Below are 114,288 nucleotides of genomic sequence, written 5' to 3' on the forward strand. Positions count from 1 at the left end.
AGAGCTTCAAATTGGGGTGCCTGTGGCACCCCCGGCGGCAGGTCTCCTGACTTGCGGGTCTTTGCTTGTCCGGGCCTTCCCACCCGTTGGGGCAGTGGCATCGTCCGGGCAAGCTCTCCGCTCACAGTTGCGGGGGCAGTCGCGGTTTTGGCGCCTGATGGCTACACCTCACCGTGTTCCCTTTTCATCCTCTTGGCTTTGCCGTTGAGGAACCGTCGTTTTAAAGGCTTGTCACGAGTGTCGGATTCTTGTCAACCATCTGGTTGCGCTAGCGGTCCATAAAGAATGAGCGCGGGTGAGGGGCTTGGATGACCGGCCAAATCACGGGCCAATTCTTCGACCGTATGAAAGCTGATTTTCTGTTCAGGGGTCGACACCGCTTCGGCCAACATGGCGCGGGTGTCACCGGGCAATCCAGCAGCCATCAACATATCGGCCATTTTCGCAAATGTGCGACGCCCCATATATACCACAGTGGTCACCGTATCGTCGGCCAAAGCCGCCATGTTGAGATCTTCTGGCAGGGCACCGGTGACATCATGGCCGGTGACAAACTGCACCCGGCGGGCGGTCAAGCGACGCGTCAATGGAATACCTGCAGCGGCAGCGGCAGCGGAGGCCGAGGTCACGCCAGGGATGATTTCGTACTCAATTCCCGCCTCACGAAGCGCAATAAGCTCTTCTTCGAGGCGTCCAAAAACACCGGCGTCGCCGGATTTCAAACGCACCACACGGCCACCGGCCTTGGCGTATTCAACCAAAAGCTTGCTGACGTGTTCCTGTTTTGGCGACGGGCGACCGGCGCGTTTGCCGACGCCAACCATATCCGCCCCCTCACGCGCATGGGCCAAAATGGGACCCGAGCTTAGGTCATCAAACAGGATCGCATCGGCGTTTTGAAGCCGGTTCACCGCCTTGACGGTCAAAAGCTCTGGATCACCGGGACCAGAGGAAACAAAACTGACGAAACCGCTCATGAGGTGGCCTCCGTAATCAGGTGAAAGAAGGTGCCGCTGGCGAAACCGCGCACCGATCCTGTTTCGGGGACTTCTGCGCCGTTTGCATCACGCACGCAAGCCAAAGGCGTGTCGGGCTGGTCCAAAATCGTGGAATAGTGGAACTCGTGCCCACGCAATTGGCTTCGGGTGGCAAAACCGGGCAGGGGGTGGGTTAACTCGGCCTGACGATAGCCAAGGTGCATTTTGCGTTTGGCATAAGACGTGACCAGCCCCAAAAGGCCGGCCATTTGGTGGCGCGTGCCATCTTTGTCGATCAAAGCCTCGCCCATGGCCATATAGCCCCCACATTCCCCATGAACCGGGCGGGTCATGGCAAAGGCTTGAAGCCCGGCTCGAAAGTTTTGGGCGGAGGCGATTTTCCCGGCGTGCAATTCCGGATAACCTCCGGGAAGCCAACAAATATCCGCGCTGTCGTCGGGGGCTTGGTCGGCCAGCGGGGAAAACGGTAGGATTTCGGCCCCAGCCGCGCGCCAAGCCGCAACAAGATGCGGATAGACAAAGGAAAAAGCGTCATCCTGCGCCAAGGCAATGCGCTGGCCCGGCGGGGTTAGGCGCGGGGCAGGGCCGGTGATTGGCTTGCATGGTTGCGCGGCGGCAAGAACCCGCTCCATATCCACATGTTCGGACACGAACTTGGCAGCATCATCAAGGATCGCGTCCAAACCGGCCTGTTCCTGAGCTTGGACAAGTCCCAAATGGCGTTCGGGCATTTCGATCGATTTGACCCGAGGCAAAGACCCCAAAACCTCGATGCCCATCGCTTCCATTCCGACGCGGGTAAGCGCATCGTGGCGCGGCGAGGCCACGCGGTTCAACACAACACCGGCCAGTTTGACATTGGGGTTGTAGCTGGCAAAACCTTTGGCGACGGCGGCGGCGGATTGCGCCTGACCGGACACGTCGATGACCAAAACCACCGGCCAACCGGTCAGTTCGGAAATATCGGCGCTGGCCCCATTTCCGGTTTCACCGGTTACCGCGACGCCATCAAACAGGCCCATGGACCCTTCGGCCAAAACCAAATCGGCATTTGCGGCGGCCGAGATTTGCGAGGCAATCATGCCGCGCGACATGGCCCAGCTATCAAGGTTCACCGAAGCCCGACCAGAGGCGGCCCGGTGGAACGCTGGGTCAATATAATCCGGGCCACTTTTGAACGGTTGAACGGTTTTGCCCTGCTGGGCAAAGGCGCGCAAAAGCCCCAACATCAGAGTGGTTTTTCCGGTGCCAGAGGCCGGTGCGGATATGACGAGGCCGGGCGTGTTCATTCTTGCCCCTCCGGGAAACGTGGGTTGGTGCCAACCGGGCGATAACGACGATCGTAATCCCCGGCATAAAGGCAACTTTCGTCAAACTCTTCGGCCCCAATGGCCCGACCCACCATGATCAAGGCAGTGCGTCCGCGCTCGCCCCCGGTGGCCTCTTCCAAAGTGTCGAGAGTGGCGCGCACAATGCGTTGATCAGGCCAAGTCGCGCGCCAGACAACCGCGACCGGACAATCGCCGCCATAATATGGGGTCAATCGCGCAATCACGTCTTCCAGAACATGAACCGAGAGGTGGATCGCCAGGGTCGCGCCGGTTTTGGCAAAGTTTTCAAGTGTTTCGTGTTCTGGCATCGAAGAGGCGCGCCCCGATGTGCGGGTCAAAACCAAGGATTGGGCAACGCCGGGCAGGGTGAATTCCGCCCCCAAAGCCGCCGAAGCCGCCGCAAAGGCCGGAACACCCGGTGTCACATCATAGGGGATGCCTAAATCACGCAAGCGGCGGGTTTGCTCCCCAAGGGCCGACCAGACCGACAAGTCGCCAGAATGCAGGCGCGCCACGTCTTGACCGGCGTCATGGGCGGCTTTGATTTCGGCGATGATGTCGTCTAACGCCAGCGGCGCAGTGTTCACGATCCGCGCGTCGTCCGGGCAATGCTGAAGCAAGGCTTCGGGCACCAAAGAGCCTGCGTAAAGACAAACCGGGCAAGACGCGATGAGGTCACGTCCGCGCAGGGTGATCAAATCGGCGGCCCCGGGGCCGGCTCCGATAAAATGGACGGTCATGGGGTGTGTCCTTCTGCAAATGCGGCCGTTGCCATGCCGCAAGATGATATGACCCGAGGCCCAAGCAGGCGCGCGTTTGGCCCAGCCGCAGCAAGGGCAACCGCCTCGGCCAAAGACCCAACGCCGAAACGCTCTTGTTGGCGGGGTGATTGGGTCAGGGTGGTTTGTTTTTCCAGATCAACCTGAGAGACGGTGATCAAGGGGATTTTGAGTGTGGTGGCGAGGTCGGTAACTGCTGCCAAATCGGTTTTATGATCCGAAACGGCAATAGCCTCTGCGCCAGTTCCAGCCGTGTCTACGGCATCCTTCAGAGCAGACATGCCCGCTCCGGACCGGTATCCGACGCCAACGACCTTCATAGGGTGACGCTCCATTGAACAACGGGGCGGGCGCGATCCCAACCGCGCATCCGGCCCAACGGAGCCGCTTCTGACAATTCTAGTTTGAGCAAATGACCACCCTTGGCACCATGCCATTGGGTCAATAGGCTTTCGGTTTCCAAGGTGACCGAGTTTATCACCAACCGGGTTCCCGGTGCGCAAAGTTCAAAAATCGCGATAAGAACCGCGTCATTGGCCCCGCCGCCAATGAAAATGACGTCCGGTGCTTGGGTGGCGCTAAAACGCAGGGTGTCGATGTGATCCATGAGGTCCGCATGAACGGGGGTCATACGGTGATCCAACCCAAAACGTCGTGCGTTTTCAACGATGTTTTTGACGCGATCTTCGCGGGTCTCAACACAGACAGCGCGCGTTTTTGGCGCGGCCAGCAGGTATTCGACCGACACAGATCCGGACCCAGCACCAAGATCCCAGAGAAGATCAAAAGGGCGCGGTTGCAACGCCGCGATGGTCATGGCCCTAACGGGAGCTTTGGTGATTTGCCCATCATTTACAAAACAGGTTTCCAGCCGACCGGGCGCATGAGAAAGGCCCGCGTTGGTCCTTGATTTGGCTTCAAAAGCAACAGCGACAGGGGCAGCCATTGTATCCAAATCAAATTTATCGGCGCGACAGGTTAGATGCCTTTCATTTGGGCCACCAAGGCATTCGAAAATATCTAACGCGCTGACCCCGAACCCCTGATCCGTTAACCAATGCGCCAGATTTTCGGGGGATGTTCCGTCCCGCAAGGTGCAGATAAAGCTTTGTCCATTTGCCAATTCAGGAACGAGGCGTTCAAAAGGGGCGGCATGCAAGCCGATGCAATTCGTCTCTTCAATACGCCAGCCAAGCCGGGCCGCAATCATCGAAAAAGTCGAGGGCGACGGATGCGTAACCCATTCGGTTGGTGTCAAAAAGTCGCCAATTGTCGCCCCAGCCCCGTACCAAAACGGGTCGCCGGATACGAGCATCACGGTTTTGTGGTCTTTGCAGTCGAGCACCGGGGTGATGGAAAACGGAACGTTCCACGCCCGACCTTTGTCTTCACACTCCGCCAATTTCAAATGGCGCGCCCCGCCAAATACAAATTCCGCCTCACCTATGGCGGTTCGGCTTGCGGGCGATAGGCCGTTTAGTCCATCTTCGCCGATACCGATGATGGTTAACCATGGCAAAGGACCAGGCTTAGACATGACACGCATCCTTGTGCTCGGCGGCACCACCGAAGCCAGCGCGTTGGCCAAAGCTTTGGCCGATCGTGGGGCCGATGCGGTGTTTTCCTATGCGGGGCGCACCCGGTCTCCGGTTGCGCAGCCCTTGCCAACACGTATCGGTGGGTTTGGCGGTGTAGATGGCTTGGTCGCGTTTTTGAAACGCGAGAGCATCACAAAAGTTGTTGACGCCACACATCCTTTTGCGGCTCAAATGAGCTCCAACACTGTTGCCGCTTGTCACAAGGTTGGGGTCGAATTGCGCGGGTTTGAACGTGCCCCTTGGAAGGCCGGAATAGGGGATCGTTGGACCGATGTTTCTGACATTTCCGGTGCTGTAGCGGCCTTGCCCAAAGCAGTGAGCCGGGTGTTTTTGGCGATTGGAAAACAGAACTTGTCGGCCTTTTCCGTAGCGCCGCAACATCGATATTTGTTGCGGTTGGTGGATGCTCCGACTACCGATTTGCCTTTGCCAAACTGTGAAGTCGTTGTTGACCGCGGGCCGTTCACAATGTCGTCCGATAAGGCGCTGCTTTCGCGGCATAAAACCCAAATCATCGTTTCCAAAAATGCCGGTGGTTCCGGCGCGCGCGCAAAACTTGATGTGGCGCGAGAACTGGGAATTGAGGTGATCATGATTGCCCGACCAAAAGTCCCGTCGCGCATGATTTTGGGCGATTTGGATCAGGTTTTGCACTGGTTGGGTCATTCCGCAGACCTTGGCGTATAGACAAACCGTCCAACTTTCCGGGTGTCTTTGTTGCCAACAATGACTACGGTCCGCATATCCGCCATTTCGGGCAGAGCGTCGCCCAGTGGAACAGTTGTCAAAGATTGCGAGGGCTTAGTGACGTCTTTTGCAAATGAAATCAAGGTTCTTGATCCGTATTCCTCACGTAAAATCTCAAGTGCACGACCAAACTGATGGGGGCGTGATTTCGATCTTGGGTTGTAAAACGCCATCGCAAAACCAGCCTGCGCCGCCAAGCGTAGTCGTTTTTCAATCAGGTCCCAAGGTTTGAGATTATCCGACAGGTTAATAGCGCAAAAATCATGCCCCAAAGGGGCACCAAGACGGGCCGCCGCCGCAAGCATCGCCGTGATACCGGGCAGGATTCGAATATCTAAATCGAGCCATTCTGGCGACCCGGCTTCAAGCGCCTCAAACAAGGCGGAGGCCATGGCAAACACACCGGGATCACCGGAAGACACGACAACCACGCGCTTACCGTCTGATGCCATTTCAAGCGCATGTTTGGCACGATCCAGCTCAACCCGATTGTCGGTTTCATGCAAAGTAAGGCCATCGCGAGGCGCAATTCGGCGGACATATGGGATATACCCAACGATATCAGTGGCTTCTGTGATGGCGTCCCGAACTTCTTGGGTGATCATACCGTCGTCGCCGGGGCCAAGGCCGGCCACCTGAACCCAGCCCGTCATGGGCGGCGTCCCTGACCGTGTACGACGGCAATGGTGAAATAGGGCCAATCGCCTTCTGCTTCAGCCAGCCGTTGAATGCGCTGCCCGGGCATGGTTCCGCGTTCGATCAACCATGCATCCTCAAGCCGTCCTGCGGCCTCAAGAGCGCGTTTTAGTTTTGGCAGGTTGCGCCCGATTTTCATAACAGCCAAGGCGTCCGTATCGGCGGCACGTCTGCTCAACTCTTCTTCTGACAGTGTTGCCATTAAAACGGTTAAGACGTCGTCGCCCCAAGTGATCGGCGTGCCGGTGGCTGTCCAACACCCGGACATGCCGGTAATACCCGGTACGACTTCAATTTCGGCGCGGTCCTGAAGGCGGGAATGTAGGTGCATGAAGGACCCGTAAAAGAAGGGGTCACCTTCACATAAGACGATAACATCCTGATCTTTAGACAAACCTTCCAATCGATTTGCCCAGTCATCATAGAACTCAGACAGCAATCGGTTGTATTCGGGATCACTGAAATGAATCTCGGTCGTGACCGGGTATTCCATCGGGTATTCAATGGCTGCGTCATTGATTATGCCGTTAACAATTTTGCGCGCCTGACCCGTTCGCCCAATCTTGCGAAAGAAAGCGACATGGTCAGCATTGCGGATCAAACGATCGGCGCGGACACTCATAAGGTCGGGATCACCGGGGCCAAGCCCGACGCAGATCACTTTGCCCATGTTCATTCCTTCCAACTTGCCAAGGCGTTGACAGCGGCCACCGTGATGGCCGATCCGCCCAATCGCCCCTGACAGATCATTGACGGAACAGGAAGGTCTGCCATCAACGCGTCTTTGCTTTCTGCTGCACCGACAAAACCGACAGGACAGCCAATAATGGCGGCAGGACGCGGACAGCTCGGATCTTCGAGCATGTTCAAAAGATGAAACAAAGCCGTAGGTGCATTTCCGATTGCGACAAGAGCACCGTCAAGATGAGGTCGCCACAATTCCAACGCCGCAGCAGAACGGGTGTTGCCCAATTCCTTGGCCATATCAACGACACGTGGGTCTTGAAGCGTGCAAATAACCTCGTTCTTTGCGGGCAGCCGTGGCCGGGTGATGCCTTCGGACACCATGCGCACGTCGCACAAAACCGGAGCCCCGTCTTGCAACGCTTTGCGCGCGATAGTCGCCATGCCAGTCGAAAACTGAACATGCTGTTCCAAACCAACCATGCCAAGCGCATGGATCATGCGTACAACAACAGGTTCTTCGTCGGTGTTGAAACGGTTCAGATCGGCTTCGCGTCTAATGGTTGCAAAGCTTTCCTTGTAAATGGCTGCACCATTTTTCTCATAGGTATGGGGCATTTAGATGCCTCTATTTTTGATGTGATCGGGCAGGTCTGACAGTGTCAGGCCAGTGATGTCGGGCTGGTCCGAGGCAAGGCCATTTCGGATCAGATTGAACGTATTTGTGCCGGTTGCGACTAGGGTTATGTCGGCGCTTTGGGGATGCGCACAGCCTTTGCTGCATCCCGAGATGTGGACTGATTGATCGGTTGCGACGCTTGGGGCAATTTTCCGAGCAGTTTCGCGAATAGGCGACAAAGCCTGAGGGCAACCTGGTGCGCCGGTACAGGCCGATACGCGCAAACAAGGAGTGTCAGCGGAAGTATGAACTCCGTCGATGTTGATCGGAACCGTGCAATTTTCGACCAAAATCATTCGCCAAGGTGTCATACGCAATGGGCCTAGATCAGCGAGGCGAGCCAATTGACTTGCTGAGATTTGTCCAAATTCCAAGGCAACCATTGTACCGAAATTGATTTGTCCGGGATCAGCTTTGAAAGCGTCTGGTAAGGTCACTGGATGTGCAAAAAGAGATGGCAAAAGGGCACCGGTGGCGATATGGCGGGCCATCCGTCCTCGGTTTCCTGATGCGCCGCCAGTATTTAGGAACCATCGCGCCAGATCCAATGCCACTGGAACGGCTGTTTCGGCCGTGACAACTGCCCCGAACATGGCCCCGTCGGGACGGACAATGAGCTTACCGCTGGCGTCACGTTCGATGCGAATGTCAGCAGCAGTTTGCGTCAGAACAGGGGTGGGACCACAGTCAATGGCATAGCCAAATTTTCCAGGAGTTTGCGGTGCGTCGTCGTCAGCCAATGCCGTCTGCAACGATTGTGCCAGTCCAAGGATAGGGTCACCATCTTGCCAAAAGGGAGTGACAGTTACATTTCTGCGGGCTTCGATCTGAGGATCACCGTCGACAACGCCCAAGCCTTGTAAAGTCGTGACCAAAGCGGCGTGATCTGTTTCGGATACGCCGCGGATTTGCAGGTTAGCTCTGCTCGATAAGTCTATTAAACCATTGCCAAATGTTTCAGCTGCAGTGGCGATACCTACGGCTTGTTTTTGTGACAAGCGTCCCAAAGGCGGGCGGATACGCACCACCAAGCCATCACCCGACATCATCGGGCGCAAGGCCCCCGGGCACCAGCCTTTGACTATGGGCGCGCTCATTGATTTTCCTCCAGCGTCGCAATGATCGAATTGCGACGAGTTACCCAAAGTCCGGCCTCTTGTAGAGCCAAGAACCGATCACGCATCGCCTGCAAGGCGCCAGGATTTTCTTGTTCAAGAAAATCGACTAGATCCTCGCGACCCAAGGTTTCTTCGAAATACATGTCAAAGAGATGCGCAGGCACGACCTGCGCCAAATGGGCAAAAGCAGCCATGTGGTCCAAGGTCGCGCTGATCTCAGCACCACCACGAAACCCGTGCCGCATCATCGAGGTGACCCAGTCCGGGTTGGCCGCACGGGCACGCGTAACGCGGGCGATTTCTTCGGTCAATTCCCGGGCAACTGGCTTGTCGGGGGAAGTGGCGTCCAAATGATAGAGTGCTGGCTTTTGCCCACCAAGGCTGGCCACGGCGGCGGCAAATCCGGCCTCATGCGCGGCATAGTCCGACGCCATCAACACATCTGTTTCTGGCAAATCCTGAAGATGGACAAAGGCGTCGGCTGCTTTTACTCGGTCTTCAAGTTCGTCCCGCGCGGGTGTGATATTTCCTTTAGCATCAATTGCATGGCTAGATGCGTTCAACCATGCTTCTCCGGCAGCTACGCGTGCTTCTTCTGTGTAAACATCTAGGTTCTGGCCCATAGACAGCCCATAGAGGCCGGGTCGAGGCCCGAACACGCGGGGTTGTTTAGACAAATATGGGTTGTCCGTTTCAGTTTCGTCGCGTTCAGCAAGTGCCGCAGCAGCCGTTTCGAATATTTGCGCCAAACCGGGAAAAACGTCGCGAAACAAGCCGGAAACGCGCAAGGTAATGTCGATCCGTGGGCGGTTAAGTAGAGCCAAAGGCACCACTTCAAATCCGCCGACACGTTCTGATCCGTCGTCCCATTTCGGGGCCAAACCGGCCAAATGCAATGCCATCGCGAACTCTTCGCCAGCCGTGCGCATGGTGGCGGACCCCCAAAGGTCAATAACAAGCCCTTTGGGCCAATCACCGTGATCTTGGAGATGGCGGCGCAACAATTCTTCGGCAAGCTTGACGCCCTGCGCATGCGCCGATCGAGAAGGCACGGCGCGCGGATCTGTGGTGAACAAATTGCGTCCAGTAGGAAGAACATCCGAGCGACCGCGATAAGGCGAGCCAGAGGGACCCGGGTTGACAAGGCGGCCTTCCAACGCTCTGAGGAGGCCCGCTTTTTCTTGGTCGCCACACTCACCGGTTCCAAAGATGTGCAAGCCCTCGCCATATTGGCTTTCTTTGATGTCACACACAAAGGCATCAATTCGGGTAATGGCTTCGGCTGGGCTGGTGTTGTCCGTTAGACCAAGGTCGGCCTCAACGCCTGTACCCTGTGCCTCGCTCCGAATGTCGGCGACAAGACGGTCGCGCCGCGCTGGATCAAGGCCATCGGCGGTCGAGTATTCGTCTAAAAGACTTTCCAAACGGCCCATGCCTTCGGGCAGTTTTGTCTGCGCCATTGGTGGTGGCAGATGCCCGATTGTGACTGCCGAAATCCGGCGTTTGGCCTGTGCGGCTTCTCCGGGATCATTGACAATAAAGGGGTAGATTACCGGGAGGTCCCGAATAAGCGCTTCGGGCCAACACTCATCCGACAGAGCAACAGCTTTGCCCGGAAGCCATTCTATGGTGCCATGCGCACCAACGTGAATTAGGGCGTCCACCTGTTGGCGCATCCAAAGGTAAAACGCGACATAGGAATGCCGGGGGGTGCGTTCCAAATCATGGTAATCGTCAACACGGCTCGCGATATCGCCACGTTCCGGTTGGAGCGCAATTAGGGTATTTCCTGCACGAATTGCCGAAAACCGTAGGTCGCCCGCGTCAAAAAGAGGGTCATTTTCGACAGGTCCCCATGCGTCATGCAAATCCCGTTGCAGCGTTTCGGGCAAGGCGGCCAGGGCCTCGTGATAGGCCGCAACAGGCCAGGCGAGGGTTTCGGTCCCCAAGCGTTTGCCAAGGTTTTCCTGACGGACAGTGTTGACGCCCTTATCGCGAAATGTCGTCAGGATTTCGTTGGCGGATGCCAAGGCATCAAGCCCAACAGCGTGGGCCAGTTGATGGGTTTTCCCCGGATAGGTCGACAAGACCACAGCTAGATTTTTGTCTGAGGCGGTTTTGTTTTGCAAAGCATGCCATCGGACCACCCTATCGGCGATTGCGTCGATGCGTGGTTGATTGCCACGATGGGCAAAGCGTGAGTACTCAAGATCAGGGTCTTGCTTGCCGGGTTGTTTGAAACTGGCGACACCAGCAAAGATACGTCCGTCCACCTCGGGCAGAACCACATGCATGGCCAAATCGGCGGGAGACAACCCGCGATCCGCCAGCGCCCAATCCTTTTTGCGAGCGGTCGACAAGGCAACCTGAAACACAGGACACCCTGTTTCATTGAGTGGCGAGGCGGCCCCGTCGGCACCTTGGGCGGAAAAGGCCGTTGCGTTGACGATGGCAACGGGAAGTAACTCAGTCGCCTGAGTGCGTAGCCAAGCGGCCGCTCCGGGAGATTTCAGGCTTGGAGCAAACACGCCGATGGCGTCAAAGCCACGGGCTTCGAATGCAGCAATCAAACCGTCAATGGGCGACGTGTCGGCGGCCGTGAGGTATGATCGATAAAAGCTAATCAGAACCAAAGGTTTGCAGAAAGAAGTTGGAGCGGCGATTGTGCCAGATTCTGGATGATAAAATCCCATATCCGGAACTGTTTTTTCACCGGCCACCGGGCCAGCATATAGGCCGGCAGCAAGCGCCATTTGAGCCAAAGCTGCCTGAGCAGCAACTGCACCACCCGCGTCGCATAGGTTTTGCAGACTTCGCAAAGTTGACACGGGGAGCGTGGAGACCTCATCCAAACGCGCATCGTGACGCCCATCCGCAGGGAGTACTGCCAAGGCAATACCTTTGCGGCGCGCCATGTCCTGAAGCGTCGCGATGCCATACGGCCAGTAGCTTTCGCCGCCAATTAAACGCACCAAAACCCCTTTGACGCCTTCAAGCGTTTGTTCGACGTAAGTATCCACGGACAAAGGGTGTTTCAGGGCCACCAAGTTGGCCAATCTCAAGCTAGGTAAACCGCCTTTCGCGCGGTGCCATCCCGCCGCAAAAGCCCCAAGGTCACTGTCGGAAAACGATAGCACCACAAGATCTGCAGGCGTCTGCCCGAGATCTTGTGGCGTATCGGTTTCCTCTAACCCGTGGCTTTCGCGAAAGACGACGTGCATGCCGGTTTAGGCCTCCAACACTTGCCGAATGGCCGCTTCGTTGATGTCATCGTGTTCGGCAATAACAACAAGTTGAGTGCGTCGTTCCTGAGCGCCCCAGGGTTGGTCAAATTGTGCACGAACCCGGGCACCTACGGCCTGAACCAGCATCCGCATGGGCTTTCCTTGCACAGCGACATAACCTTTGACCCGAAGGATGTTTTGTTCTTTGGCAAGGCGTTCAATGTTGGCCTGAAGGGCCTCGGGGTTGGCGATTTCGCCGAGATCGACAACGATGCTGTCAAAATCATCATGTTCGTGGTCATGATGCCCATCATGATGGCTAGGACGGCTATCAAGGTCATCTTCGGCTGCGGCGTTAAGGCCAAGCACAACACGCGGATCAACCACACCTTCGCTCATCGGAATGATTGGAAGTTTGCGAGGGGCCTCAGCTTCGATCACACCGCGCGCCTTGGCGATGCCTTTTTCACCGGCCAAGTCGGCTTTGGACAACAAAACAATATCTGCGCAAGAAATCTGGTCTTCAAAGACCTCTGACAGAGGCGTTTCATGATCAAGCGAGTCATCCGCATCCCGTTGCGCTTGAACCGCATCGAGATCGGGAGCGAATTGACCGGCGGCTACTGCTTCGGCATCGGCCAATGCAATTACGCCATCCACGGTGATCCGAGATTTGATAGCTGGCCATTCAAAAGCCTTGAGCAAGGGTTTTGGAAGCGCAAGACCTGAGGTTTCGATCAAAATGTGCTCGGGCTTCTCGGGGAGAGCCATCAGCGCTTCGATCGTGGGGATGAAATCATCGGCCACAGTGCAGCAAATGCAGCCGTTGGCCAGTTCCACAATGTTGTTTTCAGGGCAGTTTTCGTCAGCGCAGCTTTTGAGGATATCACCGTCAACACCAGCGGTGCCAAATTCATTGACCAGAACCGCGAGGCGTTTGCCTTGGGGATTCATCATTAGGTGGCGAATGAGCGTGGTTTTGCCCGCGCCTAGAAAACCGGTGATTACGGTAACGGGGATTTTGGCCAGATCAGTCATGTGAAGTCTCCTGCGGCGGAATGCGGGCTACGGATTGTTTGCGAAAAATAACCGGGCGTTCACGCCACGGCACGATCCCGTCTTGGGTTGCGGCATAGGCGGCCGCGCCTTTGACGATGTCTTCTACATGCTCGGTCGCATTGAGGTCGCCATAGACATAGGTCCATCGTTCTGGGCCGCCTGACAACACCATCGAACAGCCCCGTGAACAGGCCGACAGGCATTCGACCGGGCGCAATTGGACGTTTTCAGGCAGATTTTCGGCGTTTAGTGCATCAAAAAGCAAGGCACCAGCGCGTGGGCCGGTGTCATCGGTTGGGGCACCTGCGCGACAAGTGGTGCAAACAGTCAATGTGACCTCGGCCATATGGCGTCCTTTTGATATGACAAAAAGGGGAAGGCCAGCATGAAGGCAACGCCCTCAAAGCCGGACGCGAAACACCCCGTTCGCCCGTTGCAATTCACATCGTTGGCAGGTCTCCCGGCTTGCGGATATCGGGGCATTTGCCCCGGCGGCTCGCCCACCTTCCCGGTCAAAACCAGTGGCGCGGCGACCTCTCCGGTCACGGTCGCGGGGGCGGCTGCGCTTGGATCACTTTGATCTATCGCATTCCCTCTTCGCCTGTCTTGCGACAGGAACCAACGTTAGGCCACATGAGGCAGAGGGCAGTCGATTGTCAAGCGACAAGGGGGGCAGTTTGGACGCAGAAAACGACACGTCAAACCGTATTTGGCCCGCAACAGGTATTTGGGGGGCATCTTATCGGATCATGTTCCCGCTAACGGCGATTTGGGCAATTTTTTCGGTGACAATTTGGGTCGTTCCGTTTGCTCTTATGAGCGTGCCCAATCCGATGAATTGGCACATACACGAAATGGTCATTGGGTTAGGGAGCGCAGCTCTCCTTGGGTATTTACCCTCAGCGATCAGCAGTTGGACAGGGCGGGCACCGGTCACGGGTTGGCCTGTCAAAGCGATGGCCGGTTTATGGATTTCGGCAAGGCTTGCCATGTATTTTGCAAGCTATCTACCAGATTGGTGTGTCGCGGTCGTGAATGCGGCTGTGTTTTGGTCTTGTGCAGCTGTGTTGATCAGCGAGGCCCTAATGGGGGCCGTTGCCAAAATCTGGGCCTATATTGCCTTTTTATTGATCGCGGGCTGTGTTGCCGGGGTGTCGAGTGCTCCTGATTTCGGAGAACCTCTCTTGGTGATTTGGCTTTTTGTTTCGTTGCTAACCGTCGTCGGCACCAGAATGGGTTATGGGTTTTTGCAATCACAGGCACAGCGAAACGGCGAAACAGTTAAGCCAGATCAACGCTGGCTGACGTGGATAGCGGTTTTTGCTCCGTTGCTTTTGATCGTCGCATTTTTTGAACTTGCGGATGGGGTTGTGATGGCGCGTCTGGTCTTTTTGATCGGCGCGATGTGTTTAACAATCCAATGTGCGAATTGGCCTCTGAAATGGGCCAAAGGGCAGGGGTTGATCATAATGACCTGCGTTGGCGTGTTTTGGGTTCCAATCGGACTTTGGGCCGTTGTTTTAGAACTTTTCGACCTCTCTCCTCCAAGTTTTTCTTCTACAACCCACGCCCCTATAATGGGGGCACTGTCGAGTTTGATAATGGCGGTGATGGCACGTCCCCATGCGCGTCGCACTGAAGCTGGTCTAACAACTGGACCAGGGGTGTTTGCGGCATTTTTGTTCCTGCAAATCGCGATTTTTTGCCGGCTCGCTGACGCGGTTATGATCTCCTTTTGGGTCTGGGTTTTGGCGTGGGGGATGTTCTTGGTGACAGTTTGGCCACGGATAGACGCCCCCATTCCGCGCCCGATTTTTAGTGGTACCCGGCAAAAACGAGCGACGATCCAGAGCGACCATTGACAGCACGTTCTGGCTGCGTTTCAACTCCGACCCTGAGCCGCAAGCAGGAGAACCCGGATGAGCGATGATACCGACCGCCACGCAATGAAAATGGCCAAGAAGAAAGCCGCACGTGACAAGATCATGGCCAGCAAAGAGGGCGAAAAGGGTCTGATCATCGTACACACCGGGCCGGGCAAGGGGAAATCTTCCTCTGGTTTTGGGATGATCCTACGCTGCATAGCTCATGACATGCCCTGTGCAGTGGTTCAGTTCATCAAAGGCGCATGGCAAACTGGTGAACGCACATTGATCGAGGCGAACTTTAGTGAGCTTTGTCAGTTTTATGCGATGGGCGAAGGGTTTACATGGGAAACCCAAGACAAAACCCGCGATATTGCAGCGGCGAAAAAGGGCTGGGAAAAGGCCAAAGAGCTTATCCGCAATCCCGAAATTAAAATGGTCCTGCTCGATGAAATCAACATCGCGCTGCGCTATGATTACCTTGATATCGACGAGGTCGTTGCCTTTTTGCGGGATGAAAAGCCAGAGATGACCCATGTGGTTCTAACCGGTCGCAATGCAAAAGATGAATTGATCGAAATCGCCGATTTGGTGACCGAGATGACTTTGGTCAAACACCCGTTCCGCTCTGGCATCAAAGGCCAGAAAGGCGTTGAGTTTTAAGTGCATGTTGATTGGTCATGTGCCTGCTGGGTATTTATTTGGTAAAGGGTTACAGGGGCTTGGTTGTTCAAAGCCGCTTTTCCTCGGAGTTTTGGTTGGGAGCTTTGCACCTGATTTGGACATGTTGTGGTTCCATTTTGTTGATCATGGCAGTGTACATCACCACACGTACATCACCCACCGGCCGATCGTTTGGCTGACGGTGTTGCTGGCTGGTCTTGTGTTGCGCCGTCATTTTGTCATCGGCGTTGGGTTGGGGGGCGTCTTGCATATGATGCTGGACACAATCGCAGGAGCGATCGCATGGGGCTGGCCGTTTTTTCAACACTCCCTGTCGCTTGTGACGGTGCCAGCAACCCATGATCATTGGGTATTGTCCTTTATGGCGCATTGGACGTTTCAAGTCGAAATCACGATTTGTGCCATCGCCGCATTTGTATTCTGGCGCAGCTCCTTAAAAGGGAAAAAGACATGAAGAAAAAAATGCTGACGGAGTTTGGTTTGGGCACATCTTTGCGCCGCCAAGATTACACCGAGGCGTCGGTCCGGGCCGTCAAGAACGCGCTGTGGCACAACTCGATCAATTTGGCCGAGCTTTTTGGCCGCCCCAAAGGGGACATGTTGATTGACGTCGAAGTTGGGGTCGCCAATCCAAGTGCTGTTGATGTGAGCCAAATAGAGGCCGTGTTTCCCTATGGCCAGCCCACGGTTCATGTTGTTCAGGGTGGTTTGGATATTCCACGCAACGATGGTGGCAACCCAACCGTCATGGCCAACGTTGCGATTTCTGTTAGCTTTGAGATGGAGGGTTAAATGCAACGTTTCATCATCGAAATGGGCACCGGAAATGACCAATACGGGCAAGATTATACCAAGGCCGCGGCCCGCGCGATCGAAGATGCTATCCGGCATTCTTCTATCCCCATGTTTGACACCTTGGGTGTTGATCACGCGAAGATGATCGTGCAAGTCACTGTTGGCGTTCAAAAACCTGACTCGGTGGATTGTAAGAGTCTGGCCGATAACCTGCCGCGTGGCAGTGCCACAGTCAAAGCTGTTCTAGGTGGGTTGGACGTGACAAACCCGGATAGTGGCAACACAGTTGTTGTTGCTTCGGCGGCGGTTGAGGCGTTTTTAGATCCGAAAGATGTTGCCGTATGAGCAAGGCCCTGATGATCCAGGGGGCCGGTTCCAATGTGGGGAAATCCATGTTGGTCGCGGGGCTGTGTCGGGCCGCCCGACGACGTGGTCTATCAGTTGCGCCGTTCAAACCCCAAAACATGTCCAATAATGCGGCTGTGACGATGGATGGTGGAGAAATTGGCCGAGCGCAAGCCTTGCAAGCTCTGGCCTGTGGGCTTGAACCACACACAGACATGAACCCGGTTTTGCTAAAGCCCGAAACGGATGTCGGTGCTCAGGTGGTGGTTCAAGGAAAGCGCCTAACCACCTGTAAAGCTAGAGAATACTCAAAGCTTAAGCCAACTTTATTGGCCGCGGTTTTGGAAAGCTTCAATAGGCTAAAGTCCAAGTATGACCTTGTGCTCGTTGAAGGGGCTGGTAGCCCGGCCGAGGTCAATTTACGCGCCGGCGACATTGCCAATATGGGCTTTGCTCAGGCCGCAAATGTGCCGGTCATCCTTGCCGGCGACATTGATCGGGGTGGTGTGATTGCGCAGATTGTTGGCACAAAAACCGTTTTGGATGCCGAAGACGCCGATCAAATAAAAGGCTTTTTGATCAATAAGTTTCGTGGTGATCCTAGCCTATTTGACGATGGGTACTCCATGATCGAGACCACCAGCGAATGGCCGGGTTTCGGTGTGCTTCCGTTTTTCAATGATGCCTATAAACTACCCGCCGAAGACGCCTTGGACCTTCCGAAACGCGCGAAGGGCGAAGGCCTCCGGGTTGTGTGTCTGCGTCTGTCGCGGATCGCTAATTTTGATGATCTCGATCCACTGGCGCAAGAACCCGGAGTCGATCTGACAATGCTCTCTCCGGGTGAAGCCATTCCGGGGGATACCGATTTGGTTATCATTCCAGGAAGCAAATCCACACGCGGTGACCTTTCGTTTATTCGCAAACAAGGTTGGGACATTGACCTTGCGGCCCATGTTAGGCGCGGTGGCAAGGTTTTGGGGATTTGTGGCGGTTATCAAATGCTTGGGGCCCGAATTTCCGACCCGCAGGGGATTGAAGGGCTTCCGGGAAGCGACAAAGGCCTTGGCCTTTTGGATACTGAAACCGAAATGACACCTCGCAAACAACTCACTCAGGTGACGGCCGAACATGTTGCGTCGGGTGCCATGGTTGAAGGGTACGAAATTCATATCGGACGAAGCCATGGTCCTGATTGTGGTTCGCCTTTTGCGACAATCCGCGGTGCACCCGAGGGAGCAATGTCACCCAACGGCAAAGTCATTGGCACCTATCTACATGGGTTGTTTCGCTCCGACAGCTTTCGGACGGCATTTTTGCAAACACTTGGCGTTCAAGCTGGCGCGACAAGCTATAGCCAAACCGTGGAGCAAACGTTGGATGCGTTAGCTGACCATATGGAACAACATCTGGATGTTGACGGGCTTTTGGCGGCGGCGCGCTAGACTTCGGCCCAAACGGTATCAGTGTTTTTTTGCCAACCGACCTTATGCAACAACGGTGTGTCATCTAAAAAACTTGGGTGCCCAATGCATAAATAGGCGCTGAAGCGCCAGTTGTCTGGCGCGTCAAAAATCGCCTCAATTTTCTTGGGATCAAGAATTGAAACCATCCCGACCCCCAAATTGTGACTGCGTGCCATAAGCCAAAGGCTGAAAATCGCCATGGCCGTCGATTGCTCCAATGTCTGCGGCATAGAACGGCGACCCAATCCGCGGCCTTCGTTGGGCGCGGTATCTGTAAACACGGCCAGTTGCACCGGTGCGATGTCCAAACCCGCCAATTTTAGTTTGCGGTATTCAGCTTTGGCCTCATCGTCATACTGAGTTTCAGCTACGGCATTGCAGCGTTGAAACTCTGATCGTACCTGACTGCGTTTTTCGGGTGAGGTGACCGACAAGACCCGCCAAGGACGGGCATTTCCAACCGATGGGGCCAGTTCCATCGCGGATTGCAGTTCTTGCAATGCATCTTGGGAAACTGCGTCTGGACGGAAGTGCCGAGTGTCTCGCCGCCATGTCAGTAAGTCGCGCAGGGTTTGGCTATGTGCCGTTTCAAATTTCATGACATGGCCTCGCGCAAGCGGGTCCATTCCTGCACGGTTCCGGGCAATCCAAGTCGGATAAGGCCATGGGACCATGGGAAAATGCGACTCCATATGTGGTTTTGAGCCAGTTTTGACTGAGCGTCTTGCGCATTTGGGGTGTCATAAAGCCGGAATAGTTCCGTCCCACCGATAACGGTCCAACCCGCGGCGGTTGCCATTCTATCGATTTGCGAAACTTCTTGGCGCAATCGCGCAACGGTATCTTGCGCCCATGTGTCATCGAGCAACGCCTTTCGGCCAATTTCGATCGCAACACCGGAGACGGGCCAGGGGCCGGACATGGCAGATAAGGTGGCAATGCTGTCGGCAGATCCAAGAACAAAGCCAAGCCGTAGGCCGGCCAGGCCATAGAACTTGCCGAAACTGCGCAGCACGAACAGATTGTCGACCCCAGTCATAAACGGCACAACACTAAGGTCAGGGCGCGCATCGGCAAAGCTTTCGTCGACAACCAAATGGCCCACCTTTTGCGCCAGATCGACTAGTCTTTGCGGGGACGTTTCACGCCCATCTGGGTTGTTTGGGTTGACCAAAATGGCCAGATCAGCCCCAACCAAACCATCAACTGTGTCAACCTCTTCAACGGTCCAGCCAGCACCAAGCAAACACGCCGCGTGTTCATTATAAGTTGGGCTCAACACACGTGCATGTCCGATCTGAAACAGGCGCGGTATCAATTGTATAGCGGCCTGCGCCCCAGCGACGGGTAGGATGTTTGTCTCACAGCGATAGGTTCGTTTGGCTGCGTCAACGAGGCTGGCAAGGGCGGCTTGGGTTGGAAGCGCTTGCCACGCATCAGGAGACAATGCCGGTATAGGGTAGGGAACGCGGTTGATCCCAGTAGACAAATCGATCCAGTCTTCTGGCGCGCCTCCAAACAAGGATCGCGCCCCATCAATATTGCCGCCATGATCGCGCATTGGCTATCCTCCCTAAACCAAGGCCCATAGAGCAAGCCCCAAGGCCAATGCAAGCAACGCAATGGTAAAAAGCCGCAATCCATGCCCCAAATCCTGCGAACTTGGGTCGGGGCAGGTGCCATTGACGAACGGTTCCTCGCTTTTTGTCGTGCCATACACTCGGGGCCCCGAAAGCCGAACGCCCAAAGCTCCGGCAAGGGCCGCTTCGGGCCAACCTGCATTGGGCGACCTGTGATGACGGGCATCACGCCTGATACAGCGTAACGCCGCACGCGTTTTGGTCGAGGTCAGGGCAAACAAAAGCCCGGTTAAGCGCGATGGCAAGAAATTCACGACGTCATCAAGGCGCGCTGCAAATTTCCCAAAAAATTCATACCGATCGTTGTGGTGGCCAATCATCGAATCCAAGGTGTTGATGGCTTTGTAGGCGGCAATGCCGGGCAATCCGAACAAGGCACCCCAGAACACCGGCGCGACAATGCCGTCAGAACAGTTTTCAGCGAGGCTCTCCAAGGCGGCGCGGGCGATTCCGGGTTCGTCCAAATGCGATGGGTCACGCCCAACGATCATGGACACGGCAAACCGTGCCTTTGGCAAATCGCCCAAGGTGAGCGGCCGGGCGACGTCTTGGACATGGGTAAACATGGAGCGGGCGGCAATCAACGGCCAAGCTAAGACGCCTGTTAGGACTGTTCCAACCCAGGTTTCGGGCAGCCAAACGGTTAGAAGAAACGTTGCAAGAAGTGTTGCGGCTAGAGTGACGATGCTTGTCAGACTGCCAAGTGCAAAGCGCTTGAATTTCGATCCGTCATTCCATTGGCTTTCCAAAACGGTAATCAATGCCCCGATCCAAGTGACAGGATGACCAATGCGTTTGAACAACCATGTTGGCCAGCCAATCAAAGCGTCCAACCCAAGGGCGATAACCATGGCAAAAGCAAAGCTCATCAAAGGCCTCCGGCCTTAAAGTGTACGAGCGAAGAGAACCCTGCCTGAATCAATCTTGCCCTTGCTTTGGGGGGAACTGATCGGGGCGCAAAAACAAACCCGCGCGCGGCTCCTGTATGGGCGACAACAACGCCTAGGGCATTGATGTCATTGGCAATCTGAAGCGTTGGATCGTGTGGCTCTCCGCGTAGTGCCAAGTTCCGTTTGGCGGACAATGTCGACAGTTTTGCGATTGCTTCTAAGTTTTTGGCCTTGGCCGCAACTGGCCACTCTTCGACAAGATCGGATATATCCGCGAAGTTCTGATCCTTTGGGTTAGTTCGGCAACGCTGGCCGTAAAACCCGCCCAATACTTCGAACTGAGGAAGGGCAGGGAGGTGGTGTAGGATCTCTGCCTGTCGAGAAGACCAAAGCAATTGTTCCGGGCGGGGCAACATTAACGGGTCTGTGGCCCCTTCGATGGCCAAACATGCTTGGGCAAGGTCGATATCTGATAAATCCGAGCCTGACAGTCGAGACAATGCAACCAGACTGGCGGTAGACGCACCGGCCCCGCCACCCGGTGGCATTTGGCTTTGGAGTACAAAGCGCTGGATCAATGGTGCACCTATCCGGTTTAAAAAACGCCGAGCAGTCGTAAGCGGCAGAACCCGTTGGGGGCTGTAAACTGAAAGCGTAGGTGAATGAAAAGCCCAAGCATTCAGCGTGAGTTTAGGGCAGGGCAGTGAGACAAGCGCCACAGGCCCATCCGGCCCGAGTCGCCCCTGCAGCAGCTCACCAAAATGTCCGGCGACAGAGGTCTTTATGTGCATCGATTGACCTCATTGATGCTGTAAACGCCTTCAGACAGGCGCGTTAGTCGGGTCACAGACAGGTTGGCGATGTCAAACCGCAAGGCGGTGGGCACGCCGCCCAAGGCAACGGACAAGGCCGCTCGGATGGTTCCTGCATGGGCCATGACTAATGTGCGCCCCGGTTTGGCAAAATTCAAAACCGGCCGAACCCGCGCGCAAAGATCGTCAAAGCTTTCGCCATTTTCAGGAGCAAAAGCCGCCAACTCAGCGCCGTCCAACTTTCCCAGATCAGGCAATTCCGCATATGGCAAACCTTCCCAGGCACCAAAATCCTGTTCCCAAAGAGCATCGACGAGTCTTGGATTTACACCCGGAAACAATGCACTCAAAGTTTGAACACAGCGCAACGCTGGGCTGCAATACACGTGGTCGAAACGTGGCAATCTGGCGTGGCAAGCGGCAAAAGCCGCGGCGTTTGAACAATCTGCCTCAACGTCGCGGCGCCCATACATGCGCCCATCACCAATGACGGGGGCATGGCGGATGAAAAAGAGTTCTGTCGCTGCGTCCATCTGCACGGTCGTTATTCCTCTTTCGCTTGCGGCCTGTTTCTGCTTTCTCATGTCGCCATGAGCAAGTCGATACTGGTAACGGGCGGGGCCCGATCAGGAAAAAGCGTCATTGCCGAGCGTGTAACCGAACGTTTGGCGGTGAAATTGCAAGCCGGGCCGATCTATATCGCCACGGCGCAGGCGTTTGATTCTGAAATGGAAGCAAGAATTAAAACCCATCAGGACCGCCGGGGCCCCGAGTGGCGGACCGTTGGCGAGCCGTTGGATTTGGTGCGGGCGCTGGGTGACACAGACGGTCAAGGGCCGCGTTTGGTCGACTGTTTGACCCTTTGGGTGTCGAATCTGATGCACCATGACCAAAACTGTGCACAAAAGGCCGACGCTTTGGCAGAGATCATACGATCGCAAAAGGCCCCGGTTGTTTTGGTCACAAACGAAGTTGGGGCGGGAATCGTTCCGGAAAATGCATTGGCGCGTAAGTTTCGAGATGAAGCTGGCCGCGTCAATCAGATCATTGCAGAGGCCTGCGACGAGCTGTATCTCGCCGTGGCTGGCTATCCCATGAAGGTGAAACCGAATGACATCGAAATTTGAACTGAGCTCGTTGGACGCCCTGAAAACCCAACTGGCGGATTTGCCACAGGTTGATAATGCGGCTTCTGAGGCGGCGCGCACCCGTCAGGACAGTTTGACCAAACCGCCCGGAGCTTTGGGTCGCCTAGAAGAGCTGGCGATTTTCATGGCCGGTTGGCAGCGAGCCGAGAAACCAGTGATTGACCGGGCACAAGCCTTGGTTTTCGCAGGAAATCACGGGGTTTGCGCCCAAGGGGTCAACCCGTTTCCGCAAGAAGTCACCGTTCAAATGGTGGCGAATTTCAAAGCGGGCGGCGCAGCCATCAATCAGCTTTGTCGCGCGAATGGGGCCGATTTGTCGGTCATCGCGCTTGAGTTGGATCGCCCGACCGAAGATTTCACAACAACCGCCGCCATGGTTGAATCCGACACGCTAAAAGCGTTTAATACCGGCGCGGAAGCAGTTGATAAAACCTCGAAAATCTTGATTTTGGGCGAGATGGGTATCGGGAACTCAACAGTCGCGGCGGCTTTGGCAAATGCGGTTTTCGGCGGGGAGGCGATTGACTGGGTTGGTCGCGGTACTGGTTCAGATGATGAGGGTGTCGCCCGCAAGGTTTCGGCGGTTGAACGTGGAGTCGAGCTTCATAAAACCGCGCAAGGGCTGCAAATTCTCTCGTCTTTGGGGGGGCGCGAACAAGCTGCCATTTGCGGTGCGATTGTCGCCGCCCGCGCTGCGCGTATTCCTGTAATACTTGATGGGTATATCTGCACCGCTGCGGCTGCACCTTTGTATGCTGTCTCCCCAAATTTGCTGGATCATTGCCTCGTAGGGCACCGCAGCGTCGAACCGGGGCATCAGAAGTTGTTGGCCGCAATGGATAAAGAACCCGTTCTGGATTTTGATATGCGTTTGGGCGAAGGGTCTGGTGCCGCCTTGGCCTTGGGAATCTTGCGCAGCGCGCTTGAATGTCACAACGGCATGGCGACCTTTGCAGAGGCCGGAGTTTCGGGCGGATGAGTTTTTTATCCCGCCGGATCAAAGAATTACGTCTGGCGGGAATGCTGTTGAGCCGCTTGCCAATGGGCGCGCTGAAGGATCCAGTTCCAACGCTTCCTGACGCCAGATGGGCCTATCCTATGGTCGGGTTGGCCCTTGGCGTTTTAATGAGTCTCGTCGCTTATCTCGGGATGCTTTTGGGATTTTCCAATGGCATCATGGTCCTTTTGGTTGTGGCTTTTGGGGTGTTGCTAACCGGGGGTCTACACGAAGACGGCATGGCAGATTTGGCAGACGGGTTTGGCGGCGGGCAAACCAAGGCACGGCGTCTAGAAATCATGCGTGACAGTCGGATCGGCTCTTACGGTGTTTTGGCTTTGGGTCTGACATTGGCCCTCAAGGCGCAGGCGATGTTTGCGGTTTTCGCATCGGGGGCCGTGGTGTGGCCCCTGTTGGCCATCGCGGTCAGCAGCCGGTTTTTCATGCTTGCCGTTCAGGAGTATCTACCACCGGCGCGTGCGGACGGCATGGGTTTCAACGCCTCGGAAACCGGTGGTTGGCGGATTTGGGTTGGTTTGTTGGTGATGATTTTGTCGGTCATCCCATTGGGATCGGCTGCAATTGCGGTGCTATTTGCGATGGCACTGGCGTCGCTTGCCTTGGGATTTCAAGCCAAACGTCTCATCGGCGGCCAAACCGGTGATGTGTTGGGGGCCGTACAATTGGCCGCAGAATGCGCTGGATGGTTGGCTCTATCGCTTTATGTCTGAGCTTTGAAATAGGAATAAGCCCTAACCACCGGAGTTGCGGAGCGACGTCCACAAGAAAAGAGCCGCATGGGACAACCATGCGGCTTTTTCATTTTCTGCCCTCAATCGCCTTGAGCAATCGAGATCTACCGGACCTAACAGTCAGGTCCGATAGATTTGCGATTTGACTTAGAAATGCGCCGAACGCGTGCCAGCAGGCTTTTGAACCGGCGGAGCAAACTTGGTCAGGTCGATACCTTCAACGGCGGTTTTGTATTCCTCAATTGTTGGCGTGCGGCCAAGGATTGCCGAGAGCACAACAACCGGAGTCGATCCAAGCAGGGATTCACCTTTCTTCTCAGGTGCATCCGCAACGACGCGGCCTTGGAAGAGGCGGGTCGATGTGGCCAGAACGGTGTCGCCTTTGGCGGCTTTTTCCTGGTTACCCATGCAGAGGTTACAGCCGGGACGTTCGAGATAGAGAATGTTCTCATACTCGGTCCGCGCCGCGGTTTTAGGGGCCGCGTCATCAAATTCAAAGCCCGAATACTTCTGCAGAACTTCCCAATCGCCTTCGGCCTTCAACTCATCAATGATGTTGTAGGTCGGCGCGGTCACAACAAGCGGTGCCTTGAACTCAACACTGCCATTGGCGTTCTCAAGGTTGCGCAGCATCTGTGCCACGATCTTGATGTCGCCCTTGTGGACCATGCAGGAGCCAACAAAACCCAGATCCACTTTTTTCTCGGCTTTGTAGTACGAGATTGGGCGGATCGTGTCGTGGGTATAGCGCTTGGACACGTCGATGTTGTTGACGTCCGGGTCGGCGATCATTGGTTCGTTGATCAGGTCCAGATCAACAACAACCTCAGCGAAATACTTGGCGTTGTCATCTGGGCGCAGCGCAGGCTTTTCACCGGATTTGATTTCGGCGATCCGCGCATCGGCCTTGGCGATCAGCGAAGCCAACATGCCGTTGTCATGCTCCATGCCTTTGTCGATCATGATTTGGATGCGCGATTTGGCCAGCTCAAGCGAGCCGATCAGCGTATCATCATCCGAGATACAGACCGATGCTTTGGCCTTCATTTCGGCTGTCCAGTCGGTGAAGGTAAAGGCTTGGTCCGCCAAAAGCGTGCCGATATGTACCTCGATCACGCGACCTTGGAAGACGTTGTCACCATGTTGCTGCAACATCTGGGCCTGAGTGGCGTGAACCACGTCACGGAAATCCATGTGATCGGCCATCTTACCCTTGAAGGTCACTTTGACCGATTCAGGGATTGGCATCGAGGATTCGCCGGTTGCCAGAGCCAAAGCCACGGTGCCCGAGTCGGCCCCAAAGGCCACGCCTTTGGACATACGAGTGTGGCTGTCGCCGCCGATGATCACATCCCAATCGCTGACGGTGATGTCATTCAGAACCTTGTGAATAACGTCAGTCATTGCGTGGTAAGACCCTTTGGGGTCACGACCGGTGACCAGACCAAAGTCATTCATGAACTTCATCAGGCGAGGGGTGTTGGCCTGGGCCTTGAGGTCCCAAACCGATGCCGTGTGACAGCCTGACTGATAGGCGCCATCAACGCTTGGCGAAACGACGGTTGCGGCCATCGCTTCGAGTTCTTGCATGGTCATAAGACCGGTGGTGTCCTGCGAACCAACGATGTTGACCGCAACACGGACGTCCGACCCGGCATGCAGGGTTTTGCCCGGCGTTGCGCCACGCGCGTTGGCGTTAAAGATCTTTTCAACCGCGGTTAGGCCTTGGCCCTCATGGCTGATCTCTTTGGACTGAGCGAATACCAGAGGCGCTTCGACACCAAGGGTCTCAGCGGCAAATGTTTGAAGCTTTTTCCCAAAGACGATGGCGTAGGAGCCGCCGGCCTTCATGAATTCCATCTTCTGCGGCGAGAAGGAGCCTGCCATATCAACAAGCTCATCGCTACCATCAGCAGAGTAGAGCTTTTTGTCTTTGGTGTTGATGGTCAGAACAGTACCGGTTTCAACCGAATATTTCTGCTCAAGGATCGGGTTGCCATCGTTGTTCAGGATCGGCTTGCCGTCTTCATCAACCTTTTTCACCCAGTTTTTCAGATCGACACCGATCCCGCCGGTCACGCCAACGGTGGTGAGGAAGATTGGCGAAATGCCATTGGTGCCCGCGATGATCGGCGCATAGTTCACGAAGGGAACATAAGGGGAGGCTTGTTTGCCGGTCCAGAGGGCGACGTTGTTCACGCCAGACATCCGCGACGAGCCAACGCCCATGGTGCCTTTTTCAGCGATCAGCATGACGCGCGCTTCGGGGTGCTTGACCTTAAGCGCTTCAATTTCTTTCTGCGCCTCCTCAGAGATCATGCATTTGCCGTGCAATTCACGGTCGGCACGCGAGTGTGCTTGGTTGCCCGGTGAAAGAAGGTCCGTCGAAATATCGCCTTCGGCGGCGATATAGGTGACAACTTTGATTTCTTCGTCGATGTCAGGGAGCTTGGTAAAGAACTCAGCCTGAACGTAGCTTTCCAGCAGCTCTTTGGCGATGGCATTGCCCGCCTCATAGGCTGTCTTCAAACGCTCGGTATCGGCTTCGTAGAGGTAAACTTGCGTTTTCAAAACCTCGGCAGCTTGCTTTGCAATGTCTGCGTTGTCGCCAAGCGCCAGATCGAGCAATACGTCGATCGATGGGCCGCCCTTCATGTGCGACAGCAATTCAAAGGCAAAGGTTGGGGTAATTTCCGCAACAACCGCGTCGCCTAGAATGATCTCTTTCAAGAACGCCGCTTTGACGCCAGCGGCGCTGGTTGTGCCGGGCAGGGTGTTATAAATGAAGAAGTTCAGGGACTCGTCGCGATGCTCATTGCCAGAGTCTTTGATTTGCGAGATGAGTTCGCCAACAAGCGCGCCATCATCGATGGGCTTGGGGTGCAACCCTTGCTCTTTACGTGTGGCAATCTCAGTCAGGTAGTCGGTGTACAAGCTCATGATGAATCCAACAGTTTGGTGTTTGGTTTAGGTCAAGCATCCGCTCTTCGGCACCTCTGCCTCGTTGATGCTCAAATTCATTGTATGCCGAAGTATACCAAGTTGCCCCGAGTTACAAGATGCCAGCCCGCGACATAGGCCCGCGCCCAAGAAATAAGCTATTTCTAGCCGAGATACTGGACTGCTTCGATCAATCTGAGACAGTCGATACTTGACGAGTCGTGTTAAAGAAAGGGGCGAAATACCGCATTTTGTAACAGGACGGCGATGGCCATCAAAGACAGCACCGTTTGCCGGAGCTATCGTCTTGTTGTTATATGGCTATGAAAATCTGGTAGGCCCGGAGGGACTTGAACCCCCAACCAAGGCGTTATGAGCACCCTGCTCTAACCAATTGAGCTACAGGCCCACCGTGTGACCTAATTATCAAAGCGACCTGTGGGGTCAAGCGCTATAGCTCAGAAATATCCTATAGATTGCAAAGAGCACCGCAATAAGGACTGGTATCCATATCAACCCGGCACGAAATACGCCCCAAAACTGACCCATAATAAGGTTGTGCGCGATGTCATTGCGCAGCGCGTCGTCGATCGCAATGGGCGTTTGATCTGGCGTCGGGGCGGGCAGGTTGCGCATCATCGCCACCGCTTGCCGCGTGCCGTTGGATTTTTGAACGGCCCAAAGGGTCAGCGCCCAAACAACATGCACCAGAGTTGGGATCAAGGTGGTGAAACACATGGCCCGAAGGGCAAAGCCTTCGCTGGGGGTGCTCTTGGCCGCCGCCCAATAGGCGCGCCAATCTAGCGGCACCGTATCGGGGGATAGCCCTTGCCAAATGTCAAGGAAACCCGCCAACCCAAGGAGTAAACGCCCAAGGCAGGCCAAGCCACACAGCAGGTCAAGACCCATATGGATATTCACCCCCCAATGTCCGGGGCGGTTTTGCAGCATATGCCGTAAAAACCGCCGCGTGATCGCGAGTGACAGAAAATCGGCAAAGGCGTTGATGATCGGGAGTGCGACGAAGAAAAAAATGAAGAGGGTCGCCTCAAAATCTCCGGCACTGGCAACGAGACCGGCAACGGCACTGACAACGACAAAGATACCGGCACTGGCACGGCCAACGGGACCGACAACGACAACGGCAACGGCACCGGCACCGGAAACGGCAAAGGCAACGGCACCGAAAACGGCAACGACAACGGCAACGAGAATTAGAGTGTCTCCCCCCCCAGAGCCACGGCTTCGCCAGAAAGCCGTGGCTCTGGGGGGGAGCATCCTTATTTTTGATGAATAGTCCGGCTATGCCCCAATGTATTTTCGCAGTATTTTTATACATCATCCCGAAAACGACGATGGCGGCAAATAAAACAGCGCCGCGCCACAGCCGTTGATGCCAAACGGGGATATCGCGAAACAGCTCTAACCCACCCGGAGATCCGCTGTTGAACAACAGCCAAGCGAAAAAAGCCGCGACGAGCGGATAGACAAAAGCCAGCGAAATACAGCGGTTCAAGGCATGCCATGACAAGCTCGGCCCGTAAAACCGATCCGCCCAATCGAACAACAGCCGTAGCGACAGGTAATAGCCGTCCGCCTTGTCACAACCATAGCGCTGGATTAGCTTTGCCCGATAGGGCGCGCTGATGATGTCACTGCGCAGATTGTCCTCGCGGCGATGCCACCACGCCTGTACAAGGGCTAGCAACCCCACAGTTCCGACAATGCCACCGATAATGCCCCAAAGCTCAGAGCTCCAAAAATCCGTCATGCAATCATACCAAATCGTGAAAACCCATCTTCACAGCCCTACGGCGAGCGTGAAGGCGCAATGGGCCTTTCCTTTGAAGCCGCTATGGGATAACCGAACCCCGCTGCCGAAGGAGAACACCATGAGCGATGTAAACAAAGGTCTGACCTATGCCCAGGCTGGGGTCGATATTGACGCGGGCAACGCCCTTGTTGAGCGGATCAAACCCGCCGCCAAGCGGACCAATCGCTCGGGTGTGATGAGCGGACTTGGCGGTTTTGGCGCGCTGTTTGACCTCAAGGATGCCGGTTATAGTGACCCGATCCTCGTTGGGGCCACCGATGGGGTTGGCACCAAGTTGCGCATCGCCATTGATACCGGCCATGTGGATGGCGTTGGCATTGATCTGGTCGCCATGTGCGTCAACGATCTGGTTTGTCAGGGGGCCGAACCTCTGTTCTTCCTCGATTATTTCGCCACTGGCAAACTTGATACCGAGACCGCCGCGCGCGTCGTAGAAGGCATCGCCGAAGGCTGTGTGCGTTCTGGTTGCGCGTTGATTGGTGGCGAAACCGCCGAAATGCCCGGCATGTATCCGGCGGGTGATTTCGACCTTGCTGGATTTTCCGTTGGTGCCATGGAACGCGGCACGGCCTTGCCCGCTGGGGTCGCCGAAGGCGACGTTTTGCTTGGCCTTGGGTCAGATGGCGTACATTCCAACGGCTATTCTTTGGTGCGCAAATTGGTCGAGGTGTCTGGCCTTGGCTGGGATGCGGATTGCCCATGGGACGAAGGCACTTTGGGGGCGGCTCTGCTCACTCCAACACGTCTTTATGTGACCCAGTGTTTGGCCGCGATCCGCGCCGGTGGCGTTCATGCGTTGGCCCATATTACCGGTGGTGGTTTGACTGAAAACTTACCGCGAGTATTGCCAGAAGGCATGGGGGCCGACATTGATCTAGGTGCGTGGGAATTACCCGGCGTTTTCAAGTGGATGCAGGCCACAGGTAATATCGAAACCTCGGAAATGCTTAAGACCTTTAACTGCGGCATTGGCATGATCCTTGTTGTGTCGGCGGATCAGGCGGATGCGTTGCAATCGCTTTTGGCGGAGGCGGGTGAAACCGTTGCACGCCTTGGTTCGGTCAACGGGTCTGAAGGCGTTGCCTACACTGGAACCCTTGCATGAAACGGGTTGCGATCCTGATTTCGGGGGGCGGATCAAACATGGTTCGCCTTGTCGAAGACATGATCGGCGATCACCCGGCGCGCCCGGTTTTGGTCTTGGCCAATAACCCTTCGGCGGGTGGCTTGGCCAAGGCTGCGGCCATGGGGATTGCAACCGCGGTTGTGGATCATCGTGACTTTAAGGGTGACAGGGAAGGTTTTGAAAAGGCGTTGATTTCAGCGATCGACCCTTTTGAACCAGACATCCTTGCTCTAGCCGGGTTTATGCGCATTTTGACACCTGTGTTTGTTGGTCATTACGCCGAGCGGATGATCAATATTCACCCGTCGCTTTTGCCCAAATACCGTGGTCTTCATACCCATGCCCGCGCGCTTGAGGCCGGTGATGATGAGGCCGGTTGCACGGTTCACGAGGTCACGGCAGAACTTGATGATGGGCCGATCCTTGGTCAGGCCCGTGTCCCGGTCAAAGCAGGTGATACGCCCGACACATTGTCGGCACGGGTTTTGGTTCAGGAACACAAGCTTTATCCAATGGCGCTGCGTCGGTTTGCATCCGGTGACAAATCGCCGATTTTGCTAGGTTAATTTGTTTGTTTTCGCGGTTTCGGTTGTGTTTTCGCCACGTGCAGGGTTAGCTAGAAGAACCCGAGCCATATTCTAAAGACAACAAAGAAAAGGCTGCGAATGCAGACCATTACCACCACCGAAGATCTCGCCGCCTTTTGCGACCGCGCCAAAGGCAAGCCCTATATCACCGTCGATACGGAGTTCCTGCGCGAGCGGACCTATTACTCCAAACTGTGCCTGATCCAAGTGGCGCTGCCGGGGAATGATCCGGATGATGCGGTGTTGGTTGATCCTTTGGTGGATGGATTGTCGCTTGAGCCGATCTTGGAATTGTTTCGTGACAAGAGCATTGTCAAAGTGTTCCACGCCGCCCGTCAAGATTTAGAGATTTTCTTTATTGATCATGGCGTTATCCCTGATCCTTTGTTCGATACACAAGTTGCGGCCATGGTCTGCGGTTTTGGGGAACAGGTTGGTTATGAGACATTGGTTAAGCGGATCGCCAAGCAACAGCTGGACAAAAGTTCGCGCTTTACCGATTGGTCGCGACGGCCTTTGACCGATGCGCAAAAGACCTATGCGGTGGGAGATGTGACACATCTTCGCCAAATCTACGAATTTCTGGCCCGCAAACTCGAAGAAACGGGTAGGGAGCGTTGGGTTGGTGAAGAGATCACCACCTTGATGGACCCTGAAACCTATATCACCCGGCCTGTTGACGCATGGAAGCGGGTGAAAACCCGCTCCAATTCGGCGCGTTTTTTGGCCACGGTGCGTGCTTTGGCTGAGTTTCGTGAAACGCATGCGCAATCGCGTAACGTGCCGCGCAACCGGGTGTTCAAAGACGATGCTTTGGTTGAGCTGGCCTCGACCAAACCCGCCACCATGCAAGACCTTGGTCGATCGCGGCTGCTTTTGCGTGAGGCGCGCAGGGGTGACATTGCAGACGGTATTTTGGCGGCGATTCAGACCGGGTTGAATTGCCCGGCAGACCAATTGCCTAAGGTCGCCAAGGAACGGGACAAGCTTCAAGTGAACCCGGCTTTGGCCGATTTGCTGCGGGTTTTGCTCAAGGCGAAAACAGAAAACTTTGGTGTGGCGTCGAAATTGATTGCGCCAACGTCTGACCTTGATCTGATTGCCTCGGGAGAGCGGGATGTCGCGGCCATGCGCGGTTGGCGCCGCGAAGTCTTTGGCGAAGACGCGCTGCGTCTGTGCAATGGCGAAATTGCCCTTGCAACCAAGGGTAAACAGGTTGTTGTGATCGAAGTTTAAAAGGGCTCGCGGCGGTTAGCGCCGCGACACTTGAACGTTCCGTGCCGCTTTGACGCGAATTTCGCGGATTCCCGCCAGTTGATTGTCCGTCAACCAAACCGCCGCAGTGACACTTCGCGAAGCCGTTGTTCCAACCGGGCCACGAGTTTGCAGGGCTTTGAACGCATAGGTTAGGGTATCTTCGTCGCTTTCCTCAGGCACCGGAACCAATTTGACGTCAAAGAGGTTTTGGCGATCACCAACACCCGTCGCGCGCACGATGGCGCCGCCTGGACGGCGTTCAATCAACAGATTGGTGACCTCACCAACTTCGCGACCGCGATAGGTTGTGTCTTCTTTGGTCCGAAAGATCGAGGCGCGACGGCTCCGGGGAATCAGAGGGTTCACATCGGCGGAGGCCTCAATAGGCTCAGAGCGGCTGTTGCCAAACCAGTTAAACGGGTTCGCGCGCGAGTCGCGAACAGATCCGCAGCTGGTCAAAACCAGCGCCGAAAGAACGAGAACGGAAAGCGGTTTGTTCATGCTGTTTCTGCCCTATACCTGCCTAACCTTTGAGTTATCGCATATCGCATCGGTTGGAAAGCGCCAAGGGCTGGACCTTTGGTCATGCGCGCCTTAGGTGCATAATAAAAGAGGAGACCGGCATGGCGCAGGCAGCATTCGAAGAGGTGGTCGAGGATTTCGAATTCCTTGACGATTGGGAAGATCGCTATCGGATGGTGATCGAAATGGGCAAGGCGCTTGCCCCGTTGGAAGACGCGCTGAAAGTGCCCGCAACCAAGGTAGACGGCTGTGCCAGTCAGGTTTGGTTACACATCACACCAGCGGACGGGCAGTTTCATTTTCAAGGCGAAAGTGATGCGATGATCGTCCAAGGGCTGATTGCCCTGTTGCACAAGCTTTATGACGGATTGCCTATGGCCGAGGTCAACGGCGTTGATGCCCGGGTAGAATTGGGCCGTTTGGGATTGCATGATCACTTGTCGGCCCAACGCTCAAACGGATTGCGCGCGATGATCGAACGGATTCGTCAAGAAGCGGTCGCTCAGGCCTAAATCCAAATCGACGTTCGAAGCTAAAAACCGATGGGCAAGGGCACATCGGTTTTTGTGTGTTTAGCTATTTCCGTTGCCGGTAAAGCGCGCAGCATCTGCGGCAGCCCGGCGGATGGCGTTCGATTTGTGAACGGTCTCCTGATACTCGGCCTCGGGGTCGCTGTCATAGACAACACCGCCACCGGCTTGAATATAGAGCTTTTGGTCTTTGACGATGGCGGTGCGCAGCGCGATGCACATGTCCATATCGCCACCGGCGCTGAAATAGCCAACACCGCCGCCATAGACGCCGCGTTTTTCCGGCTCAAGCTCATCAATTATTTCCATCGCCCGGACTTTGGGCGCGCCTGAAACCGTACCTGCGGGCATCCCGGCAAAGAAGGCCGATAGCGCGTCTTGGTCCTCGTGCAGCTCACCCACAACGTTTGAAACGATGTGCATGACGTGGCTATAGCGTTCGATAATGAACTCTTCGGTTGGGCGCACCGTGCCGATTTTGGCGACACGGCCGACATCGTTGCGGCCAAGATCAAGCAGCATCAAATGCTCGGCCAGCTCTTTTTTGTCCGCCAACAAGTCGAGTTCCAACGCCTTGTCTTCTTCGGGCGTGGCACCGCGCGGACGGGTGCCGGCGATGGGGCGAATGGTGACTTCGTTGCCAAAGACCCGAACCAAGATTTCCGGTGACGCCCCGATGACCTGAAAGCCGCCAAAGTTGAAATGGAACATGAAGGGCGACGGGTTGGTACGGCGCAGGGACCGATACAAGGCAAAAGGCGGAAGTGGGAAATCCTGTGTCCAACGTTGGGCTGGAACCACCTGAAAAATATCACCGGCTTTGATGTAATCCTTGGCCTTCATCACTGCGGCTTTGTAGCCGTCATGGGTGAAGTTCGACACTGGCGTGCCAAGATCGGCGGCTTCGCCGAGGTCGCGGGCTTGTTGGGGCAGGGCGCGTTCCAAATCACGAACGGCGTCCATCACGCGCTCTGCGGCTTGCGCATAGGCCGCGCGGGCCGACATGCCGTCTTGGACCCATGCGGGCGAGACAACCGTCACTTCGCCCTTGGCTCCGTCCAAAACGGCGACAACAGACGGGCGCAAGAAACAGGCTTCGGGAAGGCCCAAGGGATCGGGGTTTACATTGGGCAGATGTTCGACCTGACGGATCATGTCATAACCCAGATAGCCAAACAGACCAGCCGCCGCTTGCGGAAGATCGTCGGGCAGGTCGATCCGGCTTTCGGCCAAAAGCGCCCGTAGCTCATCCAACGGTGCGCCGGGTTGATCGACAAAACTATCTGGGTCAAAGCGCGCCGCTCGGTTGATCCGAGAGGTTGAGCCGTGGCTTTGCCAAATGAGATCCGGCTTCATGCCGATGATCGAATAGCGCCCGCGGATTTCGCCCCCGGTCACGGATTCAAGCATAAAGCTATCGCGCGCGGCACCCGTCAGCTTGAGCATCAAAGACACCGGCGTATCTAAATCCGCCGCCAGTCGGGTATAGACGACCTGATTGCGCCCCGATTGGTACGCAGTTGAAAAGTCGTCAAAAGATGGGGTGAGCTCGGACATAGCCAGGTCGGACCTTATTGGAAATTGGCGTGAACGGCGTTGATCGCCTGTTGATCAATCGAGACACCGGCACGCTGTTGAATGTCTGCGGACAAGGCGCGGAACAGGTCCTGAGACACGTCAGAAGCAGCTTGGTCGCCAAATAGATTGGCAAGCATCTCTGCACTTTCGTCTTCGGAGTCCGCCTCTAGGATGTCGTCTAGGCGTAGAACGACTGCGCCATCCGTTCCCGGAACGGCGCGCACGTCACCCGGCTCCATGTCGAAAACGGCGTCCAAAACACCCGGCGCAAGTTCAGCACCAAAGGCATTGCGGGTAAGACCTTCTTCGGTGTTGGGGGTTAGGGAGAGCGCTTCAAAGGTTTTGCCTTCGGACAACTCTGTTGCCTTAAGCTCAGCTTGTTCAACAAGCGCTTTGGTGCGCGCGTCGTTTTCAAAAGCAGTCGCGACATTGTCACGAACATCTTCAAATGGCAGCGGGGCTGGCTCCATGATTTCTTCTAGACGCATGGCAAAGATGCCGCCATCGCCCAACTGTGCAACAGTCGGGTAGTCTTCCGCTGTGGCTTGGGCTGCGGCTTCGCGGAACCCGTCATAGGCGGCAATTTCGCCGTCGCCATCGTTGCCTGTCCAACCGATTTTACCCAGCTGCAAATCAGAAGTGTCCGCGAGTTCTTCGAGCGTGGCTCCAGCGGCCAGATCATCATCAAACCCTTGTGCCTGACCTTCGATCACCCGACGGGCCCGATCAAGGGCAAGGGCATCACGCAAGTCTGGCATTGCGTCCTCGAAACTTGTGGATTGCTCTGGCAGGACGGCATTGACGCGGAACAAAGCCGGACCAAGGTCGCTATCCGCCGGACCGACGACGGTCCCCACATCTGCGGCAAAAACAGTATCAGCCGCGGCTCCCAAATCACCTTGGGTCACGTCACCCATGTCTGTGTCCGACAGGGTCAGATCCCGTTCTGCGACCAGATCCTCAAACGTCACCTCGCCGGAAGACACGCGATCAAGCGCGGCTTGGGCGGTAGCGGCGTCGCCGTATACCAAACGTTCAACCAAACGGCGTTCGGGCATGTTGAATTCGGCTTCGCGCTCTGCATAGGCGGCGCGCAAGCTGTCTTCGTCGACCTCAACCGTATCAAGGATCATCTCGGGCGTGAGCCAGACATAAGTAATCAGCTTGGTTTCAGGACGGGTATATTGCGACAGGTTCTCTTCGTACCAAGCAGTGAGCTGTTCTTCGGTAGGAACTGGCAAGCCGGTGGTCAGATTCTCGGGGCCGTAAGCAGCCCAGGTAAAGGCACGGCGTTCCCCGGCAAAACCAATCAAGGTGTCAACATAAGTGTCAGGCAGTTTTATTCCGGCCAACACCGAGCCCTGCAAAATGGTGCTGGCGCTGTCGGCGCGCAGGCCTTCTTCGAATTCGCGTTCGCTTAGCCCGGCATTGTTTAGCGCGTATTCATAAGCTTGGCGGCTGAATTGGCCGTCCGCGCCTTGAAAGGCCTGCGTATTCACGATTTCCTCGGCAAGACGATCGTCGCCGACCGAAATGCCAATCTTGGTGGCTTCGTCTTCGAGGGCGGCATTCACCACCATCTGGGCGAGGACCTGAGACGTCACGCCTTGTTCCTGAGCCTGTTGAAAGGTCAGCGGCTGGCCGTTCTGCGCTTCGATAGCGGCAATTTGGTTTCGTAGGGCACGGTAGTATTCTTGAACCCCAATTTCAGCGTCACCAACAGAGCCAATGTTGCTCACATTCCCCGAGAAATTGGTGGCGCCAAAGCCGCCCAATCCCACAAAAAGTAGTGCCATAAGGCCATAGACAAAAATCTTGCCAATGCTCGTTTTTTTCTCGGCCATTATGTCCTCCGAAGGAATGGTTTTCGCCTGTCTGCCGCCTTGTCTACGACGCGGGTCTGGCCCCTGCAAGGGGCCAGTCGAGGCTGGCAAGGCGTTGGGTTACTTTCTTGATGTCCGATGGGGTCACATTTGCGAAAGCAATGCGAAAGGCGCGGTCGGCTGATGTGTCGCCTTCGGGCATGAACATCGACGCAGGCAAGAGTAAAACCCCAGCCTCGCGGACAAGTTTTGGCGCAAGATCTTGGGCGCGCCCGGCAAAGGGGTGCGTGACCCACGCGAAATAGGCCCCAACTCCGTGAAGCTGCCAGCCCTTGTCGGCCAGAACAGGAAAACTGTCTTCGACGGCTGCGCGGCGGGTCAAGAGGTCGGCACGTTGGTCCGCCAACCAAGGGCCAAGGTTGCGAAGCCCCCATTCCGCCGCGATCTGTCCCAAAGTTGGGGCGCAAATTGTGATGGTGTCGAGGTATTTTTCGACTTCGGACAAAGTTTCGGCGTTGGCGATAATCGCCCCGGTGCGATGGCCGGTCATCCGGAAGCTTTTGGAAAAGCTATAGAGTTGAATTAGCGTGTGGTCCCAATCCGTGGTCTTCAACAGGGCATGGACCGGGTCGGCTTGGCTGTGAAAATCGCGGTAGGTTTCATCGATGATCAGTTTCAACCCATGCTCGCGCGCAAGATCAAAAAATCCGTGCAACAGGGCAGGTGGGTATTCAACGCCGGTCGGGTTGTTGGGCGAAATGAGCAAAATCGCCTTGGTGTTTGGGGTGATCAAACTCCGGGCTTGATCGACATCCGGCAAAAGACCGGCCCCGACGGCAATCGGGCGGGCCACTACACCAGTCATATCCATGCACATTTTGTGGTTAAAGTACCACGGCACCGGTAAAATCACCTCATCTCCGGCGCTGCAAAGCGCGGCAATACAAGCGGCAAAAGCCTGATTACATCCGGCGGTGATGGCGATTTGATTTGGAGCGACTTTGGCATCGTAAAACCCCGACCAGGTTGCGGCCAGGGTTTCTCGCAAAGAAGACAGCCCCAAGACCGGCCCATACAAATGGGTAGCCGGGGATTTGAGCGCTTCGGCCATCACATCCTGCAACACCTGAGGCGGCGGGTCGGCAGGTACGGCTTGGCTCAGGTCAATCAAGGGGCGATCAGCCGGAAAATCTACACCATCAAGCCACTTGCGCGCGGCAGGAATAGGTGGCGCAAAGGTGGTTTGCGTCCAGCTGGTCATATCGAATTCTCCCCCGGGAAAAGGCGCAAACTTAAGGGTTTGCGCCGCTGTCTCTAGTCGTCTTTGCCTGTGTAGGGCTTGACGTATTGTAGCGCCATATCCCACGGGAAGAAGATCCAAGTGTCTTGGCTCACTTCGGTGATGTAGGAATTCACTTGCGGCTTGCCCATGGGCTTTGCGTAGATGGTTGCAACATGCGCGTTTGGCATATGCTCGCGCACAACCTCAAGCGTTTTGCCGGTGTCGACCAGATCATCAATGATCAAAACCCCTGTGCCATCGCCAACCAGCTCTTTGTTGGGGGCTTTGATAACCTGTGGCTCGGACTGGCTTTGGTGCTGATAGCTTTTGACGCTGATGGTATCGACCAAACGGATATCTAGTTCGCGCGCGATGATCATTGCCGGGGCCATACCCCCACGGGTGATCGCAACAATGGCTTTCCAGCCTTCGCCATTTGGGCTTTGATCCTGAAGTCGCCATGCCAAGGCACGGGCGTCACGGTGCAATTGGTCCCAGCTGACATGGAAGCCTTTTTCATGGGGCAAACGGTCGGTCATCGGTGTCTCCTTAGGTCAGGGCTATTTTTAGCCCGAACACAGCAATCAGCGCGCCAAAGACCCGGTCAGTCCAGGCTTTCATACGGGCGTAAAGCGCGCGGGGTTTGGGTAGGGAAAAAATACGGGCCACGCTGAGATACCATAGGGTTTCATTCACCCCAATCATGGCAACCAGCAAAACACGCGACAAAACAGAGGCGTCGGTGGGCAAAAGGCCAATAAAAATCGCGCCAAAAAACACGGCCGGTTTGGGATTGGTGGCAAAGGCCAAGAACCCCATACGCATAGCGGATAAAGGTCGGCGTGGTGCGGTGGTGTCGATCTCGGGCATGGGGGTTTTGGCATGTCGAAACATCATGATCGCGATGTAGACAAGAAAAAGGCCGCCAATAATCTTGAGGCCCAAAAACAACGCCGGGACCAGTTCGAACAACAAGGCCAACCCAGCCATTGCCCCCGCGGCCCACAACATCGCTCCGATTCCAAATCCGATCGAGAGCATGGCCGCAGTGCCGAACCCTTCGGAGGCGGCGGTGCGCAGGCACAATACGAATGTCGGCCCCGGGCTCATCGCGGCCAAGAGGTGGATTAAGACAACCGAGAAAAAGACGCCCAATTCCATATTAGCGCCCAATCAAGAGTTTGAGGCCCAATAACCCCAGGATCGCACCGGCCACCCGGTCAAAACTCGATTTGAGACGCAGGTAACCGGCACGGGCCGGTGGAGTCGACAGCAATGCGGCAAAGGCCCCGTAGGCGATCAATTCGATTACAAGGTGATTGCCGACGATCAACGCCTTTTCAGCAAGGCTAAGTCCAGCAGGAAAGATCACAACCAAGACTGACGCCGCAAACAGCACCGATTTTGGGTTGGCCAAATTGACAAATAACCCACCTAAAAATGCCTTTTTGCCCGGCGTCGCCGTGTCGTTGAGCGGTTTGGCGGCGTCGCGCCACAAGCAAACGGCAACCCAGATCAGATAGAGCGCCCCGACGGTTTTTATTGCGACAAATGCCCAAGGAAACAGGGTGAAAACAGCTTCGAGGCCCAAAAGCGCGGCGGACGTCCAACAGGCGGCCATGATCGCCAATCCCGCCCCCGTCGCCATGCCAACCCAAAATCCGCCGGAAATAGCCTGACGCAATGCAAACAATAGGGCCGGGCCGGGCGCAGCAAGCGCAGCCAGCAAGGTCAGGTTAAAGGCAAGCAGGTGGGTCCAATCCATGGGATGTGTCCTTTGTTCGGGCTGTTCTAGGACAACAACCAAGCCCCAGCAAATCGAAAACACCGCAAAACGCGTCGGTGGGCAAGTCAATTCACCGCGTAACGCCCGTCAATGACCTCAACAGTCGGGATTTGCCGGGTGGTTTCGAACTGTTCATAGATCGTAGAAAGCTGTTCCCAAAATCCGAACCAAGGCGAATGGGCCGCCTGTGCCATACGCTCTGGTGTCATTCGAAACGGAAAGGCGTGGACGGGCACCGCATGTTGCCCGCCGCTCAACGCCGCCTCGACCAACACATAGATTTCTTCAATCATCGGATCGGTCATGGCATAACATCCGACCGACACACAGTTGCCATGCACCATCAAAAAGCTACCCGTTCGATCATGGGATCGGTCGAACCGATTGGGAAAACCAAGGTTGAAGGACAAATGAAAGCTTGAGTTTGGGTTCAACGCATCACGGGTGACATTATAGATGCCTTCGGGGGATTGTCGGTCGCCCTCACGTAATTTCGGGCCAAGATCACCAGAGAAATTGCAAATCGGATAGGTTTTGAACAGGCTGAATTGGCTGTCGTCTTCAATCCAGACTTCAAGCTCGGCCTCTTCTTTGAAAATCCGAATGAACACCGGTGCAGAAAAGCTGAGATCACTATGAGCAAGCTGTGATGTCAAAATTGGAATCTGGTGGGCACGAATTTCTGAAATATCGGCGCGAAGCCCAAGTTTTTCCGCCACTGGCGGTGGGACCATATGACGTGCCTTGTAGGCGGCAAAGAAAATGCCCGCGCCAAGCGCGAGCATTATTGTCATTAAACCAAGTCGGCGCATCAACCCTTGGTGATATCCGGCGCGTCAACGGCCTTCATGCCAACCACATGGTAGCCCGCATCCACGTGCAGGTTTTCACCGGTGACACCGCTACCCAGATCGGACAGTAGGTAGAGCGCCGATTTACCAACATCGTCGGTCGTCACATTACGACGCAGCGGCGAGTTGTATTCGTTCCACTTCATAATGTAGCGGAAATCGCCAATGCCCGAGGCGGCCAATGTCTTGATCGGACCCGCCGAAATTGCATTGACGCGAATGCCATCTTTGCCAAGGTCTTCGGCAAGGTATTTGACCGAGGCCTCTAGCGCAGCTTTGGCAACACCCATGACATTATAATGCGGCATGACTTGCTCGGCACCATAATAGGTCAGCGTTAGGGCACTTGCGCCCGGTTTCATCATCTTCTCAGCGCGCTGCATGATCGCGGTAAAGCTATAGACCGAGATATCCATCGTCATGGTGAAGTTGCCACGCGTGGTGTCAACATAGCGGCCACGCAATTCGCCCTTGTCGGAAAACCCAATGGCATGCACGACAAAGTCCAGCTCACCCCATTTTTCCTTGAGAACCGCGAAAAGCTCATCCATCGAGGCTTCGTCGCTCACATCACAAGGGATGACGATGTCGCTCCCGAGTTGTTCGGCCAAAGGGCCAACGCGTTTTTTCAGCGCCTCCCCCTGATAGGAAAACGCCAGCTCAGCACCGGCATCGGCGCAGGCCTTGGCGATCCCCCAGGCAATCGACTTGTCATTGGCAAGACCCATGATGAGGCCGCGTTTGCCGGCCATCAAACCATTCGACATTTTGGTACTCCAACCCTGTCCACGTTAGACACGGTCTTTAGGTGAATGCCCGGCACGCTTCAAGCCAATGCTGAAACAGGTTGCACATTCCGATGACCTAAGGGACATCTTGACCCACAAACGGAGGCTGACATGACAGATAGAACCGGGATTTTTGCGGGGGATGACCCATTTGCCCTTGCCCAAAGCTGGCTGGATGAGGCGGTCGATACAGAAATCAATGACCCCAATGCCATGGCCTTGTCGACGGTAGACGCCGAAGGCATGCCCAACTCGCGTATGGTTTTGCTCAAAGATATCGAAGCCGATGCCTTTGTTTTCTACACAAATTACGGAAGCGCCAAGGCGCGAGAATTGGACGGGCAGGGTAAAGCGAGTTTCGTGATCCACTGGAAATCTCTGCGCCGCCAAATTCGTGTGCGTGGTCTAATCGAGCGAGAAGACGGGCCCGCCGCAGACGCCTATTACAAGTCTCGGTCTCTCAAAAGCCGACTTGGCGCTTGGGCGTCGCATCAGTCACAACATTTGGACTCACGCGCGTCTTTGATGGCAGATGTGGCCAAAATTACCGCGACCAAAGGTCCGAATCCGCCGCGACCACCGTTTTGGGGCGGTTATAGGATTCGCCCGTTTGAGATCGAGTTTTGGGCAGATGGGGCGTTCAGATTGCATGACCGCTTTCGCTGGACACGGCCAGATTGTACCACCCAATGGTCAGTCTACCGGTTGCATCCCTAAAATAGGATATGTTCTGGTTCAAACGGATAGGTTTGGACGAAATGTCCAAGTTTGACTGTGCCCCTGACACAAAATAGAGCAATTTGTAGGCCTTGAAATCCGACTGTTATTTGTTCCAAGACAGACGGTGGGGATACGTCAGTACATCACTGGAAGGTGAGTTTGAAACAGAACGACAATGAAGTAACACGGCTGTTAGGCACGGTTAAGTGGTTTGATCCTGTAAAGGGGTTTGGTTTTGTAGTTGCCGACGAAGGTGGGCCGGACATTTTGCTCCACGCAAATGTCCTGCGCAATTTTGGGCAAAGCTCAGTAGCTGATGGAGCGCAAATCGAGATCGAAGTTCAAGAGACCGATCGCGGAGTGCAAGCAACCGAAGTGTTGCGAATTGATCCACCCGAGGTTGCCGATAGCGCACCTTTGGCGGATTTTGAACATTTGGACCCAGAGGTCATGGCGCAGGCTTCACTCGAGCCTGCCCGTGTCAAATGGTTCGACAAGGCCAAAGGCTTTGGGTTTGCAAATGTATTTGGAAAACCCGATGATGTGTTCATTCATATCGAAGTTCTGCGCCGGTCAGGACTAGCGGATTTGCAGCCCGGAGAGGCATTGGCAATTCGTGTCGTCGACGGCAAGCGCGGACGCATGGCGATGGAAGTGAACGCATGGGAAGCAGCCTTAGTACGCGAATAACCTATCGATTTGGACGGGCGTCTCAGGCCCGTTTTATTTTAACGAGTGTTTTGGCTTTGGCTTTTACGGGTCAAGCTGTCGCGGACAAGAACGCTTTTAATGAAAGATCCGGAGAGGAGCATCCACCTCGTGAAGCTCCTCCCGAGATCATTTCGGTTCCTCCTGTTGAACCGGCCTCTGGCATTGCGCCTCCCTTTACATTGAATCCCATAACACCGGACCCTGTGGCACCGAACCCAGTGAAACCGGTACAAGACGACGGTCTTGATCAAGCCACTCTTGATAAAGAAGCGGATTCGCAGCAGGTCTCGACCCAAGATGTTGGCGCGGACCAATCTGTCGGCAAAGACACATGCCCAGCGGATACACTGTGGCTGCGCGGCGATTTTGGCCGGGCGCGATTTAGTGTCGACGTCGCCGATACCCGCCAGTCGCGTGCGCAGGGCTTGATGCATGTGGAATATATGCCGAGCAGCAAGGGCATGCTGTTTGTCTATGACTATCCGCAAGAAGTCGCGTTCTGGATGAAGAACACCCTGATTCCGCTCGATATCATCTATGCGGACGACCGCGGTGTTGTTTCTAGCGTTCAAGCGAATGCGATTCCCGGAGACCAAACGCCTTTGCCGGGAGAGGGGCTGATCCAGTATGTCTTGGAAATTAATGGTGGATTGGCTGCGAAACTGGGTATTGAGCCCGGAAATGAGATCCAACATCCGGCGATTGTAGCTCCAATTTGGCCTTGTGAATAATTTTCCCATTTTGGGGGTTTTCATCCGGCGAAAGGGTCGCTAAACACCGCCTCACGGTCGGGGTGTGGCGCAGTCTGGTAGCGCACCTGTTTTGGGTACAGGGGGTCGTGAGTTCGAATCTCGCCACCCCGACCACTTCTCTCTCACAATCTAGATATAGACGCCTTCGGGTGCATTACCTGACGGAAGCCCTACATATGGTGCTCTCGTTAAGGTTGATTCGGGTCCGCAATCCCTTGTTTGTGCCCCCGGTGCCACATCTTTCGTGACTTAACGAAGATTAACAGAATTTGGCGGTTATCTTCAGGTCGTTTGTCAACAACTGTGGATAACTGGGCCGAGTTATTGGGTTTTCCCAAGTGTTACCGGGGTTGGCGGGAATTAACCTTCTGTGGGTGAATCGGGGGAGTACTACAGCCCCTAGTGGGGGCAAGTATCGTCAACACAAAATATATGTAGAAACCGTGAAAAAAGCCGTTGACCCAAACGCCAGATAACAGCAATTTGTGCGGGCCGGTCGAGAGGCACACTAGATATAGTAGTCACGACCGCACGAGGGATAGAACGCTTACCACAGCAACAACGCCGGATCACACCGGTGGTCGCGCACCACTCGCGCGGCACGGTCGTTCTTTGCCCATCGTGTTCCGCAACAGGAGGCGCATATAACGGGGACAGCCAGAGAGACGGGGCAGCACTGATGAAAATCGAGCGCAAATTTACCAAAGCAGGCCAGGACGCATACGAAGGCGTCGAATTTGTCACCACAAGCTCCGAGATCCGAAACCCGGACGGGACTGTTGTTTTCTCAAACGACAATCTCGAAGTGCCGGCAAAGTGGAGCCAGGTGGCCAGCGATGTCATTGCGCAAAAGTACTTCCGCAAAGCGGGTGTTCCCGTCGCTCTGAAACGCGTCCCCGAAGATGGCGTTCCGGAGTTCCTGTGGCGGTCGGAACCCGCAGAAGTCGGCACGGAAATCGTAGGCGAAAGCTCAGCCAAACAGGTTTTTGATCGTCTTGCCGGGGCTTGGGCCTATTGGGGTTGGAAAGGTGGCTATTTCAGTACCGACGAAGACGCCCGCGCGTATTTCGACGAGATGCGCTTTATGCTTGCCACCCAAATGGCCGCTCCCAATAGCCCACAATGGTTTAACACCGGCTTACATTGGGCCTATGGCATCGATGGCCCCGGTCAGGGCCATTTCTATGTCGACTACAAGACCGGCGAGCTCACCGCCTCTGACAGCGCCTATGAGCACCCACAGCCGCACGCTTGCTTTATCCAGTCCGTGAGCGATGATCTGGTCAAAGAGGGCGGGATCATGGATCTCTGGGTGCGTGAGGCGCGCCTGTTCAAATACGGTTCTGGCACTGGCACCAACTTCTCGTCCCTACGCGCCGAAGGCGAATCCCTTTCTGGTGGTGGTAAATCCTCTGGCCTGATGGGTTTCCTGAAAATTGGTGACCGCGCCGCGGGTGCGATCAAATCCGGTGGCACCACACGTCGCGCCGCCAAGATGGTGATCTGTGACGCTGATCACCCTGACATCGAAGAATTCATCAATTGGAAGGTCAAGGAAGAGCAAAAGGTTGCGTCAATCGTTGCCGGCTCCAAGATGCATGAGAAAATGCTGAATGGCATTTTCGCAGCGATCAAAGCTTGGGACGGTGTCGAAACCGACGCCTATGACCCTAAGAAAAACGATACCCTGAAAAACGCTATTCGCGAAGCCAAGAAGACGATGATCCCCGAGACATATGTCAAACGGGTCTTGGATTACGCCAAGCAGGGCTACGCCAGCATCGAATTCCCGACCTATGATACCGATTGGGATAGCGAAGCTTATGCCAGCGTCTCGGGCCAGAACTCCAACAACTCGATCCGAGTCACCGATGCCTTCCTAAAGGCCGTTAAAGACGATGCCGATTGGGAGCTGATCCGTCGCACGGATGGTAGCGTTGCCAAAACCATCAAGGCGCGTGATCTTTGGGAAAATGTCGGGCACGCCGCTTGGGCCTGTGCCGATCCCGGTATTCAATTCCACGACACTGTGAACGCTTGGCACACATGCCCCGAAGATGGCGCGATCCGGGGCTCGAACCCGTGCTCGGAATACATGTTCTTGGATGACACCGCTTGTAACCTAGCGTCGATGAACCTGCTGACCTTCCTTAAAGGCGATCGGTTCGACGCCGAGAGCTATATGCATGCCACACGCCTGTGGACGCTGACGCTGGAAATCTCGGTCACGATGGCACAGTTCCCATCCAAGGAAATCGCCCAACTCTCCTATGATTTCCGCACCTTAGGTCTTGGCTATGCCAATATTGGCGGTCTGTTGATGAACCTCGGCCTAAGCTATGACAGCGTCGAAGGCCGCGCCTTGGCCGGGTCGTTGACCGCGATCATGACCGGTGTCTCTTATGCGACCTCGGCGGAAATCGCCGGTGAGCTGGGTCCGTTCTCGGGCTACAAACGCAACAAAGCCCATATGCTGCGCGTCATCCGCAACCACCGCAACGCCGCCTATGGCGCGACCTCGGGCTATGACGGGTTGGACATCAAGCCGGTGCCACTCGATCACGCGGGCTGCCCTGATGGCACCTTGGTTGAACTGGCGATGAGCTGCTGGGACGAAGCGCTGCGCCTCGGTGAACAGCATGGCTACCGCAACGCCCAAACCTCGGTTATCGCACCAACAGGCACCATTGGCCTTGTCATGGACTGTGACACCACCGGGATCGAACCTGATTTCGCTCTGGTAAAGTTCAAGAAACTGGCCGGTGGCGGTTACTTTAAAATCATCAACCGCTCGGTTCCTGCGGCGCTTGATACGCTTGGCTATTCTAGCGCTCAGATCGAAGAGATCATTGGTTACGCCGTCGGTCACCAGACCCTTGGCAATGCGCCTGGCATCAACCATACCTCGTTGATCGGACACGGTTTTGGCCCCGCCCAGATCGAAAAGCTCGAAGGTGCCTTGGCCACCGCGTTTGATATCCGCTTTGTGTTCAACCAGTGGACTTTGGGCGAAGAGTTCTGTCAGGATGTGCTCGGCATCCCGAGTGAAAAATTGAATGACCCGACCTTCGATTTGCTCCGTCATCTGGGCTATACCAAAGCCGATATTGATGCGGCCAACGACCATGTTTGTGGCACGATGACGCTCGAAGGCGCACCACATCTACGCGCACAGGATTACCCGGTCTTTGACTGTGCCAACCCGTGCGGCAAGAAAGGTACGCGTTACCTGTCGGTCAATGCCCATATCGACATGATGGCGGCGGCTCAGTCGTTCATTTCCGGCGCAATCTCCAAGACCATCAATATGGCCAACGACGCCACGATTGAAGATTGCCAAGCCGCCTATGAGCGCAGCTGGAAGATGGGTGTCAAAGCCAACGCGCTTTATCGTGACGGCTCGAAACTGTCGCAACCTTTGGCCGCTGCTTTGGTCGAAGACGATGATGAGGCCGCCGAGGTTCTTGAAACCGGCAATCCGCAGGAAAAAGCACAGGTTCTGGCCGAGAAGATCGTTGAAAAGATTGTGGTCAAAGAGATCATCAAATCTGAGCGCACCAAAATGCCAGAGCGCCGCAAAGGCTATACGCAAAAGGCGGTTGTTGGCGGTCACAAAGTCTATCTGCGGACCGGCGAATATTCGGACGGCTCTTTGGGCGAGATCTTTATCGACATGCACAAAGAGGGGGCGGGTTTCCGCGCCATGATGAACAACTTCGCCATCGCGGTGTCGGTTGGGCTTCAATATGGTGTGCCGCTTGAGGAATTTGTCGACGCCTTCACCTTCACCAAGTTCGAACCAGCGGGCATGGTTCAGGGCAACGACAGCATCAAAAACGCCACGTCGATCCTCGACTATATCTTCCGCGAACTGGCGGTAAGCTATCTTGATCGCACCGATCTGGCGCACGTCAAACCCGAAGGCGCGTCGTTTGATGATCTGGGCCGTGGACAGGAAGAAGGCGTTGCCAACGTCAAGGAACTTTCGGCAACAGCAGCAGATAAGTCCCTGGCCGTGCTGAAACAAATCAGCTCGACAGGCTATCTGCGCAAGCGTCTGCCTCAGGAATTGGTTGTCCTGCAAGGCGGGCAAGCCGGGGCCGTGGCCCTTGGACAAACCGGCACCGATCCGGTTCAAGCGCTCAATACTTTGGTTCCCGAAACGTCAGTGACACCTGTGGCGGATACGCCGGTGATGGAAACATCCATGCCCGCGATGAACGCCGTCAGCCGCGCCAAGATGCAGGGCTATGAAGGCGAGGCCTGTGGCGATTGCGGCAACTACACACTGGTGCGCAACGGCACATGTATGAAGTGTAACACCTGCGGATCAACATCCGGGTGTAGCTAAAAAAAGACGAGGGGCGGGTCAATGATCCGCCCCTCGCGCTTTTCCGGGGTCGGTGCGCTGACCCTGAACGCGGGTAGGGCCGCAGGCAAAAATCAAGGGCGGTGAAATATAGGAGCCCTATCAGCGAAACTAACAGGGTCCCAACCGGGGCCCTTTTTTCTTGGTCGACAATGGGTTAGCCTATCGCAAACAGGGGGCTTGCCATGAAAATAGCCGCATTGACGATGGTCTATCGGGATTACTGGGCGCTGTCGCGTTGGTATGCGCACCATGGCGCGCAGATTGGGTTTGAAAACCTGTTTATCGTCGCGCATGGGGCCGACCACAAGATCGCACAGATTTGCCCCAAGGCCAGCATCTTAACCATCGCCCGCGATAAGTTTGACGATTTCGACAAAACACGTGCGGAGCTTTTGAACGGGATTCATGCCGGGCTGGATGCCGTTTACGATTGGGTGATCCGGTCCGACGCAGATGAGTTGATCTGTTTTGACCCTGATCGCTATGCCAGTCTTGGTGAGGCCATAGCCGCCAATGCTGATGTACCAGTGCTCACAGCGCTTGGTTTTGATCTGGTCGAGATGCCCGCAGATACTCCGATGCAAGAGGGGCCGGTTTTTGCACAGCGTCGCCAAATTGGGTTTAGCGGGCATTACTCCAAGGCCGTGGCATCCCGCCGGGCTATCGATTTTTCACTACACGGGGTGCGAGTTGCGGCGCGGCGGCTCGAGGCATTTCCGTTTTCCATGCCACGCGGCTTGTTTCTGGCACATCTGAAATACGCCAATCAGGCGGCGCTTGTTGATGGAACGACGGTGCGTATGGAAGTCGGCAACGCCGAAGGGCGCGGTTTACCCGGGGCAGGGTGGCATGCCGCGGATGAAGATGCCGTCAAGTTTATGGCCAATTTCTCAGAGAAGCCGGTGTTGTCATGGGACAAGGCCGAGGCCAAAGCGCATGCAACTCTGTCGGTCAAACCCGCCCGTTTGGAACGCTATAATCTTGTTAAAACAAGAGCTCTCAAACTGCCCTATCGAACAGAGATTCCCACCCGGTTTTCCGATCAGGGGTAGAGGGCACCTTGTATAGCTTTGAACCCGGCCAGTCGTGCGGCCGACCTTCATTTATGGAGCCAATTCAAACGGGTAAAATGCGCGCAACACCTGTCTCGCGATTTTGGCGCAGCATCAAAAAGTTGGCCGCATAGGATAAATAGCCAAACGGTTGTTTCAAAAGATAAACGGGGCAAAACCTTGACCCCGTTTATCGTGTTGTTTCCGCTACCCTTTGAGAGCCTTGTTGAGGTTTTCATCGATCTTTTCAAGGAAGCCCATAGTGGTGAGCCAACCTTGGTTTGGGCCAACCAAGAGCGCTAAATCTTTGGTCATGTGGCCGGATTCGACCGTATCGATGATGACCTTTTCCAAGGTCTCGGCAAAGGTTGTAAGAGCTTCATTTTCGTCCAGCTTGGCGCGGTGTTTCAACGCCCCGGTCCACGCATAGATTGACGCGATCGAGTTGGTGGAGGTGGCTTCACCGGCCTGATGTTGACGGTAGTGACGTGTCACCGTGCCGTGGGCGGCTTCGGCCTCAACAATTTTGCCGTCCGGGGTCATCAGCTGTGATGCCATCATGCCAAGCGACCCAAACCCTTGGGCAACGGTGTCAGACTGCACATCACCATCGTAGTTTTTGCAGGCCCACACAAAACCGCCGTTCCATTTCAACGCACAAGCGACCATATCGTCGATCAAGCGGTGCTGATATTCGATTCCGGCTTCCTTAAACTGTGCTTCAAATTCCTCCTCAAAAATCTCTTGGAAGATGTCTTTGAAACGACCATCATAGGCCTTCAGAATGGTGTTCTTGGTGGACAAATACACCGGCCAGCCAAGGTTGAGCCCGTAATTCATCGACGCGCGGGCGAAATCGCGGATCGAGTCATCGAGGTTGTACATGCCCATGGTCACACCAGCGCTTGGGGCATCGTAGATATCTTTTTCGATGACGGTTCCGTCGTCGCCTTCGAATTTCATTGTGATCTTGCCCTTACCGGGAAAACGAAAATCGGTGGCTTTGTATTGATCACCAAAGGCATGGCGCCCAACAACAATCGGTTGCGTCCAACCGGGAACGAGGCGCGGGACGTTTTTACAAATAATCGGCTGGCGAAAAACAACACCACCAAGGATGTTGCGAATGGTGCCGTTTGGACTCCGCCACATCTTTTTGAGTCCGAACTCTTCGACACGTTGTTCGTCGGGGGTAATCGTCGCGCATTTCACCGCGACGCCAACTTCTTTCGTCTTTTCAGCGGCATCAATGGTGATCTGATCTTCTGTACGATCACGTTCCTCGATGCCAAGATCGTAGTAAAGAAGATCAATGTCGAGGTAGGGCAATATCAATTTGTCTTTGATGAACTGCCACATAATCCGTGTCATTTCATCCCCGTCCATTTCGACAATGGGGTTTGCAACCTTGATTTTTGTCATCCTGGCCCTCTTTGGCTTTTACCTTGGTCATCATGAGACATACAGCAAATTAGTAAACAATCAAGAACTGTATGCAGCGGTATACAAAGATGTTTCCGACGGAATAGTTTAACTTCTAACTAGTTATTTTTAGGGCGTTAAAGTTCCGGAAATTGAGGTCTGGTACCTGAAAGCAAAGCCATCAGGTCGTAAAAATCCACCTGTTTTGCTCTTGGCGTTGTTGTGATTGGGTTCTTCTGGAGTGCGAAATATGGACATTCTAATTCAGGTATTGCGTAAATACGGACGTTGGAATTTGCCATTGTTGGCATGCCTACTGATGGTGCCCGTAACGGTTTTCTCCGCTTTTTTCGCTAAGGCATCGGTTCCGTTAGGATTTGGTGGCGCGATTGGATTCGCGGCGTTGGCGATGATGTCGCATCGATGGGCTCCAAAGCTGGCGGACTATGTGACAACAGGCTGTGTTCTAGGGCAATCTATGCTGATCACAGCCCTTTTTGACGGCCATCCATGGCAAAGCGATACGCATGTTTTGTATTTTGCATTTCTGGCTTTGTTGTCGACCATGGGGCGCATCCCGGTTTTATTCTGGGCCTGTGGACTGTCGATGGCGTTTCAAATTGCTCTGACTCTTGTGGCCCCGAATTTACTCTTTGTATCGGGGGGATTGTTCAATGACTTGCTTCGCACAGGTTTTCATTGCGGTGTGGTTTTGATTGAAGGTTTGATTTTGTGCGTTGCGATTGCCCAACGCGCTGCAGCATCCCGCAAGATTGAACGCAAAAGTCAGGAACTTGAGGCGGAAACACGTCTTGTTGCAGAGTCCAAAAAAGAGGCGGATATCGCGCATGAGCAAGCAAACGTCGTAATTTCAGCCTTTCGCCAGACATTGACACAACTAGCAGGTCGCGATCTTACCTGCGAAATTGAGGTCGAATTCCCACAAGAATACGATGTATTGCGAGAGGATTTTAATATCGCAGTGCAAACTTTGCGTGAGGCATTTTCAGGAGCGGATGTCGTTTCAGATGAGCTTGCTGCCGATGCCCAGAAATTGGCCAAAGCGATGCAGTCCATGTCTATTTTGACAGACACTCAGGCCAAGTCGCTTGGTGAGATGACAAAAACGGCGTCCAACTTAAAGACCACTTTGGGGGAAACGGCCCATCAGGCTAGTCGCGCTGCAAAAAGCGCCAGGGATGTTAAGACCAGCGCCATACAAGGCGGAGAGGTCACCCACAACGCTATTGAGGCCATGCGCGGGATCGAAGCATCGTCCAGAGAGATTTCTCAGATCGTGGATTTGATCGACGATGTCTCGTTTCAAACAAATCTGCTGGCGCTGAATGCAGGTGTTGAAGCGGCCCGCGCGGGGGAGGCGGGTAAAGGATTTGCAGTCGTCGCGTCAGAGGTCCGCCAATTGGCTCAGAGCACCTCAGAAGCCGCCGCTGGAATCAAACGCCTAATCATAGACAGCAGCGATCAAGTCTCCGCGGGGGCCGAGCTGGTCAACGCGGCGGGACAGCATCTTGACGAAATTTCATCACAGATTGCAAACATGGACAAACTCACATCGTCAATTTCAGAAAAGAACCACCAACAATCTCTGGCTTTGAACAGTCTACATGAAATGGTCGAATCCGCCGATGAAGAGACGCGCAAAACCGTAGAGATGGGAAAAACCCTTGGCGCGATGAGCCGTCGGATGACAATGGCATCAGCGAAATTGTCCGCCGATATGGGGGCGTTTACGTTATCAGAGCATGATCTTCGTACAGGAATTGCCGCAGCTTGAGCTACTGCTTGGCTTCGGCCCGTGCCATCGCCATCATAGCGACAAGCGCCAAAGCTGTGTAGGTCAGAATGCCAATCACCAAAGGCAGGATCGTGCCATCAAAGTTTAGTGAAATTGGGGCTGCAAGGACGACCGCTATGACCGTCGCGATCGACCCCATAATGGAGGCGGCCAATCCAGCAACATGCCCCATCGGTTCCATTGCAATTGCGTTCAGGTTGCCAAGTGTGAGGCCAATTTGAAAGAACACTGTCGTTTGCCAAAAAACAAACGAGAGAAACGCGATGTCGCCGGGCATGCCCCATAAGACACCCACCAGAATTGCGGAACCGAAAATCAGTTGGGCAATAAGGATTGTGGTCACAAGTTTGCGCATGCCGACACGCATAACCAAAACAGCATTCACAAAGCTGGAGGTGCCGGCGACAACTGCGATGGCACCAAACCAATAGGGAAAGCTATCGGCGCGATCAAAGACGTTGTCGTAAATCGGTTGGACCGTCGAAATCATCGAAAACAAAATGCCAAAACAAAACCCTTGGGCGACAATTGACCAACGAACAACGGGGCTTGCGAACATTTCTTGAATGGCTGCCCAAATAGATGAAACGGTAAATGGACGGCGATCAGGTTTGGCAAGGGTTTCTGGCATCCTAATACCAAACCACAAGCAAGCAATCGTTGCAAAAACCGCAAAGGCCCAGAAAACGGCGGGCCATCCGGCCCAAGCGATCAATCCTGTTCCTATCAAAGGTGCAACAGCTGGAACCAAAGTGAAAACGATCATTACAAAAGAAATCGTTCGCGCCATTTCGCGACCAGAGTAGAGATCGCGCAAAATGGCCATTGAAACAATCCGAGGGCCCGCAGCTCCTATCCCTTGAACCAATCGAGCTAGCAACAGCGTTTCCAGACTTTGGGCCCATGCCCCCACCATAGCGCCCAATACGTAGATCACGGTTCCAATAAGAACGATGGGACGTCGCCCGAACCTGTCCGATAACGGACCGGCGATCAAGGTTCCGAGGCCCATACCAAAGACAAAACTTGTCACGATAAACTGCGCGCGATTGATATCATGCGGTGTCATGGTTTGAGCAATTTCGGGCAAGGCCGGCAACATAGCATCGATCGCAAATGCGATAGTGGCAGATAGCATCGCAACCAGGGCGATTACTTCAATCTTCTTGGGGAACGGACGCATGAAACCTCGCAAACAGAGCCAAGCGGTATCAGGTGTTTTAAGACTTGAACAGGGTAGTTTTAGGTGAGTGAAATATGTGCTTTTAATAGTCTACAAAAACACTAAGAAAGGCGGAAAATAAGGAACCTATGACATGAAATACACTCTAGCTGCGTTTAGCCTTTTGATATCCTTCGGGACAACCGGCCTTGCGTCGGGTCCCGGTGAAACAAGCCACGCAGGTACCGGATACCTTGAAAAGGGAGTCTTTACCTATGAGGTCTTCGAACAAGCTGTGGACCATGTCGATCTTGAAAGCTGTCCGGCGGCGTTCGACCCAGAGGTCGTGTTTTGCCGCATGACCCTCGCTTCGGAAATGGCCAACGTGTTTGTGTTTGCCTTTGATGGCGATCAGCCGCTTTTGGCAATCAAAAGCTATGAACTGGACGAGGATTTCTTGCCATTCTGAACGTTTGGGGCCGCGTCATCATTCGCGGCCAATTCGTCTTCTTCCTTGCCAAGGCTGGCGACCAATATTTCGGAATGGTGTTCGCGTTTACGAATTGCGTAGTGACCAAATTGTTGTATCGCGGCGGCAAATATGCCCAGCCCTGCAACGATAAAGATCGTCGTTCCGATTTTGCCAACCGCGGTCGCTGGGACCAGTTCTCCGTAGCCAACAGTGGACAAGGTCACGACAGTAAAGAAATAGGCGTCAATCCACGACCATCCTTCAACGACCTTAAAAAACACCGTGCCGCCAGCGATGACGGACAACAGCATGCCAACCAAAGTGTAGCCACGGTATTTCGTCATTACCCTTGCTCCGTTTCCTGACGCAATTCGGCGATGACTTTGGTCCACAATTCCGGCGGCTGTGCACCGGGAACCGCGTGTTTGCCCGCAACGATGAATGTTGGAACCGATGAAATGCCCATGCCGCGCGCCGCTGCATCCCGTTCAACGATTTCGCGTTTGTCTTCATCGCTTTGCAGCAGGCGCAGCACAACACTGGCATCCATAGCGCAGGTATCCGCAATATCCGCCAGAACCTCGTGTTCCGAAATGTCACGTCCTTCGACAAAATAGGCCTTGAACATCGCCGAAACGACCGCAGTTTGCGTGCCCTCAATCGCAGACCAATGGATCAGACGGTGAGCATCAGTGGTGTTTGGGGTTCGGGTGATTTTATCAAGATGGATCTCAAGCCCGGCTTGCTCGGCATGTTCGTGCACTGGGAGATAGGCTTGAACCGCGCCCTCTTGACCGCCGAACTTCCCTTCAAGGTATTCGCGCCGGTCCATGCCGTCCTTTGGCATTGCGGGGTTCAACATGAACGGCAGCCACCGGATGTTGAACGGATGATCGTGATGCGCGGCCAAGGCCTTGTCGAGGTGGGCTTTGCCGATATAGCACCACGGGCAAATCGGATCGGAAAAAATGTCGAGCTGGATCATGTCAGGTCCCCTTTGCCTTCATGTAACAATCCTGATCAAGGATGGCGAGGGGGGTTAACCCGGCACCATGTTCTTGAGGTGATTGCGCAGCAGTTTGCCATTGGCGTTTTTCGGCATCGCGTCGATTCGAATAAAGGTGCGGGGGCATTTGTAACGGGCCAAGCGGCTGGCAGCGATGGATTTAAGGGAGTCTTCGTCAAGCGTCTCTTGCGCCGTATAAAACGCCGCGATCAAGCGCAGGTCCTTTTTGACGGCGATGTCGGTCACGGCCAGCTCCTGAACACCCGGCAACCCGGCGAGAGCGGCTTCGACTTCGAGCGGAGAAACGCGGTAGCCTCCTGCATTCATCATGTCATCAGACCGTCCTAAATAGCTTATGTCGCCGTTCGCAGTCATGACGGCGCGGTCTCCGGTTAAGAACCAACCGTTGGCGTATTTATCTTTGGTTGCCTGATCCGCCCCGATATAGCCGAGCATCAATCCGGGATCGTCGCGATAGACGGCAATCACCCCTTCTTGACCAATGGGAACGGGGTGACCGCCGTCATCGGTAAGCGCGACCCGACGCCCGATTTGGGGGCGTCCCAGCGTGCCGACCTGTGTCGCAGTGCCGGGCGAAGATGAGATAAAGGTTGAGCATTCTGACATGCCATAGGCCTCGTATATCTCTGTTCCGGCCACGTCGCGCCATTGGTCACGCAAGCTGGAGGAAAGCTTTTCACCCGCCGCCAATCCGTGGCGCAGATCGGGGAGATCGGGTACAGGAAACTTGAGGATTTGGCGATAAACCCCCGGTACTGCAGCGAAAATCGTGGCATGGCTTTGGTGCAGTAATAGCGCCAATTGCGCCGGATCGGTCCCCGCGGCGGGGATAATCGCGGTCGCGCCTTTGGTCCAAGGGTCCATTAATCCGGTGCCAAGGGTGTAGGTCCAATTGAAGGCCCCAGCATGTAGAAGCACATCTTCAGAGCGCAAGTCATACCACCCATCCATCATCATCTGGCGCGCCCAGATGGCGCGATGGGCATGGCCGACGGCCCGCGGGATGCCCGAGGTGCCAGACGTATAGATGATGTAAGCCAGACGATTGGGATCACCCATGTCGTAGTCAGCGGGTGGCAAGGCGTGCCAAGCCTCAAAGGTGTCCGGCCCAAAAGTAAGAATGTCAGTGTCCGGGCAGGCGATACCATCCCCCAGTAGAATCCCGGACGGTGATAGTTGATCTAGAATTTTGGACACTTCAAACGCGGTCAATTGACTTGAGGTCGGCACGGGAACAATCCCGGCCGCAATAGCCCCAAGATAGGCAATCGGGAAATCGACCGAATTTCCGAGCCGCATCAAAAGGATGTCACCCGGGCGAAGACCGACCTTTAACAAGCCCGTCGCAGTACCACGAATGGCGGCGGTTAACTCAGCGTAGGTCCAGCTTTGCTTGCTCGTAGGAGAGACAATTGACAAGGCTATTTTGTCTGGCGTTTTCACACCTGCAGCCAGCACATGCTGTGCAAGGTTGAAAGGTGCGGGGCAGGGTGCAAAGGCACCTTTGTCAAAGATCGAAAATTCCATGGTTTTGGCCTAAGCATCCCAAAGCGGTGTTTCAAGAGTGATCACGCGCATTGCTTGAAAGGCCGCAGGTCCCGGCCTATAGCATTGAGATATGACAAACCGTGATCCCAAAAGCCTAATCCGTATCGCGCGCGAAAGCGGCGAAGATTCCGTTGCCGAACCTTTGGACCTTGGTCTGAGGGTGCGGGATTTGCGCAAAGAGAGAAACTGGACGTTGGAACAAGCCGCCAAACAGGCGGGTCTTGCACGTTCGACCCTATCGAAAATCGAAAACGGCCAGATGTCTCCGACTTATGAGGCGTTGAAAAAACTGGCGGTTGGGTTGGAGATTTCGGTGCCGCAGCTGTTTACCCAACCACAACAGGAAAAGGTGAACGGCCGTATGGCGGTGAACCGGTCCGGTGAGGGGCAGGAACATGCGACCGCCACCTATGAACACGAATTGTTGGCCGAAAACCTAACCCGCAAAAAGATGCTGCCGTATCGGGCGCGGGTTCGGGCCCGGTCTTTGGACGAATTTGACGGTTGGGTACGTCATGACGGCGAAGAGTTTTTGTATGTTTTGACCGGAGTGGTGAAGCTTTTCACCGAGTTTTACGAACCCATCGAAATGCGGCGTGGTGACAGTGCCTACTATGATTCAACCATGGGTCACAACGTGATTTCGACCTCGGATGAGGATGCGACGATCCTTTGGGTGACGTCTCTGACTTGAACGTTTTGGCACCGGTAGACATGAAAAAGGCCCCTGCATGTGCGGGGGCCTTTTGTTTTTGAACCAAGTGCTGGATCACTTTTCGGGAAGCAATCCACGTGGGCTAAACCTCAGCACCAGCAACAAGATAACCCCCATGGTTAGCAGACGCATATGCGCAACGCTGGACATCAGATGGGCCTTGAGCTCGGACCCCTCGGCCAGACCGGAGGTCAAGAAGGTCATGATGCCAGGGCCAAGGGTTTCAACCTGCACCCAGAGGAACCAGATCAGGAAACCACCAAGAACCGCACCAAGGTTGTTGCCCGAGCCACCAACAATCACCATCACCCAGATCAAGAAGGTGTAGCGCAGCGGTTGGTAGGCCGTGGGGGCAAACAAACCGTCAAGCGTTGTCATCATCGCACCGGCAATGCCACAGATTGCGGACCCAAGGATAAAGACCTGAAGGTGGCGGAAGGTGACATCTTTACCCATGGCGCGGGCCGAGACTTCGTTGTCACGAATGGCGCGCATCATCCGCCCCCATGGCGAATTCAGAGCGAACTGGGCCAAGACCAACAAGATCACCAAAACCACGGTAAAGAGCAGCGAATAGCCGATTTTCACATAGAGGGTTGAGGCGATAGTTGGGTCAAACCCATAGCCCGCAGCGGATTCAACGAAACCGGGATCATTTTGCAGATCGATCTCATTTGGCACCGGACGGGGCAAGCCGTTGACGTTTTTAACGCCGCGCGACAGCCAATCTTCGTTCTTGATAATCGCGATGACGATTTCCGAAATGCCCAAGGTGGCGATAGCAAGGTAATCTGAGCGCAGACCAAGAGCGGTTTTGCCGATCACCCAAGCTGCACCAGCCGCCAGCAAACCACCAACTGGCCATGCCAAGATGACGGGAAGGCCGAGCCCGCCCAAATAGCCGGTCGCGGCAGGGTCAACCGCTTCGATAGCCGAAACTGCCGGATCGCGGACCCAACGATAACAGACGAAGCCCACCAGCAACATCAAACCAACAAGCCAGCCTTTGCGGGTGCGTTTGAACATCAAAGCAGACCCGGCAACCGTGCAAGCCGCGAGGAGAACGGAAAACCAAGCGCGCACACCGCCCGCCGCCCAAGCTTCTGGGACGGGGGGCATAGAGGTCAACACAACGGCCAAACCACCAAGGGCGACAAAGCCCATGATACCAACGTTAAACAGGCCGGCGATGCCCCATTGCAGGTTCACACCAAGCGCCATGATGGCACTAACAAGGCCCATATTCAGGATGACAAGGGCAAGGTTTGGCCCTTGGAGAATGCCGGTTCCGATGATCAGCACGGCAACAAAGCCGAACAAAAGGATCGTTCTGAAAGACTGGCTCATACCGATTTCCCCTTGAAGATACCTGTGGGTTTGATGAGCAGCACAATCACCAGGATCATGAAGCTGACGGCGAATTTGTATTCAGTTGCAAGAAGTTGCACGAGGCCTTCGGGTTCAAGGCTTTCGGGCAGCAGATAGACCAGAACCTTTTTCCACGCATAGGTCACCGCAACTTCGGAAAAAGCGATGACAAAGCCACCAGCAATCGCGCCAACTGGGCTTCCTAGCCCGCCAACAATGGCTGCGGCAAAGATTGGCAGCAAGAGTTGGAAATAGGTGAAGGGTTTATAGCTCTTGTCGAGGCCATAGAGCGTGCCAGCGATGGTAACTAGCGCAGCAACGATGATCCACGTCACCATTACGACGCGTTCCGGGTTGATCCCAGAGAGCAAAGCCAGATCTTCGTTGTCAGAAAAGGCGCGCATGGATTTGCCGGTGCGGGTCTTGTTCAAGAACCAGAACAGTACAATCACAACAACGACGGCGGTCAGAATGGTCAGACCTTGGGTGGTTTTGAATGCCAACCCTTCGCGCAAACCGGTCATTTCCTTGAACTCACGCGCCCGGATAATGAACCGTTCACCATCCATGAAACGCTGTTCTTCGGCGCCCAGAATGAAACGGGTCAGGCCGTTATAGATAAACATGACCCCGAGCGAGACCATCACCACGATGACCGGTTTGGCCTTTTGCGCGCGATAGAACCGATAAACGACCCGATCGGTTCCCAACATGAGCAAAGCCGTCGCGGCAATGCCAAAGGGGATGGCCAAAAGGGCGGTCGGCAGCGGATGCAGCGAGATGCCCATTGATTGAAACAGCCAGGTGAACAGGATCACCGACATGGTCCCAAAGGCCATGGTGTCGCCATGGGCAAAGTTCGAGAACCGCAAGATCCCGTAGACCAATGTCACCCCTAGCGCACCAAGCGCCAGCTGGCTGCCATAGGTCATCGCCGGGATGAGAACAAAGTTAGAAAGCGCCACAAGGGCGTTGAGAAAATCCATTACGAGTTTCCCTTTTTATCACGCTTTTTCGAAGTCTCGAGGCCAAGGGACCTTGAAAACGTCGAAGGGTTGCGGATTGATTTGAAAGGATCGCTGTTTGTCCGGATTGCGAACATGCATATTGAAGCACCGGCCAGAAGAATGCCGTTGAGGGCTAGGAAATGCAAAAGGTCAGTCATTCCGCCACCCGGCATTGCCCGTCATAGGCAATCATCAGATGCGAGCCACTATAGTGAACGCTCAGCTTGGCCAAACCACCGGGACTACGTGTCAAAAGATACGCGCCATTGGTGTCCTTGGCCGAGACCATGAGCATGTCATCGACCAGATCGGCCTTGCCTTCGGCTGGGCCTGTGTCTGGCAAAAGCGATGCGTCCCCCGGAACATTTCCCAAAGCCACATCCACGGTGAAATCGGTGAATGTGCATTCCTCGGTCTCATAGCATTCTGTGGTGAAGGTGCAGATCAGGGTTTGGTTGGCGATGTCCTCGGCCTGTGCGCTGAAGGGCAGGGCGATCAGGGTGCCCAACGTGATTAGATGTTTCATCGCTTAACCCCCCAGGAAACTGGCGCGGACTTCTGGGTCGGCCATGAGGGATTTACCGGTGCCGGTATGGGCATTTGCGCCCTGAACCAAAACATAACCTTTATCTGCAATATCAAGTGCTTGTTTGGCGTTTTGTTCTACCATCAGGATCGAAATACCGGTGCGGGCAACTTCGATGATACGGTCAAACAATTCGTCCATCACAATCGGCGACACACCGGCAGTGGGTTCGTCCAACAATAAAACCTTGGGCTGGGTCATCAAGGCGCGACCGACGGCCACCTGCTGACGTTGACCACCCGAAAGCTCACCCGCAGGCTGATTGCGTTTTTCCTTGAGGATCGGGAACAGGTCGTAGACTTGCTCCATAATCGGGCGGAAATCATCGGTGCGAATGAACGCGCCCATTTCCAGATTTTCCTCAACCGTCAGCGAGGTAAAGATGTTGTTGTTTTGCGGAACAAACCCCATGCCCTTGGCCACGCGGTCCTGTGGCGTTAGGTTGGTGATGTCGATCCCGTCCAAGGTCACATGACCCTTGCGCAGGTTCAGCATCCCAAAGGTTGCCTTCATCGCGGTGGATTTACCGGCGCCGTTCGGGCCGACGATCACGGCGATCTCGCCCTTTTCAACCGCAATGGTGCAATCATGAAGGATGTCGGGGCCATTTTTGCCATAGCCACCGGTCATGTTGGCACCGATCAAAAAGGGTTCGCCGGTGCTTTCAAAGGTCGGGCCGCTATGTTTGGTGGTGTCAATTTCACCGATACCGGCGGCGTTGCCCAAGGACATATCCTTGTTGCCGTGGTCGTCCTGATACGGATTGTCGCTCATTCCACGGCCTCTTTGTCTTTGTTTTTCAAACCGGTACCAAGATAGGCCTCAACGACTTGTGTGTTGGCTTTGATCTCGTCCAAGGTGCCTTCGGCAAGCTTTTTGCCCTCGGCCATGACGATCACCGGGTCACAGAGTTTGCCAATGAAATCCATGTCATGTTCAATAACGCAGAATGTGTAATTGCGTTCTTTGTTCAGGCGGATAATTGCGTCGGCGATGGTCATCAAAAGGGTGCGGTTCACACCCGCGCCCACTTCGTCCAAAAAGACGATTTTGGCATCGACCATCATAGTGCGACCAAGTTCCAGAAGCTTTTTCTGACCACCGGAAATCGCCCCGGCGGGATGGTCCGCCAGATGGGAAATAGTTAGAAAATCAAGGACTTCGTCGGCTTTGGCCCGCAATGCGCGTTCTTCATTCGCGATGCGTTTTCGGCCAAACCATGTGTTCCACAAAAGCTCGCCCGACTGACCGCCCGGAACCATCATCAGGTTCTCTCGACAGGACATCGACCCAAATTCATGCGCAATCTGAAACGTGCGCAATAGCCCCTTATGGAAAAGTTCATGCGGCGGCAGACCGGTGATATCTTCACCGTCCATGAACACCTGACCAGAGGTCGGTGGCAAAGCGCCTGCAATGACATTGAAAAGAGTGGTTTTACCGGCCCCATTAGGCCCGACCAACCCGGTGATCGAGCCGGTTTCGATGGTCAGCGATGCGCCATCAACAGCTCGGAAACCGCCAAAATGGCGGTGAAGGTTTTCAACCCGGATCAAGGATTTCCCCCCATAGGAGTGCGCAAATGCGCTCACCAGAATGCAAGAACAGCCCGGAAAATCCGGGCTGTTCCACTAAAAGTCGCGTATTATTTATACTCGACAGTTTCGAACTTCGACGCTTTCACTTCGTAGTGACGGTACGAACCTGCGGCCTCACCCGGGCCGATCAGCTCAACGCCAGTTGCGCCGACATAGTCGATTTCACCGCCACCAGCGAGGATTTCAAGCGCTTTGCCCAATTCACCCGGCATGATTGGCTCACCCGGAGCGTTGGCAACGTTCAGCAAGTTGGCTGCAACAGCCGCCGAAGAGGCCTCACCACCAGCTGCCATTGCCAGAGCAATCAGAGCCGCCGCGTCATAGGATTCACGGGTGTAGGAGGATTCGGCGTTCAGATCGTTGTCTGCCGCCAGCTTGGTGAAGATTTCGGTGCCTTCGCCCTGCGCCCAAGGAACGGTCCCGAAGGTGCCTTCCATGTCTGCGCCAAGGTCAGCCAGCAGGGAGTCACCATACATGCCGTCACCCATCAGATAAGTGTCGAATGCGCCGGTGTCGATCGAGGCTTGGATGATGCCTTTGCCGCCCTGATCGGTGTAGCCAAAGACCGCCAACAGGTCGCCGCCAGCAGATGCCAGAGCGCCGATTTCAGCCGAATAGTCGGCTTTGCCGTCTTCGTGAGGTGCCGTCAAAGTGACTTTGCCGCCATTGCCTTCGAAGGCCGCAACAAATGCATCGGCCAAACCTTTGCCGTAGTCATTGTTGGTGTAGGTCACGGCGATTTCGCCAACGCCCTTGTCCTTCAGGATTTCGGCCAGAACTTCACCCTGACGGGCGTCGGACGGCGCGGTGCGGAAGAACAGGCCGTTGTCTTCGGCGGAAGACAAAGCAGGCGATGTCGCAGAAGGCGATACCATTGGAACGCCGTTTGGAACCGCAACGTTGGATAGGATCGCGCCGGTTACGCCGGAACAATCCGCGCCCATGATCGCTACAACACCATCAGATGTGATCAGGCGTTCAGCAGCGGCCGTGGCAGCAGCAGCGTCAACACAGGTGCTGTCGGCGCGAACCGGAACAAGGGTGTCGCCGTTCAGGAACTTGCCGCTGTCGTTGACTTCTTTGAGCGCCAGCTCAGCAGCGCCGCCCATCATTGGTGTGATCGATTCAATTGGGCCAGTGAAACCCAAGATGATACCGACCTTGACCTCATCAGCCGAAACGGCACCCGCGGTCAGTGCTGTGGCCGCAGTGGCCAGAAGCAGCTTTTTCATAACTCATCTCCCTTATTGGATCTTATGATCATATCGGAGCCTAAGCGGGCGACGCTCAAAAGAAAAGTGCATTTTGGAAACATTGTCGACAATATGTATCTTATATTTGGACCTTGTTTTTGAGACCTCAAACAACAGTTAATGAGACGGAGGGTCGTCATGTTCAACTTTGGTTTTTCTCGCTTATTCGCAATTGGTTATGTTGCAATCCTATGCGGTGCACCTATGCAAACTGCTGCGCAGCAATACGATTTTGAGTTGATTGCAGAAGGGTTTGACACCCCTTGGGCGTTTGGATTTTTGCCAGATGGCTCCCTTCTCGTGACCGAGCGGGATGGAAAATTGTTGTATTTGTCAGGCGCTAACCGAGTCGAAGTTTCCGGTTTGCCCGAGGTAGAGACAGACGGGCAGGGCGGGCTATTGGACGTTTTGATTCCGCGCGATTTCAACAAAACGCGCGATATTTACTTGACCTATGTGGTCAAACAGGGCTGGCGGGGGGCGGGCACCGCTTTGATGCGCGGAACGCTATCCTCAGATGGTCAGCGTCTCGACAATGTCCAAACCCTGTTTGAAATGTCCAAAGGGTCAAGCGGTGGTCGTCATTTCGGGTCTCGTCTGGTTGAAGCACCGGATGGGTCTTTGTTGATGACACTTGGCGACCGCGCTGATCGTGACAGCGCGCAAGACCTGTCGCGCCATAACGGATCAATCTTGCGACTGGATCGAAACGGCAAGCCGGCCGCGGGAAACCCTTTTGTCGGCGCCGCCACTGCGCAACCCGAAATCTGGAGCTTTGGGCATCGCAATCCGCAAGGGTTGGCGGTTGATCCCGAGGGACAGCTTTGGGCGGTCGAACATGGCGCACGGGGTGGCGATGAACTAAACAAGCTCACGGCCGGGGCAAATTTTGGCTGGCCGGTCATTTCCTACGGCGTGCATTACAGTGGTTTCAAAATTGGCGAAGGCCAAGAGAAAGACGGGATGGAACAGCCCGAGCATTATTGGGACCCATCAATTGCCCCGTCTGGATTGGCCTTTCACGATGGGCGCGGCAAGGCGGAATGGGCGGGGGATGCTTTTGTCGGCTCGCTGAAATTTGACTACATCGCCCGCATGTCTGGAAAACCGATGCTCGAAGTTGAACAGATTTCAGGCCCTGAAACCGAACGGGTGCGCGATGTACGCCAAGGGCCAAACGGTGCGATTTGGTTTTTGAGTGTTGGAAACGGGGCACTTTTTCGGATTGCCCAATAGGTCGATAGACAGGAATGGTAGTTTCCACACCGATCTGATCATGTCAGTATTATACCATATTGATTGTATTGGAGGCAAAGATGCGTTTTCAGAACCTGGTTGCAGGGGCGATGTTGTGCTTGGCGTCGGCCGTTTCTGCACAAGAAAATGAACCTATTTTCGACACTTACGAGTCCATGCGTGCCGAAATGGACCGTTTGATGGTGACCCGTGACATTCAAACATTGATGTTGAGTTTTGGTGGCGGTGACGAGATGACACCACAACAGCTCAACCAATTAGATGTCCAAGTAGAGCAGCTTTATCCGGTTGATTTTCAAAATGTTGCGGTCGTTCGCAAGGGGAATTTGCAGGGCGGGTTTCATCAAGAACTGTTGGCCTATTGGACGGGCACCTTCTATATCTACGCCTATGTTTTGTACCATGACCGTGGCAGTGATGTTGTCTCGGTGAATTTCCGGTTCAACTCTGACTTTTCGGCTTTGAACAGCTTATTCTAAGGCCGCGTTAGGCTATAATAAGCTGTGTCACACCATTCGGTTTCGCCATAGAGAAAGTTCTTTTCGGCGAAACCAACACGTTCAAACCCTTGCTTTTCCAGCACTTTGATTGACCCAAGATTGCGTGGGTCCAACTCGGCTGTTACTTTATCGGCCTCGGGAAACCGTTCAAAAACCCTTGGGATTATTGTGCTCAAAGCTTCGGTAACGAGGCCACGCCCCCAAAGATCGGGGTGCAGGATATAGCCGATTTCAAACCGTCTCCACATCCCGGCTTTGCCAACACAGACCCCGTCAACCTCAAGGATGTACTCTTCGCGATTGTTGAGATCAGAGGCGATAAAATGATCGAGAAACCGCTGTGTCTGATCCATATCCTGATGCGGCGGACGGTCCCAATAGCGCATGGCGCGGGGGTCGGAAAAAACCGCGTGCAGTGGTTCCAAATCTTCGGGAACCGCTGCGCGCAATAAGAGCCGACCTGTCTTGATCACGGTCAAACAGAGAGGCGTGACGCATGGGCTCCACGCTCACGATACGGGGTGGTTTCATAGTGGGACCGGTAGCATTTTGAAAAATGCGATGGCGAAGCAAACCCACAGGCCAAGGCGACGTTGATCACGCTCATGTCCGTTTGCATCAACAGGTTGCGTGCTTTTTGTAGACGCAATTCCATATAATATCGTTTTGGTGAACGATTCAGATAGCGCCGAAATAGCCGTTCAAGTTGACGCGTCGACATCCCAACATCTTTGGCCAAAATCGACGGGCTTATCGGCTCTTCGATGTTGGCTTCCATCATCTGGATCACTTGGCTGAGCTTGGGGTGACGCACACCAATGCGGGTGGGAACCGAAAGCCTTTGGGTGTCTTGATCGGTCCGGATCGAGTTGTAAATTTGCTGATCAGCCACGGCCGAAGCCAGATCTTCGCCATGATCGGTCGCGATAAGTTGCAAGAACAGGTCAATCGAGGACGTTCCGCCAGCGGTCGTCAACCGGTTCCCATCAATCGCAAAAACAGACTTCGTAAGCTCTACATCTTCGAATTCTTCGGAGAAACTATCCTGATTTTCCCAATGGATGGTTGCCTTCTTTCCATCAAGCAACCCTGCCTTGGCAAGAGAGTAGGCCGCCGTACACAAGCCGCCAACCGAAACACCTTTGCGGGTTTCGCGGCGCAGCCAATTCAGCATCTTTTTGGTTGTGGCCTGCTGAACATCGGCCCCGCCACATAAGATAACTGTGTCATCTCGATGCAGGTCTTCCAATTGACCATCGGTTTGAAGGCCGATCCCCGTGGAGCTTTGAATGATTCCACCGTCTTCGGAAATGACCGACCAACTATAGAGTTCCTTGGCCGACATACGGTTAGCCAAACGCAAACAATCCACCGCTGCCGCAAAGGACAGCATGGTGAAATTATCAAGTAAAACAAAGACAAAGCGCCTTGTTTTGCCGGACGTGGACGTGAGGTCCAACACAGGTCGTTGCGGCGACGGGAGCATTCAGCGGCTTCCTTCTATCTGCGCGGTGGGGCCCGGTGTGTCGGGTGATGCAGACCAGATGGGCAGAATGCGTTAAATCCGTCAAGACATGTCGGAAAAAACCAACGCGTCGGGCGGCTCTGGTCAGGGTGATCGGGATTGGTTACAAGGGGCGCTGTTAACGCTGACTCACTGCAGCGATGCGATATAAAGCGGAGAAATTTCCATGACCGAATGGCAGAAATCGAACTGGCGTAACAAGCCGCGGGTTCAGATGCCGGATTATACCGACGCCGAGGCCCTGAATGCGGTTGAGGCGCAGTTGTCGCAATATCCGCCGTTGGTTTTTGCCGGTGAAGCACGTCGGTTGAAAGACGAGCTTGGTGCGGCCGGGCGCGGCGAGGCGTTCTTGCTTCAGGGGGGCGATTGCGCTGAAAGCTTTGAACAATTTAGTGCCGACGCGATCCGTGACACCTTCAAAGTCATGCTACAAATGGCGATTGTTTTGACCTACGGTGCCAAGGTGCCGGTGGTCAAAGTGGGTCGTATGGCGGGTCAGTTCGCCAAACCACGTTCCGCGGCGACGGAAACCGTTGATGGTGTTGAGCTGCCAAGCTATCGCGGTGACATTATCAACGAGCTGGCCTTTACGCCGGAATCCCGCATCCCCGACCCAAAGAAAATGCTTCAGGCCTATACGCAGGCGGCGGCGACGCTCAACTTGCTGCGCGCCTTTTCGACCGGTGGTTACGCGGACGTGCATCAGGTGCACGCTTGGACGCTTGGCTTTGTCGAGGGCGACAAATCTGCCCGTTACCGTGAAATGGCCGGCCGTATCGGCGACACGCTCGACTTTATGAAAGCGGCGGGTGTCACCTCTGATCGCCTGCATTCGCTGCAAACTGTTGATTTTTATACCAGCCATGAATCGCTTTTGCTGGAATATGAAGAGGCGCTGACCCGTCTTGATTCGACATCTGGCAAGTGGCTGGCTGGCTCTGGTCACATGATTTGGATCGGTGACCGCACCCGTCAGCCCGATGGCGCGCATGTTGAATTCGCCAGTGGTGTGTTGAATCCTGTTGGCCTCAAGTGCGGCCCGACGACCACTGCAGAAGACCTCAAGGTTTTGATGTCCAAACTGAACCCCGAAAACGAAGAGGGCAAATTGACCCTGATCGCGCGCTTTGGCGCAGGAAATGTCGGGGAACATCTGCCACGTCTTGTCAAAGCGGTTCAAGAAGAAGGTGCCAACGTCACTTGGGTTTGTGACCCGATGCATGGCAATACAATCAAATCGGCCACCGGGTTCAAAACCCGTCCGTTTGAATCGGTTCTACGTGAGGTTCAGGATTTCTTTGGTGTCCACAATGCCGAAGGCACCGTTCCCGGTGGTGTGCATTTTGAAATGACGGGTCTAGACGTGACCGAATGCACCGGTGGTGTTCGTGCGGTTACCGAAGAGGACCTGTCGGATCGCTATCACACAGCCTGTGACCCACGTCTGAACGCCTCTCAATCGCTCGAACTGGCCTTCCTTGTGGCCGAAGAGCTGACCAAGCGGCGAAACAATGACAAGGCAGCTGCGTCCGCCTAATCGGCGAAACCAACTGTAACATAAAAAGTGAACGCTCCTGCCGGGAAATCGGTGGGAGCGTTTCGTTTTGGGGCTGGTCAATGTGTCAATTGCTTCGCAAAACTTGCGCCTAGCATGGATCGCAGGGAACAAAGCGCGTGGCACAAGACAATTCGATTGTTACCAAAGTAACCTCAAGCCATTGGGGTGCGTTCGAAGTTGACGTGCAGGATGGCAAAATCATCGCCACCCGCCCGTTCAAGGCCGACCCCAATCCGACCGACATTCCCCAAGCCGTTCCGGCGGCCGTTCATCACAAGTTACGTGTCGCGCGACCATCAATCCGCCGGGCCTGGCTCGAGAAGCGGGATAGGGCAGGGCGCGGCGACGGTGACTATGTCGAATTGCCTTGGGATGAGGCCCTGGATATCGCCGCGGCCGAAATTGATCGCATTCGCAAAACCCACGGCAATGAGGCTATTTATGGCGGGTCGTATGGCTGGAGCTCAGCCGGCCGTTTCCACCATGCCCAAAGCCAAGTTCACCGGTTTCTTAACAAAATCGGCGGCTATGTCTCGTCGTTTGGAAGTTATTCAACTGGATGCGCGCAAGCGATTATGCCCCATGTTTTGGGCACGCCGTTCCTCCAGTACACTTATGACTGTCAAGACAGCTGGCAAACCATTGCAGATCATACCGAAACGCTCGTTATGTTTGGCGGGATTAACCCGAAAAACGCCCAAGTCAGTATGGGTGGCATCACCGAACATGATACCAAAACCTGGTTTGATGTGTTTGCCGACAAGGGGATGCGATGCATTAACATTGGCCCCCAACGTACTGATAGTGTTGATGGTTGCGACTGGTTGAAATGTAGGCCAGCCACGGACACCGCTCTGATGTTAGCGCTTGCCTATGTCCTCGAAGACGAAGGGCTCACCGATCAGGCGTTTTTGGAAAACTACACGACTGGGTTTGAACGGTTTTTACCCTATCTAAAAGGCACGAGTGACGGTGTCGCAAAAACGCCGGAATGGGCAAGCGGGTTATGCGGAGTTGCCCCGGACTCTATTCGCGAACTAGCTCGTCGTATGGCGAAAACCAGGACGTTGATCACCCTGTCTTGGTCGTTGCAGCGTGCCGAACATGGCGAGCAGCCCTATTGGATGTCTGTGGTTCTTGGCGCAATGCTCGGTCAGATCGGCTTGCCCGGCGGCGGGGTCGGCTATGGCTATGGGGCAATTGGTGGCATCGGAAAATCGATGCGAGCTATGAGCGGTATGACCTTGGATCAAGGACAAAACCCAATCAAAACCCAAATCCCTGTGGCGCGAATTGCAGACATGCTTTTGAACCCTGGCGTGCCTTATGATTTTAATGGAAAAACAGAGCCTTACCCAGATATCAAGCTGGTCTATTGGGCCGGAGGTAATCCGTTCCACCACCACCAAGATCTTAACCGGTTACACAAGGCGTGGCAGCAACCCGATTGTGTTATTGTCAATGAACCCTGGTGGACAGCCACCGCCAAACGGGCCGACATCGTGTTTCCGGCAACCACCCCGTATGAGCGCGAGGATATTGGCCGCTCAAGCATGGATGATTACCTGTTCAACATGCCCCAGATGATAGCACCACAAGGCCAAGCACGCGATGACTACGATATTTTTGTGGGCTTATCAGATCGCTTAGGGACTGAGCCGGCGTTTTCAGAAGGCCGGTCAGGCGAGGAATGGCTTAGAACCCTCTATCAAGAATACGAAAATCGGTCTGATGTGTCAGAAATACCTGTTCCGAATTTTGATCAACTCCGAAAACAAAACTGGATTCACCTTCCTATAAAGAACACCAGCCATACGACGTCACAGCTCGCGCGTTTTCGACAAAATCCTCGAGAACACGCGTTGAAAACACCATCCGGAAAAATCGAAATCTTCTCTGAAACGATCGAACGGTTTAACTATACGGATTGTGGTGGTCATCCGATGTGGTTGCCGCCGTCTGAATGGCTTGGAGACGCAAGCGATAAGGCCCCTTTGCACCTTGTTTCGCCACAACCCGGAGACAAGTTGCACAGCCAATTGGAGGCGGCTTTGCAAGATGTTGAAGGGGCACGGCCCGAAACAATTGTCATGAACCCAGAGGATGCTGCTAAACGCGGCATCGAAACAGGTGAAATCGTTCGGGTATTCAATTCACGCGGGGCCTGTCGCGCCCGGGCATTGGTGAGTGGCGATATTGTTCAAGGCGTCGTCGCGCTCCCCACTGGGGCATGGTACGGCGAGGCTCATGATAACATTGATAAAAATGGAAACCCAAATGTCTTAACCTTGGATGTTGGGACCTCCAAACTTGGTCAGGGAAGCAGTGCTCATACTGCTCTTGTCGACGTTTCCTTGTTGTAGTGCATGGATTTTTTCGGGCGACTGATTGTACAGCATGAGCCGCTAAATATGGAAAGCTGTAGACCTGGGCCGTTGTGCTTCGTTGTCCACCCCTTTTGAGTTCAGTGCAAATAGCATGGATCTACGATGTACGGGTGATGCGCGACGTCGCGACTATCTTGCTGACAATGGTTTTGATCTTGCTGTTGATTATTGTCTTTGCGAACAATGCGTTTTGGTTTCCCAAGAAATTAAGCCCGACAGGTTCAAGTAAGGCCACCCTATGACAAAAGATGCAAAGTATTGGTCGGAGTGGTTTTGGCGGGGATTTTTTGCCAACTGGGTCACGCAGGTTCAAGACAATCAAGGCGGTGTATTTGATGCACTCGATGCTGAGGGCAAACCAGATTTGAAGTCTGGAAAATCGCTTCTTGCTCAGGCACGTGCGCTTTTCACTTTCTCGTATGTTGCGCTGTTATCCGGAGATAAGGTGCTCACCGAGGTTGCCCGGAAGCAATTGTTTTTTATTAATAAATTCGAAAAAGAACCGGGCTTGTTTCGATGCAATATGACCCGAGACGGAACTCCGACTGGCAACCAAGAGGATGAAGTCGCTCGCAGTTATGACCAGACCTTTGTCATTTTGGGGTTGGTCACATGGAACAAGCTTTCACCATCAAAAGAGGCGACGGTTCGGATTGATGCGTGTTGGGAAGCTATTGAAACCCAGCTAACCGATCCCGCGACTGGTCTGCTCCTGAACGACGATAGCGGAATAGAAACGGGCCCTGCACAAAACCCCCATATGCACCTCTATGAGGCATGCTTGCAGGCTTTTCGCATGACAAACGAAACCGTCTGGCTTTCGCGTGCGGCGGGTTTGCGCAACGTCGGGCTGCGGTTTTTCATGAATGATCACAGTGGCAGTGTTGCTGAATTCCTAACGCACAACTTAGAGCCTTTGCCGGGTAGGGCTGGCCAACGGCGCGAGGTTGGGCATCAATGCGAATGGGCTTGGCTGATGTTGGAAGAGGCCGATCTTTCTGAGGATTCCCGTCTGCTTGCGCCGGCCGAACATCTCTTTAGATTTGCCGAAAAATATGGTTTTTCTCAAGACGGCCCCTTGAAGGGGGCTGTTTTTGATGCCGTTTCGACAGAGGGGAAAGTTGTTGAAAACACGTTTCTCTTGTGGCCTCAAACCGAAGCAATCAAAATATTGTCGATGCGTCACAAAGCTGGTGATCCTTTGACCGGTGAGCGCGCGCAAAATTTGCTTTGTCTTGTGTTCCAGCGTTGGTTCGAACAGCATCCATATTTTTGCAATCAACTGGATGCTGATGGTCTTGTCGTTTGGGATGAGTCCCTGACACGCCTTATGTACCACCTAATTTTGGCGTTGCTAGAGGGGTCAAAGGCCGGGTTGTGGCCTGAAATACCGAAGAAAATAGTGTCGTGATTATTTCGGTTGAGGTGTTCTTAAAAGGCCAAGTGAGATCTCCAAAATCGAAAGTTTCTCCTGCAAGGTAACCGATCTTTGGAAAACTGGTACGTGCGGACATGGGGTAGCGCTTGTCGGTACAGAGCTACAAGCTCAACCGGACATCATTTGTTTATTTATGATCAACCTGTTGGGCTCAACGTTGTTGAACAAAAATGTCACACCCAATAGTAATGAAATAGTACTTTGCACGATATACCGTTTACGACGGCAATTGGTTCAAGCGTATGACTGAGTGAGGTGAAAAGAATTGGAAAGCCGACCGATCCGCTTGGCCATAATTGATGACCATGCCATTTTCTTACAGGGGCTTTTCTATGTGTTTGAAAGGTCGCCTTTGGACCTTGATGTGCGGAGTTTCACGACGGCCACTGACTTTCTACAAGAAACCGACAATGGCCAAACCTGGGATGTGGTGATTACCGACTTGGCCATGAAACCCTTCAATGGGATTGCGCTGATCGGAGCGTTGCGGGCAAGAAACATTGGCGTTCAAGTGATCGTTTTATCCGCATCCGAAGATGCTATCACCCGCACCAACGCCCAAATGGTCGGGGCGTTTCGTTTTGTTCACAAGTCTTGTGAAGAACATGTTTTGCTCGACGCGATCACCGCTGCTTTTGCAGAAGGGCCGTTACCAGCCAAGTCAATTGAGAATGGAGCACGTCGCACGATGTTTCAATCCGATGGAACAGACACGGTGGTTCGGCCAAAACTTGGCCCACAGCAGCAACGTATCCTGTCAATGATGGCGGAAGGTTCTACCAACAAGGACATTGCCCGCGCCCTTACCATTAGCGAGAACACCGTCAAAACCCACGCCAAAACGATCTTTCGGGAGCTCTCTGTAGGAACCCGCGCCGCAGCGGTTCAAAGAGCACGCGAATTGGCGTTGTTCTGAAGCGATCGCTCCAATGCGCGCCGTAATTCTATTTCCCGTCTGGGCAGTTCAATCGTGTCTTGGGTCCAGCTTTGCGCGTCCGTATTTGCGGCCCGCAAAAGGCGCGTTGTCGGGGCGAATTGGCGTAGGTCACCAATCTCTTCAGGAGAAAATGTTTGGCCCGCGGCTGGGTCAAGCACGATCAAATCCGGCACTTGCCCCAGAACCGTGATCGCTTCGGCCGCATCTTCACAGGTATCCGCATGGGCAAATTTCCAAACCCAGGACGAGACCAAATCCGCCCATGCGCCCATAGTTGGGAGGGTCTCCTGCCCAACAACCAGTACGAAGGCTTGTTCCTGTGGCGTCTCAATTTGCACCCTCGGCAGTCGAAGCGTCACTTGCGTGCCTTTGGTTTCGCTGGATTTGATCTCAAATGTGCCGTCAAGCTCATGGGCGAGTTGCCGTACAATGCCCAGCCCCAAACCGCGGCCACTGTGGGTCGCTGGCAAATCTTCTCCTTGGCGCACCGCTTGAATTTGGTCCTGTGTCATACCTGGGCCTTGGTCGGTGACTTGCCAGAGGCTCTCGGTGTCGGTCGCATAAACCGTCAATCGTACCGCGCCACCAGAGGCCCCATATTTTACCGCGTTGCTTAGAAAATTTCGAAGAATACGCTCAAGCTTGGGGCGGTCACTTTCGATGACATCCAAATCAACGTCCACGGTGAAATCGCAGCCTTCGGCGGCAAATTGCGGGCGATATTCATCGTCCAACTGAGCCACCAAATCCGCCACGTCGATCTCAGCCTGCGCCGGTTCTTGGGCGGGCTGCTCCACATTCGAGAGTTCCTCAACCAGCGCTTCTTGGCTAATCAACGCAAGGCGGATTTGGCGCACGAGAACCGCTTGTTCCGGTGAACTGGCTTGGCGATCCATCTCGGCCAAGAAATTTCGCAGGGCCAATAGGGGCTGGGCCATGTCATGTCGAATAGCTTCCAAAGATCGTTTGGCCGCTCGTTGATGCTTGGCGGCTTCGGCAAACTCTTCCAGTGCTTTTTCAGCCTGACGGCTGACCAATTTGGCCGCTAGCGCATCGCGTGTCTTTTGACTGGCCGTTTTGTTGGTGGTGAAACAGAAGCTCAAATAAAACAGGATGAACCCACCATAAATGCGAAGGACGCCATCCATCGTAAACAAGAGATACAGGCCAAAGGGTAGCAAAGAGCATACAGCAATAGCGAGGTAACCCGGGCGATACACGGTCCCGGCCATGACCCCGCCTGCGGTGATCGAGGTCAAAAACAAACCCGCCAAAAACGTCTGAAGCTCTGATGTCGGGCTGGCCAGCTCGATCGCACCTTTTGCCCAGAGCAATCCGGTGCAGGCAGAGATTACGATGTGCCCGATCAGATATTGGTCGACCTGTTTTGGGGTGTCGTCTGAGTGCAACCAAAACCGGGCGTATAGTATCGTGATCGCGACCATAACCGAAGCAAGGCAGGTCCAGATCAAAGCCTCTCGATAGAGATGCACAGAGGCAAGGCTAATTGCGATCAATGCGATCAGAATAAAGACAGATCTGGCAGAGCCATGCGCCCGCTCTCGTAACAAGCGCGCTTCTTCGGCCCGGATTTCGACCGAAGTTGGTGGAACGAATGCTTGGCTCATGATGCTGTGGCGGCCTCAGTCAAATCATCCGACTGGAACCATAAATACCCAGCAACGGCCAACCTAAGCACGCCCGGTAGCCCGGTAAAAAAGAATAAGAGCAGGCCAATAGACTCGGGACCATCTGCGCCGGATTTATCGAAACCGGCCATCCCCAAAATAGGAAAGGCAATCCCCATAGGCGCAACAAAGGCCATTTTTGAGGCCGCGTTTTTCAAAGCCAAATAGCTGGCCGCTCTTGGGTGGCCGCTGTCGGCTTCGTCGCGCGCAACGATATCTGCAAGCATTGAGGTCGGCATGACCGCATCGCAGGTCATACAGGCCCCAAGGCCAACGCAAATCGCTTGCATCATGACTGTGTCTCCGACCCCAACGGCGTAGCAGGCCGACAAAACACCGGTGCAAATCATGATGGCACATGCCCAAGTTTTGCGCTTGCCGATCTTTTTGGAAAGCAGAATCCAAAGCGGTACAAAAAAGGCGGTTCCTACTAGCAACAGCAAGAACATCTGACCCACCATAGCGGGGGCCTTCAGAACGTGTGTGACAAACAAAACCAGAAGACCGACCGTCATGGCGTTGGCCGCTTGAACGGCAAAAAACACGATCATTAGCTTGCGAAACGCACGCTCTTGCAGGCAGTTGCGCCATGCGGTCCACGGGCTCATTCGGGTTTGGACAACCGGATGTGTCCGTCGCGGGGCCCATATGAAGAACACTGCCAATGCCACGGGCATCGTTATCAAAAAGGCCAACGCCAACGTCGCCAAGGATACCCCCATCTGTGACCCGATGATGAGCGGAGCCAATGAGGCGGCCAATGCGCCCAATATCTGAAACACGGCCTTGGTGCCGGCCAGAACCGAACGCTCGTGCACGTTGGGAGAAATCTCTAGGCCGATGCTGGAGTAGGGCACATCAAAAGCGGTTACAAAAAGCAGATATCCGGAAACCACACAGAACAGGTAAATTGGGCCAACCGCATCTTGCGGGGCGAGCAACAACCAAGCAAATAGCAAAACACCGGGGAAGGATAACACCATCCATGGCACCCGGGGACCGCGTGCTCCGCCGGTTCGGTCGCTGAGCGCTCCGATCAATGGATCCGTAAACACATCGAAAAACCGACCAAACATAAAAACGGCACCTACAACCGCCAGTCCGAGCCCCATGTCTATTGCGTAGAAGGTTGGCACAAAGCTTACAACCGCGAAGCTAACCATGGCCAAAGGTGCGCTTAGAGCGCTGAAACAGACGAGCTGCCAGCCGCTCATAATCCGATCGGTAGTTCCCATTATTCTCCCCAAGTCGTTGAGACCATTTTGGACGCATTGTTGTTTCCAAGGAAACAACTTTCTGTTTCGCTCTTAACAATCACCCGTTTGGGTGATTGTCGCTCATACCCTCAACTCATTAAAACTAGCTTGTTTTTGCGCGATTTTCCTCTGTTTGGGTGCGCGCGAAGGCTTGGGGAAGGAGCGCGAAAGCGGTCCAAAGGCAATATTGGAGGGTCATCATGGGATATCGCGGTCGCGGTCACAAGAGAAATACGGACAAGGAAGTTGATGCATCAAGCGCGTCGCATGGGAAATTCATCCGGACGCACCGTGGTGACGATGACGTCACTGGCTCTGACCATGGTGACTATATCTTTACCGGACGTGGCGACGACACTGTGGAAGGGGGCGGTGGAAACGACGTGATGTTTGGTGGCCGGGGGCAGGACACTGCGGTCTTTTCCGGCTCAGTGTTGGACTATAAAGTTCTTAGTTTCGGATGCGGGCGTTGGAACCTTGTCCAAGGAGCGGATGGTTGCGATCTTCTGCATAGCTTTGAAATCTTGCAATTCGACGACTTCACACTGGATTTGAGGTCCAACAACGACCCACTGGTGATCCTACGGGATGACGGTCTGGAAACCTCTCAGGGCGAGGCGCTGAGTTTTCAGGTGGATTTCTATGATATCGACGGGTCCTCGGTTGAGCTGGTTTCGGCGAGCGTTACCGGCAATGGCACATTGACCACCCAAGACAGCGGTGTCAGCCAGGTTGGTCAGATCGGCGTCGGTGGAGGCACATCCGTGTCATTTGAGCCGGGCAACGCCTATGACAGTCTCGGCGCCGGTGAGAGCATTACAGAAACCGTCACCCTGGTGATTTCGGATGGTCAAGGCGGTTCCACGACCGTGACCTACGACATTACCATAGAGGGTCAGAATGACGCCCCTTTAGCCTTGGCGGTGTCGGCGACCGCGTCCGAAGACGCCGCGACCGTTGTCGTTTCCGAATTTAGCGACATCGACACCAACGACAGCCATAGTTTCACCATTGATACAACAGACACACGTGGCGTGGTTACAAACAACGGCGATGGCACATTCGGGTACGATCCAACCACCGCCTTCGCCACTCTCGGCGCTAGTGAAACTGCGACGGATACCTTCCTTTATACGGTTGCTGACGGCAATGGCGGCGTCGCCACCGAGACAGTAACCATCACCATTCAGGGGCAAAATGATGCTCCGGTGGCCATGGCTGTTAGCGACACCGCTGACGAAGATGGCCCCGCGATCACCATTTCAGCGGACGTCTCGGACGTAGATATTTCTGATATCCATACGTTCAGCGTCGATACCACAGACACGCTCGGCGTAGTTACAAACAACGGAGACGGCACCTTTGCCTACGCCGCAAATGGCGTCTTTGACTATCTCTCTGATGGCGAGACCGCGACTGACGCGTTCACCTATACCGTAGATGACGGCAATGGCGGGATTGATACTGAAACTGTCACCGTAACCATAACAGGTCAAAACGATGCGCCCATTGCAGGCGCGGTGACAGGAACCGTTGGCGAAGATTCACAGGTAGCCGACTCCGATAGCGTCGGAGCCTATACGATCCCAAATGCCGGTCGTTTCTATGTCTATGATTTCGATACGGGCACCGCGACTACGATTCCGCGCGACGGCGGGCAAAACAACAATTTTGACCAGATCGCCGCACAATATCTAAGCGATGGCAATGGCGTGATCGTGCAACCGAACCCCAATAACTCGGGTTGGGGGTTTGCAGGCCAAGTGTACGTGGACGGTGCAGCAGAAGCAATTGCTCCTACCGATTGGGTCATAAACGGGGGGAACGGTGCCGTTGATGTGTCGGGCCCGCAGTGGATTGGGTTTGCCGACAATAACCAAAGTATCGATAGCATTGAGCTGAACATTGACGGGCTTGATCTTGGCAATGGCGTCACAGTGGATGCGCATATTTCGGTTGGCCCGCTGAATTACGAATACTTGCGGACCGATGATCTGCGCGTGGATGGGGTTCAGTTCAGCTCAGCGCTGAATGGACCAAGTCCCTCGGTCACGGTGGCGGCGGAATTTGCCGATCCTGACAGCGATGCTTTTGTGTTCACGATTGATGACAGCAGTACCCTTGGTGACGTCATCAACAATGGCGATGGTACATTCACCTATTCCGCTAATGGTATGTTCGAGTATTTGGACAGCGGAGAGACCGCGACCGACACCTTTGCCTACACAGTAGACGACGGCAATGGAGGTTTGGACACGGCAATCGCCACCATCATCGTAACGGGATCGGATGATATTCTATTTGCCTAAGTGACAAGGACAATTTTGCTGGCAGGCGCCAAATAATGGTGCCTGCTTTAACCGTTTTTACGGGTGTATCGGCATCTAATACAGCCGTCTTAAGGGAGTAATGAAAGACAATCGCGCCCTGACGATTGAATGCATTTTTGAATGGCAACTCCAGGACGCTTGATCTTTGTCTTGTGGTGTCAAAAATCTAGTTTGGACGGACAGCACCAAAAACTGCGAGATTTTCGCGACAATCTCTTTCGAGTTCAGGGCACGCCTCGTACGACTGAACTAAAACCATCCAATGTAATTTGCGTCCCACATTTGGCTACGTTTTTATACAATTGGAGCAGACTGGCTTTGTCGCATAAATCGGTTGGGGGGATTCATGTTGCGAATCTAGCGTGATAGCCAACGGTCATGAGAAGCTGGGCACCAACGACTTACAAGACCAAGAACTGGTCAGACTATAATCGAGTTTTGAAACAGCGCCGTTCCCTATCAATCTGGTTTCTTGCTGAGATGATTTGGGAAGCCGAACGTTCTGATCGCCGAGGACGGCAGCAAGCCTATAGCGACGCTGCAATCCAAGCATGCCTGACCTTTAAGGTTATGTTCAGTTTGCCTCTGAGACAAACGACAGGGTTTGAAGAAAGCATGTTTGAGTTGGTTGGGTTGAGTTGGACGGTTCCAGACTTCAGTACGCTGTGTCGTGGCCAGAAAACCCTGACGGTGAACATTCCATATCGTGGCTCAGGAGGCCCCTTGCATCTCTTGATCGATAGTACAGGTGTCAAGGCTTAGGGCGAAGGTGAATGGAACGCACGCGCATCGTGGCTCCAAATGTCGCTTGTGGTCTAAGAAACACATTGGGATAGATGAGAAAACGCTGGAATTACTTGCAGTTGAGGTCACGAGTAGCAGCATTGGTGATGCACCCATGTTTCCTGACCTGTTCGATCAGATCCCGCCCGACCAAGAGATTGCCAGTGTCACGGCCCCTTCTCGGCAGATCGCTGCGCAATCTGCCTGCCGGGCAATGGATTGGGCTAACGACACGCGCAAATGCCAACACGCCATCGCAACGCGAAAGGCCCATGCCGTCATTCCACCGCGTAAGTACGCTAAGCTGTGTAAGCCCGACTCCTCGGGAGCAAAGGCGCGAAACGAAGCCGTCCGAGCATCAAAATATCTGGGTCGCGCGTTGCTGAAGAAAGTTACCGGATACCACCGCCGAAGTCGCGTTGAGGCAAAATGAATTTTGTGAATCTGCTCGGTCAGTGCGTCTCCGCGCGTGACTTCGATCAACAGGTCGCGGACATCCAGATCCGTTCTGCGATCCGCAACGGCTTCACTGCGCTTGGCATTCCCAAGACAGAACCCGTAAGATAAATCCGTCCGGTGTGAGGGGACGTCTGACCTCTATGTGATTTGTTCAACAAAACCGACAAGCCACCGAAGAGGATGCGGCCAAACCCAGCTTTTCCAGCGTTCTGAATAGATGCCTTCAGCACAGGAGTATTTGCCTCGACGTTCAGTGAGGTGAAGGCTGGGCCTTCTAGCGCGATTTTCTCGCCTCGGCACCGCCGGTCAGCCACTGACCAGTAGCGAACAAGGCACTCATGAGCGCCAATCTCTGCAGCCACTTCTTGCGCTGACTGCCCATCTTCTTGGATGCACCGCGTAGCTTACCGTTTCAAATCGTTGGGCCAGAAATTTTTCCGGCCGCCGACTTGCTAACTTAGTAACCCCAAAGCTTGTGCTCCGCCATTCACGCGTCCTGTTTTTCGCCAAACGCCTGAAACTCTCATAGCTTTATGGGATTAGGGGGGGGAAGGGCCAGATGCAGCGCTTGCGCTTCACCGCTGTGGTGCCGCAACTGGCATCGGGAGCGAGCCGATTGCGATACAAGCGGGAGCTTGTGATTTGATAGAAAACAAAAAAGCCCTCGAGCCGTTAAGACTCAAGGACTTTTTATGGCTCCGGCGGTAGGGATCGAACCTACGGCCAATTGATTAACAGTCAACTGCTCTACCGCTGAGCTACGCCGGAATATGTGGGGGTGTATAGCTACGAGAATTTCGGGCGTCCAGAGGGATTTTGAACAAAATGAAGTTTTTTTTCACCTTGGACTAAATCCGACGAAAAACAGCAGTTTCCGACAATTCTGAAACCGGTTCGATGAAGGATTTATCCATGAGATCAATGAGGTGCGCCAAAACGTTGCGTGACGCAGCAGGAAGCAATGCCTCTGGAGTTTCGGTGTAAATCATCCGAGCTAACCGTTGGGCGTTTGCCGGACCGGCTGCCAAGCCTTCAAGGATTGAAGACTCGCGCGCCATGCGATGCGCCAAGAGTTCTTGAACTCGGGCGTTGGGCGTGGTGATGGGGGCGCCGTGGCCGGCGTGAAAGGTGTCCCAGCTGGTCCTATCAAGCCTTTGCAAGGAGGCCATGAACCCCCCAAGATCACCATCGGGGGGCGAAACCAAAGAACTGGCCCAACCCATTACAAGGTCACCAGAGAACAAAACATTATCCCAAGCAAAACAAAGGTGATTGGCCATGTGACCGGGCGTGTGTAACGCCCGCAAGCTCCAATCTTTGCCTTTGATGACTTGATCGTCTGACAGGTGGATATCAGGGGCAAATGCCTGATCGACGCCTTCTCCACCTCCGACGCACCCGGAAAGAGCCAAACGTGTCATCGTTTTGCTGCGACCATCTTCTGCCCGGCCAAAGGCCAAAACTGGCGCATCAACACGATTGGCCAGCGGACTCGCCAAAGGGGAATGGTCAAGATGGGCATGGGTGACAAATATGTGGGTGATTTTTTGCCCCGGTAGGACCGCAGATTCGATTGCCTGAAGGTGGGCGGGGTCATCGGGGCCGGGATCGATAACAGCCAACTCGGAGGTGCCCAACAGGTAAGTGTTTGTACCGCGAAACGTCATCGGTGAGGGATTTGGTGCCAGAATGCGACGCAAGCCCGGCGAAAGGTCTTCTGCAACTCCAACACTCGGTTTGAAATCAGGTTGAGGATCTTGCATCGTTTGTCCTTTTCGCGATGGTAGCGCCGCGTGGCTTTGGGTAGGCTTATCTCATGTCGTTCAAATGGCTCAAACAATATATGCCGCGCAGTTTGTATGGGCGGGCCGCATTGATCCTGGTTTTACCGGTGGTCACGCTACAATTGGTTGTTTCGGTCATCTTTATTCAGCGCCATTTTGATGACGTGACCCAGCAAATGAGTCGTGAGTTGGCACGCGCTACCAATTTGGCGCTGAGCCTGTCCAACTCTCAAGTTGACGCATTAAAACAACTCGATCTGGAAATTTCTGTGGTGGACGAAAGCGTCGTTCCCGCGGAAGATATTCGGCGCTGGTATGACTTTACCGGAGTAGTGGTGATCCGCGAGCTGAACCGGAAAATTCCAGGGTTACAGCGTGTCGCCTTGCCCGATGACGGGGTGGTTGAGCTCTATATCCGGCGTGACGACACCTTATTCCTCGTCGAAACGAGCCGGGGCCGTGTTTCAGCGACCAACCCGCACCAATTACTTGTTAATATGGTGTTTTTTGGTGTTTTAATGACGTTGATTGCGTTCTTGTATCTTCGCAATCAACTGCGTCCGATCACACGCCTTGCAACCGCGGCCGAGGCCTTTGGTCGTGGGCGTCACGAAGTCTATTCGCCGTCAGGTGCCGTAGAAGTTCGCGCCGCAGGCAGTGCCTTTGTCGACATGAGGGCGAGAATCGAACGTCATATCGAACAGCGCACTATGATGCTGTCCGGTGTCAGCCATGATTTGCGCACGCCAATCACACGGTTGCGTTTGGGATTGTCACTTTTGGAGGAAGAGGACCGTGCGCCGCTAGAGCAAGACGTTGAAGAGATGCAGCTTTTGATTGATTCCTTTCTGGATTTCGCACGAGGGGACGCACAAGACGCTGAAACCGAGCTTGTTGACCCATTCATGTTGGTCACCGACATCGTCCAAGACGCTCAGCGCACCGGGCAAGATGTTGAAATTGCCGAACTGGAAGGTGATGGCGAGGTGCGATTACGCCCGAGGCCCATGCGTCGCGCCGTGGAGAATCTTGTGGGCAATGCCCGTCGATATGGTTCGTGCTGTCGTGTGTCGGTTTTTCTTTCGGCCAAGGCGTTGCGCATTCGGGTTGAGGATGACGGCCCTGGAATTCCCGCAGAGGAACGTGAGAGAGCGATGCGTCCCTTTGTACGGCTTGACCCGGCGCGCAACCAAGATCGCGGGTCCGGTGTTGGGCTGGGTTTGGCGATTGCCGCCGATATTGCCCGAGCGCATGGGGGCGTTTTGCGTCTAGGTGAAAGCGCCGAATTGGGTGGGTTGCGGGCCGATATTGTTATTGGTCTGTAACATGGCCTTACGGAAGGCATTCGCTTAAAATTGCAGTGGATAGTCCGATTTTCGCCATGATCAAAACACGTAGTTGCACGGCTTGCCCGCCAAACAGATCTCTATCAGCCGCATCAATGCGCGGCACAGGATTTCTGTTCAAAAGGGAGACCCAAAGATGGGCATTACCGCATTTGTTACACTGGCCACACTGGGCTTAGCTGCTGTTCCCGACCATGCGCCTAAAGGCGAAGTATTGGCACAGGCCGTTCCGTTTATGTCGACGCAAGGAATTGTCGTGCCGCGCGGTGACGTGATGACTACGGCCAAAGGCTGCAGCTATCAGCGCACTCAGGCACCGGGCCATCCGCCACGCTGGATTTTGATTGTTAACCCGCAACGTCTTGGTCTGCCAAAGCCGCCAAGACGCTGTAGCGGAATGATGTAAGCATCAGTTGGATGCAGTTGCGACCGCATCCAAAAATTCGCCAAGTTTGTGACGATCGAGCGGCTTTGGAAGCAGCTCGATCGCATGTTGTTTACAGGCTTGCTGGAGTTCGGGTGCGCGATCCGCTGAGATGACCGCACAGGGCAGGGCACCGTATCTATCACTAATCATCGTATATAGATCGATCCCCGTACCGCCGGGCCCCAATTGATAGTCAACCAGCAAAACATCCGGTGTAATTTCAATATCTTCCAGCAAAGACAGCGCGGAATTCGCATCATCGGCTTCAATGACATGAACCCCCCAAGCTTCGAGCATCACCGTTAAAGCGCGTCGGAGTTGCGTTTCGTTTTCGACCAGTAAAACTATAAGACCGGCTTGCGCTAATCCAACCGGGGCGGCGATACGGCGCGCGCTGGGTTTTTTGCTATCGGCACGGCCCGCGATCGGGACCGTCACCATGAAACAACTGCCCTGACCGGGAATTGATTTCAAATCCAAAGCGTGGCCCAACCGGGCACAAGCGCGTTCCACAATTGCAAGCCCAAGGCCCAAGCCTTCATTGGCGCTGGCATTGGGATCAAGTCGGCGGAACTCTTCGAAAATAGTTAACTGATCCTCTTCATCTATACCGGGTCCGGTATCCCAGACTTCTACTCGGGCAGACCCTCCAACGCGGCGAACGCCCATCAAAACCTTGCCAGTTTCGGTGTAGCGTACCGCGTTAGAAATCAGATTTTGGATAATTCTCCTGAAATACGCGGGGTCGGTTTCGACCATCAAATCCGATGGCACAAAGCGTAGAATCAACCCGTTTTCGGCGGCCAGAACCTCCATTTCATCGCGAAGACTGCCTAAAATGTCGCGCAAAGCGACAGTGCGCACGTCAAAGGTGATACCTTCATCCGAATCCAGTTTGGAAATATCAAGCAGAGCGTCGATGATTTGCCCGGCGCTTCCTAGAGCGGCATCAGCCTTGGATAAAACAGCCTGTTCGTGGGGTGTTTTCGACGTATCCGCAAGCGATGCAATGAACAGTTTGGCCGCTGACAAAGGTTGCAACAAGTCGTGACTGGCCGCGGCAACAAATCGGGACTTCGAGGCATTGGCCCGCTCGGCTGCGGCTAGGGCATCTTCCAATTCCATGGTACGTTCAACGACGCGCTGTTCCAGTATTTCGTTGATTTCAGCAAGCTTTTGGGCAGCTTCACGTTCGGCGGTAACGTCAGTAACGGAAATCACAAATCCACGATCTGGCATGCCGCGGCCAAAGATTTGCAACGTCATACCGCCGCCGCGTTTGATTTCAAAACTGATGGGTCCGCGTGGTCCTTCAGAATAAGCCCAGTGGAGAAATCCTTCGGGGCCAAGGCCGCGGGTAAAGACGATTTGTTCGTCCAACTGCTCAAGCAACCCGGAGAACGATACGCCCAATTGCAGGCGCCGGGCGGGCAGGGCGAGGAGGGCACCAATCTTGCGATTCCAGCCGACCAAACGCGCGTTTTCATCAAAGACGCAGACCCCTTGGTTCAAATGATCCAAGGTCGCGCGAATAACGCGGGTTTGTTTATCCTTAAGGCGGTCGCGCTCCTGACGTTCTAGACGGATCAAATCCGTCACATCGGTTTGCAAGACCACAGTGCCGCCATTGGCGGTCCGATGCTCTGAAACCTGCAACCAGCGATCCTTGACCAGCCGAACATTAAACATCACATGGCGGTCTTGATGGCGCCGCATCCGTTGCTCGGCCCAATTCTCGGGGCTTATCCCCTTGGGCAACGCAAGATGCGCGGACCGGCTAATATTGCGAACATAGTCTTGAAAGGGGAGTCCCGGATGAAGAAACCCCTCCACATCCTTGAAGTCACGACAAAAACGCGTATTGCTCATCACTAGGAAATCGGCCGGATCGAAGAGAGCAAACCCTTCGGAAACGGTTTCAATTGCATCGGCAAGGTTGCGACGTGCTGCCTCGGTATCATCATTGGCCTTTGCCAGCTGCGCGTTGGATTGGTGGAGTAAATCAAGCGTTTGCTCAAGCTCCAGAGTTCTTTCACGAACACGCTTTTCCAACAGTGCGGCGCGTTCAAATTGCGCGTAGGCGGCGCTTGATTGCTCGCTGCCGTATTCGACACGTTTCATCAACGCATCGGCGATCTTTAAAAGCTTCTCGTTCTGGCGCTCTAGGCTGTCGTCAGGATCAATCAGGGACATATTCTGTTGCGCTATTCTGAATCACGGGGTGTTGGGGGATAGATCGCCACACCGGTCAAGGTCTGGTTCACATGTAGACCGCCAATTTGCTCTCCATAGGTAGAAAAGCCAACAACGTTGTGACGCTGAAGAATATCCGAAATCTCACGGGTTTTTTGTTTTTGTTCCGCCTCGACCCGTCGCAACAGGCAATCACAGCCCAAAATGTGATCCGGGACACCGTCTACTCCGAATTTGGATAGGCCTTGTTCAAGATGACCGGCCATATCCTGATGGTTGGCCAGGGTAAGGACCATGCCTTCGTTAACGGCAGAAAAGAATACCAAGTCTCCGTTTTCATTCACCCTTTGGATCGCGCGCACGTGGTGGGTATCGCCAAGACGGACGACAACCGGGTAGGCCGCAAAGGTAAAAGCCGAGAGTTGGAAGGGGTCTTTGCCAGTCAGGCGAGCATATTCCTTGGCAGCAGGTTCCGCATTGATTTCATGCACCAGACGGTTGGCCGGGTCGGCACCGGTTACGACCATGCGGGTATCCGTTGGCACCAAGTGATCCAAGCTAAATACCCGCACGGGGCAATGGCTTCGGACCAACGCAACAACCGCTGCATTCTGGCGGATTGATCCGTTGTAAGATAGCCAGGTCTGACCAAACTCGGTCCCGTCGCCGGAGGAGCCACCAAACAGCGGCATCGCCCCAAGCCCGGACGCCAAAACACTTGTCAGCTTTTCTTCGCAAAGCGACAAACCATCGACCATCAAAAATGCAAATTCAGACACCATAGAACCGGCGCGATGATTGAGACCGAGACGTTGTTGGATCAAGGTGTCGACGATGTTTTGCTCGTCCATATTCCCAAGATCATCAATTACATAGGTCGAGGTGGCAAAATTCTCGGACGGAAAACCAACGGCAATGATTTGGCCGTCCTCGTAACCATTTTTGCCAAGCTCTCCGGCTGTCGTACAAGACAGGATTTCAGCGCCTTCAAAAAGGCCCTGTGCGGTGCCTGTGAGGGCACCAAAATCCGCGTCAGGAGAGGCAAACAAACATACCATTGAAAAAGGCCCGGACCCAAGCTGATCGCGTAGGGCGACCGCCGGGTTAGGGTCCGTTGCAGCAATCTGCGCGGTGCGCAGTGCTGGCGATCTGGTCAACTCCTCCTGAGCGGAGCCTTGCGTTGCTCCGTCCACTCTTTTTTCTTTCCTCAGATCAGTTCGCCGAGAATAGGGACCTTAACCCTCGTTTGGCAAGACCCGTGAAAACCGCGCCTCCTGCGCGACCAACACCGCTTGGGTCCGGGAATGCACGCCAAGCTTGCGCATAATGGCTGTGACATGCGCTTTGACCGTGGTTTCGGCAATGGACAGGTCATAGGCGATTTGCTTGTTCAACTTGCCCTCGCAAATCAAATGCAGTATGCGCGCCTGTTGATTGGTGAGCGACGCAAGGCGCGCAAGGGCGTCATCGGGTGCGTTTTCTTGACCGCCTTGCGGGTCGATATATCCATCCGGAACAAAGCTTTGCCCCGCGGTAACCGCTTCAAAGGCACGGCGGAACACCGAGCGTTGCGAATGTTTGGGCACAAACCCGTTGGCCCCGGCCTTGAGCGCGTGGCTAATCATGCGGTTGTCCGCCATAGACGACGCGATAATGATAATTGCGTCCGTGGCGGCATTGCGCAGACGAACAAGCCCGTCAAGGCCGTTCACATCGGGTAGGTTCAAATCAAGGATGATCAAGCCGATCTTGGAGTCTTGACCGACGATCTCTAGCGCCTTTTCTAGGGTTCCGGCGGTTCGGATTTCCTCAAAATCGGCAATCGACTGCAAGGTCAGCGTCAGCGCATCACAAAACAGAGGATGATCGTCAACGACCAGAGCGGAACTGGTACCGGATGCCAAAGCGGTGTGTGGGCTGCTGGTCATAACGCTTTCGTCTTTCTTGAATTCTTGATCAGGATAGGACGGTCGCGCGCCGGGGTCTTTAGCCGAAAGGTCGCATATGCAGATGCAAAAACGGCGGGGAAGACCCCGCCGTTGTGACTTGGTTATATTTATTTTTCTTCCCACCACCAGACATCTGATTGCCAGGTGATCCAATCGCCATAGACCGGAATGCGTTCGGGAAATTGCAATTCTTTGGCATGGGCCAAGCGGCCATTTGTGTAGGTGTAGAACGGGATCACATAGCGTCCGGACGTCAACACACGGTCCAAGGCGCGCGTCGAGGCGATGAAATCATCACGCGTCGTTGACGTTAGGATCGAGGTGATCATTGCATCCACAGCGGGTGAGTTGATGCCCATCCAATTTCGGGTCCCTTGGGTTTCAACACCATTGGAGCCCCAATAATTGTGTTGTTCGTTGCCGGGGCTCAGCGACACACCGCGCCAATAGAAGGTCATGTCGAAATCATATTCGACAGTGCGTTCCTTGTATTGGGCGGAATCGATTGAGTTGATCGACACATCAATGCTCATCCGTTTCAGAGCTTGTTGATAGGTATCCGCGATCCTCTCATGTTCTGCATTGCCTTTGCGCATCAGGATTTCAAAGGTAAAAGGCGTACCGTTCTGATCCTTCATCACACCGTCCTGAACGGTGTAACCGGCCTCTTCCATAAGGGCCAAGGCCTTGCGCAGGTTTTTGCGATTGCGTTCGGATCCATCTGAGACGGGCAGGGTGTAGCCATCGAGCGCGCCGGGCAAGAGATCATCCTTGAACGGATCCAAAAGCTCTTTGACCTTGCCGGTCGCGGGGCCGTCCTGCATTCCGAGGACCGAGTTGGAAAAATAGGATGTGATGCGCGGTTGCTGCGATCCGGTCAGCGTTTCGTTGATATATTCAAAGTTGAACGCATGTATCAGCGCATCGCGCACGCGCCAATCCTGAAACAACTCACGACGCGTGTTCATCGCCAAACCGATGATCCCGGAGGGGCGGGCATGTGGAATTTCCGACTTCACAACTTCACCGGCACTGACCGCCGGGAAGCCATATTGGGTTTGCCACTTTTCAACGTTGAACTCGCGGTTGGAGTTCAGGACGCCGCCCTTGAAGGCTTCGAACATCGCGGTTTCGTCGCCAAAGAACTCCATCCGAATCTCGTCGAAATTCATTGTGCCACGGCGGAAGGGCAAATCCTTGCCCCAGTATTCGGGATTGCGTTTGAGCGAGACATAGCGCCCGGCCTCATAGTCCTCGATCACATATGGGGCCGAGGTGATCGGGAGTAAATCCAGCCGGGATTGTTCAAAATCGACACCGTCCCATTGCGCCTTTTTCAAGATCGGACGCATCCCGACGATGAGCGCCAACTCGCGATCTTCGACATTGAAGGTGAACTTGACCTTGTTGGGCCCGGTCTTTTCCATCTTGTCGATTTTGCCCCAAAGCCCGCGGTAGCGGCCATGGCCTTGGGTGCCGAGGGTCTCATAGCTCCACATGACATCGTCGATGGTCACCGGGCTGCCATCCGAGAATTTGGCCCCGTCACGCAGAGTGAATTCGGCCCATTCGCGATTCGGCCCAACCTCAATCGATTCGGCCAAAAGGCCATAAAGCGAGAAAGGTTCGTCCCAATTGCGCCCCATAAGACTTTCGGAACCAAGAAAGCGCAATTGCCAAGGAACCCGGCCTTTTTGAATATAAGGATTGAGGCTATCAAAACTGCCGACTTCACCGGCGGCAATAACGCCCCCTTTTGGAGCATCCTGATTGACATAAGGGAGAGACACAAAATCCGGTGGAAGGGCCGGGTCTCCATACATAGCTATGCCATGCTGAGGATCGGCCCATGCGACTCCTGCTGCTAACCCACTGGTTAGAATCAGAGAAATCGCACCCATTGTACGGCCTGTATTTCGGAAAAAGTCTAAGCTCATTTTGGCAACAATCCCTGTTAACCCTTGTTTTATTGATGCTCAGCCTACCGGTGCTTTTACGCCTTTTCAAACTTTTAGCTTGGACTCGGGCGGGTTAATGCTTATAACAAAGTCACTGCTCGATAGGTTTCTTGCCTGTATGAAACCTGCCTCAATGACTTAACCCCGGCTTCGTGCCGGGGTTTTTTTCTGCCCAACACTCAGCAACAGTCAAAGTCATTGATATAGTCGCAGCTATGCCTCTAGCCCTTGCATTTATGGGCAATGCAGCATGATATGCTGCGCATGCAAAGTCAGTAGGACAGGAGAGCAGCCGCTATGTCGCTTCAGGGAAAAACCGCCGTTATCACCGGATCCAACTCGGGAATCGGTTTGGGAATCGCTTGGGAAATGGCCAAGGCCGGGGCCGATGTGGTGATCAATTCGTTTACCGACCGCCCCGAGGACCATGATCTCGCGGCGCAAATCGCCAAAGAGACCGGTGTCACGGCACGCTATATTCAGGCGGATATGTCCAAGGCAAGCGCCTGTCGTGCGCTGATCGAGCAAGCAGGCAACTGCGATATTCTGATCAACAACGCCGGTATCCAACACGTCGCGCCGATTGACGAATTCCCCGAAGACAAATGGGACGCCATCATCGCCATCAACATGAGCTCGGCCTATCACACAACCGCAGCCGCCTTGCCAAAAATGCGCGCAGCGGGCTGGGGCAGGGTGGTCAATATCGCTTCGGCGCATGGGTTAACGGCATCGCCGTACAAATCGGCTTATGTTGCTGCCAAACACGGCGTTGTGGGCATGACCAAGGTTGTGGCGCTTGAAACCGCGCAAGAACCGATCACCGCCAACGCCATTTGCCCCGGCTATGTGTTAACCCCATTGGTCGAGGCCCAGATCCCCGACACGATGAAAGAATACAATATGAGCCGTGAGGACGTGGTGAAGAACGTCATGCTGACGCGTCAGCCCTCCAAAGAGTTCGCAACCGTCGAGCAGATGGGCGGTACGGCTGTGTTCCTATGTTCGGACGCGGCGGCCCAGATCACCGGCACCACGATTAGCGTCGATGGCGGTTGGACCGCCCTTTAAATCAGAAAAATGGCGGCCCGGGACAAAGCCGGGCCTCCTATCTCATTTGAAGTTGGGTTCGCGCTTTTGGAAATTGGCGAAAACGGCTTCCATCTGATTTGGCTGACCAATGATTTCGGCCTGAAGCTCGGCCTCTCGACGCATGGTTTCACCGGCATCACCGGTCCAGGTCTCATTCAAAAGCTGTTTGTTGCGGCGGATTGCGTCGGGGTTCTTGCTTGCTATCAAGGTCGCCATGGCTCGCGCTTCCTCTAGCGGATTGTCGACAACGCGCGTCACCAATCCCAATTCGGCGCATTCCTTAGCCTCAACGATACGGCCCGTGAACAACAGCTCCTTGGCGACATCCATACGCACAACGCGGGGCAGGGTCTGGGTGATGCTCATATCCGGGATCAGACCCCATTTGATTTCCATCACCGACATACGGGTGTTGGGCGCCGCGAGACGAATATCAGCCCCGAGCGCAATTTGCGTGCCCGCCCCATAGGCGACGCCTTGCATCGCGGCGATGACCGGCACGCCCACCTCTTGCCAGACCCAGCCCGGCTTTTGGAACATGTTGGCGTTTTCGCCTTCAGGGAAGGTTTTGATCTGCTCAACAAGCTTCGCCGGGTTGAGCGCCCCCGTGAAGAAACCAGTGTCGATCCCGGAGCAAAAATTATCCCCTTCGCCGGTTAGGATGACGGCGCGGATACTCTTGTCGGCGCGGATGTCCTCGCCAATTTGTGCAAGCCCTTCGAAAACTGATTGATCAACGGCATTGTGTTTTTCAGGACGGTTGAGCCACACTTCGGCAACATGGCCTTCGCGTTTAAGAATGACGGATGCGGTCATTTTGGGCACCTTTCTAACGGTCGTTTGCCATAGGTATTCCCGCTACGGTCTCGCTTGAAAAGCTTTACGTTGCACTCCGTTGCGTCACTTTGGCCTGCCTTAACGTCATATTCCCGTTGTGGTCATTGCCCATTCAGACGGGTATGAACAAAGGGTCACGAGCAAAGGGGACAACCATGGTAAAGATCAATCTAGCCTTGCAAGGCGGCGGGGCGCATGGGGCTTTTACCTGGGGTGTACTGGATCGCTTGTTAGAAGAAGAAGGTTTGGAGATTGCCGCGATTTCCGGAACCTCGGCGGGCGCCTTGAACGGTGCCGCGCTGAAATCTGGCCTGATCAAAGGCGGGCCTGAGGGCGCGCGCGACAATCTGGATTGGCTCTGGGGGCAACTTGGTGCGAGTGAAACGACAACCCCTGAATGGATGCACCCGTGGCTTCCCCATCCCGGTGCCGTATCCAAGGCGGTTGAATACTCCTTGCCCTATATTTGGGGCGAAACCATGGGGCGCATGTTGTCACCCTATGCTTGGGGGCCTGCTTACCGGAATCCTTTGGAAAAAGTCGTCGACAAATTTGATTTCGAAACGATTTGCGCGACGGATGGCCCACGGTTTTTCGTAGGCGCAACGCAGGTCCGCGATGGTAAAATCCGCGTCTTTACCGGCGACAAAATCAACACTCAGGCGATTTTGGCATCGGCGTGCCTTCCTACCTTGTTTCAGGCGGTTGAACTCGAGGACCCGGAAACCGGCGTGATTGAGGCCTTTTGGGACGGCGGATATACCGGAAACCCACCGCTGTTTCCGTTTTTTGACAAAGAGTTACCAGATGACATTGTTGTCGTGAACCTCAACCCGCTGCATCGCGATCAGATTCCGGTAACACCGCCGGAAATCCAAAACCGGATCAACGAAATCAGTTTCAATTCTTCGCTTCTGCGCGAGTTGCGGGCGATCGAATTTGTCCAACGCTTGTTGGGGCAGGGTGCCTTGCAACCTGGTTCGATGAAAGAGGTCAGGGTTCACATGATTGCCGATGATGATCTGATGAATGATCTATCGGTCGCCACAAAATCCCTACCGGTTCCGTCGGTTCTAAAACAGCTAAAAGAAGCCGGTCGCCGCGCCGCCGGTGGGTTTTTGGAAAGTCACAAAGCTGACTTGGGCAAACGACAAACCGCTGATCTCAAAGAGATGTTCGGCTAGGTTAGCTCGCTTTCTTGAGCTGGTTTTCAAGGGCTTCTTTGGCTTTTTCCCCGTTGGGATAGACCAAACCGGCCGATATCACCAATTTGGCGGCCTCTTCGATGGTCATATCCAACTCGATGATGTCTTCGACCGGAAAGAACAGCAAAAAGCCTGAGGTCGGATTTGGTGTTGTCGGAACAAAGACCGACATCATATCCCCGACTGTCTCGGCTTTCTCGGCCACTTCGCCGCGCGCTTTGGTCGAAATGAACCCAATCGCCCAAATACCTTTTCGTGGGTACTGGATCAGACAAGCCTTTTCAAAACTGCGGTCACTCTGTGCAAAGACCGTTTCCGCGAGTTGTTTGATACCGGAGTAGATGGAGCGAACAATCGGGGTCCGATCCACGAGGTTTTCCGCAAAGGTGATCATCGAACGACCGATGAGACCCTTAGCAATCCACCCAACTGAAACCGTGAAAATCAAAAAGATAACAACGCCCAAGCCGCGTACGTTCACCTCGATTTGATCAGCACCTTCTAGCTCAAACAGCCGGTTGATTATCGCCGCAGGTTGATACGCCGCCGGAACAAAAGGCCAGACAAAACTGTCGACCCAGCCAACCACGGTCCAGATCAACCATACCGTTAGACCAACCGGCGCGATCACAATGATCCCGGTCAGAAACGAGTTGCGCAGTCTGGTGATAAAACCGGGGCGTTTGGTGTCCTGGTCAAATGGAGTTGTCATAGGGCGTTGTTTTTCAAGTAGAGGTTAAGGCCAAGGTAGGCTGTGCAAATGCGCTCTACAATGGGCAGAGCGCATTTCAATGACATCACGCGTCAATATTGCACATTTCTTGCGCAATTTCAGCGGCTAGCCGGGCATTGTTGAGAACCAGCGCGATATTGGCTTCTAGGGACCGCCCGTCGGTCAACTCAAAAATCCGCTGGAGCAAATAGGGCGTCACGTCTTTTCCTGAAATCCCATGCGCATGGGCATCTCGGGTGGCTTCTGCAATGATTGGCGCGAGCGTTTCACGTGCAATTTCAGCATCTTGCGGGATGGGGTTGGTCACCAACTGCCCCCCTGGCAAACCGAGGCGACCACGCATGACATGGGCCTTGGCAATGTCTTTGGCCGTATCCATCCGCAAAGGCGCGCGCAAACCTGCTTCTCGTGACCAGAATGCCGGCACCTGATCCTGACCATAGGCAATCACAGGAACACCAAGAGTTTCAAGGACTTCTAGCGTTTTAGGAAGGTCGAGGATCGCCTTGGCACCTGCGGCGACGACCGTCACTTCGCTGTGCGACAATTCCTGTAGATCCGCCGAAATATCAAAGCTGTTCTCGGCCCCCTTGTGAACTCCCCCAATGCCACCGGTTGCGAAAACCGAGATCCCAGCCAATTTGGCTGCGATCATAGTGGCCGCAACCGTTGTCGCACCAGTGCGGCCCTGAGACATGCAAACGGCCATATCAGCACGGCTAAGCTTGGCCACGCCACGTGCCTGAGCGAGAGCTTCAAGCTGTTCATCCGTAAGCCCGACGTGCAAGGTTCCGTCGATCACGGCGATTGTCGCGGGTTCAGCGCCGTTATTACGCACTGTGGCCTCGACCTGACGCGCAACCTCAAGGTTTTGTGGCCAAGGCATGCCATGGGTAATGATCGTGCTTTCAAGCGCGACCACAGGGCGTTTTTCGGCCAAAGCAGTGGCAACAGCGGGCGAGGGGGTCACGATGGTCATATGGCTATTTCTCCGGAAACATAGGCTGCGGCGGCGTGCAAGGCGCGGCTAAGCGCGTCTTTGCGGTCCGATCCGTCGCATTCGGCAGCAATATGAGCCGCCATAAAGGTATCACCGGCTCCAGTGACGCGTGTCACCAAAACCTTAGGAGGGCGCTGTGTCACCAACCCGTCTTGCGTTGCATCGCAGCAGCTTTCGCCACCATTGGTGACCAAGACGCGAAAAGCACCCCGTTCCAATAGTTTAGCAGCCGCATCTGAGCTATTGTCGAAATTCAATTGGCACAAAATGCCAGCTTCTTCGAGATTGACGTATAACGTGCCACGACCCGACCGGACAAAGGGCAGGAGGCGCTCGGCCTTACCCGGGCTAGCCGGTGCAACACGCAAATCGGCTGAGGAAAAAGAAGGGCTTATGGCAATTTCTTCAAGCAGTGATGCCGTCAGATTACCATCCAAGGCGATCAATCCATTAAAAGGCGTTTCGTCACTGCCCAACGGGCCAAACTTCAATGGATTCAGTATCTTGTCGCCCGCAGCTTCGAGAGAATGCGCATCTGCGATTGCGGCGATCAAGCCATTTGCGCCTTCGATGGCCATGTAGCGATCCGTTGGCAAATCTGCAGACCGGTAAAGAAAATCGGTGCCTAGACCGCGACGGGCGCATTCCGAAACCAATTCATTGCCTTCGGCGTCTTGTCCGATGGCAGACAACAAATCAGGCTTTAGACCAAATCGCGACAACGCCATTGCGATGTTCATACAAACCCCACCAGGCAGGCGGATAATGCGGCCAGGTACATCAGAACCGGCGCGCATGTGACTGGCAGACCGCCCAATGATGTCCCAAAGCACCGAGCCAACGCAGAGAATTTTGTGTTTGTTTGTCATACACGCCTTGTGGCGCTGAACGTGGATTGGCGCAAGTGAAGAAGCGTAGAGATAGACGTCGGTGCAATCAAACAGTCGCCTAGTACCTGCTCTGCATTTCCCTGAACCATCGTTGCAACTCGAGCCCGATCTGAAACTTACATTTCATGTCAACTCAGCCAGTTTGGGCTTTCGGGGCAGAGTGACATTCAGGAATTGTTCATGATGGCTTTATGGGTCTGTGCTCCCTTACCATATTCTTATAATCAGTATTATGTAAATTAAGGCCATTACGAGAAGGCTAATTACACGACGAAATTGTGTCTGATCGCAATCAACTAACAGGAAACGCTGGACAGCGCACCCCACAGCCCTTTAACCAAATGGTCAAGCTTTGGGAGGTTTTATGCGCTCGTTTTTGATACTCAATGGTCCGAACCTAAACTTACTTGGGACACGCCAGCCTGAGATTTATGGGCATACGACTTTGACGGATGTCGAAGACATGTGCCGGACGCACGCCGAGAAAATCGGCGTCTCTGTCATCTGTGCCCAATCCAATCACGAAGGTGCGCTTGTCGATCTTATTCAAGATGCACGCGGCAAACATGACGGCATTATTCTGAACGCTGGTGCCTATACTCACACGTCGATTGCTCTGATGGATGCGATCAAAGGATGTGAGGCCAAGGTTGTTGAGCTTCACTTGTCCAACATTCATGCCCGTGAAAGCTATCGTCACAAATCATTTATCTCACCTGTGGCTATCGGTCTGATATGTGGGTTTGGGGCGCACGGGTATATTCTGGCTATGGACGCCCTGAAAAACCATTTGGAGGCTTGATCATGAAAGCCAATTTGCGAGTCTACCTGACCGAATTGACCAATGTTGATAATGTCGAAGATCTTTGGGCGCTCCATTGTGACAAGATGGCCGAGTTCGGATTTGATCGTCTTATCTATGGCTTCACACAATTCATGACCCCTACGTCATTTGGCGACCCCAATGATTTTGTGGTTCTAAGCAATCACACTCCTGAGTACCGCAAGGGCTTTGTCGAAGGTGGCTTGTATCGTAATGCGCCTATGGTTCGCTGGGCGCTTGAGAACGAAGGACATGCTAGTTGGCGCGTCATGGCAGAACAGATTTCGCGTGGAACACTGGATGAGAAAGTTCAGCAAGTTATTGCGTTTAACCTGACCCACAAGGTTCATGCCGGTTACACAGTAAGCTTCAAGTCGGTGTCCAGTCGTGCCAAAGGTGCAATTTCCCTATGCGCGCGCGCAGACATCAACCAAGACCAACTAGATGAAATGTGGGAGGATCATGGTGGTGACATCGTATTGATGAACAACCTCGTTCATCTCAAAATTATGACGCTGCCGATCCCCTTGCAGAATCAGAACCTAACACCGCGCCAGCGCGAAGCCCTGGAATGGGTTGGTGATGGGAAGACAATGCAGGATATCGCTCAGATCATGGGGCTTACTCAAGCAACGATCGAAAAGCACCTGCGCTTGGCCCGTGATACGCTAAATGTGGAAACCACGGCCCAGGCCGTTGCCAAAGCGGCATTCCACAATCAGATGTATATTATCCACACTTGACCCCCTGCCCTAGTTTTCCTTGGATGGTGCACTCGGAGAGTGAATAGGTGTGTTAAAAAGGCTCATTTTACACCTGAGCTTACGTAAGGTCCGGAAAACCTGACTTCCGTTACGGAATGAATGCTGCGAACGTGGTTTTGTTCCGTGAGTGGTGGCCCTTTAGGCCATGGAACATAAGGAAAAATACCCCGCGTATTGATGGGCTCTACTTTTCTGACGCTGGTTGGTTAATCGATTTGCGAAGCGCCAATCAGCACCCTTTTCGGGGCCTCTGCCTTCATCCCCAATGTCTCTGGCAGAGGTCCCGATTTCTACCTCCGACACAATCGCCAAACAAAAAAAAGGCCACTCAAAGAGCGGCCTTTTTCGTGAGTATAAAGAACGATTAGCCCTGAACGGCTTTGGCAACTTCAGCTGCGAAATCTTCTTCTTTTTTCTCGATGCCTTCGCCGACCTGCATACGCACGTAGCCAACGATTTCGGCACCTGCTTCTTTGGCGGCTTGCTCAACGGTCAAGTCGGTGTTCATGACGAACTGCTGACCCAGCAAAGTGACTTCGGCCAGGAATTTCTTCATACGGCCAACGATCATCTTTTCGATAACCTGCTCAGGTTTGCCGGATTCACGGGCGATGTCGATTTGAACCTGACGCTCTTTTTCAACAACAGCCGCGTCCAGATCAGCTTCGGAAAGCGACTGTGGGTTTGCCGCTGCGATGTGCATCGCAACCTGCTTGCCAAATGCTTCGTCGCCACCCTTAAGCGCAACGAGAACACCGATCTGGCCCATGCCAGGGTTGGCCGCGTTGTGGATATAGGATGTCACAACGTCACCTTCGACGGACGCCATGCGGCGGACCGACATGTTTTCGCCAATGGTCGCGATTTTGTCTGTGATGGTGTCGGCAACTGTTTTTCCGCCCAAATCGGCAGCGTTCAGCGCGTCAACATCGGAAACATTCAGCGCGGCAGCAGCAATGCCACCAACCATTTCCTGGAACTCAGCGTTCTTGGAAACGAAGTCGGTTTCGGAGTTCACTTCAACAGCAACACCCTTGCCACCGTCAACAGCCACGGCCACAAGACCTTCGGCGGCGGTACGGCCGGATTTTTTGGCGGCTTTTGCCAGACCTTTGGTGCGCAGCCAGTCGATGGCGGCTTCCATGTCACCGTCGGTTGCTACCAACGCTTTTTTCGCGTCCATCATGCCAGCGGCCGTGATTTCGCGCAGTTCTTTTACCTGTGCAGCAGTGATCGCCATGATTTGGCTTCCTCTTCTGAAAATGCAATGCGGGTGGCTGTGCGCCACCCGTTTTGGTCATGCGCGCCCTGTTTTATCAGGGGTAAGTGTCACCTAGATGACACCTGCGCATTTGCCGAGCGGCTTAAGCTTCGGCAGGTGCTTCTTCGGCAACAGCTTCTTCAACTGGAGCTTCTTCCAAAGCGCCCAGATCGATGCCTGCGGCTTCCATTTGGCCGGTCATACCGTCCAGAGCAGCGCGCGATGCCAGATCTGTGTACAGAGCGATAGCACGAGCCGCGTCATCGTTGCCTGGGATGATGTAGTCAATGCCGTCGGGCGAGCAGTTGGTGTCAACGATTGCAACAACTGGAATACCCAGTTTGTTGGCTTCGGCAACGGCCAGTGCTTCTTTTTTCACGTCGATGACGAACAGCATGTCGGGAACGCCGCCCATTTCGCGGATACCGCCAAGCGATGCCTGCAATTTGGTCTGGTCACGTTCCATGCCAAGACGCTCTTTCTTGGTCAGGCCTTCGGCGCCAGTTTCCATCAGCTCGTCAATGGTGCGCAGGCGCTGGATCGACTTGGAAACGGTCTGCCAGTTGGTCAGTGTGCCGCCGAGCCAACGGTGGTTCATGTAGTACTGGGCGCATTTTTCTGCGGCTTCAGCAACAGGAGTCGCAGCCTGACGCTTGGTGCCAACGAAGAGAACGCGGCCACCTTTGGCTACGCAATCACGGATCGCTTTCAGCGCCTGGTCCAGCATTGGAACAGTTTGCGTCAGGTCCATGATGTGGATGCCATTGCGCGAGCCGTAAATGAACTCGCCCATACGGGGGTTCCAGCGCTGGGTTTGGTGACCAAAGTGAACGCCCGCTTCAAGCAGCTGACGCATGGTGAACTCAGGAAGAGCCATGTCTTTATCCTTTCCGGTTTCATATCCTCAGCGGGGGATCAAAGGGCATCTCAGTGACCTTCAACCGGTGGACTTTGAGGATGTCTCCCTCAAACGCCCGCCCCCGCCTGTGGGGTTCGTGGGCGCGCTTTAACCCGGCTTGCGACATCCTGCAAGGGCGAAAGGGCTAAAACGCTATATTTCTTTGACCAATACCGGCCTAATCGGTCAGGTTGGCCATTGGGTTATCCCAAGGCATACCCCGCACCACGGACCGTGCGCAAAGGATCGTCGCCGCCGTGTTGGCACAAGGCTTTGCGCAAACGTCCGATGTGAACGTCGACCGTCCGGGTATCGACATAGATGTCGCGGCCCCAAACCCGGTCAAGTAGTTGGTCACGGGACCACACCCTGCCCGGCTTTTCCATAAAGGTGCTGAGCAAGCGAAACTCGGTCGGGCCAAGTTTGAGCGCCGCGCCGCTCCGCGTCACACGGTGGGTTTCGGGGTCAAGGCTAATATCTTGATAATCAAGCTGAACACCGACGGCGGCCGGACGCGTTCGGCGCAATTGCGCACGCACCCGCGCCATCAACTCGACCACGGAATAGGGTTTGACCACATAGTCATCCGCCCCGGTTTCAAGCCCCCTCACCCGGTCGACCTCTTCAGACCGAGCCGAGAGCATGATAATTGGTACATTGCGGGTTTCGGGGCGTGTCTTAATTTGGCGACAGACTTCGATACCCGACACATTCGGCATCATCCAATCCAGCACAATGATGTCCGGGTTTTCCTCGGCCACAATGACTAGCGCCTCTTCGCCATTTTCAGCGCGGACAACCCGAAAGCCTTCGGCCTCAAGGTTGTAAGCCAAAATCTCGCGTTGCGCCGCCTCGTCTTCGACCACCAATACCGTTGGTTGCTCGCTGGACATGGTTAGGCTCCGTTACCCGTGTGCTGCGGCCCAAGAGTTGTCGAGGTCTTGTCCTTTTTCAACCGCGCTTCATCCGGTTTGCTCCCGGTCGCCAAAAACACCACCTGTTCGGCGATCGAGGTCACATGGTCCCCCATGCGTTCGATATTTTTGGCGATAAAGTGAAGGTGCATACAAGCGGTGATGTTGCTGGGATCTTCCAACATAAAGGTCAGGAACTCGCGGAACATGGTGTTGTGCATCTTGTCCACGTCTTCGTCGCGGGCAATCACATCCAATGCCAATGCTTCGTCACGTTGGATATAGGCGTCCAGCGCGTCTTTGAGCATCAATTCGACCTCGCGCGCCATGCGACGCAAAGACGTCGACGTGTCGCCAACCGGCGGCATTTGAACCAATACACCAGTGCGTTTGGCGATATTTTTGGACAGATCACCAATGCGTTCAAGGTTTGCCGACATCCGCATGACCGACAGAACAACCCGAAGATCGGTCGCCGTGGGCGAGCGCAGGGCAATCACCCGCGCCGCTTCTTCGTTCAAAACGTCTTCGAGATCATCAATGACTTTGTCACCGGCACGGACCTTCTCGGCCAGTTCAATATCACGCGTCTCAAGCGAGGCAGCGGCTTCCATGATCGAGGCTTCGACCAAACCACCCATCTTCATGATCTGGGCCTGAATGCCTTCCAGTTCCCGGTCAAAGGCACTGACAATATGGTTGTTTAGATCGTTCATCAGCCAATCCGTCCTGTAATATAGCTCTCGGTACGCGGGTCTTCTGGGTTTGTGAAAATCTTGCCCGTTTCGCCAAACTCCACCAAATTACCAAGGTGGAAGAAGGCAGTTTTCTGGCTTACACGCGCAGCCTGCTGCATCGAATGGGTCACGATAACCACCGAATAGTCCTGACGCAGTTCGTCAATCAATTCCTCGACCTGCGCGGTGGCAATTGGGTCAAGCGCCGAGCAAGGTTCATCCATAAGCAAGACTTCGGGTTCGGTCGCGATGGCCCGCGCGATACAAAGGCGCTGTTGCTGACCACCGGACAAACCAGTGCCGGGCGCATGAAGGCGGTCTTTGACTTCATCCCAAATCGCACCGCGACGCAGGGATTTTTCGACGATCTCGTCAAGCTCGGCCTTATTGCGGGCCAAACCGTGGATGCGCGGCCCATAGGCGATATTATCATAGATCGACTTGGGGAAGGGGTTGGGTTTCTGAAACACCATCCCAACCTTGGCACGCAATTGCACCGGGTCGACGCGCTTGTCATAGATATTGTCACCATCCAAGAGGATTTCCCCCTGAACCCGGCAAATATCAATCGTGTCATTCATCCGGTTCAAACAACGCAAGAAGGTGGATTTGCCACAGCCCGAGGGACCGATAAACGCGGTGACGCATTTGGCTTCGATCTCAACGTTTACATCCTTGATCGCGTGGGTGTCGCCATAATGAACCTGCACGTTTTTTGCGCTGATTTTGATGTCGTTCACGATGAGGTCTTTCTCTGCGCGGTGTGTTTGTACGTCATACATGGTGTCTTGCTCCCTCTTACCACCGGCGCTCAAAGCGGCGGCGCAGGATGATGGCGATGATGTTCATGGTCAAAAGGAACACCAATAGAATGATGATGCCGCCCCAGGCGCGTTCGTAATAGGCGGGGTCGGCGCGTTTTGCCCATTCATAGATTTGCGCCGGCATGGCCGAGTTTGGGTCAAGGAAACCAGAGCCGATGCCGCTTGGATAGTTGGTAGCAATATAGCCCACCATCCCGATCAACAACAAAGGTGCGGTTTCGCCCAAGGCCTGCGCCACGCCAATGATCGTGCCGGTCAAGATACCGGGCATCGCCAGCGGCAGCACATGGTGAAACACCGCCTGCATCTTTGAGGCCCCAATTCCAAGCGCCGCGTCACGAATGCTTGGCGGGACTGATTTAAGCGACGCGCGGGTCGAGATGATGATTGTCGGCAGGGTCATCAGGGTCAGAACAAGACCACCCACCAAAGGGGCCGATTGTGGCAGATGCGCGAACTGAATGAACACGGCCAGACCTAGGATACCAAAGACAATCGAGGGAACCGCCGCCAGATTGGAGATGTTGACTTCGATCACATCGGTCCAGCGGTTTTGCGGGGCAAATTCCTCAAGGTAGATCGAGGCCGCGACACCAATTGGCAAAGACAATCCCAACACAACCAGCATCATGAAGAACGACCCAAGGATCGAAACGCCCATGCCCGCCTGTTCGGCTCGGCTTTCGGACGCATCAGCACCGATGATAAAATCGATGTTGAACTGTTTTTGGATCACACCGGCCTTGGTCAAAGCGTCAACCAGATCGAGGTGCGTCGGCTTGATGTTCTTATCGCGTGCCACGGAGTCGCGGGTGACGCGATCTTTGAGGTATCCGTCGACCCGAGATGAGGCAAGAATACGAAACGTAACGGTTTCACCGATCTGCATTGGGTTCGCGATCACATAGTCACGTACCTGCGCTGCGGCCGAGGCCGAAATCAGCGCCTTCATGTCCTTGCGCTTTTGCAACGGTGTCTCAACGCCAAGTTCAGCGACCTTGTCAAACAGCGCCTGTTGAACCAGCGGCGTATAGCCAAAGGTCGAGACCTTTTTGATGTTTTCGATCTGGCGCCCGCCCTTTTTGTCAAGCTTGGCCGGATCAAGGTACACATCCACCGAGATAAAGGTCTGTTGAAATGCCCCGACCCCGTTCGACAAGATCGCGCCCAGCAAAACCACCAGAAAGAAGACACCGGCGGCGACGGCGGCAATGCCATACATCCGAAAACGTGTTTCCGAGGCGTTGCGGCGTTTGGTGCGTGCGTCGACTGTCATCAAGGATGACTTGGCGCGCGGCTCGTGCCCATTGTTGGGCGTGTTTAGGCTTGCATCGGTCATTAGTCGTACTGCTCCCGATATTTGCGCACGATATATAGGGCAAAGACGTTCAATCCGAGCGTCAGAATGAATAGGGTCATACCAAGGGCAAAGGCGACAAGCGCCTCGGGCGAGGCAAAGTCGGCGTCACCGGTCAGCTGGCTGACGATTTTTGCGGTCACGGTTGTCATGGCTTCAAAAGGGTTCAGGCTAAGCCGGGCGGCGGCCCCTGCCCCAAGAACCACAATCATGGTTTCCCCAATGGCCCGCGAGGCCGCTAGCAAAATCGCGCCAACGATACCGGGCAAGGCAGCAGGCAAAACTACCTGTTTGATAGTTTCGGATTTGGTTGCCCCAAGCCCAAAGGACCCATCGCGCATCGCTTGCGGCACCGCATTGATGATGTCATCAGACAGCGAGCTGACAAAGGGGATCAACATGATGCCCATGACCAAACCGGCGGTCATCACCGCGGTTCCGGCCTGCATCCAGCCCAATCCTTCGTCGCCAAAAACACCGATCAAAAGCGGGCCAACAGTCAGCAAAGCAAACAAACCGTACACAATGGTCGGGATGCCGGCTAAAACTTCGAGCATCGGCTTGGCAATCGAGCGGACCTTGGAGCCTGCATATTCAGACAAGTAAATCGCCGCAAACAACCCAATCGGTACGGCGACCAGCAAGGCAATCAGCGAGATGTACAACGTGCCCCAAAGCAAGGGCAAAATCCCGAGTTTGGACAGCGGATTGCCATCGCTATCAATACCGCCACCAAAGCTAGGCAGCCAAGTTGGTTCAAAGAAAAACGCGGTAATCGGATAGAGGCGGAAGAACTCAACCGTATTGAATATCAGCGACAAGATAATTCCAACGGTGGTCAAAACCGCAATCGACGCCGCCGCAACAAGCAACATGCGGATCGATTTTTCAACGACGTTGCGGGCGCGGAAATCGGGTTTGGCACCGGCCATGCCCCAGACCAGACCCGCACCAGCAATGATCAAAACGACGATCGTCATAAAAAGCGCGCTTGCGCGACGCAGGTCACGGTATTCTTGGGCCGCGAGTAAAACCGGCTGGGTGATCGTCGATGTCACGATTTGACCCGCGTCTTTGAGGCGGGCGGTCATGTCGGAGACATCAGCGCGCGCATTGCCCGCCTCTTCGTCGGACATGACCCCGGCGGCGACCGCATTGTCCAAACCATCGGCGGTGCGGCGTACTTCGGCCATCACAAGGCTTGCGTTCGATCCTTCGCGAATTTCGCTATCGGGGATCATCCCAATCACGCGGCCATCCACGACAAAAGGTTGCACCAACAACCAAATGATCATCACCAAAAGCGCGGGAACCACGGTTTTGATCGCGACGTTAGAGCCGTAGTAAGACGGCAGTGAATGCAAGTGGCGGCTATCGCCCCCTGCGTTTGCAAGCGCACGGTGTCGGCCAAAAACATAGCCGAGTGCCGCGAGCCCGAGCACGATCATAACAAGCCAGAAAACAGGCATCTGCCCCCCTGCGGGTTGGTTTAGGAAGAATTTAGAAAAGGTCCTAAAAGGCAAAAGGGGCGGCGAAATATGCCGCCCCGTCCGTAACGTAAGGCTTACATGCCTTCCATCATGGTTTTCTCATCGGCAACCGCCGCCTGAGTGGCTTCCAGCTCTGGGTCAGACACGAGGCCATACTCGGACAAAGGACCGTCGGAGCCAGCAATCTCTTCGGATACGAAGAACTCAGCATATTCTTTCAGGCCAGGGATAACACCGATGTGGGCTTTCTTGACGTAGAAGAACAACGGGCGCGACACTGGGTATTCACCGGTCGAGATGCTCTCGGTGGAAGGCGCAACGCCGCCCATTGTAGCCACTTTCAGTGTGTCGGTGTTGTTCTCATAGAAGGCCAGACCGAATACGCCGATGCCGTTCGGGTTGGCGTCAACACGGGCAAGCGTCTCGGTGTAGTCGCCGTCGATGTCGACAGAAACGCCATCGGTGCGAACTTCAAAGCAGGCTTTGCCAGCGGCTTTCTTGTCGCCACCGTTTTCGGCCATATAGAGGTCAAATGCGCCGGCTTCTTTGCAGCCTTCAACCAGAACCTTCTCTTCGAACACTTCGCGTGTGCCGTGCTTGGTGCCGGGGATGAACGCGGCGATGTCGGCGGCTGGCAGGTCTGCGTTGAAATCGGCCCACTGCTTGTGGGTGTTTTCAACCAGTGCGCCGTCTTTGACAACTTTAGCGGCCAGACCGTTGAAGATGTCGACCGGCTGGAAGGATGTGTAGGCTGGGCCGTCGATTTGCGAGGCGAATACAATGCCGTCATACCCGATGCGCACTTCGATGATGTCGGTCACACCGGCTTCGGCACAGGCTTTGATCTCTTTGTCTTTGATTTTGCGCGACGCATTGGCAACGTCGATGGTGTTTTCGCCAACACCTTCGCAGAAACGCTTGAGGCCAGCAGAAGAACCACCAGATTCAACAACAGGTGTAGGGAAGTCGAAGTTTTCGCCAAAGGCTTCGGCAACGATCGAAGCATAAGGAAGAACGGTCGAAGAACCGGCGACCTGCACGTTGTCACGAGCAAAAGCGGCAGAAGCAGAAACGGCGGCGATTGCCAGCACGGAAGCGGTCAGTTTCACGGTCATGGTGAACTCCTGAAAAGTTACTTAACTGCGATCATCCCTGTGATGATCTCCGGGGCCTGAAGTATTAACGTCTCGCAATGCTTTTGTGACAGGTATGTAACGGTTTTATGAAACACCTCTGCATGACGTGAGGTGACCGAATTAAGCCACTGCAAAACAACAGTTTAAAAGTGAAAAACGGGTTTGCAGTCTTAACAATTAAGACCGCAAAAAGACGCCCAAATCCGTTTGGTGACGCCTTTTGTGACACCAAAGACGATGACAAGAATCGAAAGCCCGCTCTTATTGGCACTAAACGATTTAGAAACCGGTGGCCAAAGTCAGATCATGTAACGCTCATGGCCACAAAATACCGTGTTTGGCGTGGGGCGGAATCTAATTGACGGGCAAGATGACCGTGAAACAGGTGCCCCGGCCTTTTTCACTCACCACCTCAAGACGTCCTCGGTGGCGATTGACGATATGTTTTACAATCGCCAGACCAAGGCCAGTGCCCCCCATCTCGCGGGAGCGGTGGCTATCGACCCGGTAAAACCGTTCTGTCAAACGCGGAATATGATGGGCATCAATCCCCTGCCCCGTGTCACACACGATCAAGCGAACAGCTTGTGAACGTAACCGCGGTTCATAGGTTGGACCGGTCAAAGACAGGGTCACAACGGAGCCTGCGCCAGAATACTTGATGGCGTTTTCCGCCAAGTTATTAAGAACTTGTCGGATTTGATCCCGGTCCCCGACAATTGAAACATCCGCATCGGGCAGGTCGGTTTTCAACTCAACGCCAGAGTCCTTGGCCAAGGCGTTCAAACTATGCGCGGTGGTTCGGATCACATCCGCCGGGGACATAATTTCCGTCGGGCGCACCCGCTCTTCGGCCTCAACCCGGCTCAACGAAAGAAGATCGCCTACCAGTCGGTTCATCCGCTTGGATTCGTCATCCATAATATCAAGGAAACGCATCCGCGCCCCGGCATCATCTCGAGCTGGACCTTTGAGGGTTTCGATAAACCCAATCAAGGCGGTCAAAGGCGTACGCAGCTCATGGCTGACATTGGCGACAAAATCCCGGCGCATCTGCCCGGCTTGTTCAAAGGCGGTGACATCCTCAAAACACACCAAAACTGCTGGCTCCGGTGTCGACTCCACAAAACGCACCGATACCTTATATGTGGTGTCCTGCTGGCCGTCGTTGGTGAGGTATTCACTTTTGCGCGGCTTTGCGTCCGTGAGAGAGGCCTCAATGGCCTCAATCAACATCGGCTGACGCAGGGCCGTAATAAAATGCCGCCCCTCAATTCCCGTGCCCAATAGCTTTAAGGCCGGTTCATTCGCCGCCTCAATCCGTTCGTTTGCTCGGATCAAAAGTGCGGGCCAAGGCACTGCGGTCACAAAAGGGGCGGCATCACATTGCATTAACTGGTCCTTGCCGCCTTTAGGCCCTTATCAAAGGCCGCGATCAATGCATCCGGATCTTCGAGCCCAACAGAGACACGAAAGAACCCTTCGGTTATGCCATTCTCAAGGCGCTCGGCTTCGGGAATGTTACGATGAGACGAGGAATTGGGGTGCGAAATCGTTGTGCCGACATCGCCTAGTGTCGGCGCAAAAGCCAACTCGGATGCGGTAGACGTAAAGGCGTTGGCCGCCGCGCGTCCTCCTTCGATTTCAAAGCTTACCATATTGGCCCCTTTGCCCCGCAACAGACTCTGGGCGCGGGCGCTTTCCGGATGATCGGGTCGGGTTGGATAGGCAACCATTTTGACACCGGGTTGAACCGCCAAGAAGTCTGCCAATCTTTGTGCGGTTTGCTGCGCGCGATCGTAGCGCAGTTCAAACGTCGCCAAACCACGTTCCGCAAGCCAACAATCAAAGGGGCTCCCGGTTAGGCCATGGGTCACCGCATAGATGGTCATCCGCTCCATCAACGCCGGGTCTTTGGCCGCAACCCAACCCAATGTCACATCCGCATGCCCCGCCAGCAATTTGGTGACCGAATGCAAAACAATGTCGGCCCCATGTTCAATCGGCTTTAGCGCGGCGGGCGTGGTAAAAGTGTTGTCGACAACAAGCAGAACACCCTTGGCGGCGCAAACCTCGGCGATGCCGTCAAGATCGGCGATCCGAATGGTTGGGTTTGAAACCACTTCGACCAAGACCAGTTTGGTGTTGGGCTTGATTGCATCGGCGACGGCCTTGGCATTTGTCGTATCGGCAAGCGATGTCTCGATGCCATAGCGCGGCAAATCTTCGGCGAGCATCCGCAAAGAGCGGCCATAAAGCTGGCTTCCGCCGATCACATGATCACCTTGCTCGCACAAGCCCATCAAAACCGCGCTAACCGCCGCCATGCCTGATCCGACGATAATACCGCCATCCATGCCCTCTAGCGCATCAATCCGACGGGCCAAAACATCCGCATTGGGGTGACCTTCGCGGGCATAGGTATAGCCCTGAACCTCGCCTGCATATTGCGAGTCCAGCTCATCTGGCGTTTGCGAGGCATAGACAACCGATGGCATGATCGGCGTGGCAACTGCCATGGATTGGCTAGTCGGAATCGCGACGGGACGTTGCAGGGTGGGTTTCATTCCAAGACCTTCATTTCGGGGCCGCAAACGGCCTTAACGGTGTTTTGTAACGATGAGATGACAGTTAGAGTTCTGTCAGCTCCTTGGCAAAGAGCGCAGCATTCTGTTGGTAATGCAGGGCCGACCAATTGTTTTTCTCAATCGCGGCCTCATCCAATTGGCGCACCACTTTGCCCGGCATGCCCATGACCAAACTGCCATCGGGAATTTCCTTGCCTTCGGTGACCAAGGCCCCTGCCCCAATCAAACAGTTTTTGCCAATTTTGGCCCCGTTCAAAATGGTTGCGCCCATGCCGATTAGGCTATTTTCACCAATGGTACAGCCGTGAAGCATGACCTTGTGTCCAATAGTACAGCCCGCGCCGATCTGCAGCGGAAAACCCAAATCGGTGTGACAGATAACATTCTCTTGGATGTTGCTTCCGGCGCCGATGCGGATTTCTTCGTTGTCGCCACGGATTGTACAGCCAAACCAGATGCTGGATTTGTCTTCCATCACTACGCGGCCAATCACATTGGCATCGGGCGCGACCCAAGCGGTTTCGGCAACATCAGGCGCAACGCCTGCCAAAGAATAAACGGTCATGACAGCTCCTGAAATTCAGTCTGAAGGTTGCGGGCGTGTTCAACGAGGCTCGGCTGTTGCAAACGGCGCAGGCGTGTGGCGGTGACAATGGTTTTTAGATCGGCAAAGGTCCGATCCAAATCATCATTGACCAGAACATAATCATAGCTGCCCCAATGGCTAATTTCGTCCCAGCTTTTCTGCATGCGCTTGGCGATCACATCATCACTGTCTTGCCCACGGCCAATCAATCGGCGACGCAGCTCAACAATTGAGGGCGGTAGAATAAACACCGAAAGCGTGTGTTGCCCAAGCGAGGAGTTCACAATCTGCTGCGCACCTTGCCAGTCAATGTCGAACAAGACATCACGCCCGGATTCGATCGCCTCTTGAACCGGAGCTTTGGGCGAGCCGTAGAAATTGCCGAAGACGTGGGCGTGTTCCAACATGCCATCATCGGCCACTTGACGTTTAAAGGCATCCTCTTGCAGGAAATGATAATGCTCACCGTCGACCTCACCGGGGCGTGGCGCGCGCGTGGTGGCCGAAACGGAAAAACTCAGGCTCGGATCCCAGTCCAACAACCGGCGCGACAGGGTCGATTTGCCGGCGCCCGACGGGCTGGATAGGATGATCAATAGGCCACGCCGATTGTTTTGGCGGTCGCTCATGTCTTACTCCACGTTCTGAACTTGTTCGCGCATCTGGTCGATCAACGTCTTGAGCGACAGACCCACGCGCGTCAACTCGGCATCGCCGGATTTCGAACACAGAGTATTTGCTTCGCGGTTAAATTCTTGCATCAGAAAGTCGAATTTCCGGCCAATCGCGCCTTTGCTCCCCATCAGTTCCCGCGCAGCGGCGATATGAGCCTTCAGACGGTCAATTTCTTCGGTCACATCGGCCTTGACCGCAATCATTGCCAGTTCCTGAGCTATCCGCGCTTCGTCGACGGCATCCGCGTTATCAAGTACGCGGGCCAGTTGCGTCTTTAATCGCTCTTGTTGCTGCGGGGCACGCATTTCGGCCAAATTGGCCGCTTCGTTAACCAATGAGTCGACTTCAGAGAGCTGCCGATCAAGGATTTCGGCAAGTTTTTGCCCCTCTGAATCGCGCATTTTTCTGAAATCCGACAAAGCATGGTCAAAATCAGTCAGAATTGTGGCACGCAGCGCCGCATGGTCCACATCCCCCGCTTCGGTGGTCAAAACCCCACGCAATCCGACGATATCGGCGGCGGTTGACGGTGCCAAAGACAACCCCTTGTTCATGGCCTCATTTTCAATCTCGGTCATGGCGTCTAGAACGGCTTTCAGCTGCCCGGTTTCAAGCCGCGCAGCCCCTTCGGCCCCCTCGGAAGAAACTCGCAAAGAAATCTGTATATTTCCGCGACTTAGCGCCGAATTTAGCCGTTTGCGAACCTCAACTTCAAGGCCCTCAATCCAGTCTGGCAATCGCAGTCGAAGATCAAGCCCTTTGCCATTGACGCCGCGCAGTTCCAGCCCCCAGACAAACCCATGCCCAGAGCCTTGTTTGCTCGCGAACCCTGTCATTGATTGCCGCATATCAGGAGCCTCCACTTGTGCCAGAAATGGCGTATCGGCTCCTCGCCTTCAAGGCAAGCGTCTGAAGGTTGTGTTAACCTATAGGACACAATTGAGGCGAATTTGCGTCAAAGCCCTGTTAGTAATACTTCAGTAACGAAGATTACGCAGGATTGGTGGACGGGGGCCCTCCAACGACGCGCCAGACGATAGGAGCGGATATATGTTGGGCAATGGTGGAAACGGTCGGGATATCGTGCAGATGTCTGAACGCGACAAAAACAGAAGACTGGCACCTCTGCGCAATGTAGAGGCCTATTGGCTTGGCCTGTGCCAGGACAATCAAGTGCCGTTGCGCAGCCAGATTGACCCGCGCGGTATGGAAAACGCGCTCGAATATGCGTTCTTGATGGAACGGATTGCGCCCAGCATGGCTAAAATTCGTGTCGCTGGCTCTCACCTGTCCGACCTGATGGGGATGCAGATCGCTGGCATGCCACTGTCGAGCCTGATTGCCCCATCTGATCGCGATCGTTTTGGTCAGGCCGTAACAAAGCTGTTCGGTGATCCGGCGATTATCAAGATTGATCTCAAAGCCGAAGGTGGCTTTGGCAAGCCCGACCTCGAAGGCCACATGTTGCTCTTGCCGCTGCGCTCTGACTTTGGCGATATGAGCCGCGCCCTAGGTGTGTTTGTGAGCAACGGCAAAATCGGGCGCACCCCGCGTCGCTTTACCATCACAAATGTAGAAGTGAAACAGGCGGTGTCTTCTGGTATTATTGATCGCCGTCCCGTCAAAGTGACTGAACCAGAACCGACACCAGAGCGGGCCTTTCGCGAACCTGCGACTCCGTTCCGCGGTATGATGAGCAAAAAGGCGACCGATGACGCCGCCACAACCCAAGGTGTGCCAAAGGTTGGCAAAACCATTCGTGGCAAAACAGACACCCCAACAGTCAAGCGCGGCCATTTGCGTTTGGTTGTCTCAAACGACGATTGAAAGTGATACCAGACTGACAGACTGAGGACGTTAGGGCCATCAAGAGCCCAACCAAGAAACGCTCGCCATTTGGCGGGCGTTTTTTGTATTGCCTCTAGACAGCGCGCCAAGCTGTGGCCCGCGCTTCCCAGCGTTGCACAATCAGGTATTCGACAGCCAACATCACCGATGTAAAGCTGATGGCGTAGGCCAAAACAGACGCTGTATCAAAGAGTTGGAAGTACAAGTGAATCTGAAATCCAACCCCGTTTGAGCGCCCCAGAAACTCCACCACCAAAACGATTTTCCAGATAACAGCCAAACCATTGCGGGTGCTGGCGGCTACAAAAGGGCCAAGTTGCGGCCAAATCACATGCCGCAAACGGCTCAAGTATGACATGCGATAGACTTGGGCCATGTCGGCCACTCCACGATCTAGCGCGCGCACCCCTTCGCGGATGGTCACCGTCACCATGGCGGTTTTGTTAAGGGCCACGGCAACAATGGCGGCTAACTCATTGAGGCCAATCCACAAATAACAAAGCACAATGATGACCAGCGCCGGTAAATTGAGCATCACTGTCACCCAAGGATCAAGCCAGCGGTTGGCACGCGGGCTGCTTCCGAGCCATATTCCCAGCGCAGAGCCTACGCCCATCGCCAAACAAAACGCTGCAATCACACGGCCAAATGTCTGAGACATATGAAACCAAAGTTTGCCGTTTTGGGACTCTGACAAAATCACCTGCCAAACGGCCGCCGGACCGGGTAAAATGTCGGGATCATTGCCAATTTTCGCGGCAGCAAACCAAACAATTCCAAGACCCAGCAAAGACAGGATGGTGATATGAGCCGGCGCTCGTGTGGTTGGTGTCATTTCAATCTCCCTACCGGTAACCATATCGTGACGCGCATCCCCTGCCCCTTGCACCAAGGTCGCATATCTGGCGAGGCTGCTCATGCTTAGATTTTCCGCATGAAACCTACACTTTTTCTCGCAATCTTTCTTTGGTGTCTAAGCGCTTTGGGCCTTTGGGCCGAGCCCGCGACCGAGGAAGACATCAGCGCCCGAATATTTGCGCCTATGTCGCTTGGCGAACAGCTTTCCGATGATGGCATTTACGAATTGCTGAATTCTGGCGGTGCGCATGCCGGTTACGTTTTTCAAACCGAACCAATGGCCCCCTTGCCGGGCTTTTCCGGCGCGCCCATCAATATCTTGGTAGTACTGGACCTTGAAGGGCGGTTTTTGGATGTTCAATTAATCGACCACAATGAACCGATCTTTGTATCCGGTTTGGGCCAAGCACCGTTCCACGCCTTTTTCGAACAATATCGCGGCCATTCGATTTCCGATAGCCTTGTCGTTGGAACACCTTACGGCGGAGGATCGGACGGCAGCGGGTTAGTTTATCTCGACGGCGTAACCAAAGCCACAGCATCGGTTCGTATCGCACATGAATCCATTCTGGCCGCCGCGTTGCAAGTTGCGCGTGAGAAAATGGGCGGGATCGCCTCTGGGCCCCCTGCCTTTCCAAACCCTGACGTGGATGAAAACCTCAGCTGGCGGGAAGCGGTGGATCAAGGGTTGATCAGCCGTCAAACTGTGACAAATGCTGAAATTCAGGAGTTGTTTAAGGGCACCATTTGGGAAGACGACGACCCAGAAGCCGTTGATTTTCCGGACGAACCCTTCTTGGATTTATGGGTCGCGGATCTCGGGCCAAAGTCAATCGCGCGGGCTTTGTTGTCTGAGGATACTGTTGAAGAGCTAGATCTGTTCACCTCGATCTCAACCTTTGATGAACCTATTTTGGTGATTGAAACTGCCCGCCATGGCTTGGTGTCACCGGAGTTTGTGCGCAATACCGCCCCTGATTGGATTGGCGCCGAGCAAGGCGGATTCCCGATTGCCCTACGCGACGCGGACCTTTTCGTCGAATTGCACGAAGATGCACCTGATGAGCTTCATGATGGTGTCGCCCTAATACTGCGAACAGATCGGCGCCTTGGCTTTGATCCGGCATCGCCTTGGACGATGAATGTCACGGCCATTCGAGAACACGGAATGTTCCAGCCCGAAACCGGGTCCGTAACTTTGGCGGCCGACCTCAGCACAGATGAGCGGTTCTTTACCCGCCCTGCCAAAGTCGAACGTCTGTCGCCTTTCGAAGAAGCCATTCGCAGCCGTCGGGACGATCTCATCCTGTTGGCAATCGGCCTCGCCGTTCTGCTCCCTTTGCTATTGCTAGCCCAATCTCGCCTTGCGGGCTTGGCCTCGTTTACCCCCATTCGATTGGCGGTTTTGGCGGCGGTTTTAGGGTTCGTTGGGTGGTGGGGCCAAGGGCAACTTTCCATCGTGACCCCCTTGGCGTCCTTGCAAACCGCCATGGCCGGTGGCAGCTTTGCCTTCTTGCTCTATGACCCGTTTTCGCTCTTGGTTTGGATAGCGGCCATTGTTGGCTTTGTCCTTTGGGGACGCGGTTTGTTTTGTGGCTGGCTCTGCCCTTTTGGTGCGATGCAGGAATTAATGCATCATATCGGTCGTTTGCTGCGCATTCCGACCTATGAAGTGCCCCGCCACATCGACCAACACCTGAAAAAACTGAAATACCTAGCCTTGGCCGGTTTGGTCGCGGTGACGGTTTACGCCCCCGAGCACATGGACAAAGCGGCGGAGATTGAACCGTTCAAAACCGCGATCACCACCTTCTTTGTGCGTGAATGGTATTATGTCGCCTATGCTGCGCTTTGGTTGATCCTAGGTTTGTTTGTTTTCAAAGGCTTCTGTCGCTATCTTTGCCCATTGGGGGCATTGATGGCAATCGGCGGTTTGCTACGCATCCGCAAATGGATTCCGCGCCGGATAGAATGCGGTAGCCCCTGCCAATTGTGCAAAGTGAAATGCAACTACGGTGCTATTCGTCAAACTGGGGCGATTCAGTATGACGAATGTTTTCAATGTCTGGACTGCGTCACCATTCACGATGATGACCAACAATGTGTGCCGTTGATCCTCAAGGCCAAAGCGTCAAAACGCGCCCCGCGTGTTACCGGCCATCCCAACCAAGTGCCAGCCGAGTGAAGAACCCACTTGAAGGCAGTCACCTAAGCCATTGATACAAAGAAAAACGCCCCGCAAATTTGCGGGGCGTTTCATAATAATGTCATTAGGTTTAGCTCGCGGCGGCAACGGCCCGTTTGGTCATAACCTTCACCAGATGAGCGCGATAATCACCTGACCCGTGCAGGTCTGAGATCATCCCATCACCCGATACCGAAAGCCCTTCCAAGGCATCGGCGCTGAAGTTACCCGATAGAGCCGCTTCGGCTTCGCTCCACCGGAACACACCTTCTTCGGAGGCACCTGTCACAGCGACGCGCACACTGTCGGCGTATTTGGCAACAAACACACCCACGAGCGAGAAGCGCGACGCTGGCTGTTCGAACTTCTGATAGGACGCGGCCTCAGGCACCGGGAAGCTAACCGAAGTGACAATCTCGCCCTCTTCCAGCGCCGTGGTGAACATGCCTTGGAAATAATCGTCCGCGGCGATGTCACGGTTGTTGGTGGTGATCGTCGCACCAGACGCCAAAGCAGCTGCCGGGTAACAGGCCGAGGGGTCATTGTTGGCCAAAGAGCCGCCAATTGTCCCACGGTTGCGCACCGCTGGATCACCGATATTGTTGGCGAGATCCGCCAGCGCCGCATAGGCCCCCGCTTCGGCCGCAACGGTCGCGTGATTTGTGCCGCCGCCAATGGTGATTTTGCCACCATCAGACGAAACGCCTTTGATCTCATCAATGCCAGACAAGCTGACCAAAACCGATGGCGATGCCAAGCGCTGTTTCAGGGTTGGGATAAGCGTTTGCCCGCCCCCCAATGCCTGCGCATCTTCTTTGCCCAACGCGGTGGCTGCATCTGCAACGCTGGTCGGACGCTCTACGTCAAAAGAATACATTCTTTCATTCCTCCCTTGGCAATCAAAGCGGCTCTCGCCCCTTCATCTTGCCAAATAAACTCCGGGGGTCCGGGGGCTGGCCCCGGTCCACACCTCTCATCCATTAGCCGTTCATGGCTTCCCAAACGCGGCTCGGCGACACT

Annotated in this window: 105 protein-coding genes, 3 tRNA genes, 1 pseudogene and 2 riboswitches (1 of these 111 only partly in view); of the genes and pseudogenes, 39 read left to right on the forward strand and 70 right to left on the reverse strand. The window is 54.5% G+C overall.

The window, feature by feature from the left end:
• Positions 1–18: 18 nt before the first annotated feature.
• A riboswitch (cobalamin riboswitch) is annotated at positions 19–232 on the reverse strand.
• Between the two features lie 19 nt (positions 233–251).
• From cobA to cbiE, 5 genes are read right to left on the reverse strand one after another with little or no spacing between them, the layout of a single operon-like run.
• The gene (gene cobA, locus Q1A43_RS08005) at positions 252–977 is read right to left on the reverse strand and encodes a uroporphyrinogen-III C-methyltransferase (RefSeq protein ID WP_299934009.1); all 726 of its coding nucleotides are present in this window, start codon (positions 975–977) and stop codon (positions 252–254) included.
• On the reverse strand, positions 974–2,287 hold the full coding sequence (locus Q1A43_RS08010) for a cobyrinate a,c-diamide synthase (RefSeq protein ID WP_299934010.1): 1,314 nt from the start codon (positions 2,285–2,287) through the stop codon (positions 974–976). Before Q1A43_RS08010 ends, cobA begins: the two co-directional genes overlap by 4 nt.
• Positions 2,284–3,069, reverse strand: coding sequence for a precorrin-4 C(11)-methyltransferase (gene cobM, locus Q1A43_RS08015; RefSeq protein WP_299934012.1), 786 nt, complete (start codon positions 3,067–3,069; stop codon positions 2,284–2,286). The genes Q1A43_RS08010 and cobM overlap by 4 nt, the downstream gene beginning before the upstream one ends.
• The gene (locus Q1A43_RS08020) at positions 3,066–3,443 is read right to left on the reverse strand and encodes a cobalamin biosynthesis protein (protein ID WP_299934014.1); all 378 of its coding nucleotides are present in this window, start codon (positions 3,441–3,443) and stop codon (positions 3,066–3,068) included. Before Q1A43_RS08020 ends, cobM begins: the two co-directional genes overlap by 4 nt.
• Positions 3,425–4,645, reverse strand: coding sequence for a precorrin-6y C5,15-methyltransferase (decarboxylating) subunit CbiE (cbiE, locus tag Q1A43_RS08025; RefSeq protein WP_299934016.1), 1,221 nt, complete (start codon positions 4,643–4,645; stop codon positions 3,425–3,427). Before cbiE ends, Q1A43_RS08020 begins: the two co-directional genes overlap by 19 nt.
• On the opposite strand from cbiE, the gene Q1A43_RS08030 reads away from it, so the two are divergent.
• Positions 4,644–5,393, forward strand: a complete 750-nt coding sequence (locus Q1A43_RS08030; protein ID WP_299934018.1) for a cobalt-precorrin-6A reductase — start codon at positions 4,644–4,646, stop codon at positions 5,391–5,393. The two genes, cbiE and Q1A43_RS08030, sit on opposite strands and share 2 nt — an antisense overlap.
• On the opposite strand, the gene cobJ is transcribed toward Q1A43_RS08030, so the two are convergent.
• From cobJ to Q1A43_RS08065, 7 genes are read right to left on the reverse strand one after another with little or no spacing between them, the layout of a single operon-like run.
• Entirely contained in the window at positions 5,369–6,106 is a 738-nt protein-coding gene (cobJ, locus tag Q1A43_RS08035; RefSeq protein WP_299934020.1) for a precorrin-3B C(17)-methyltransferase, read from the reverse strand. The genes Q1A43_RS08030 and cobJ overlap by 25 nt on opposite strands.
• Positions 6,103–6,819 (reverse strand): precorrin-2 C(20)-methyltransferase, encoded by a 717-nt coding sequence (locus Q1A43_RS08040; RefSeq protein WP_299934022.1) that lies wholly within the window; start codon positions 6,817–6,819, stop codon positions 6,103–6,105. Before Q1A43_RS08040 ends, cobJ begins: the two co-directional genes overlap by 4 nt.
• A gap of 2 nt (positions 6,820–6,821) precedes the next feature.
• Entirely contained in the window at positions 6,822–7,451 is a 630-nt protein-coding gene (locus Q1A43_RS08045) for a precorrin-8X methylmutase (RefSeq protein WP_299934024.1), read from the reverse strand.
• Positions 7,452–8,609 carry a precorrin-3B synthase gene (cobG, locus tag Q1A43_RS08050; protein WP_299934026.1) on the reverse strand — a complete coding sequence of 386 codons (1,158 nt, stop codon included), beginning with the start codon at positions 8,607–8,609 and terminating at the stop codon, positions 7,452–7,454.
• Complete coding sequence (cobN, locus tag Q1A43_RS08055; protein WP_299934028.1) at positions 8,606–11,851, reverse strand: cobaltochelatase subunit CobN; 3,246 nt, start codon at positions 11,849–11,851, stop codon at positions 8,606–8,608. The genes cobG and cobN overlap by 4 nt, the downstream gene beginning before the upstream one ends.
• A gap of 6 nt (positions 11,852–11,857) precedes the next feature.
• Complete coding sequence (gene cobW, locus Q1A43_RS08060; protein WP_299922133.1) at positions 11,858–12,892, reverse strand: cobalamin biosynthesis protein CobW; 1,035 nt, start codon at positions 12,890–12,892, stop codon at positions 11,858–11,860.
• Positions 12,885–13,259: a DUF1636 domain-containing protein gene (locus Q1A43_RS08065; protein WP_299934030.1), complete on the reverse strand. Its 375-nt coding sequence runs from the start codon at positions 13,257–13,259 to the stop codon at positions 12,885–12,887. Before Q1A43_RS08065 ends, cobW begins: the two co-directional genes overlap by 8 nt.
• Positions 13,260–13,345: 86 nt before the next feature.
• Positions 13,346–13,551: riboswitch (cobalamin riboswitch) on the reverse strand.
• A gap of 39 nt (positions 13,552–13,590) precedes the next feature.
• Between Q1A43_RS08065 and Q1A43_RS08070 the strand changes: the two genes are divergently transcribed.
• The 6 genes from Q1A43_RS08070 to Q1A43_RS08095 all read left to right on the forward strand — a co-directional run bounded on the left by Q1A43_RS08070 (position 13,591) and on the right by Q1A43_RS08095 (position 18,047).
• A complete protein-coding gene (locus Q1A43_RS08070) occupies positions 13,591–14,775 on the forward strand; it encodes an NnrS family protein (protein WP_299934032.1) in 1,185 nt (394 codons plus the stop codon).
• Positions 14,776–14,832: 57 nt separating this feature from the next.
• Positions 14,833–15,441, forward strand: coding sequence for a cob(I)yrinic acid a,c-diamide adenosyltransferase (gene cobO, locus Q1A43_RS08075; RefSeq protein ID WP_299934033.1), 609 nt, complete (start codon positions 14,833–14,835; stop codon positions 15,439–15,441).
• Positions 15,442–15,562: 121 nt separating this feature from the next.
• Positions 15,563–15,916, forward strand: coding sequence for a metal-dependent hydrolase (locus Q1A43_RS08080; protein ID WP_299934035.1), 354 nt, complete (start codon positions 15,563–15,565; stop codon positions 15,914–15,916).
• Positions 15,913–16,254, forward strand: a complete 342-nt coding sequence (locus Q1A43_RS08085; protein ID WP_299934037.1) for a Lin0512 family protein — start codon at positions 15,913–15,915, stop codon at positions 16,252–16,254. Before Q1A43_RS08080 ends, Q1A43_RS08085 begins: the two co-directional genes overlap by 4 nt.
• On the forward strand, positions 16,255–16,602 hold the full coding sequence (locus Q1A43_RS08090) for a Lin0512 family protein (protein ID WP_299934039.1): 348 nt from the start codon (positions 16,255–16,257) through the stop codon (positions 16,600–16,602).
• Positions 16,599–18,047: a cobyric acid synthase gene (locus Q1A43_RS08095; RefSeq protein WP_299934041.1), complete on the forward strand. Its 1,449-nt coding sequence runs from the start codon at positions 16,599–16,601 to the stop codon at positions 18,045–18,047. Before Q1A43_RS08090 ends, Q1A43_RS08095 begins: the two co-directional genes overlap by 4 nt.
• Here Q1A43_RS08095 and bluB read toward each other — a convergent pair.
• From bluB to Q1A43_RS08120, 5 genes are all read right to left on the reverse strand, one after another.
• A complete protein-coding gene (bluB, locus tag Q1A43_RS08100; RefSeq protein ID WP_299934043.1) occupies positions 18,044–18,667 on the reverse strand; it encodes a 5,6-dimethylbenzimidazole synthase in 624 nt (207 codons plus the stop codon). The two genes, Q1A43_RS08095 and bluB, sit on opposite strands and share 4 nt — an antisense overlap.
• Positions 18,664–19,629, reverse strand: coding sequence for a threonine-phosphate decarboxylase CobD (gene cobD / locus Q1A43_RS08105; protein ID WP_299934045.1), 966 nt, complete (start codon positions 19,627–19,629; stop codon positions 18,664–18,666). The genes bluB and cobD overlap by 4 nt, the downstream gene beginning before the upstream one ends.
• A gap of 12 nt (positions 19,630–19,641) precedes the next feature.
• Positions 19,642–20,577 (reverse strand): adenosylcobinamide-phosphate synthase CbiB, encoded by a 936-nt coding sequence (cbiB, locus tag Q1A43_RS08110; protein ID WP_299934047.1) that lies wholly within the window; start codon positions 20,575–20,577, stop codon positions 19,642–19,644.
• Positions 20,577–21,176 carry a hypothetical protein gene (locus tag Q1A43_RS08115; protein ID WP_299934049.1) on the reverse strand — a complete coding sequence of 200 codons (600 nt, stop codon included), beginning with the start codon at positions 21,174–21,176 and terminating at the stop codon, positions 20,577–20,579. Before Q1A43_RS08115 ends, cbiB begins: the two co-directional genes overlap by 1 nt.
• A 203-nt stretch (positions 21,177–21,379) precedes the next feature.
• A complete protein-coding gene (locus Q1A43_RS08120; RefSeq protein ID WP_299934051.1) occupies positions 21,380–21,994 on the reverse strand; it encodes a histidine phosphatase family protein in 615 nt (204 codons plus the stop codon).
• Between the two features lie 6 nt (positions 21,995–22,000).
• Here Q1A43_RS08120 and cobU point away from each other — a divergent pair, with 6 nt between their 5' ends.
• The 3 genes from cobU to Q1A43_RS08135 are packed head-to-tail and all read left to right on the forward strand — an operon-like array spanning position 22,001 to position 24,286.
• Positions 22,001–22,537 (forward strand): bifunctional adenosylcobinamide kinase/adenosylcobinamide-phosphate guanylyltransferase, encoded by a 537-nt coding sequence (gene cobU, locus Q1A43_RS08125; RefSeq protein WP_299922158.1) that lies wholly within the window; start codon positions 22,001–22,003, stop codon positions 22,535–22,537.
• Positions 22,521–23,537, forward strand: coding sequence for a nicotinate-nucleotide--dimethylbenzimidazole phosphoribosyltransferase (gene cobT / locus Q1A43_RS08130; protein WP_299934053.1), 1,017 nt, complete (start codon positions 22,521–22,523; stop codon positions 23,535–23,537). Before cobU ends, cobT begins: the two co-directional genes overlap by 17 nt.
• Positions 23,534–24,286, forward strand: coding sequence for an adenosylcobinamide-GDP ribazoletransferase (locus Q1A43_RS08135; protein WP_299934055.1), 753 nt, complete (start codon positions 23,534–23,536; stop codon positions 24,284–24,286). The genes cobT and Q1A43_RS08135 overlap by 4 nt, the downstream gene beginning before the upstream one ends.
• 168 nt (positions 24,287–24,454) lie before the next feature.
• Here Q1A43_RS08135 and Q1A43_RS08140 read toward each other — a convergent pair whose 3' ends face one another.
• From Q1A43_RS08140 to Q1A43_RS08150, 3 genes are all read right to left on the reverse strand, one after another.
• Positions 24,455–27,247, reverse strand: coding sequence for a bifunctional aconitate hydratase 2/2-methylisocitrate dehydratase (locus Q1A43_RS08140; RefSeq protein WP_299934058.1), 2,793 nt, complete (start codon positions 27,245–27,247; stop codon positions 24,455–24,457).
• A 332-nt stretch (positions 27,248–27,579) separates the two neighbouring features.
• Positions 27,580–27,656: transfer RNA gene (locus Q1A43_RS08145), tRNA-Ile, on the reverse strand.
• Between the two features lie 35 nt (positions 27,657–27,691).
• Positions 27,692–28,525: a hypothetical protein gene (locus Q1A43_RS08150; protein WP_299934060.1), complete on the reverse strand. Its 834-nt coding sequence runs from the start codon at positions 28,523–28,525 to the stop codon at positions 27,692–27,694.
• 614 nt (positions 28,526–29,139) lie between these two features.
• Between Q1A43_RS08150 and purM the strand changes: the two genes are divergently transcribed.
• The 3 genes from purM (at position 29,140) to rnd (ending at position 32,030) form a co-directional block, all read left to right on the forward strand.
• Positions 29,140–30,186: a phosphoribosylformylglycinamidine cyclo-ligase gene (purM, locus tag Q1A43_RS08155; protein WP_299934061.1), complete on the forward strand. Its 1,047-nt coding sequence runs from the start codon at positions 29,140–29,142 to the stop codon at positions 30,184–30,186.
• On the forward strand, positions 30,183–30,773 hold the full coding sequence (gene purN, locus Q1A43_RS08160; protein WP_299934063.1) for a phosphoribosylglycinamide formyltransferase: 591 nt from the start codon (positions 30,183–30,185) through the stop codon (positions 30,771–30,773). Before purM ends, purN begins: the two co-directional genes overlap by 4 nt.
• 99 nt (positions 30,774–30,872) lie before the next feature.
• Positions 30,873–32,030: a ribonuclease D gene (rnd, locus tag Q1A43_RS08165; protein ID WP_299934065.1), complete on the forward strand. Its 1,158-nt coding sequence runs from the start codon at positions 30,873–30,875 to the stop codon at positions 32,028–32,030.
• Positions 32,031–32,045: 15 nt separating this feature from the next.
• Here the strand turns inward: rnd and Q1A43_RS08170 are convergent, their stop codons facing one another.
• Complete coding sequence (locus Q1A43_RS08170; protein ID WP_299934067.1) at positions 32,046–32,552, reverse strand: hypothetical protein; 507 nt, start codon at positions 32,550–32,552, stop codon at positions 32,046–32,048.
• A 122-nt stretch (positions 32,553–32,674) separates the two neighbouring features.
• Between Q1A43_RS08170 and Q1A43_RS08175 the strand changes: the two genes are divergently transcribed.
• Complete coding sequence (locus Q1A43_RS08175) at positions 32,675–33,085, forward strand: SufE family protein (RefSeq protein ID WP_299934069.1); 411 nt, start codon at positions 32,675–32,677, stop codon at positions 33,083–33,085.
• A 60-nt stretch (positions 33,086–33,145) separates the two neighbouring features.
• Here the strand turns inward: Q1A43_RS08175 and trpE are convergent, their stop codons facing one another.
• From trpE to fabI, 8 genes are all read right to left on the reverse strand, one after another.
• The gene (trpE, locus tag Q1A43_RS08180; protein ID WP_299934070.1) at positions 33,146–34,660 is read right to left on the reverse strand and encodes an anthranilate synthase component I; all 1,515 of its coding nucleotides are present in this window, start codon (positions 34,658–34,660) and stop codon (positions 33,146–33,148) included.
• A 14-nt stretch (positions 34,661–34,674) separates the two neighbouring features.
• Positions 34,675–36,525 carry a peptidylprolyl isomerase gene (locus Q1A43_RS08185; protein WP_299934072.1) on the reverse strand — a complete coding sequence of 617 codons (1,851 nt, stop codon included), beginning with the start codon at positions 36,523–36,525 and terminating at the stop codon, positions 34,675–34,677.
• 43 nt (positions 36,526–36,568) lie between these two features.
• A complete protein-coding gene (locus Q1A43_RS08190; protein ID WP_299934074.1) occupies positions 36,569–37,765 on the reverse strand; it encodes an aminotransferase in 1,197 nt (398 codons plus the stop codon).
• 53 nt (positions 37,766–37,818) lie between these two features.
• Positions 37,819–38,325, reverse strand: a complete 507-nt coding sequence (gpt, locus tag Q1A43_RS08195; protein WP_299922186.1) for a xanthine phosphoribosyltransferase — start codon at positions 38,323–38,325, stop codon at positions 37,819–37,821.
• Between the two features lie 10 nt (positions 38,326–38,335).
• Positions 38,336–38,947, reverse strand: coding sequence for a LysE family transporter (locus Q1A43_RS08200; RefSeq protein WP_299934076.1), 612 nt, complete (start codon positions 38,945–38,947; stop codon positions 38,336–38,338).
• 1 nt (position 38,948) lies between these two features.
• Complete coding sequence (locus Q1A43_RS08205; RefSeq protein ID WP_299934078.1) at positions 38,949–39,551, reverse strand: LysE family transporter; 603 nt, start codon at positions 39,549–39,551, stop codon at positions 38,949–38,951.
• An 86-nt stretch (positions 39,552–39,637) separates the two neighbouring features.
• The gene (locus tag Q1A43_RS08210) at positions 39,638–40,366 is read right to left on the reverse strand and encodes a murein L,D-transpeptidase family protein (RefSeq protein WP_299934080.1); all 729 of its coding nucleotides are present in this window, start codon (positions 40,364–40,366) and stop codon (positions 39,638–39,640) included.
• A 17-nt stretch (positions 40,367–40,383) separates the two neighbouring features.
• Positions 40,384–41,190, reverse strand: coding sequence for an enoyl-ACP reductase FabI (gene fabI / locus Q1A43_RS08215; protein ID WP_299922194.1), 807 nt, complete (start codon positions 41,188–41,190; stop codon positions 40,384–40,386).
• 132 nt (positions 41,191–41,322) lie between these two features.
• Here fabI and pdxH point away from each other — a divergent pair, with 132 nt between their 5' ends.
• The 6 genes from pdxH (at position 41,323) to Q1A43_RS08245 (ending at position 48,818) form a co-directional block, all read left to right on the forward strand.
• A complete protein-coding gene (gene pdxH / locus Q1A43_RS08220; RefSeq protein WP_299934082.1) occupies positions 41,323–41,928 on the forward strand; it encodes a pyridoxamine 5'-phosphate oxidase in 606 nt (201 codons plus the stop codon).
• 162 nt (positions 41,929–42,090) lie between these two features.
• Complete coding sequence (locus Q1A43_RS08225) at positions 42,091–42,621, forward strand: cold-shock protein (protein WP_299922198.1); 531 nt, start codon at positions 42,091–42,093, stop codon at positions 42,619–42,621.
• Complete coding sequence (locus tag Q1A43_RS22490; RefSeq protein WP_366944251.1) at positions 42,594–43,373, forward strand: DUF192 domain-containing protein; 780 nt, start codon at positions 42,594–42,596, stop codon at positions 43,371–43,373. Before Q1A43_RS08225 ends, Q1A43_RS22490 begins: the two co-directional genes overlap by 28 nt.
• A 58-nt stretch (positions 43,374–43,431) precedes the next feature.
• Positions 43,432–43,508 (forward strand) — tRNA-Pro (locus tag Q1A43_RS08235).
• Between the two features lie 565 nt (positions 43,509–44,073).
• Complete coding sequence (locus Q1A43_RS08240) at positions 44,074–47,745, forward strand: vitamin B12-dependent ribonucleotide reductase (RefSeq protein WP_299934084.1); 3,672 nt, start codon at positions 44,074–44,076, stop codon at positions 47,743–47,745.
• A 203-nt stretch (positions 47,746–47,948) separates the two neighbouring features.
• Positions 47,949–48,818: a glycosyltransferase family 2 protein gene (locus Q1A43_RS08245; protein ID WP_299934086.1), complete on the forward strand. Its 870-nt coding sequence runs from the start codon at positions 47,949–47,951 to the stop codon at positions 48,816–48,818.
• A 207-nt stretch (positions 48,819–49,025) separates the two neighbouring features.
• Here Q1A43_RS08245 and Q1A43_RS08250 read toward each other — a convergent pair whose 3' ends face one another.
• Positions 49,026–50,240, reverse strand: coding sequence for an NADP-dependent isocitrate dehydrogenase (locus Q1A43_RS08250; protein WP_299934088.1), 1,215 nt, complete (start codon positions 50,238–50,240; stop codon positions 49,026–49,028).
• A 250-nt stretch (positions 50,241–50,490) separates the two neighbouring features.
• Between Q1A43_RS08250 and Q1A43_RS08255 the strand changes: the two genes are divergently transcribed.
• Entirely contained in the window at positions 50,491–52,035 is a 1,545-nt protein-coding gene (locus Q1A43_RS08255; RefSeq protein WP_299934089.1) for a methyl-accepting chemotaxis protein, read from the forward strand.
• A gap of 1 nt (position 52,036) precedes the next feature.
• On the opposite strand, the gene Q1A43_RS08260 is transcribed toward Q1A43_RS08255, so the two are convergent.
• On the reverse strand, positions 52,037–53,239 hold the full coding sequence (locus Q1A43_RS08260; protein WP_299934091.1) for a multidrug effflux MFS transporter: 1,203 nt from the start codon (positions 53,237–53,239) through the stop codon (positions 52,037–52,039).
• Between the two features lie 133 nt (positions 53,240–53,372).
• On the opposite strand from Q1A43_RS08260, the gene Q1A43_RS08265 reads away from it, so the two are divergent.
• A complete protein-coding gene (locus tag Q1A43_RS08265; RefSeq protein ID WP_299934093.1) occupies positions 53,373–53,687 on the forward strand; it encodes a hypothetical protein in 315 nt (104 codons plus the stop codon).
• Here Q1A43_RS08265 and Q1A43_RS08270 read toward each other — a convergent pair.
• Genes Q1A43_RS08270 through Q1A43_RS08280 form a run of 3 tightly spaced genes read right to left on the reverse strand, consistent with a single transcriptional unit; the run spans position 53,654 to position 56,244 of the window.
• The gene (locus Q1A43_RS08270; protein WP_299922206.1) at positions 53,654–54,034 is read right to left on the reverse strand and encodes a potassium channel family protein; all 381 of its coding nucleotides are present in this window, start codon (positions 54,032–54,034) and stop codon (positions 53,654–53,656) included. The two genes, Q1A43_RS08265 and Q1A43_RS08270, sit on opposite strands and share 34 nt — an antisense overlap.
• The gene (locus Q1A43_RS08275; RefSeq protein WP_299922208.1) at positions 54,034–54,675 is read right to left on the reverse strand and encodes a DsbA family oxidoreductase; all 642 of its coding nucleotides are present in this window, start codon (positions 54,673–54,675) and stop codon (positions 54,034–54,036) included. Before Q1A43_RS08275 ends, Q1A43_RS08270 begins: the two co-directional genes overlap by 1 nt.
• Before the next feature lie 54 nt (positions 54,676–54,729).
• Positions 54,730–56,244: a class I adenylate-forming enzyme family protein gene (locus tag Q1A43_RS08280; protein ID WP_299934095.1), complete on the reverse strand. Its 1,515-nt coding sequence runs from the start codon at positions 56,242–56,244 to the stop codon at positions 54,730–54,732.
• 91 nt (positions 56,245–56,335) lie between these two features.
• On the opposite strand from Q1A43_RS08280, the gene Q1A43_RS08285 reads away from it, so the two are divergent.
• Complete coding sequence (locus tag Q1A43_RS08285) at positions 56,336–56,959, forward strand: XRE family transcriptional regulator (protein ID WP_299922212.1); 624 nt, start codon at positions 56,336–56,338, stop codon at positions 56,957–56,959.
• Between the two features lie 75 nt (positions 56,960–57,034).
• On the opposite strand, the gene Q1A43_RS08290 is transcribed toward Q1A43_RS08285, so the two are convergent.
• The 6 genes from Q1A43_RS08290 to Q1A43_RS08315 form a co-directional block, all read right to left on the reverse strand.
• Positions 57,035–58,327: a branched-chain amino acid ABC transporter permease gene (locus Q1A43_RS08290; RefSeq protein WP_299934097.1), complete on the reverse strand. Its 1,293-nt coding sequence runs from the start codon at positions 58,325–58,327 to the stop codon at positions 57,035–57,037.
• Positions 58,324–59,334: a branched-chain amino acid ABC transporter permease gene (locus Q1A43_RS08295; protein ID WP_299934098.1), complete on the reverse strand. Its 1,011-nt coding sequence runs from the start codon at positions 59,332–59,334 to the stop codon at positions 58,324–58,326. The genes Q1A43_RS08290 and Q1A43_RS08295 overlap by 4 nt, the downstream gene beginning before the upstream one ends.
• A gap of 175 nt (positions 59,335–59,509) precedes the next feature.
• Positions 59,510–59,881, reverse strand: coding sequence for a hypothetical protein (locus Q1A43_RS08300; RefSeq protein ID WP_299934100.1), 372 nt, complete (start codon positions 59,879–59,881; stop codon positions 59,510–59,512).
• Between the two features lie 3 nt (positions 59,882–59,884).
• Positions 59,885–60,715: an ABC transporter ATP-binding protein gene (locus tag Q1A43_RS08305; RefSeq protein ID WP_299922219.1), complete on the reverse strand. Its 831-nt coding sequence runs from the start codon at positions 60,713–60,715 to the stop codon at positions 59,885–59,887.
• Positions 60,712–61,497, reverse strand: a complete 786-nt coding sequence (locus tag Q1A43_RS08310; RefSeq protein ID WP_299934102.1) for an ABC transporter ATP-binding protein — start codon at positions 61,495–61,497, stop codon at positions 60,712–60,714. The genes Q1A43_RS08305 and Q1A43_RS08310 overlap by 4 nt, the downstream gene beginning before the upstream one ends.
• Before the next feature lie 89 nt (positions 61,498–61,586).
• A complete protein-coding gene (locus Q1A43_RS08315; protein ID WP_299922220.1) occupies positions 61,587–62,771 on the reverse strand; it encodes an ABC transporter substrate-binding protein in 1,185 nt (394 codons plus the stop codon).
• 225 nt (positions 62,772–62,996) lie between these two features.
• Here Q1A43_RS08315 and Q1A43_RS08320 point away from each other — a divergent pair, with 225 nt between their 5' ends.
• Both Q1A43_RS08320 and Q1A43_RS08325 read left to right on the forward strand, forming a co-directional pair.
• Positions 62,997–64,028, forward strand: a complete 1,032-nt coding sequence (locus Q1A43_RS08320; protein ID WP_299934104.1) for a PQQ-dependent sugar dehydrogenase — start codon at positions 62,997–62,999, stop codon at positions 64,026–64,028.
• Positions 64,029–64,108: 80 nt separating this feature from the next.
• The gene (locus tag Q1A43_RS08325) at positions 64,109–64,528 is read left to right on the forward strand and encodes a hypothetical protein (RefSeq protein WP_299934107.1); all 420 of its coding nucleotides are present in this window, start codon (positions 64,109–64,111) and stop codon (positions 64,526–64,528) included.
• Here Q1A43_RS08325 and Q1A43_RS08330 read toward each other — a convergent pair.
• Together Q1A43_RS08330 and Q1A43_RS08335 are read right to left on the reverse strand one after the other, a co-directional pair.
• Positions 64,525–65,022 carry a GNAT family N-acetyltransferase gene (locus Q1A43_RS08330; protein WP_299934108.1) on the reverse strand — a complete coding sequence of 166 codons (498 nt, stop codon included), beginning with the start codon at positions 65,020–65,022 and terminating at the stop codon, positions 64,525–64,527. The genes Q1A43_RS08325 and Q1A43_RS08330 overlap by 4 nt on opposite strands.
• Before the next feature lie 2 nt (positions 65,023–65,024).
• Positions 65,025–66,035: a GlxA family transcriptional regulator gene (locus tag Q1A43_RS08335; RefSeq protein ID WP_299922228.1), complete on the reverse strand. Its 1,011-nt coding sequence runs from the start codon at positions 66,033–66,035 to the stop codon at positions 65,025–65,027.
• A gap of 205 nt (positions 66,036–66,240) precedes the next feature.
• On the opposite strand from Q1A43_RS08335, the gene Q1A43_RS08340 reads away from it, so the two are divergent.
• The 4 genes from Q1A43_RS08340 to Q1A43_RS08355 all read left to right on the forward strand — a co-directional run bounded on the left by Q1A43_RS08340 (position 66,241) and on the right by Q1A43_RS08355 (position 72,373).
• Positions 66,241–67,611 carry a class II 3-deoxy-7-phosphoheptulonate synthase gene (locus Q1A43_RS08340; protein WP_299934110.1) on the forward strand — a complete coding sequence of 457 codons (1,371 nt, stop codon included), beginning with the start codon at positions 66,241–66,243 and terminating at the stop codon, positions 67,609–67,611.
• Positions 67,612–67,748: 137 nt separating this feature from the next.
• The gene (locus tag Q1A43_RS08345; RefSeq protein WP_299934112.1) at positions 67,749–69,995 is read left to right on the forward strand and encodes a molybdopterin-dependent oxidoreductase; all 2,247 of its coding nucleotides are present in this window, start codon (positions 67,749–67,751) and stop codon (positions 69,993–69,995) included.
• Positions 69,996–70,257: 262 nt separating this feature from the next.
• Entirely contained in the window at positions 70,258–71,430 is a 1,173-nt protein-coding gene (locus Q1A43_RS08350) for an AGE family epimerase/isomerase (RefSeq protein ID WP_299934114.1), read from the forward strand.
• A 292-nt stretch (positions 71,431–71,722) separates the two neighbouring features.
• Positions 71,723–72,373, forward strand: coding sequence for a response regulator transcription factor (locus Q1A43_RS08355; protein WP_299934116.1), 651 nt, complete (start codon positions 71,723–71,725; stop codon positions 72,371–72,373).
• Here the strand turns inward: Q1A43_RS08355 and Q1A43_RS08360 are convergent.
• Entirely contained in the window at positions 72,343–74,022 is a 1,680-nt protein-coding gene (locus Q1A43_RS08360) for a HAMP domain-containing sensor histidine kinase (protein WP_299934117.1), read from the reverse strand. The genes Q1A43_RS08355 and Q1A43_RS08360 overlap by 31 nt on opposite strands.
• The gene (locus Q1A43_RS08365) at positions 74,019–75,317 is read right to left on the reverse strand and encodes an MFS transporter (RefSeq protein ID WP_299934119.1); all 1,299 of its coding nucleotides are present in this window, start codon (positions 75,315–75,317) and stop codon (positions 74,019–74,021) included. Before Q1A43_RS08365 ends, Q1A43_RS08360 begins: the two co-directional genes overlap by 4 nt.
• A gap of 221 nt (positions 75,318–75,538) precedes the next feature.
• Here Q1A43_RS08365 and Q1A43_RS08370 point away from each other — a divergent pair, with 221 nt between their 5' ends.
• The gene (locus Q1A43_RS08370) at positions 75,539–77,647 is read left to right on the forward strand and encodes an Ig-like domain-containing protein (protein ID WP_299934121.1); all 2,109 of its coding nucleotides are present in this window, start codon (positions 75,539–75,541) and stop codon (positions 77,645–77,647) included.
• A gap of 399 nt (positions 77,648–78,046) precedes the next feature.
• Positions 78,047–79,018 (forward strand): annotated as a pseudogene (locus Q1A43_RS08375) (IS5 family transposase).
• Positions 79,019–79,603: 585 nt separating this feature from the next.
• Here Q1A43_RS08375 and Q1A43_RS08380 read toward each other — a convergent pair.
• Both Q1A43_RS08380 and Q1A43_RS08385 read right to left on the reverse strand, forming a co-directional pair.
• A tRNA-Asn gene (locus Q1A43_RS08380) sits at positions 79,604–79,678 on the reverse strand.
• 80 nt (positions 79,679–79,758) lie between these two features.
• Positions 79,759–80,673 (reverse strand): MBL fold metallo-hydrolase, encoded by a 915-nt coding sequence (locus Q1A43_RS08385; RefSeq protein ID WP_299934123.1) that lies wholly within the window; start codon positions 80,671–80,673, stop codon positions 79,759–79,761.
• A 53-nt stretch (positions 80,674–80,726) separates the two neighbouring features.
• Here Q1A43_RS08385 and Q1A43_RS08390 point away from each other — a divergent pair, with 53 nt between their 5' ends.
• Together Q1A43_RS08390 and Q1A43_RS08395 are read left to right on the forward strand one after the other, a co-directional pair.
• Complete coding sequence (locus Q1A43_RS08390; RefSeq protein WP_299934125.1) at positions 80,727–82,019, forward strand: ATP-binding protein; 1,293 nt, start codon at positions 80,727–80,729, stop codon at positions 82,017–82,019.
• A gap of 157 nt (positions 82,020–82,176) precedes the next feature.
• Positions 82,177–82,446: a hypothetical protein gene (locus Q1A43_RS08395; RefSeq protein WP_299922254.1), complete on the forward strand. Its 270-nt coding sequence runs from the start codon at positions 82,177–82,179 to the stop codon at positions 82,444–82,446.
• A 3-nt stretch (positions 82,447–82,449) separates the two neighbouring features.
• Here the strand turns inward: Q1A43_RS08395 and Q1A43_RS08400 are convergent, their stop codons facing one another.
• The 4 genes from Q1A43_RS08400 to Q1A43_RS08415 form a co-directional block, all read right to left on the reverse strand.
• Positions 82,450–84,660 (reverse strand): PAS-domain containing protein, encoded by a 2,211-nt coding sequence (locus Q1A43_RS08400; protein ID WP_299922256.1) that lies wholly within the window; start codon positions 84,658–84,660, stop codon positions 82,450–82,452.
• Between the two features lie 11 nt (positions 84,661–84,671).
• Positions 84,672–85,853 carry an FIST N-terminal domain-containing protein gene (locus Q1A43_RS08405; RefSeq protein ID WP_299934127.1) on the reverse strand — a complete coding sequence of 394 codons (1,182 nt, stop codon included), beginning with the start codon at positions 85,851–85,853 and terminating at the stop codon, positions 84,672–84,674.
• Between the two features lie 42 nt (positions 85,854–85,895).
• Entirely contained in the window at positions 85,896–86,588 is a 693-nt protein-coding gene (locus Q1A43_RS08410; RefSeq protein ID WP_299922259.1) for a response regulator transcription factor, read from the reverse strand.
• A gap of 128 nt (positions 86,589–86,716) precedes the next feature.
• Positions 86,717–88,432, reverse strand: a complete 1,716-nt coding sequence (locus Q1A43_RS08415) for an extracellular solute-binding protein (RefSeq protein WP_299934129.1) — start codon at positions 88,430–88,432, stop codon at positions 86,717–86,719.
• A gap of 432 nt (positions 88,433–88,864) precedes the next feature.
• Here Q1A43_RS08415 and Q1A43_RS08420 point away from each other — a divergent pair, with 432 nt between their 5' ends.
• Positions 88,865–89,638, forward strand: a complete 774-nt coding sequence (locus Q1A43_RS08420; protein ID WP_299934131.1) for a 3-hydroxybutyrate dehydrogenase — start codon at positions 88,865–88,867, stop codon at positions 89,636–89,638.
• Positions 89,639–89,680: 42 nt separating this feature from the next.
• On the opposite strand, the gene Q1A43_RS08425 is transcribed toward Q1A43_RS08420, so the two are convergent.
• Positions 89,681–90,475 (reverse strand): crotonase/enoyl-CoA hydratase family protein, encoded by a 795-nt coding sequence (locus Q1A43_RS08425; RefSeq protein ID WP_299934132.1) that lies wholly within the window; start codon positions 90,473–90,475, stop codon positions 89,681–89,683.
• A 176-nt stretch (positions 90,476–90,651) separates the two neighbouring features.
• On the opposite strand from Q1A43_RS08425, the gene Q1A43_RS08430 reads away from it, so the two are divergent.
• Complete coding sequence (locus tag Q1A43_RS08430; RefSeq protein WP_299922267.1) at positions 90,652–91,680, forward strand: patatin-like phospholipase family protein; 1,029 nt, start codon at positions 90,652–90,654, stop codon at positions 91,678–91,680.
• 1 nt (position 91,681) lies between these two features.
• On the opposite strand, the gene Q1A43_RS08435 is transcribed toward Q1A43_RS08430, so the two are convergent.
• The 3 genes from Q1A43_RS08435 to Q1A43_RS08445 all read right to left on the reverse strand — a co-directional run bounded on the left by Q1A43_RS08435 (position 91,682) and on the right by Q1A43_RS08445 (position 94,303).
• Positions 91,682–92,413, reverse strand: coding sequence for a DUF502 domain-containing protein (locus Q1A43_RS08435; RefSeq protein ID WP_299922269.1), 732 nt, complete (start codon positions 92,411–92,413; stop codon positions 91,682–91,684).
• An 85-nt stretch (positions 92,414–92,498) separates the two neighbouring features.
• Positions 92,499–93,413, reverse strand: coding sequence for a pseudouridine-5'-phosphate glycosidase (locus Q1A43_RS08440; protein ID WP_299934134.1), 915 nt, complete (start codon positions 93,411–93,413; stop codon positions 92,499–92,501).
• On the reverse strand, positions 93,410–94,303 hold the full coding sequence (locus tag Q1A43_RS08445) for a PfkB family carbohydrate kinase (RefSeq protein WP_299934136.1): 894 nt from the start codon (positions 94,301–94,303) through the stop codon (positions 93,410–93,412). Before Q1A43_RS08445 ends, Q1A43_RS08440 begins: the two co-directional genes overlap by 4 nt.
• A gap of 385 nt (positions 94,304–94,688) precedes the next feature.
• Here Q1A43_RS08445 and aroQ point away from each other — a divergent pair, with 385 nt between their 5' ends.
• Positions 94,689–95,126, forward strand: coding sequence for a type II 3-dehydroquinate dehydratase (gene aroQ / locus Q1A43_RS08450; protein WP_299934138.1), 438 nt, complete (start codon positions 94,689–94,691; stop codon positions 95,124–95,126).
• 2 nt (positions 95,127–95,128) lie between these two features.
• Positions 95,129–95,890, forward strand: coding sequence for a LuxR family transcriptional regulator (locus tag Q1A43_RS08455; protein ID WP_299934140.1), 762 nt, complete (start codon positions 95,129–95,131; stop codon positions 95,888–95,890).
• 385 nt (positions 95,891–96,275) lie between these two features.
• Here Q1A43_RS08455 and tsf read toward each other — a convergent pair whose 3' ends face one another.
• From tsf to Q1A43_RS08520, 13 genes are all read right to left on the reverse strand, one after another.
• Positions 96,276–97,151, reverse strand: a complete 876-nt coding sequence (gene tsf, locus Q1A43_RS08460) for a translation elongation factor Ts (protein WP_299922279.1) — start codon at positions 97,149–97,151, stop codon at positions 96,276–96,278.
• Positions 97,152–97,275: 124 nt separating this feature from the next.
• Complete coding sequence (rpsB, locus tag Q1A43_RS08465) at positions 97,276–98,049, reverse strand: 30S ribosomal protein S2 (protein ID WP_299922281.1); 774 nt, start codon at positions 98,047–98,049, stop codon at positions 97,276–97,278.
• Between the two features lie 224 nt (positions 98,050–98,273).
• The gene (phoB, locus tag Q1A43_RS08470; protein WP_299922283.1) at positions 98,274–98,963 is read right to left on the reverse strand and encodes a phosphate regulon transcriptional regulator PhoB; all 690 of its coding nucleotides are present in this window, start codon (positions 98,961–98,963) and stop codon (positions 98,274–98,276) included.
• A gap of 2 nt (positions 98,964–98,965) precedes the next feature.
• On the reverse strand, positions 98,966–99,700 hold the full coding sequence (gene phoU, locus Q1A43_RS08475) for a phosphate signaling complex protein PhoU (protein ID WP_299922285.1): 735 nt from the start codon (positions 99,698–99,700) through the stop codon (positions 98,966–98,968).
• Positions 99,700–100,503, reverse strand: coding sequence for a phosphate ABC transporter ATP-binding protein PstB (pstB, locus tag Q1A43_RS08480; protein WP_299934142.1), 804 nt, complete (start codon positions 100,501–100,503; stop codon positions 99,700–99,702). The genes phoU and pstB overlap by 1 nt, the downstream gene beginning before the upstream one ends.
• A gap of 16 nt (positions 100,504–100,519) precedes the next feature.
• Positions 100,520–101,884 carry a phosphate ABC transporter permease PstA gene (gene pstA, locus Q1A43_RS08485; RefSeq protein ID WP_299934144.1) on the reverse strand — a complete coding sequence of 455 codons (1,365 nt, stop codon included), beginning with the start codon at positions 101,882–101,884 and terminating at the stop codon, positions 100,520–100,522.
• Positions 101,884–103,371 carry a phosphate ABC transporter permease subunit PstC gene (pstC, locus tag Q1A43_RS08490; RefSeq protein WP_299934146.1) on the reverse strand — a complete coding sequence of 496 codons (1,488 nt, stop codon included), beginning with the start codon at positions 103,369–103,371 and terminating at the stop codon, positions 101,884–101,886. The genes pstA and pstC overlap by 1 nt, the downstream gene beginning before the upstream one ends.
• Positions 103,372–103,466: 95 nt before the next feature.
• A complete protein-coding gene (locus Q1A43_RS08495; protein WP_299922293.1) occupies positions 103,467–104,507 on the reverse strand; it encodes a substrate-binding domain-containing protein in 1,041 nt (346 codons plus the stop codon).
• 375 nt (positions 104,508–104,882) lie between these two features.
• Positions 104,883–105,920 (reverse strand): ATP-binding protein, encoded by a 1,038-nt coding sequence (locus tag Q1A43_RS08500; RefSeq protein WP_299934148.1) that lies wholly within the window; start codon positions 105,918–105,920, stop codon positions 104,883–104,885.
• Positions 105,920–107,095, reverse strand: coding sequence for an aminotransferase class I/II-fold pyridoxal phosphate-dependent enzyme (locus tag Q1A43_RS08505; protein ID WP_299934150.1), 1,176 nt, complete (start codon positions 107,093–107,095; stop codon positions 105,920–105,922). Before Q1A43_RS08505 ends, Q1A43_RS08500 begins: the two co-directional genes overlap by 1 nt.
• Before the next feature lie 64 nt (positions 107,096–107,159).
• Positions 107,160–107,681: a gamma carbonic anhydrase family protein gene (locus tag Q1A43_RS08510; protein ID WP_299934152.1), complete on the reverse strand. Its 522-nt coding sequence runs from the start codon at positions 107,679–107,681 to the stop codon at positions 107,160–107,162.
• Positions 107,678–108,331 (reverse strand): guanylate kinase, encoded by a 654-nt coding sequence (gene gmk / locus Q1A43_RS08515; RefSeq protein WP_299934154.1) that lies wholly within the window; start codon positions 108,329–108,331, stop codon positions 107,678–107,680. The genes Q1A43_RS08510 and gmk overlap by 4 nt, the downstream gene beginning before the upstream one ends.
• Before the next feature lie 3 nt (positions 108,332–108,334).
• The gene (locus Q1A43_RS08520; protein WP_299934156.1) at positions 108,335–109,213 is read right to left on the reverse strand and encodes a YicC/YloC family endoribonuclease; all 879 of its coding nucleotides are present in this window, start codon (positions 109,211–109,213) and stop codon (positions 108,335–108,337) included.
• Positions 109,214–109,427: 214 nt separating this feature from the next.
• Here Q1A43_RS08520 and Q1A43_RS08525 point away from each other — a divergent pair, with 214 nt between their 5' ends.
• Positions 109,428–110,204 carry a PAS domain-containing protein gene (locus tag Q1A43_RS08525; RefSeq protein ID WP_299922305.1) on the forward strand — a complete coding sequence of 259 codons (777 nt, stop codon included), beginning with the start codon at positions 109,428–109,430 and terminating at the stop codon, positions 110,202–110,204.
• A gap of 94 nt (positions 110,205–110,298) precedes the next feature.
• On the opposite strand, the gene Q1A43_RS08530 is transcribed toward Q1A43_RS08525, so the two are convergent.
• Positions 110,299–111,060 (reverse strand): ABC transporter permease, encoded by a 762-nt coding sequence (locus tag Q1A43_RS08530; RefSeq protein ID WP_299934158.1) that lies wholly within the window; start codon positions 111,058–111,060, stop codon positions 110,299–110,301.
• 99 nt (positions 111,061–111,159) lie between these two features.
• Here Q1A43_RS08530 and Q1A43_RS08535 point away from each other — a divergent pair, with 99 nt between their 5' ends.
• Complete coding sequence (locus Q1A43_RS08535) at positions 111,160–113,268, forward strand: 4Fe-4S binding protein (RefSeq protein WP_299934160.1); 2,109 nt, start codon at positions 111,160–111,162, stop codon at positions 113,266–113,268.
• A 91-nt stretch (positions 113,269–113,359) separates the two neighbouring features.
• Here Q1A43_RS08535 and Q1A43_RS08540 read toward each other — a convergent pair whose 3' ends face one another.
• Both Q1A43_RS08540 and Q1A43_RS08545 read right to left on the reverse strand, forming a co-directional pair.
• Positions 113,360–114,145 (reverse strand): FAD binding domain-containing protein, encoded by a 786-nt coding sequence (locus tag Q1A43_RS08540; RefSeq protein WP_299934162.1) that lies wholly within the window; start codon positions 114,143–114,145, stop codon positions 113,360–113,362.
• A gap of 103 nt (positions 114,146–114,248) precedes the next feature.
• A protein-coding gene (locus Q1A43_RS08545; RefSeq protein ID WP_299934165.1) for a xanthine dehydrogenase family protein molybdopterin-binding subunit crosses the window boundary here: on the reverse strand, positions 114,249–114,288 show its final stretch. Its footprint extends 2,330 nt past the window's final position; only the last 40 of its 2,370 coding nucleotides appear in the window; its start codon lies beyond the right edge, outside the window — the gene reads right to left on this strand; its stop codon occupies positions 114,249–114,251.

This window comes from uncultured Pelagimonas sp. (assembly GCF_947498515.1).
Lineage (GTDB): Bacteria > Pseudomonadota > Alphaproteobacteria > Rhodobacterales > Rhodobacteraceae > Pelagimonas.

What these genes read in the sequence shown, in the direction of transcription:
- cobA (WP_299934009.1), bottom strand. Translation starts at nt 977, where the DNA reads ATGAGCGGTTTCGTCAGTTTTGTTTCCTCTGGTCCCGGTGATCCAGAG.
- Q1A43_RS08010 (WP_299934010.1), bottom strand. Translation starts at nt 2,287, where the DNA reads ATGAACACGCCCGGCCTCGTCATATCCGCACCGGCCTCTGGCACCGGA.
- cobM (WP_299934012.1), bottom strand. Translation starts at nt 3,069, where the DNA reads ATGACCGTCCATTTTATCGGAGCCGGCCCCGGGGCCGCCGATTTGATC.
- Q1A43_RS08020 (WP_299934014.1), bottom strand. Translation starts at nt 3,443, where the DNA reads ATGGAGCGTCACCCTATGAAGGTCGTTGGCGTCGGATACCGGTCCGGA.
- Q1A43_RS08030 (WP_299934018.1), top strand. Translation starts at nt 4,644, where the DNA reads ATGACACGCATCCTTGTGCTCGGCGGCACCACCGAAGCCAGCGCGTTG.
- cbiE (WP_299934016.1), bottom strand. Translation starts at nt 4,645, where the DNA reads ATGTCTAAGCCTGGTCCTTTGCCATGGTTAACCATCATCGGTATCGGC.
- cobJ (WP_299934020.1), bottom strand. Translation starts at nt 6,106, where the DNA reads ATGACGGGCTGGGTTCAGGTGGCCGGCCTTGGCCCCGGCGACGACGGT.
- Q1A43_RS08040 (WP_299934022.1), bottom strand. Translation starts at nt 6,819, where the DNA reads ATGGGCAAAGTGATCTGCGTCGGGCTTGGCCCCGGTGATCCCGACCTT.
- Q1A43_RS08045 (WP_299934024.1), bottom strand. Translation starts at nt 7,451, where the DNA reads ATGCCCCATACCTATGAGAAAAATGGTGCAGCCATTTACAAGGAAAGC.
- cobG (WP_299934026.1), bottom strand. Translation starts at nt 8,609, where the DNA reads ATGAGCGCGCCCATAGTCAAAGGCTGGTGCCCGGGGGCCTTGCGCCCG.
- cobN (WP_299934028.1), bottom strand. Translation starts at nt 11,851, where the DNA reads ATGCACGTCGTCTTTCGCGAAAGCCACGGGTTAGAGGAAACCGATACG.
- cobW (WP_299922133.1), bottom strand. Translation starts at nt 12,892, where the DNA reads ATGACTGATCTGGCCAAAATCCCCGTTACCGTAATCACCGGTTTTCTA.
- Q1A43_RS08065 (WP_299934030.1), bottom strand. Translation starts at nt 13,259, where the DNA reads ATGGCCGAGGTCACATTGACTGTTTGCACCACTTGTCGCGCAGGTGCC.
- cobO (WP_299934033.1), top strand. Translation starts at nt 14,833, where the DNA reads ATGAGCGATGATACCGACCGCCACGCAATGAAAATGGCCAAGAAGAAA.
- Q1A43_RS08080 (WP_299934035.1), top strand. Translation starts at nt 15,563, where the DNA reads ATGTTGTGGTTCCATTTTGTTGATCATGGCAGTGTACATCACCACACG.
- Q1A43_RS08085 (WP_299934037.1), top strand. Translation starts at nt 15,913, where the DNA reads ATGAAGAAAAAAATGCTGACGGAGTTTGGTTTGGGCACATCTTTGCGC.
- Q1A43_RS08090 (WP_299934039.1), top strand. Translation starts at nt 16,255, where the DNA reads ATGCAACGTTTCATCATCGAAATGGGCACCGGAAATGACCAATACGGG.
- Q1A43_RS08095 (WP_299934041.1), top strand. Translation starts at nt 16,599, where the DNA reads ATGAGCAAGGCCCTGATGATCCAGGGGGCCGGTTCCAATGTGGGGAAA.
- bluB (WP_299934043.1), bottom strand. Translation starts at nt 18,667, where the DNA reads ATGAAATTTGAAACGGCACATAGCCAAACCCTGCGCGACTTACTGACA.
- cobD (WP_299934045.1), bottom strand. Translation starts at nt 19,629, where the DNA reads ATGCGCGATCATGGCGGCAATATTGATGGGGCGCGATCCTTGTTTGGA.
- cbiB (WP_299934047.1), bottom strand. Translation starts at nt 20,577, where the DNA reads ATGAGCTTTGCTTTTGCCATGGTTATCGCCCTTGGGTTGGACGCTTTG.
- Q1A43_RS08120 (WP_299934051.1), bottom strand. Translation starts at nt 21,994, where the DNA reads ATGAGAAAGCAGAAACAGGCCGCAAGCGAAAGAGGAATAACGACCGTG.
- cobU (WP_299922158.1), top strand. Translation starts at nt 22,001, where the DNA reads ATGAGCAAGTCGATACTGGTAACGGGCGGGGCCCGATCAGGAAAAAGC.
- cobT (WP_299934053.1), top strand. Translation starts at nt 22,521, where the DNA reads ATGACATCGAAATTTGAACTGAGCTCGTTGGACGCCCTGAAAACCCAA.
- Q1A43_RS08135 (WP_299934055.1), top strand. Translation starts at nt 23,534, where the DNA reads ATGAGTTTTTTATCCCGCCGGATCAAAGAATTACGTCTGGCGGGAATG.
- Q1A43_RS08140 (WP_299934058.1), bottom strand. Translation starts at nt 27,247, where the DNA reads ATGAGCTTGTACACCGACTACCTGACTGAGATTGCCACACGTAAAGAG.
- Q1A43_RS08150 (WP_299934060.1), bottom strand. Translation starts at nt 28,525, where the DNA reads ATGCTCCCCCCCAGAGCCACGGCTTTCTGGCGAAGCCGTGGCTCTGGG.
- purM (WP_299934061.1), top strand. Translation starts at nt 29,140, where the DNA reads ATGAGCGATGTAAACAAAGGTCTGACCTATGCCCAGGCTGGGGTCGAT.
- purN (WP_299934063.1), top strand. Translation starts at nt 30,183, where the DNA reads ATGAAACGGGTTGCGATCCTGATTTCGGGGGGCGGATCAAACATGGTT.
- rnd (WP_299934065.1), top strand. Translation starts at nt 30,873, where the DNA reads ATGCAGACCATTACCACCACCGAAGATCTCGCCGCCTTTTGCGACCGC.
- Q1A43_RS08170 (WP_299934067.1), bottom strand. Translation starts at nt 32,552, where the DNA reads ATGAACAAACCGCTTTCCGTTCTCGTTCTTTCGGCGCTGGTTTTGACC.
- Q1A43_RS08175 (WP_299934069.1), top strand. Translation starts at nt 32,675, where the DNA reads ATGGCGCAGGCAGCATTCGAAGAGGTGGTCGAGGATTTCGAATTCCTT.
- trpE (WP_299934070.1), bottom strand. Translation starts at nt 34,660, where the DNA reads ATGTCCGAGCTCACCCCATCTTTTGACGACTTTTCAACTGCGTACCAA.
- Q1A43_RS08185 (WP_299934072.1), bottom strand. Translation starts at nt 36,525, where the DNA reads ATGGCCGAGAAAAAAACGAGCATTGGCAAGATTTTTGTCTATGGCCTT.
- Q1A43_RS08190 (WP_299934074.1), bottom strand. Translation starts at nt 37,765, where the DNA reads ATGACCAGCTGGACGCAAACCACCTTTGCGCCACCTATTCCTGCCGCG.
- gpt (WP_299922186.1), bottom strand. Translation starts at nt 38,325, where the DNA reads ATGACCGACCGTTTGCCCCATGAAAAAGGCTTCCATGTCAGCTGGGAC.
- Q1A43_RS08200 (WP_299934076.1), bottom strand. Translation starts at nt 38,947, where the DNA reads ATGGAATTGGGCGTCTTTTTCTCGGTTGTCTTAATCCACCTCTTGGCC.
- Q1A43_RS08205 (WP_299934078.1), bottom strand. Translation starts at nt 39,551, where the DNA reads ATGGATTGGACCCACCTGCTTGCCTTTAACCTGACCTTGCTGGCTGCG.
- Q1A43_RS08210 (WP_299934080.1), bottom strand. Translation starts at nt 40,366, where the DNA reads ATGACAATAATGCTCGCGCTTGGCGCGGGCATTTTCTTTGCCGCCTAC.
- fabI (WP_299922194.1), bottom strand. Translation starts at nt 41,190, where the DNA reads ATGTCGAATGGTTTGATGGCCGGCAAACGCGGCCTCATCATGGGTCTT.
- pdxH (WP_299934082.1), top strand. Translation starts at nt 41,323, where the DNA reads ATGACAGATAGAACCGGGATTTTTGCGGGGGATGACCCATTTGCCCTT.
- Q1A43_RS22490 (WP_366944251.1), top strand. Translation starts at nt 42,594, where the DNA reads ATGGGAAGCAGCCTTAGTACGCGAATAACCTATCGATTTGGACGGGCG.
- Q1A43_RS08240 (WP_299934084.1), top strand. Translation starts at nt 44,074, where the DNA reads ATGAAAATCGAGCGCAAATTTACCAAAGCAGGCCAGGACGCATACGAA.
- Q1A43_RS08245 (WP_299934086.1), top strand. Translation starts at nt 47,949, where the DNA reads ATGAAAATAGCCGCATTGACGATGGTCTATCGGGATTACTGGGCGCTG.
- Q1A43_RS08250 (WP_299934088.1), bottom strand. Translation starts at nt 50,240, where the DNA reads ATGACAAAAATCAAGGTTGCAAACCCCATTGTCGAAATGGACGGGGAT.
- Q1A43_RS08255 (WP_299934089.1), top strand. Translation starts at nt 50,491, where the DNA reads ATGGACATTCTAATTCAGGTATTGCGTAAATACGGACGTTGGAATTTG.
- Q1A43_RS08260 (WP_299934091.1), bottom strand. Translation starts at nt 53,239, where the DNA reads ATGCGTCCGTTCCCCAAGAAGATTGAAGTAATCGCCCTGGTTGCGATG.
- Q1A43_RS08265 (WP_299934093.1), top strand. Translation starts at nt 53,373, where the DNA reads ATGAAATACACTCTAGCTGCGTTTAGCCTTTTGATATCCTTCGGGACA.
- Q1A43_RS08270 (WP_299922206.1), bottom strand. Translation starts at nt 54,034, where the DNA reads ATGACGAAATACCGTGGCTACACTTTGGTTGGCATGCTGTTGTCCGTC.
- Q1A43_RS08275 (WP_299922208.1), bottom strand. Translation starts at nt 54,675, where the DNA reads ATGATCCAGCTCGACATTTTTTCCGATCCGATTTGCCCGTGGTGCTAT.
- Q1A43_RS08280 (WP_299934095.1), bottom strand. Translation starts at nt 56,244, where the DNA reads ATGGAATTTTCGATCTTTGACAAAGGTGCCTTTGCACCCTGCCCCGCA.
- Q1A43_RS08285 (WP_299922212.1), top strand. Translation starts at nt 56,336, where the DNA reads ATGACAAACCGTGATCCCAAAAGCCTAATCCGTATCGCGCGCGAAAGC.
- Q1A43_RS08290 (WP_299934097.1), bottom strand. Translation starts at nt 58,327, where the DNA reads ATGAGCCAGTCTTTCAGAACGATCCTTTTGTTCGGCTTTGTTGCCGTG.
- Q1A43_RS08295 (WP_299934098.1), bottom strand. Translation starts at nt 59,334, where the DNA reads ATGGATTTTCTCAACGCCCTTGTGGCGCTTTCTAACTTTGTTCTCATC.
- Q1A43_RS08300 (WP_299934100.1), bottom strand. Translation starts at nt 59,881, where the DNA reads ATGAAACATCTAATCACGTTGGGCACCCTGATCGCCCTGCCCTTCAGC.
- Q1A43_RS08305 (WP_299922219.1), bottom strand. Translation starts at nt 60,715, where the DNA reads ATGAGCGACAATCCGTATCAGGACGACCACGGCAACAAGGATATGTCC.
- Q1A43_RS08315 (WP_299922220.1), bottom strand. Translation starts at nt 62,771, where the DNA reads ATGAAAAAGCTGCTTCTGGCCACTGCGGCCACAGCACTGACCGCGGGT.
- Q1A43_RS08320 (WP_299934104.1), top strand. Translation starts at nt 62,997, where the DNA reads ATGCAAACTGCTGCGCAGCAATACGATTTTGAGTTGATTGCAGAAGGG.
- Q1A43_RS08325 (WP_299934107.1), top strand. Translation starts at nt 64,109, where the DNA reads ATGCGTTTTCAGAACCTGGTTGCAGGGGCGATGTTGTGCTTGGCGTCG.
- Q1A43_RS08335 (WP_299922228.1), bottom strand. Translation starts at nt 66,035, where the DNA reads ATGCTCCCGTCGCCGCAACGACCTGTGTTGGACCTCACGTCCACGTCC.
- Q1A43_RS08340 (WP_299934110.1), top strand. Translation starts at nt 66,241, where the DNA reads ATGACCGAATGGCAGAAATCGAACTGGCGTAACAAGCCGCGGGTTCAG.
- Q1A43_RS08350 (WP_299934114.1), top strand. Translation starts at nt 70,258, where the DNA reads ATGACAAAAGATGCAAAGTATTGGTCGGAGTGGTTTTGGCGGGGATTT.
- Q1A43_RS08360 (WP_299934117.1), bottom strand. Translation starts at nt 74,022, where the DNA reads ATGAGCCAAGCATTCGTTCCACCAACTTCGGTCGAAATCCGGGCCGAA.
- Q1A43_RS08365 (WP_299934119.1), bottom strand. Translation starts at nt 75,317, where the DNA reads ATGGGAACTACCGATCGGATTATGAGCGGCTGGCAGCTCGTCTGTTTC.
- Q1A43_RS08370 (WP_299934121.1), top strand. Translation starts at nt 75,539, where the DNA reads ATGGGATATCGCGGTCGCGGTCACAAGAGAAATACGGACAAGGAAGTT.
- Q1A43_RS08385 (WP_299934123.1), bottom strand. Translation starts at nt 80,673, where the DNA reads ATGCAAGATCCTCAACCTGATTTCAAACCGAGTGTTGGAGTTGCAGAA.
- Q1A43_RS08390 (WP_299934125.1), top strand. Translation starts at nt 80,727, where the DNA reads ATGTCGTTCAAATGGCTCAAACAATATATGCCGCGCAGTTTGTATGGG.
- Q1A43_RS08395 (WP_299922254.1), top strand. Translation starts at nt 82,177, where the DNA reads ATGGGCATTACCGCATTTGTTACACTGGCCACACTGGGCTTAGCTGCT.
- Q1A43_RS08400 (WP_299922256.1), bottom strand. Translation starts at nt 84,660, where the DNA reads ATGTCCCTGATTGATCCTGACGACAGCCTAGAGCGCCAGAACGAGAAG.
- Q1A43_RS08410 (WP_299922259.1), bottom strand. Translation starts at nt 86,588, where the DNA reads ATGACCAGCAGCCCACACACCGCTTTGGCATCCGGTACCAGTTCCGCT.
- Q1A43_RS08415 (WP_299934129.1), bottom strand. Translation starts at nt 88,432, where the DNA reads ATGTATGGAGACCCGGCCCTTCCACCGGATTTTGTGTCTCTCCCTTAT.
- Q1A43_RS08420 (WP_299934131.1), top strand. Translation starts at nt 88,865, where the DNA reads ATGTCGCTTCAGGGAAAAACCGCCGTTATCACCGGATCCAACTCGGGA.
- Q1A43_RS08425 (WP_299934132.1), bottom strand. Translation starts at nt 90,475, where the DNA reads ATGACCGCATCCGTCATTCTTAAACGCGAAGGCCATGTTGCCGAAGTG.
- Q1A43_RS08430 (WP_299922267.1), top strand. Translation starts at nt 90,652, where the DNA reads ATGGTAAAGATCAATCTAGCCTTGCAAGGCGGCGGGGCGCATGGGGCT.
- Q1A43_RS08435 (WP_299922269.1), bottom strand. Translation starts at nt 92,413, where the DNA reads ATGACAACTCCATTTGACCAGGACACCAAACGCCCCGGTTTTATCACC.
- Q1A43_RS08440 (WP_299934134.1), bottom strand. Translation starts at nt 93,413, where the DNA reads ATGACCATCGTGACCCCCTCGCCCGCTGTTGCCACTGCTTTGGCCGAA.
- Q1A43_RS08445 (WP_299934136.1), bottom strand. Translation starts at nt 94,303, where the DNA reads ATGACAAACAAACACAAAATTCTCTGCGTTGGCTCGGTGCTTTGGGAC.
- aroQ (WP_299934138.1), top strand. Translation starts at nt 94,689, where the DNA reads ATGCGCTCGTTTTTGATACTCAATGGTCCGAACCTAAACTTACTTGGG.
- Q1A43_RS08455 (WP_299934140.1), top strand. Translation starts at nt 95,129, where the DNA reads ATGAAAGCCAATTTGCGAGTCTACCTGACCGAATTGACCAATGTTGAT.
- tsf (WP_299922279.1), bottom strand. Translation starts at nt 97,151, where the DNA reads ATGGCGATCACTGCTGCACAGGTAAAAGAACTGCGCGAAATCACGGCC.
- rpsB (WP_299922281.1), bottom strand. Translation starts at nt 98,049, where the DNA reads ATGGCTCTTCCTGAGTTCACCATGCGTCAGCTGCTTGAAGCGGGCGTT.
- phoB (WP_299922283.1), bottom strand. Translation starts at nt 98,963, where the DNA reads ATGTCCAGCGAGCAACCAACGGTATTGGTGGTCGAAGACGAGGCGGCG.
- phoU (WP_299922285.1), bottom strand. Translation starts at nt 99,700, where the DNA reads ATGAACGATCTAAACAACCATATTGTCAGTGCCTTTGACCGGGAACTG.
- pstB (WP_299934142.1), bottom strand. Translation starts at nt 100,503, where the DNA reads ATGTATGACGTACAAACACACCGCGCAGAGAAAGACCTCATCGTGAAC.
- pstA (WP_299934144.1), bottom strand. Translation starts at nt 101,884, where the DNA reads ATGACCGATGCAAGCCTAAACACGCCCAACAATGGGCACGAGCCGCGC.
- pstC (WP_299934146.1), bottom strand. Translation starts at nt 103,371, where the DNA reads ATGCCTGTTTTCTGGCTTGTTATGATCGTGCTCGGGCTCGCGGCACTC.
- Q1A43_RS08495 (WP_299922293.1), bottom strand. Translation starts at nt 104,507, where the DNA reads ATGACCGTGAAACTGACCGCTTCCGTGCTGGCAATCGCCGCCGTTTCT.
- Q1A43_RS08500 (WP_299934148.1), bottom strand. Translation starts at nt 105,920, where the DNA reads ATGCAATGTGATGCCGCCCCTTTTGTGACCGCAGTGCCTTGGCCCGCA.
- Q1A43_RS08505 (WP_299934150.1), bottom strand. Translation starts at nt 107,095, where the DNA reads ATGAAACCCACCCTGCAACGTCCCGTCGCGATTCCGACTAGCCAATCC.
- Q1A43_RS08510 (WP_299934152.1), bottom strand. Translation starts at nt 107,681, where the DNA reads ATGACCGTTTATTCTTTGGCAGGCGTTGCGCCTGATGTTGCCGAAACC.
- gmk (WP_299934154.1), bottom strand. Translation starts at nt 108,331, where the DNA reads ATGAGCGACCGCCAAAACAATCGGCGTGGCCTATTGATCATCCTATCC.
- Q1A43_RS08520 (WP_299934156.1), bottom strand. Translation starts at nt 109,213, where the DNA reads ATGACAGGGTTCGCGAGCAAACAAGGCTCTGGGCATGGGTTTGTCTGG.
- Q1A43_RS08525 (WP_299922305.1), top strand. Translation starts at nt 109,428, where the DNA reads ATGTTGGGCAATGGTGGAAACGGTCGGGATATCGTGCAGATGTCTGAA.
- Q1A43_RS08530 (WP_299934158.1), bottom strand. Translation starts at nt 111,060, where the DNA reads ATGACACCAACCACACGAGCGCCGGCTCATATCACCATCCTGTCTTTG.
- Q1A43_RS08535 (WP_299934160.1), top strand. Translation starts at nt 111,160, where the DNA reads ATGAAACCTACACTTTTTCTCGCAATCTTTCTTTGGTGTCTAAGCGCT.
- Q1A43_RS08540 (WP_299934162.1), bottom strand. Translation starts at nt 114,145, where the DNA reads ATGTATTCTTTTGACGTAGAGCGTCCGACCAGCGTTGCAGATGCAGCC.